Origin of the sequence: Proteus sp. G2300 (assembly GCF_009915965.1) — a bacterium.
Lineage (GTDB): Bacteria > Pseudomonadota > Gammaproteobacteria > Enterobacterales > Enterobacteriaceae > Proteus > Proteus vulgaris.
Genome location: NZ_JAABNK010000024.1, coordinates 226,673 through 342,015, shown reverse-complemented (window position 1 = coordinate 342,015; position 115,343 = coordinate 226,673). Strand labels below are relative to the sequence as shown.

The window sequence follows — 115,343 nt, the reverse complement described above, 5'->3', positions numbered from 1 at the left end:
CAATCTTATACAAAACTAAGCTTTCTTAGCACAATGACAGCATTATGCTTTGGTTGCAGGCGCTGAGAAATTAGGCATATTGCCTTGTTTGTCAATCTTAGTCAGTATGCCATTGCTATCAAAAGTCAGTGTCAGGGTTTCTTGACGTACTTTCTGATGGCCTGGCTCTTCACGGAAAACATAATACCAAGTTTGGCTTCCGAAAGGATCTTTAAGCATTGGCGTACCAAGGGCAAATTGAACTTGCTGCTGTGTCATTCCTTGCTGAACTTTCGCGACTTCAGCCGGTGTTAAGTAATTTCCCTGATTAATATCTGGGTGATAAACCAGTCTCTCGAACATAGAGCAACCTGAAGTCATTACGACTAAAGATAAAGCGGCAACTTTTAACAGTTTAAAACGCATGGTTATTACATTCCTTTTAGGGTCATAGTGACGATGATAATCGACAACGCAGCAATTGAAAACCTTTCACGCTCTGCCTATGACCTTAAATATCAATAAAAGTTTGTTAATCGTTATGCTGCCAACAAATCTTTCGCATTTGCTAACGTATTTTTGGTGACTTCACTACCTGCTAATAAGCGAGCAATCTCTTGTAAACGCTCTTTTTTCGATAATAATTTCATTGTGGTTTCTGTCTCTTCACCGTTTGTCTCTTTATTAACAAAATAGTGTTGATGTCCACAACCTGCCACTTGAGGTAAGTGAGTGACGCACATTACTTGGGTTGACTCACCCAATTCTCGTAATAATTTACCGACAATAGCCGCTGTAGGACCACTGATCCCCACATCCACTTCATCAAAAATCAGGGCTGGTGTATCCATTTTTTTCGCTGTGATCACTTGAATTGCGAGTGCAATACGGGATAACTCACCACCAGAAGCGACTTTAGAAAGGGCTTGGTGAGGTTGTCCAGGGTTTGTGGTGACATTAAACTCAACTTTTGTGGCACCATCGATTTGTAGTGAGCTGTCATCGAAGTAAGTATCAACAGTGAAATAACCATGAGGCATTGATAACTGATGCATACTGTTAGTGATAAGTTGGCTTAACTCATTAGCATATTGTTGGCGAACTTGATGTAATTGTTTAGCAATGTCTAACGCAATTAAATGATCGGTTTTTACTTTTTCGATTAAAGTTTCACAGTCATCATTTTGGCGTAGTAAGGCATTTTTTTCTTCCATGAGTTGCTGATGCAGATCGTATAATTCTTCAGGTGCTACGCGATGCTTGCGTGATAAACTAATGTATTTGGACATGCGCTTTTCAACTTCAAATAAGCGATTAGGATCCATTTCTAAACGATCGCTATAATGGCGAAGTTCGTCACTGACTTCACTAATTTGAATTGAGGCTTCTTCTAGCATCTCTAATAATGAATTAAATTGGCTCTCCATAGAGGCGAGCTCTGTAATTTCATGTTTAGCGACATTGAGCATACTTAAAATATTTTGCTCTTCATTGTCACTTAAGAGTTGTAAGCTATTTTGGCTTAAGGTCAAAAATTGCCCGCAGTTAGACAGACGTTTATATTCTTGATCTAATTCAGGATACTCGCCTTGTACCGGTTGAAATTCATTAAGCTCTTTTAAATGATAATCAACCAGTTGTTGCCTTGCTTCTCTTTCTAGAGAGAGTTGTTGAAACGCTGCCAATGTCTGGCAACTTTGATGCCATGTTTGATAGGCTGATTTCATGCTTTTTAATAGAGTTGGTTCATGGGCATAAATATCAAGCAGTTGTTTTTGATAGCGAGGCTCTAAAAGTTGTTGGTGAGCATGTTGCCCATGAATTTGGATCAACAAAGAGCCAAGCTCCCTTAATTGAGAAAGGGGGACGGAAGTACCGTTGATAAAACCACGAGAACGCCCATCAGTAGAGATGGTTCTTCTTAATAAGCATTCGTTATGATCATCAAGATGATGTTCTTCAAGCCAACGCTGTGCCGATGGCGTGTCAGAGAGTGAGAATCGTGCGCATAAATCAGCTCTGGCTGCACCTGGGCGCACCATATTGGCATCACCACGGTTACCTAAGCATAAACCTAGTGCATCAATGGCTATAGATTTACCAGCACCAGTTTCACCCGTAATGGTCGTCATGCCACCAGAAAAATCGATTTCAAGTTCACGGACTATGGCAAAATGACTAATAGTTAATTGAGTCAGCATAGTGCCTCTCCTGTGTATAAAAACATATCTGTAATTACATACAGTATAAACTGGTTTTTTATACAGTAAAGTAGTGAGGCACAAAAATTAGAACATTTTTTTCGACCAGCCTAATTTTGAGCTGAGTGTATTAAAATAATTGTAATCAGTCGGATGAACTAAATTGAGTTTTTGACGGCTACGTTTAATGATGACTTCATCGCCTTCTTTAATAGGCAACACTAATTGACTATCACAACTTACTTCGTAATCAATATTTGTTTGTGAGAATTTTAGGCGAATTTGACTATCACTACTGATAACTAAAGGTCGTGCTGACAAGGTATGTGGAAACATTGGTACTAGTGCAATAGCATCAAGATTGGGCGTTAAAATAGGGCCACCAGCAGATAATGAATAGGCGGTTGAACCCGTGGGGGTGGCTATAATTAAGCCATCAGAACGTTGTGAAAAGGCAAAGCGATCATCAATGTAAACTTCAAACTCAATCATATGAGCCACTTTACCGGGATGAAGCACGACTTCATTTATTGCTGTGCCAATACGTGTTCTTTCACCTTCAGCGCAGACTCGAGCTTCAAGTAAGAACCGTTTTTCTTCACGATAGTGTCCAGCTAAAACATTGGTTAATTGTTGTAAGGCATTATCAGGATCAAGATCTGTAAGAAAACCTAAATTACCGCGGTTAACACCAATCACTTTGATGTTATAGCGCGATAAAACACGAGCTGCTCCAAGCATGTTGCCATCACCTCCGACGACAATAACCAGATCAGCGGCTTTTCCCACCTGTGTTAAATCACCTGTTTGTGCATTTCCAAGTTTTAGCTCTTGAGCGACTTGTGTATCGATAATAACATCATAGCCTTGAGCCTGTAGCCAATGATAGAGCATTTCATGTGTTGAAAGTGCCTCAGGATGGCGGGGATGGCCGACAATGCCAATACATTTAAAGTGTTTTTTTTCCGTTACGGTATTATCTGGCATTTTTTTACCCTCGTTTTGCGCCAATTCCTTGAAACCCGTTTATTGATCCCCATAATAAACTAAATATGAAGATGAATACCAAAACTACGCGGAGATGTTCATGAGTAGTAAAGAACAAAATGTACATGAAGAGCAAGTCTCAAAAGAAAAAGAAGGAATGGGATCGGTAATGGATGATTCTCAAGAGCAGGTTATGACCGAAGAAGCGCAAGCAGATTTTAATGCCCAAGCTGAATTAGTTGAGGCATTAGCGCGTATTGATTCTCTTGAAAAACAACTGGAGCAATCACAAAAAACAGAGCGTGAAGCTATGGCTCGTGCTTTAGCTGAAGTTGAAAACGTGCGTCGCCGTACTCAACAAGATATTGAGAAAGCACATAAATTTGCACTTGAAAAATTCTCTAATGAGTTATTGCCTGTACTTGATAATTTAGAACGCGCTTTATCTGCGGCTGATCATGAAAATGAATCGCAAAAACCAATGATTGAAGGGTTAGAGTTAACGTTGAAATCATTCTTAGATGCCGTTCGTAAATTTGGCATTGAAGTGGTTGAAGAAAAAAATGTAGCTTTCAACCCTGATGTTCACCAAGCGATGACATTGATTGATAGTCCTGAACATGAATCTAATCATGTTGTTGATGTTATGCAAAAAGGATATACCTTAAATGGTCGTTTATTACGTCCAGCTATGGTTATCGTTTCTAAATAGCATTAATAAAAGTATTCGTTATCACACGTTTTATTTAGTGTAGATAAAGTAAACCGCACAATACGAAGTTTATAAATCTTCAAGTTATTGTGCGGTTTTATATTTTTAAAGGCAGGTCTTACTCAATCGCGTCAAGATACCAATTGATAGGTGTTCGGCCTTGTTGCTGTAAAATATCATTAGCCTGTTTAAAATGACCACAGCCTAAAAAGCCTCTATGTGCAGAAAGTGGTGATGGGTGAGGGGCTTTTAAGATAACGTGTTTATTTGTATCAATAAAACGACCTTTTTTCTGAGCATGCGCTCCCCAAAGTAGGAAAATAACCCCTTCTCTACGCTGATTAATTTGCTCAATAACAGCATCTGTAAATATTTCCCAACCATAATTAGCGTGAGAATGTGCTTGGCCTTTCTCTACGGTCAATACGGTATTAAGTAATAAAACTCCTTGTTTGGCCCAACTTTCTAAATAGCCATGGTTAGGTCGCTTAAAATCAGGGTATTCTTTTTCAAGCTCTTTATACATGTTAACTAGTGAAGGGGGAGCCGGTACTCCTGGGCGGACTGAAAAAGAGAGCCCATGTGCTTGGTTTGGACCGTGATAAGGATCTTGCCCTAAAATAACAACCTTCACATTTTCAAAAGGTGTAAAACGAAAAGCATTAAAAACGTCTTCCTGAGGAGGATAAATAATTTTGCCTGCATTCCTCTGTTGTGCAACTTGAGACATAATTTGATGAAAATAAGGCTTTTCTTTTTCAACGCCTATTACATCATGCCAGGTTAATGGTGTAGTCATAACATAAAATCCTTGTTGATATCTTATAGTATCTAAGCTTACAGATTTCATTGAATGAATGAAAATATAACGGTTTAAAAACTAGAATTAATTGGAAACTCAAATTTTCTTTTAAAATTTACAAAAAAAATTGCAAATTAGCAGGGCGTGATTATTGATTTAAAACAACACTTTGCATCTCGTTGAACAAAATGCTTATGAATTTTATTGATATTAATCAAAGAATGAGGCCATTTATACTGGTATATAAGTAGACAGAAACATTGGTTAGACCAAATACCCAAGTTCTGATACGAGATTAGAATTTGATTTTGTGCCCACATTGGAGGTCGAAATGATTACTGGTATCCAAATTACTAAAGCTGATAACGATGATTTATTACACTCTTTCTGGTTATTAGATGATGAAAACGGTGAAGCACGTTGCATTTGCGCTAAAAAAGGCTTTGAAGAAGGCCAAGTGATTGACCGTAAAGAATTAGGCAATATCGAATACCGTGAAGTGCCTGTAGAATCTAAACCGGTTGTTCGTGTAGAAGGCGGTCAACATCTTAATGTTAACGTATTAAGCCGTGAAACATTGGAAGATGCAGTTAATAATCCTGAGAAATATCCTCAGTTAACGATCCGTGTTTCTGGTTATGCTGTGCGCTTTAACTCACTGACGCCAGAACAACAACGTGATGTTATTACTCGTACTTTCACTGAAAGTCTGTAATTTTTTACTAAAGTAATAAGTTAATGATAAAGCCCGATATGAAAATATCGGGCTTTTTTTATGCTCGAGCAGTGTTATTCAATAATAAAAAACCGTAGCAATATTAATTCGCTACGGTTCTAAATAAAGAAATAATGCAGATTATTCGCTATCAGTCGGCATTTCTTTTGCTGAGTTTACTGGTGCTGCACTTTTTGTCGCGCTATTGGTTGCCGTTTTGCGGCGCTTACCAATATTTTTACGATCGCGGGCGCGCACTTTTTCTTTAACTGCTTTTTTCTCTTCGTCTTTTTTCGCTTTACGTTTAGCCAGCACTTTTTTAGATGGTTTAAACGTTGCTTTTTGACTCGGTGCTTTAGTGGTTGGGCGTAACTCAGCGACGACACGGTATTTAATTGGCTCTTGAACGTAACGGCCAATCTTACCTAGTAATGGGTGATCGTGCGCTTCAACTAATGAAATGGCGATACCTTTACGCCCTGCACGCCCTGTTCGGCCAATACGGTGCAAATAAACGTCGGCGGTGCGGGGTAAATCAAAGTTAAATACGTGAGTGATATCATCTAAATCAAGACCTCGAGAAGCAACGTCTGTTGCGACCAATACATTCATTTGTCCTGATTCTAAACGTTTTATCGCATCATTACGTTGTGTTTGCGCCATCTCACCTTCAAGGTAGCTACATTTAATACCTTGCTTTTCTAATGCAGAGACAAGTTCTCTTACTCGTTCTCTTTTACGCACAAAGACAATTGATTTTTTAACATCGTCTTGCTTTAGTAATGCGGTCAGTAATGCTGTTTTATGTTCAAGATTATCAGCATGATAATAGAACTGCTGAATTTTTTTACGTTCACGACGTGAAGGGTCTGCATTCAGTTCAACGGGTTCATTAAGGATACGTTGTGCAAAATCAATAACGGCATTACCTTCAAGTGTTGCAGAAAATAGTAATGTCTGTTTGCGCCAGCGAGTTTCGCCCGCAATGGTTTCAATGTCATTAGCAAAACCCATATCTAACATACGGTCTGCTTCATCTAAAATCAGCATTTCTACCGCACGACAGTCAAAGTTTTCTTCTTTGATGTACTGTAATAAACGGCCTGTTGTAGCAACTACGATATCTTGGTTCTCGCTGAAAACTTCAGCGTGATTCATATAAGCAACACCGCCCGTGATAGTGGCGATATCTAAGTGTGTGTGCGCACATAATTCTTTTGCCTGCTCGGCAACTTGCATGGCAAGTTCGCGTGTTGGTGTCAGGATAAGAATACGTGGCGGGCCTGATTTTTTACGTGGATAATCAAGCAAGTGTTGAATTGCCGGAAGCAAAAAGGCCGCAGTTTTCCCCGTGCCTGTTGGCGCAGAGCCTAAAATATCACGCCCATCCATTGCTGCTGGAATGGCATCTGCTTGAATAGCAGTAGGACGTTGATATCCTTTTTCTTCTAATGCGGTCAATAAACTTTCATCAAGTTCAAGACTGGAAAATGTCGTGGCTGTCATTGTATACCTCTGTTTAGGGCGCGGATTTTGACATTATCCCCTGTTAAAAGCCAGCGGATTTACCGCTATCACATTATATATTACCGATAGACGAAGGTATTCGTTGTTTTTTAGGCTTAATCTAAATAAGCGCGCATCGTATACAAATAGTTTAATGTTAAGATAGGGGTTGCAGAAGCGTTATCATACCATATATCTCTTTTTCAACGACATGAATGATAAGTAATAAAAAAGAGATAGTAAGACGAATCAATAGAGCCAATAGATGAATCAAAAGAAAGTGAAAAAAGCTGGATTACGCAAAGGCGGTTTTACATTTAAACAATTTTTTGTTGCTCATGATAAGTGTGAAATGAAAGTCGGGACAGATGGCGTCTTATTAGGAGCTTGGGCACCCATCGAGAATGTAAAAAGAGCTCTTGATATTGGTACGGGAAGTGGATTAGTTGCTTTAATGTTGGCTCAACGGGCTAACCAAATTGAGTGTATTGATGGCATTGAACTTGATGAGCATGCGGCATTACAAGCCATAGACAATGCCCAAGCATCACAATGGTGTTCATTAATTCATATTTATCATTGTGATATTCATCATTATGCAGAACAAACACAAAATAAATATGATTTAATTGTCAGTAATCCTCCTTATTTTGAGCCTGCGATCGCCTGTCGCAATGATGTACGCGAACAAGCGCGTTATACCAAAACGTTAACGCATGAAGGATTATTAGACTGTGCGCAATCGCTTATTACAGAAGAGGGTTTATTTTGTGTTGTGTTGCCTTATACTATTGGAAAGCAATTTATTGAAATAGCAGAAAAAAAAGAGTGGTGTGTAGCTAAACGGGTTAATATCAAAGACAGTGCAGACAAACCCTATCATCGAATTTTGTTAGCGTTTCAAAGACAAAGTGAAAGTTGCATTGAATGTAATATAGAAGAGCTTATTATTCGACATAACGAAGGCCATTACACCGATAAGTTTCAATCTTGGGTAACTGACTTTTATTTATATTATTAAATCTATATTTAATAATACATTGTTTAAGATTATATATATTGTTGTAAGTAATCGTATATATCTAAATGATATCATTGTGTTATCGTTGTTTTATTGGCAAATTGCATTTTGGTTGGTGATCACCATGATGATTTTTTTGTGATTCATCTCTTAAAATAATGATTGAATTGAACTTCACTCTATTTTTACGCTCTAACTCATGTAGCTCATAAAAACGAGAAGGAATAACGAGAGTAAATATGACGGAGTCATTTAAAAATAGTGCGAAGCTAGACTTCGGGAGAGTCCATCTCTAATGAGCGAGCAGTTAACGGATCAAATGTTGGTTGAAAAGGTACAAAATGGTGACCAGAATGCGTTTAATTTGCTGGTTATCCGCTATCAACATAAGGTAGCAAGCCTGATTTCCCGTTATGTACCACAGGGTGATGTGCCAGATGTTTCGCAGGAAGCCTTTATTAAAGCTTATCGAGCCATAGGTTCTTTTCGTGGTGATAGTGCTTTTTATACATGGCTTTACCGTATTGCGGTGAATACCGCAAAAAACTATCTGGTTGCACAAGGGCGACGTCCGCCTTCAAATGATTTAGATGCGAGTGATGTCGAAAATTTTGAATCACCTAATGCATTGAAAGAAATTTCGAACCCTGAGAATTTAATGTTGTCTGAAGAGTTACGGAGAGTAGTTTTTCACACCATAGAGTCATTACCTGAAGATTTGCGGGTTGCTATAACACTTCGGGAACTTGATGGACTGAGCTATGAAGAGATAGCCGTCATTATGGATTGCCCTGTTGGAACAGTACGTTCACGTATTTTTAGGGCACGAGAAGCTATTGATAATAAGGTTCAACCATTAATACAAGAATTTTGATTGTGGGTGAACCATCACTGACTGAAGGGTACTTTTACATGCAAAAAGAAAAACTTTCTGCATTTATGGATGGCGAAGTTCTTGATAAAGAATTAATGGGAACAATTGCACGTGATGACTCAATGAAAGAAACATGGCAACGTTACCATTTAATTCGTGACACAATGCGTGGTGATGTAGGTGAAGTAGTCCACTTTGATATCGCAAGTCGCGTTGCGCTCGCTTTAGAGAACGAACCTGTCCGCATAAGTCCTGAACAACAACGAGAGCAACAACCTGCGCCATCACAATGGCGTCAGCACTCTTTTTTACAAACGTTACGCCCTTGGGCGAGTCAGTTAACTCAAATTGGTGTCGCGGCTTGTGTTTCATTAGCTGTTATTGTTGGTGTTCAGCAATATAATGGAAAGAATGGTTCTGAAGATTTCCAAGTAGATACACCTGTGTTTAATACCCAACCTATCATGGGGTCTGGTGCACCAGTAAGTTTAAATTTTCAAAATGATACTTTAGGTAAAGATCAGCAAACACGTTTACAAGAGCGCAATCAGCGCCTTGGATTAATGTTGCAACAGTATGAGTTAGATCGTCGTATTTATAATGCACCACAAAATGAAGCACCAGCGAATGAGCAAGGTGTAACTCAACCGGTAACAGCACAGTAATAATAACGACGTGAATGTATAAATAACGTGTGGGAATGAAACAGTCGTAATGAAAAAATCATGGTTATCCGTCTTATTGGTGGCGGGCAGCCTGTCAATGCCGATACAAGCCTTGGCGCAACCTCAAACAGGTAGTGTCGAGGCTTTGTTGCAAAAGATGGGTCAGACAAGTCAAAGCTCTACCTATGAATTATCTTTTATCAATATCAACTCTCAAGGTATTGTTCCTATTCGCTATCGTCATACTCTTATTGATGGCAAACCTCTTGCACAATTAATGCAAATGGATAGTACACGTCGTGAAATTGTTCAACGTGGTAATGAAATCAGTTATTTTGAACCAGGATTAGATGCCTTTAGCTTGAGAAATGATCATATTGTTGATTATATTCCTGCTATTATCTATCAAGATTTCAATGAGTTATCAAACTATTATAATTTTATTGATGCGGGTAGAACTCATATTGGTGATATTCCAAGTCGCGTTGTTCGTGTGTTATCAAAAAATAATGACCGTTATGATTATGTCTTATTTATTGATGAAGAAAGGTATCTTCCTTTAAGAGTTGATCTTTTAGATAAAAATAATGAAATAATTGAGCAGTTTAGAGTGATTACAGTAAATGAAGGCAATGAGGTTGAGACTAAATTGAATTCATTACGTACCGTGAATATGCCACCGGTGTTACTTATCCCTAAGTCTAAACCTTTAGTCTATCACTGGTCAGTCAGCGAGTTACCTGATGGTTTTAAAGAAGTAAAACGTAGTAATCATCAAATTTCTGAAACTGAGTTTAGTCAGTCTATTTTATTTAGTGATGGTCTATTTGACTTCTCTATTTATGTTAATAAAAGTGGTCAGCATACCAATTCGCCCGAACGCGATAAAATGTTAAGGTATGGCCGTAATACAATTTATACTTATGATAAGGAAGGCAATGAAATTACCTTCATTGGTCAACTACCATTTTCTACAGCACAGAAGATAGTGAATGGTATTGTATTTACGAAAAAGTAAAAGGTATAAGTTATGGTTAAAGAGTGGGCAACAGTTATACATTGGCATGAAGGAAGAGCGTTATTGCGCTATGGTTCTTCTTCTGGCTGTGGTAGTTGTCAAGCTCGTGCCGCGTGTGGTTCTTATTTATTGAATAAAATAGGACCCGAAACTGTTCATCAACTCGAACTTCCAGTAGCACAACCTTTAGTCGAAGGACAAAAAGTGGAAGTTGGGATCCCTGAAAATAATCTACTTCTTTCTGCGATGTTGGTGTATTTAACGCCACTTATTGGCCTATTTATTGTTGCGGGCATTGCGAGCCTTTGGTTTTCCAGTGAATTTGCTATTTTTTGTAGTGGTCTTGCTGGTGGCCTTCTTGGCTTTTTATTAGCAAAAAGAGTGGCAACATGGTGGAGCAAAGATGAAGGTTTTGAACCGGTTATATTACAAATAGGTCTTCCTCCTCATGAACTTAAGGTTCAATTCCAAGAGTAGTTAGCAGATAAAAAAAGAAGGGGCGTTAGCCCCATTATTTTTTGCTTGGCTAATTTCGTTATTGTTTTCATCTTAAATTAATGCGTTTCGATATCTAGAAATTGTCTCAAAAAAATCACAAATAAATGCAAGTCTTAGCATAAATGTTTGTGTTTGATGAACGTTTCTTTGAGTATAATGTCTCTAGTGTGTAGAATGCGTCATCAATAATAACTCCTGCAATATAGAGTTTTCGCTTTGTGTCCATGAATGACTCCAAAGCCAGATTTATAGAGCAAAGCAATAGAGAAAAATAATTTCAGAATGAAAAACATACGTAACTTTTCCATTATCGCACATATTGACCACGGTAAATCGACGTTATCAGATCGAATTATTCAAATTTGTGGTGGCTTATCAGATCGTGAAATGGCTGCGCAGGTTCTTGATTCTATGGATCTTGAGCGTGAACGTGGTATTACAATCAAAGCGCAAAGCGTAACCTTGAATTACACCGCGGATGACGGTGAAGTTTATCAGCTTAACTTTATCGATACCCCTGGACACGTTGACTTCTCTTATGAAGTATCTCGTTCTCTTGCCGCTTGTGAAGGCGCCTTATTGGTCGTTGATGCAGGACAAGGGGTTGAAGCACAAACATTAGCAAACTGCTATACGGCGATGGACATGGATCTCACCGTCGTCCCGGTTCTAAATAAAATAGATTTACCTGCAGCCGAGCCTGAGCGCGTTGCTGAAGAAATTGAAGATATTGTAGGAATTGATGCCACAGATGCAGTACGTTGCTCTGCAAAAACGGGTGTGGGTGTCAAAGAAGTTATTGAACGTCTTGTTAAAGAAATTCCAGCGCCCGAAGGCGACCCTGAAGCGCCATTACAAGCTCTGATCATTGATTCATGGTTTGATAACTATCTTGGTGTTGTTTCACTTATTCGTGTTAAAAACGGTAAAGTGAACAAAGGCGATAAAATCAAGGTCATGAGTACTGGCCAAGTTTATAACATTGACCGTATTGGTATTTTTACGCCCAAACAAATTGATACAACATCATTAAATTGTGGTGAAGTGGGTTGGGTTGTTTGTGGTATTAAAGATATTTTAGGTGCCCCTGTTGGAGATACTTTAACAGCAGCACAAAAACCAGCAGATAAACCGTTACCAGGTTTTAAGAAAGTGAAACCACAGGTGTATGCGGGGTTATTCCCAATTAGTTCCGACGACTATGAATCATTTCGTGATGCATTAGGTAAATTAAGTCTTAATGATGCATCATTGTTCTATGAACCAGAAAGTTCATCTGCATTAGGTTTCGGTTTCCGTTGTGGTTTCTTAGGTCTTCTTCATATGGAGATTATTCAAGAACGTTTAGAACGTGAATATGACCTCGACCTGATCACAACAGCACCAACGGTAGTTTATGAAGTTGAAATGACTAACGGTGATATAATATCAGTAGATAGCCCGTCTAAATTACCTGCACTGAATAATATCGAAGAAATCAGAGAGCCTATTGCTGAATGTCATATGTTATTACCGCAAGAATACTTAGGTAATGTAATTACTTTATGTGTCGAAAAACGCGGTGTTCAAACCAATATGGTCTATCATGGTAATCAGGTTTCATTGACTTATGAAATACCAATGGCGGAAGTGGTCTTGGATTTCTTTGACCGCTTAAAATCAACATCACGTGGTTATGCTTCTTTAGACTATAACTTTATCCGTTTCCAAGGCTCAAACATGGTACGTGTCGATGTCTTGATTAATGGTGATCGTGTTGATGCTTTAGCGTTGATAACACATAACGATAATGCACCTTATCGTGGACGCGAGTTGGTGGAAAAAATGAAAGAATTTATTCCACGTCAACAGTTTGATATCGCTATTCAAGCGGCAATTGGTAACCATATTATTGCTCGTTCAACTGTTAAACAGTTACGTAAAAACGTATTAGCCAAATGTTATGGTGGTGACGTTAGCCGTAAGAAAAAACTGTTACAGAAACAGAAAGATGGTAAAAAACGTATGAAGCAAATTGGTAACGTAGAGCTACCACAAGAAGCGTTTTTAGCCATCCTTCATGTTGGTAAAGATAAATAATTTAAGGAGAAAACATGGCTAACACGTTTGCCTTGATCCTAACGCTGGCAACGCTAATAACGGGCGTTTTTTGGTGTATTGAGCGCTTTAAGCTCAAACCAGCCCGAAAAGCAAAACTAAAGCGTCTTCAAGAAATGACGCAAGGTACTGAGGATCAGCAAGAGTTAGCAAAATCAATTAATAAACCAAGCTGGGCTGAAACCTTAGGTTCTCTCTTTCCAGTATTGATTATTGTTTTGGTTCTGCGTTCATTTGTGTATGAGCCGTTTCAAATACCTTCTCGTTCCATGATGCCAACCTTATTGGTTGGCGATTTTATCTTGGTTGAAAAGTTTGCTTATGGATTAAAGGATCCAATAACACAAACAACGTTAATAAATACAGGAAAACCCAAACGGGGTGATATTGCCGTCTTTAAATATCCTCGGGATCCTTCTACTGATTTTATTAAACGTGTTATTGGGTTACCGGGTGATAAAATTGTTTATGATATGATGTCGAAAAAAATACACATCTACCCAAATTGTAATAAAGCGATTTGTAATGATGAGATTTCGGTAACTTATGGTACCGCTTATCCAAGCGAATGGACGCTGTTATTGCAAAATGTACCGGGTGGTCAGCGTATAAATGGCATGAAATCAATTCCAATTGAAGAGCCGATTTCAACAGCAACTCAATTACGTGAAGAAGAACGAGTAGAAACGATAGGAAAAGTCTCTCACCGTATAATGACAATACCTGGTGATATGACGATGCCTGAGTTTATCCAACCTGGATTACCCGTTGGTACTTGGATTGTCCCAGAAGATCATTATTTTATGATGGGCGATAACCGTGATGGAAGTTCTGACAGTCGCTTCTGGGGCTTTGTGCCAGAGAAAAATTTAGTGGGTAAAGCGACAACCATTTGGATGAGCTTTGAAAAACAAGAGAATGAATGGCCTACAGGTGTTCGTCTCAGTCGTATCGGTGGCATTAAGTAACTATTGACAAAATAGCTACAGCATTCCTTTCTATCTCAGTGTAGAATATGCCACTTCTTTAAATATGATTGGCTCCTGTTATTCACAGGAGCCAGTGCAAACGCAACAGTTCTGTTATCCAACCCGATAATCTCTCGTTGTCTTAAACAGATTTGTTGCGTGTGCTCCAAATTAAGTTATGGAACTTGATCGCACATGAATACTTTATTAGTAAACCAGTTACAAAAGAAACTGGGATATACTTTCACGCAAAATGAATTATTACTACAGGCTTTAACGCATCGTAGTGCAAGTAGTAAACACAATGAACGTTTAGAATTTTTAGGTGATTCAATTCTAAGCTATGTTATTGCTAATGCGCTCTATCATCGTTTCCCTCGTGTTGATGAAGGGGATATGAGCCGAATGAGAGCAACGCTTGTTCGTGGTAATACACTCGCAGAATTAGCGCGTGAATTTGAACTAGGCGAATGTCTGCGTTTAGGGCCTGGAGAATTAAAAAGTGGCGGTTTTCGCCGAGAATCAATTTTAGCAGATACGGTGGAAGCTTTAATTGGTGCTATTTTCCTTGATAGTAATATTCAAAATATCGAAAAAATTATTTTAAAATGGTATGAGAATCGTTTGGCTGAAATCAGTCCAGGCGATAAGCAAAAAGATCCTAAAACTCGTCTGCAAGAGTATCTGCAAGGGCGCCATCTTCCACTACCTTCTTATATTGTGGTACAGGTTCGTGGTGAAGCCCATGACCAAGAGTTTACGATCCATTGTCAGATAAGCGGTATCGATCAACCTGTCAAAGGGATGGGTACAAGCCGTCGAAAAGCTGAACAAGCCGCTGCTGAACAGGCATTAATACAACTGGAGCTTGAATGAGCGAAGAACAAACCTATTGCGGATTTATTGCGATAGTCGGTCGCCCAAATGTGGGAAAATCAACACTACTGAACCAATTATTGGGGCAGAAAGTTTCTATTACATCACGTAAACCGCAAACAACGCGTCATCGTATCATGGGTATTGATACTGACGGTGCTTACCAAGCGATTTATGTTGATACACCGGGCTTGCATATTGAAGAAAAGCGAGCTATCAACAGACTAATGAACCGCGCAGCAAGTAGCTCGATTGGTGATGTTGAACTGGTGATTTTTGTTGTTGAAGGCACCAACTGGACGCCTGATGACGAAATGGTATTGAACAAATTAAAATCATTGCGTTGCCCTGTTTTATTAGCAATTAATAAAGTGGATAACGTCATTGATAAAACCAAGTTACTTCCACATATTGGCTTTTTAAGCCAACAAATGGATTTTCTTGATGTTGTACCAATTAGTGCAGAAAAAGACATGAATATTGATACGATTGCAAAAATTGTTCGTAAATGTCTACCAGAAGCTATTCATCATTTCCCTGAAGATTATATTACTGATCGTTCTCAACGTTTTATGGCGTCAGAAATTATTCGTGAGAAATTGATGCGTTTCTTAGGTGAAGAATTACCTTATTCTGTCACTGTTGAAATTGAGCAATTTGTGACTAATGAGCGCGGTGGTTACGATATCCACGGATTAATTCTGGTTGAACGTGAAGGCCAGAAAAAAATGGTTATTGGTAATAAAGGCGTAAAAATCAAGAAAATTGGCACCGAAGCCCGTATGGATATGGAAGACCTATTTGAAAACAAAGTTCACTTAGAACTTTGGGTGAAGGTTAAAGCTGGCTGGGCTGATGATGAACGTGCTTTACGTAGCCTTGGCTATGTGGATGATTTAAAGTAGGTAACTGAAGTGGATGGCTGGCAACGTGCATTTGTTATCCATGCTCGACCCTATAGTGAAACAAGCCTATTGCTTGATTTTTTCACTGAAAATGAAGGGCGAGTACGCATATTGTCGAAAGGTGCACGGGGCCGTCGTTCACCCTTAAAAGGGGCACTTCAACCTTTTACGCCTTTGCTCATTCGTTGGAGTGGGCGAGGAGAAGTTAAAACCCTTCGTGATGCTGAACCTATCTCTTTAGCTTTACCGCTGACAGGCTCTGTTCTTTATAGTGGCTTGTATCTTAATGAACTTTTGTCTCGTGTTTTAGAAAATGGCACTTCTTATAGTGTGCTTTTTTTTGAATACCTTTCTTGTTTACAAATTCTTGCTGCTAGTGATACTACACCAGAGGCAGCCTTAAGACGCTTTGAACTCGCTTTATTAACACAACTTGGTTATGGCTTAGATTTTCTGCATTGTGCAGGAAGTGGGGAGCCTGTTTCTGATACGATGACATACCGTTATCGTGAAGAAAAAGGTTTTATCGCAAGTTTAGTGGTTGATCATAATAGTTTTACTGGGCTTGAATTAAAATCATTAGCCAGTCGTGAGTTTCCTACAACTGAAACATTAAAAGCGGCGAAAAGGTTTACAAGAATGGCATTAAAGCCCTATTTAGGTGGAAAACCATTAAAAAGTAGAGAACTTTTCAGGCAATTTGCCATTAAAAAAGCCCCGAAAAAAAGGGCATTGATAACTGATCAATAATATTGTCTTTTTCTTCTCTATGGAATGTGTAAACTAAGGTAATGCAACGTTATTTTTCAGGAGAAGAGCATGTCTGATATTCTACTTGGCGTTAATATTGACCATATCGCCACCCTTCGTAATGCCCGTGGCACAACGTATCCCGATCCTGTTCAAGCCGCTTTTGTTGCAGAACAAGCAGGCGCTGATGGCATCACTATTCATTTACGTGAAGATAGACGTCATATCACTGACCGTGACTTAATGCTGATAAGCCAAACAGTTCAGACAAGATTAAATCTAGAAATGGCAGTTACAGAAGAAATGATTGAGATTGCGTGTCAAACGCAACCTGATTTTTGTTGTTTAGTACCTGAAAAACGCCAAGAAGTAACAACAGAAGGCGGTTTAGATGTTGTTGGGAATGAAGAAAAGATAGTAGATGCAATTAAACGCTTATCTTTAGCAGGTATAAAAGTTTCGCTATTTATTGACCCTGACCATGAACAAATTAACGCAGCAGATCGTGTTGGTGCGCCTTTTATTGAAATTCATACTGGTGCTTATGCTGACGCTGAAGATGAAATGGCTCAAGAAAAAGAGTTTGCTCGTATTCGTGATGCAGTAACTTATGCCGCATCTAAAGGTTTAAAAGTGAATGCTGGGCATGGTTTGCATTATCACAACGTGCAGCGCATTGCAGCCTTGCCTGAATTATATGAATTGAATATTGGTCACGCCATTATTGGTAGAGCGGTATTCAGTGGATTAGCGCCTGCAGTTGAAGAAATGAAACGTTTAATGCGAGAAGCGCGTCGCTAATGGCCATTGTTGGTTTAGGTATGGATATTGTTGAAATATCGCGTATCGAAGAAATTATAGGGCGTTCTGGTGAACGCCTTGCTCGTCGCATTCTTACTGAAACAGAATGGGAAATCTATCAATCACATAAACAGCCAATACGTTTTTTAGCCAAGCGATTTGCAGTCAAAGAAGCCGCGGCAAAAGCATTAGGTACAGGCATTCGTTTAGGATTGGCTTTTAACCATTTTGAAGTACGTAATGATGAATTGGGTAAGCCAACACTGCACTTTTTAGCGGTTGCCAAAGAAATGGCAGAAAAAGCGGGGATAAATTCTATTCACGTGACGCTTGCTGATGAGCAACGCTATGCTTGTGCGACAGTTATTTTAGAGAAATAACGTTTTTAGTTTTATCACCCACAAAGATTTTGTGATTGGAGTTTAGATCTTATCTGCGTGGTGGATCAACACAAATTTTTCCCATAATTCATCCTGAGATTCTGTATGAACAGGATCGATAATGATCGTGTTGGTAATTGGGCAAACCGATTGGCAAGTCGGTTTATCGTAATGTCCTACACATTCAGTGCAAAGATCAGGATTAATTTCATAAATATCATCCCCCATTGAAATCGCATCATTAGGACACTCGGGTTCACACATATCGCAGTTGATGCATTTCTTTGTAATTAGTAAAGCCATATCAGTCACTTAATATATAAATCATTAAATTTCAGTAACTTATATCTTGCACTTATATGTTACCATCTATCAGTTTTGTGTCGCTATATCCGATAAAGTCGTGTTTTATCATTCAAATAGGAATATTACCCCAATCTTTTTGCTTAATAGGCACTAAGTAAGGGAAGTAAGGTTACCATTTATAGGGAATTTCCTAAAGTGGCATCGCTCAAATGGTTTATTAGAATGTATAAATAAAATATTAAATATTTGCTAATGAAGAGAAATAAAAGCAAGTTGCACTAATAACGTTGCGTAATGTTTTTAATGTTGGATTTCCTGTTGGTGATCATGTTCGATAAAGCGTTTCTCAAGATACTCCTACTTTTTTGGCTATTTTTGCTATACCGCTCCGAGCTTCTACGACATGGCGTAAGCCATAAGAAAAGTTTCTTGCCCACTATCTTCATCAATATCAAGAAAGGCTTGGTGTAAAACGAATAACAAAAAATAGTATTTTTTGTGGTATCCCGCACACCTAACACTCTGTTATTGAGGTTAAATAATAAAATAAATAAGGGGTATACTATGCCAACACTATTCAATATGTGGACATTCGCACTTTTGTCCTTGGGGTTGGTGCTAACACCGGGCCCTAATATGATTTACCTGATATCACGCTCAATCTCTCAAGGGAAAAAAGCGGGATTTATTTCACTCATTGGTGTAGCTGTTGGCTATATTTTTTATATGTTATTAGCTACATTTGGTATTACCGCAATTTTTATGGCTGTGCCTTATGCTTATGATACCTTGAAAATTTGTGGTGCTATTTATCTGCTTTATATTGCTTGGCAGTCGATTAAACCCGGTGGTCGCTCTATCTTCCATCCTAAAAAATGTCTTTCAGGTAATACGACAACGCTTTTTGTAATGGGATTTGTCACTAATCTTCTCAATCCTAAAATTGCATTGATGTACCTTTCACTTCTACCTCAATTTATAACTATTGGGAATGGTAGCGTATTAAATCAGTCATTAGTCCTTGGTAGTATCCAAATTGTTATTAGTATTGCGGTGAATGGCTTGGTTGTTATTGCTGCGGGATCTATCGCTGGATTTTTTATACAAAGACCACGTTGGGCATTAATTCAACGTTGGTTTATGGCGACAATTTTAGGCGCTTTAGCGATTAAATTAGCAACCGAAGCCCGTATCAATTAAAGCTCTATCTTGTTATTTCTATCATAAACAATTCAAGGTAATCTCTTTAGTTATCAATAGAAAACAGGGTACAATATCCCGCTATATGATAATGAAGAGATATCCTTGTGAATAAAGTGAAAGATGATATTTATTGGATGTATAAAGCGATTGAGCAAGCGCATAAAGCACAAGAGATCGGTGAAATACCGGTGGGCGCTGTATTAGTCGTCGATAATAAAATCATTGCTAAGGGATGGAATCATTCAATTATCGATAACGATCCTACAGCACATGCAGAGATTATGGCATTACGCAAAGGGGGAAAGCATTTACAAAATTATCGTCTCCTCGATGCTACTCTCTATATTACTCTCGAGCCTTGTGTGATGTGTGCTGGAGCGATTGTACATAGTCGTGTAAAACGCGTGGTTTATGGTGCATCTGATCTAAAAACAGGTGCAGCGGGTTCATTTATTGATATTTTGCAACACCCTGGAATGAATCATAAAGTTGAGATAACGTCAGGTGTGTTAGGTGAAGAGTGTTCACAACTTTTAAGCCAATTTTTTAAGATGAGAAGGGCTGAAAAGAAACAACTTAAAAAGCAAAAAAATAGCCCTGTTTTAGTAAGTACAGAGCAAGCAACAAAGGAATAAATATCTGTTTACTGATAATTAAGAGTATAGGTTGCTTGAGCTTGGAAAGGGCCTGTTAGCAATGTTTGATTTTTCAGTGCAGAGGGTGATGCCTCAACATACGTCATAAAATTAAACTGAATACGTTTATTATTAAGAAGTCGAGTTGTGCTCGGCTTTTTTAATTGAATAACATTGCGTTGCACATCAGTAAATACAATCCCGATACTTTTAGGATCTTCAGATCCTGTACCAACAACAGCAAGATGATTAGGCATTGTAGGATGCTCTTTCCCATCAAGTGTAATTGTGACACTTTTATAAATATCTTGGCTGCAATTTTCTAAACTAATACTAAACGTAACGGGTTCACTTTTTTGAAAAGTATAGAGATCTTTTGCGGATATCTGTTTGAAATCGATCACCTTATTTTCATCACCGGCAACTATAGTACAACCATGTGCGACAACAACACCTTTAAACTCCATATCACCGCCAATAAGTTCTGTCGCTGCAAAAGCTGAAGATGAAAATAATAGCAAAAGTGAAATAGCGGATTTTTTAATTTTGTTATTCATTACATAAACTCTGCAACTAATGTAGCATGTGCTGAAAACTCACCTTCTGTAATTTTGCTCCCTGTTTTTGCGATGGGGGCGGCGGTGATTTCCCAGCTTCCTTTGAAGTTATTCAGTTTTCCCACAGAAAAATATTGATTAGGAGGCACAATTGCTCCTGATTTGTCTCTTAAAACAATACCTAGATTGGTTCGATCTACAGGTCCTGTTGTTCCAAGATAATTAGGATTAAAACTAGCGATACCTGAGCTTCCAGTTTGAATTTTAAACATAATTCGACTGTTAGGATTAGTAAAACTACCACCTTCACATTTTATTGGAATATTACGCGTAATTTTGTAGTTCTGGCCATTTAAGTAGTCAGAAGTATTACCAACATTGCCAAAATCAAAGGTAATTGGAGAGCCGTTATTAAATGTACATCTATCTTCAGTGGTTAATATGCCTGAACTAATGACTAATTTCGAAATAGGCTCAGGGCCATATTCTCGATATAAGCCATTACCTACACGAGCATACATTTGAGCTACGGCTTGCCCTGTTAATGAAATTCCATTAATAATCGGTTTTTTCAAGCGAAACACTAAGACACCGCTACTTCCTGACGACATGTTCGGTTTGGGGGATTCAGGAACACGGCAACCTTGTTGCCCATTTCGATTGTTGGGTTTTTCAATAAAAGGAACAGTAGGAAGCGAATCAGGCCCCCAAATAGAAAACTTGATTTGAACATCAACGTATTCATTAAGTTCATAGTAATTATTGCCTAAATAACGTAGATCAGAATTTGCCATATAATAGGTACGAGAATTGGGTACCAAGGGATCTTTTGGGCAATAAACAGTGGCCAAGTATCTATCAGGCAATGAAAAATTGACGGTGGCGGTTTCACCTGGTCGGTTATTAGGGAATGTTGCGTTATTTAACGCAACTCTAAAAACATTGGGGCCACCGACGGTACGAACTTCTCCATGAATATAAGCAGAAGCAATAATTGGAGTGCATAATATTGCGCCAGTAAAAAATAATTTTAGCGTATTGAAATAAAAATTTGCTGTTGTTGGATTCATTTTATTCCTACCGGCGTCAAGTTAATTAATATTTGGGTTGTTGTTCTTTCGGGGCTGCTTTACAGCTGTTTTGTTGGCAAACAAATTTTAATTCTGGATGCCCACCGTAATCATTTACATACATCATATAGAATTGATTGACGTTACTGGTTTTAACAGGAATTTCCAGTGACGATTTAGGCGCAATCATTAAACCAGGGAATGTAGTTAATTTATCACTATCTTCACCATTCAATTTATTCGAAAGACCAATAATCGTGATGTAGTAAGGTGTTGGATTTTCTGCAATAAATTTATTTTCTTGTTTTTTAAATATTAATTGATCTTGCCAAATCATACCGGGTTTTTCAGGAATAACAGCGGTAGGGCGATAGAATAATTTTATCCGTGACTGCATTGCCATTTGTAACACGTTTGCTTGCTTTGGTGCGGGTGGAATTTCACGGACATTTAAATAAAATAGAGACTCTCTATCTTGTGGTAAAAGTCCAATTTCTGCGGTTTTGGTTATTCTCACAACCCCTTTTTGGTCGCCATCAAGACGTTGTAAAGGGGGAAGGGCCACTAAAGGTGACGCAATTTTTTGGCCGTGTTCATTTTCAACCCATGATTGAGCTAAAAAAGGAATATCAGGACTCGTATTTTTTAAATTCACACTGGCTGAATTTTCATTACCAGTTAACACAATACGTGTTCTATCTAATGACACACCAGCTTGTGTTGTATTCACCATGCTAAATGCAAGTAATGAACCGCAAAAAAGTGTTTTGAGTGTGTTGAATGAGTTCATACATTTATCTCTAGTAATTCATTTTGTTCATTAAAATCCCTGACATAATAACAATTCACGTTTTAGTGGATCGTTAATTGCTGTCGGAATTGTAATTGTGCATTGGGTTTTCCCCGCCCAGACCACGTTTAATGATTCATTGAGGTGAACACCCGCGATATAGACTAGTCCTTCTTCCATCACCATTCCCATATTTTCACCATCTTTATTAGTGACTTCAGCACCAAAAGGAGGATGTTTTTGATCAGCGGTTTGCAAGATAGCCATTAGACGTTCACCTTGGCGAACAGGGAATGTATAGTAACCAATAGCACCTTCAGTTAACGTTGCTGAAGTGATGGCTTTACGTGTTTCAATATCTGAATCCATTTTATCAACATCAATACGCGCATCAACGTTGTTATAGCTGGTTAAGTCAGTAAGTACCCCAATACCAAATAGATTTGTTGTCGTACTTTGGTTATTAAACGGCACACCTGAAACGCCATCTGTATCAACCATCATTCGAGCTGTACTGGATGTCATGCTGCTACTATGTAATGCAGCGCCATGACGAGTAGCTGTAAATCCGCCTTTTACTGTTGCACCTACAGCAATATAATTATCTTGTTGATAGCTTGCATTGGCATTTATTTCTGCATATTGCGAGCGATGTTGGTAATAACCGTCTGTATTCGCTTTATTATCTGAACTTAAACCAGCACGGACACGCCACAAATTATTATAATTGCTATTGTCCGAATAAGAAGCCATTTGGTTTACTTTCCCATTACTGTCTTGCAGGCTATAACCTATATTTCGGCCACTGCCTAATGGGACTGAAATATTGAAAGAAATACTGTCATCAGTATTCCCTTTATGCTGAGTACGGAATGCAGAGAGGTTAGTATTAATCTGCTCCACACCCATTATCGAAAAATTACGACTTATTGTGGCACCATACTGCTCTTGTGTATTTCTATCCCAATAATTTTGATGACGATAAGAGAGATAAAGTGTGGTTGATTTTTCAATATCATCGGCCCAAAAGGTTTTGTTACCAGTGATGGTATACATTTCTTTTTCATAGCCATTGTTATTGATATCGTTATAACGTTCATCAATATATTGAGAAAAAGAGCGAAATGTTTTCTCTGAAAAACGGTAACCCGCAAAGGTAATAGTACTGTGATACTCATCAAAGGTTTTAGCATAGTTAAGTTTAAATGACATACCATTGATATTATCGTTATTATAGGTTTTGCTATAGGATTGAGTAATATCCCCAGAAAGAGTCCCTAAGCGTCCCATATCATGACCTAAACCCAATGACCATGCATTGTAATCTTTGGCTGTTAACAAAACACCACCATAAAGAGACCAGGTGTTATTCATTCCCCATGAAAAATCACCCTGATAGAAAACAGGGCCTTGCATTTTATGGTTATTAAGCGATGACTGACCGAATGATGTGTTATAACGCACGGAGCCAGGTCGTGTCATATAAGGTAGATTCGCAGTTTGTACTTGAAATTCGTTTATTTTGCCATTTTGCTCCTCAACTCTGACATCGAGTTGGCCTTGTACTGTATTTTGAAGATGTTTAATGGCAAAAGGGCCTGCAGGTACGGTTGTTTCATAAATTAAACGGCCATTTTGGGTTACCGTGACTTTAGCATTGGTATTTGCAATACCATGAATTTCTGGCGCATAACCTTGTAAAGAGGGGGGCAACATTCTTTCATCGCTTTGTATATTGGCACCAGTAAAACGGAAACTATCAAAGACTTGAGAGTTTAAATAAGTTTCACCAAGCGTTAATTTTGCTGCTTGGTTAGGAAGTGGTTTATAAGCGTAGATCTGATTCCAATCAAAACTATTGTTTGAGGCGTATTCAGATGAATAATTTCCTTGGTATTCAGCCCGTAAACGCCATTCACCAAGATTAATACCCGTTTGCCCATAACCTGTCAGTGAGTTGTTATTGTGACCTTTATTCGGACGAATTGATGTTCCTGTTAAGGTATAGTCAAGTAATAACCCTGATATGCCCGGATCCCATAATTCGGGTGGGGTCCAGTCGGCATCTTCGTATTTCATTAATGAACGAGGAATAACAATATCAAGAATACCGCCATCATTTTTGATGGTGATACCGGGGAGTTGATTAATATTGAAACAATTAGGTGAGATCTCTTCAATAAATTTTTGATTTTCTTCATTAATCGTTAATTTCTTTAGAAGAGATGGATCAATACAAGCAACAGAATAATTAGGCTTCACTTCAACGTAATTAATGTTTTGACGAGGAAAATCTCGTCCATTTATACGGATATCCAGGTAGTACATACCTGGAATAATATAATTAGAAGTGGCAAAGCGAGAAAGATCGACATTATCTCTATCTTCTGCATCTAGCATGTGAATATTAAATTCCACAGAATCATCTTGCTCAGCTTGAGCGAAAAACGCTAAGCACAATAGCAAAATGGCACAAATGTTTTTCCATTTTGTGCTGTGAAAATAAGAAATTAACATGAATAAACGCCTAGTTATTAATTAAATAGAAACTAATTAATTAAATAATGAATATTTATTTAATTAATTACTTTTTATTTTTATTTTTTATTAATTTGAAGTGTTTTATCAAATTTAACGCAGAGGAAATCCCCTGCGTTAATGCAGTAATTTATTATTTAATTAATTTAAATAAATAAAACGATTACTGATAATCAACTTGGAAGTTGATAACGGCTTGGAATTCACCTGGCGTTACAGTCGCGTCTGCTGATTCAGCTTGAACGTAAGCAACAAATGGAATTTTTGAAACACCATTAACTAATTGTACTGGTGTTGTTGCTGTATTCCATTTAACTGATTTGCTACCTGCATCCATTAAGCCGATACCTGCACCAGACGCGGAGCCAGAAACGAAAGATGCTAAGTCTTTGTTTGTGGCATTAACAACACTTGGTGTATAGCTAACCGTAGCTGTTTTTGCTACTGTAGTATCACAGTCTTGTAATTCGATATCTTTTTTAACGTTACCCGCTTTTTGCATATTTGCTAATGCAGATGTTGGGATTTCGCTGAAATCAACAATAACTGGACTTGAAGAAGCGGCTAATCCACAAGCTGAATTAACAATTTCACCTTTTAATTGAATTTCGCCTTTAGTTGCACCAATTTTTGGTGCAGGAGTTTCAGCAGTTGCAACAGAATTAATACCAAAGACTAAAGCAGCGGCTAAAGCAATTTTACTCAGTTTCATTATAGATAATCCCTTGAAGATCGTGCGTATTATTATTTATGAAAAAATAATATTAATGTCGGAATATAAAATTTGATTTGCATTATATTTCGAGTTGTTTCGAATAATGGCTGGTTTATATGATATCAACAAAGGCATTCTATTTGATATAACGTTTTGTTAGTTTGCTCAAATTTCAGATTTAATCTGGCCTATTCCACATTAATAGAGTTTTATATAGGTTTATTCTTTTTATTACTCACTTTACGGGTGAAAAATTTCATCAGGCAGATAAATTTAATAGACAATACAATTAACATTATTTTAACTTTATAAAAAGTAATGTTATTAACATTACTTTAAGAAAATTAATAAAATCAATTATAGAATATCATAATATATATAATTCAAAGGTTTATATGCTAATAATGTGGGTATTAGGTTAATTTTTATTACGAATAAAGTTTTTATAACAAGAATAATCATAAAACGAATAATAACTAATGAGATAATTCCTACGTATTTAAGTTAATTTTTTCTTATATTTTCCCTATTCTGATAATCAAAAAAAGACGTATTAGGCTATTTTAAATACATTTCACTCACATAATGAGTTTTTTTAACTAATAAGTGTTACATTTTTTAACACGGTTTTTTTCTAATTTTGGTTAAAAAAAGGTAAGAGAGAATGTAACAATTGCTAAGATTAAGAAAATATTAAGAGCATATTGGTGAGGGAAAACCATCATGGAATATTAGAAATTAAACGATAAAAATGTTAAGTCAGAGTAAGCCTCTATAAAAGAGGCTGAACAGTTGTGAGATGCGTCATTCTTTAAATTGAAGGGGTAATGACAAAGTGGTTATTGAGTTAATGTTAATGATGATTTCTCTTGTTCTGTATCTTCATTATTTTCTTTGTCTTTAGATAGAATTTTGTTTTTACTCTCTTTAGCTTGAAGGTAGCCTACAAGACTGAGTTGATATCGACGAATATTTTCAACATAGCGATAGGCTTCATGTCCTCTTGCGTAGCCATAGGGGAGGTCAACATAATATTTCTTTTGGCTCAGTAGCGGTAATCTTGATTTTACATCTAACCAACTGTCAGGATCTGCACCTTGTTGTTCAGTCAGTCTTCTGGCATCAAGCATATGACCAAAACCCATATTGTAGGCGGCTAATGCAAACCAAATTTTCTCATCTTCAGGAATAGAATCAGGTAAACGAGAAAGAAGATGTTTAAGATATTGAGCACCGCCACGAACACTTTCCTCGGGATCAAGCCTATCTGCGACGCCCATACTTGATGCAGTAGGACGTGTTAGCATCATGAGACCTCTAACACCAGTTGGTGATGTTGCATGAGGATCCCAATGCGATTCTTGCCATGCCATTGCTGCTAATAATCGCCAATCAAAGGTATCCGCGTATTTTTCAAAAAGAGGCTGATAGTTTGGTAAAATAGAATCAATTGCAGTAATAAAAGAGATAGTATCAAAGTAATCAAATGAACCAACATGACCAAAATACTTTTCTTCTAATCGTGCTAATACATCTTCTTGAGATAATTGATTGAAGTAATCTAGCATGGCTGCATATAAACTATTATCTTCGCTATCAGGTAAATACCATGTCAGAGGACGGCTTTCAGTCACTTCAAACCCTATAGCAACATTAGGATGAATACGTTGTTGTACTGCAACACTGATAGAGTCTGCTAAAACATAGGTTATCTTGCCTTCTGATAACTCTTCTAGTAACTGTGAGGTTGTTTGATTGTCTGATTCTTCCCATTCAAGCTCGGGGTATTGCGTTTCTTTTAGTGTACGCAATAAACTTGCATGAGCTGAACCTGCTGTGACAACAAGGCGCCCATCTAGTGCATCAAAGCTACGTGGTCTTAATGTCCCTTTACGGTAAATTAATTGTTGGGATACTGAAAAGTAAGCTGGCCCACTGCGTGTCGTCTCTAATCTTTCTTTGTTATAGAGTAATCCTGCTGCGATAAAGTCTGCTTTATTGTTCTCCAGATCATCAAACATTTGGTTGATATTTGTCCGCATATTAACGACAAGCTTCACGCCCAGGTAATCAGCAAAGCGTTTCACTAATTCATAATCGAAACCTACGGGGTCCTTTTTATCGTTCATCGTTATCAATGGTGAAGACATTGTACTAATTCTTAACTCACCACGAGATAAAATCTTATTTATCTGCGCTTTTTGCCTATCAGGCCATGAGATATTCAACGCAATAATTGCCGCTGAAAAGAGCGCTATGATAACGATAACGAAATAGTTTATCCTTATATTATTCAATAGGTTATTTCTCGTTAACGTTGTTTATTGTTGTGTGTAAAGTTCTTATCTTAACATGGATAAATTTCCAGTAATCGAGCATTTTGCTTAACATATTGGCAATACGCAACTTGATTACACCAATTAATCATTAAAACACACTAAGTTAAATGCCGTTATTTTGTTCACGCAAACGGTTTCGTCTGGGCGGTTATTCTATTATACTAGGTGCGTTTCCCCTGAATGATTGATCAGGCTAGCTGCTAAAAGAGAGAACTCAATACTATGGAAATCCTGCGTGGCTCCCCCGCTTTATCCGCGTTTCGTATTAATAAATTACTCACTCAATGTCAGGAAAATGACCTTCCTGTACAAGGTATATATGCGGAATTTGTTCATTTCGCAAAAGTGGAAGGGCAGTTATCTGAAGATGACCACATTAAATTAAGCCAATTACTGCATTATGGGCCTTCATTAACAGAGCATGAGCCTGTTGGGGAAATGCGAGTAGTGACACCTCGCCCAGGAACTATTTCACCTTGGTCTTCTAAAGCAACAGATATTGCACATAACTGCGGTTTAGCCAAGGTAGTCAGAATTGAACGTGGTATCGCTTATTTTATTGAATGCGGTACGATGACAGAGACTCAGTGGCAACAGTTTTATGGTTTGATTCATGACCGAATGATGGAAGCCATCTTCTTAAATTATCACGATGTGAATGCACTTTTTGCAGAGCAAACGCCAGCACCATTAAAAACGATAGATGTGCTTACTAAAGGCAAAGATGCATTAGTGAAAGCAAATATTGAAATGGGATTAGCACTGGCAGATGATGAAGTTGATTATTTAGTCGATGCTTTTAACCGTTTGCAACGTAATCCAACAGATGTTGAGCTTTACATGTTTGCACAAGCTAACTCTGAACACTGTCGCCACAAAATATTTAATGCAGATTGGATTATTGATGGTAAAGCTCAAGATAAATCATTATTTAAAATGATTAAAAATACGTTTGAGCAAACACCTGATTATGTCATGTCAGCTTATAAAGATAATGCAGCTGTGATGGAAGGCTCTGTGGCAGGGCGTTTTTATCCGGATATAGAAAAAGGGCATTATCACTATCATCAAGAGCCAGTACATATCTTGATGAAAGTGGAAACACATAACCACCCAACCGCAATATCACCATGGCCAGGTGCTGCAACAGGTTCTGGCGGTGAAATTCGAGATGAAGGTGCAACGGGGCGTGGCGCCAAACCTAAAGCGGGTTTAGTTGGATTTTCGGTTTCTAACTTACGTATTCCTGGGTTTGAACAACCTTGGGAAGAAGACTTTGGTAAACCAGAACGTATTGTTAATGCGCTAGATATTATGACTGAAGGACCATTAGGGGGAGCCGCATTTAATAATGAGTTTGGTCGCCCCGCCTTATTAGGTTATTTCAGAACCTATGAAGAGCAAGTCAATAGCCATAATGGTGTTGAAATTCGTGGTTATCATAAGCCAATTATGCTAGCTGGTGGTATTGGTAATATTCGTGAAGATCATGTTCAAAAAGGGGATATTACGGTTGGCGCTAAGTTGATCGTATTAGGTGGTCCGTCTATGAATATCGGTCTTGGTGGCGGTGCGGCTTCTTCTATGACTTCGGGGCAATCTGATGCGGATTTAGATTTTGCGTCTGTTCAACGTGACAATCCAGAAATGGAGCGACGTTGCCAAGAAGTTATCGATCGTTGTTGGCAGTTAGGTGACGATAACCCTATCTTATTTATTCATGATGTAGGGGCTGGTGGCCTTTCTAATGCAATGCCTGAGTTAGTGAATGATGGTGGTCGTGGTGGTCGTTTTGAACTACGTGACGTTCTAAATGATGAGCCGGGAATGAGCCCACTTGAAATCTGGTGCAATGAATCTCAAGAACGTTATGTGTTAGCGGTATCTCCAGAAAACATGCCTCTGTTTGATGCGTTATGCCAACGTGAAAGAGCACCTTATGCCGTAATTGGTGAAGCAACACAAGAGCGTGAATTAGTATTAAACGATACACACTTTGATAATAAACCTATTGATATGCCATTGGACATATTATTAGGTAAAGCACCTAAAATGTTACGTGATGTGAAATCGCAAAAAACAGAAGGTGAGTATCTAGATCGTAAAGATATTGATTTAAAAGATGCCGTTTATCGAGTGCTTCACTTACCCGTCGTTGCTGAAAAAACCTTCTTAATTACTATCGGTGATCGTTCTGTAACGGGTATGGTTGCTCGTGATCAAATGGTCGGTCCTTGGCAAATCCCTGTTGCCAACTGTGCTGTTACCACTGCAACATTAGATAGCTATTATGGCGAAGCAATGTCGATTGGTGAACGCGCGCCAATTGCACTATTAGATTTTGCCGCATCTGCACGTATGGCAGTTGGTGAAGCCTTAACGAATATGGCAGGCAGTGATGTACAATCACTCAATCGTATTAAACTTTCGGCTAACTGGATGTCAGCTGCAGGGCATCCCGGTGAAGATGCTGGTTTATATGATGCAGTGAAAGCTATTGGTGAGGAGTTGTGCCCAGAGTTAGGTATCACAATTCCTGTTGGTAAAGACTCTATGTCAATGAAAACACGTTGGCAGGATAAAGAGGGAAAAACCAAAGAAGTAACCTCTCCACTTTCTTTAGTCATTACGGCATTCTCTCGTGTTGAGGATGTGCGTAAAACGGTGACGCCTGAATTATCGACACAAGCTGGTAACCGTTTATACCTGATTGATCTGGGTAATGGCCATAACGCATTAGGTGCGACTGCCTTGGCGCAAGTTTATCGGCAATTAGGTCAAAAAGCGGCAGATCTTCGTGATGTTGAGCAACTAAAACAATTCTTTAATGTGATGCAACAATTGGTTAATGAAGGCAAATTGTTGGCTTATCATGATCGCTCTGATGGTGGTTTATTTGTCACGCTTGCAGAAATGGCGTTTGCAGGTCATTGTGGTTTAAACGTTGATATTAGTGCTTATGATGAAGATATCTTAGCGGGGCTCTTTAATGAAGAGCTAGGTGGCGTGATCCAAATTAGCGCTGAGTATCAAGAAGCAGTTGAAGCTTTATTTATGCAATACGGTTTAGCAGATTGTCTGCATTATTTAGGTCAAGCAACACAAGATGATGCCATTATTATCCAAAGCCGTGAAACAGAAGTTTACAATGAAAAACGCAGTACATTGCGTCTTTGGTGGGCAGAAACAACATGGCAAATGCAACGTTTACGCGATAATCCTGAGTGTGCTGATGAAGAACATCAGGCAAAACAGGATATCAATGATCCAGGGTTAAACGTACATTTAACTTTCGACCCAAGTGAAGACATTGCGGCTCCTTATATTGCAACAGGAAGTCGTCCTCGCATTGCAGTCTTAAGAGAGCAAGGTGTTAATTCTCATGTTGAAATGGCGGCTGCTTTTGATAGAGCTGGTTTTGATGCTATTGATGTTCATATGAGTGATCTACATTCGTCACGACGTTCATTAAGTGATTTTGATGTGCTGGTGGCGTGTGGTGGGTTCTCATACGGTGATGTATTAGGTGCGGGAGAAGGTTGGGCTAAATCTATTTTATTTAATTCTCGTTTACGTGATGAGTTTGCTCAATTCTTTGAACGCCAAGACACTTTATCGCTTGGTGTCTGTAATGGTTGTCAGATGATGTCAACGTTATCAGAGCTTATTCCAGGAGCTGATTTATGGCCTCGCTTTGTTCGCAATCGTTCAGAACGTTTTGAAGCCCGCTTTAGCTTGGTAAAAGTGACTGAAAGCCCATCATTACTGTTACAAGACATGGTGGGCTCACAAATGCCTATTGCTGTTTCTCATGGTGAAGGTTTTGCAGAGTTTCGTCATGCTGAACAATTAGCACAATTAGAGGCACAAAATTTAGTGGGATTACGTTTTGTTGATAATTATGGTCAGCCAACAGAACAATATCCATTAAACCCTAATGGTTCAGTAAAAGGGATCACTGCAGTCACCACAAGAGATGGACGCTCAACGATTATGATGCCTCACCCTGAGCGTGTATTTAGAACAGTCAGTAACTCTTGGCATCCTGATAATTGGGGTGAAGACAGTCCTTGGATGCGATTATTCCGCAATGCAAGGAAGCAGTTTGATTAATTAGCAGTAAATTTATCTTAGTAGTAAACACATAAAGCCTCTACGTTGTGAGAGGCTTTATTTTATTGATAATAAAGGTATTATTTTTTGTTGTGTAAAAATGACGACATTCTCTGTTTTGATTGTCTCTTTTTGGCGACACTTAACGTATTGAATTATAAATAATTATAAAATTTAAGGTAACTTTGTCTGGATATGGAGACAGCTTGGTTGTTTTATAACTAGATAAAAGAGAGATATAAATAAAATATAATAGGGGTGGTTTTATTTTTTATTATTTTTCAATTAGTTGTTAAAAATAATTAAATGTTGGCACGGCTTGTGCATTATATAAATCAGTTGCTCATTCAACTTTTTATGTCGGTCCACAATATGGGTGGGAACATACCACATAAGCCAGGAATGACGCCAGAGTAAGGTGCCTACCGTCCAACATCATGATACTCGTCTTCGGACCTTATCAAACATAGGGCGACACGTGGAGTGAGGCACCACCTTCATTCTCTTTTAGAGAAAAAAGAGATGAAATATTGACGAGCGGAATATCTCAGTAAGATATTCCGCTCTCCCACTTCTAGAGCCTGTCATATTTTCTCGCTTGTGTTTGTTATCCTTACCTGATTTTCTAATGTCGGACTTTTTTCTTGTTATCAAGTCATGTAGCATCGCATTACTCTAATAGGTGTTGAGATGATTTCATTGAAAAAGTGGCGTATTTTTCCTCGTTCTTTAAGACAGCTCGTAATCATGGCATTTTGGATGGTGCTATTACCTTTACTGGTACTTGCTTATCAAGCTTATCAAAGTCTCGATCAATTAAGTAATCAAGCTGCCATCACGAATAAAAATGCTTTGGCCGACACTGAACGCAGTGAAGTCATGCGAAATTTAGCTATTGAGATGGAAGGAAACTATCGTCGTTATTGTGTTTTACGAGATAAGACCGATGACGATATGTATCAACAACGTTATCAGCAATATACCAAACTTTTCTCAACATTAAAGCAAACCATTATTCCTCTTTCTGCATCTAAAGAAGCCGATGTGCTTAATACTTCGCTTGAAACGCTAAAGTCTATTCAATGTGAAAGTAGTGAGCCCACGAAAGAGATGCAACAAGCCCTAGAGCAGTTCTCTTATGCCAATAACCGTATTGTGGTACTAACAAAAGAGATTATTTTTAGCCGTGGCGAACAACTCCAGATGGCAATTGCCGAGAAAGGACGCTATTTCGGCTGGCAAAGTCTTATTGTGTTCGTTTTCAGTTTGATCCTCATCGCACTATTTACTCGAATGATTATCGGCCCCGTTAAAGGGATAGAGAAGATGATCAATCGATTGGGAGAAGGGAGAACGCTGAGTAATAATTTAGATGCTTTTCAAGGCCCTCGGGAACTTCGATCGTTAGCTCAACGTATTATTTGGTTAAGTGAACGATTAGCATGGCTTGAATCACAACGTCATGAGTTTTTACGTCATATTTCTCATGAGTTAAAAACACCGCTTGCGAGTATGCGAGAAGGTACAGAATTATTAGCTGATGAAGTTGCGGGGCCTTTAACGCTTGATCAAAAAGAAGTGGTTTCTATTCTTGATAATAGTAGTAAGCAGTTACAGTTACTGATTGAACAACTGCTTGATTATAATCGTAAACTTTCTGAGGTTCCTCAGCAAATTGAAGAAGTCGATTTAACTCATTTAGTGAATGATGTGGTATTAGCGCACAGCTTACCCGCTCGAGCAAAAGAGATCAAAACGATAATTTCACTTAACCTAACAAAATGTCGAGCAGAAGCGACATTATTATCACGAGTTATCGACAATCTCTACTCGAATGCGGTGCACTATGGTGCTGAATCAGGTAATATCTGGATCTCTAGTTATCAAGTTGAACAGAAGATAGTGATTGATATAGCCAATAAAGGAACGCCTATCCCTGAATCTGAACAAAAAATGATTTTTGAGCCCTTTTTTCAAGGTTCTTTACTGCGCAAAGGGGCTGTAAAAGGAAGTGGTTTAGGTTTAAGTATTGCTCATGACTGTATCAAAAGAATGGAAGGTGAATTAAGTGTCGTTCCTTCTGACTATGCCGATGTCTGTTTTCGTATTGAATTACCGCTACTTTCTGAGAATAAATAATGCAAATCAGGTCACAAATACAAGCATCTCCTCACCATGAGTATAAAAAAATAAATAAAAAGATGCTTGGTACTGAACCGTTATCTATGGCTCCTGCATCAACTAGAAAAATCGCATTAAATTGGAAACAATATGTCTTGTTTATTATGCTTCCACTGGTTCTTTCAGGATGTACGCCAAAGTCACTCACAGCATCGTTAGAACCTGAGCCTGAAGTGCCCGTCGTTAAACAACAAACGATTGATTACCGCTGGGCTGAATGTAAAACATTAAGCGCTTTTTATGATGAAGGCATTAATAATGCACTTTATTGGTTACGCACAATTGAATGTACAAATCGTCTTATGACTACAGAAGCACAGCGTCAAGCAAATAGTGTTGTGGTCACGGGATGGGATGATGCGTTTTATAAAAGTATTTTATTAGAACGTGCAGGTATGACGGTTGCTGATCGTCGAACACAACTCGTGTTACTAGAAAGCTATAAACTACAATTTCCAAGCTCTATGCGTGTTTTATTATCGACATGGATTGAAAATCAAACACTCATTCTCTCTTTAGCCGAAGAAAAGAATCGTTTTCGTCGTTTAACGACCGAAACAGATAATCGAATTGATGCTCTAAGAAAAGAGAATAATGCGTTAGAACATGAGCTAAATCTCACACTGAAAAAGCTTGAAAGCCTGACCCAAATCGAACGACAGTTATCGAATAGAAAGCAAAGTGGCTCTGTTGATTCGTTATCACAAAATGACGATTTAACGGAGAGTACATCTACTGAAATAGAAAAGCCTGCCGGTGAAAAGCCAGCTGAAAAACCCGTTTCGACGCAATCGATAACAGAGAAGCCAAAGGGTGAGGAAAAACAACCTTCTGCAACAGCGGTTAAACCAGAGCCTTCAAAACCAGAATCTACGAAACCCGAGGCGGTAAAACCAGAGCCAGTCAAAACTAACACTGACACACAAAGCTCAAAACCGACTGAAGCAGGATCTAAATAAGGAGAATGTGCATGGCTGGCCATAAATCAGCAAATCTTTTACTTGTCGATGACGATCCTGGGTTATTAAAGTTACTTGGTATGCGATTAACAAGTGAAGGTTTTCATATCTTCACCGCTGAAAGTGGGCAAGAAGCACTAAAACTTCTCTTAAAAGAAAAAATCGACCTTGTTATTAGCGATCTGCGCATGGATGAAATGGATGGTATGGCATTGTTTGCTGAAATCCAGCGTCAGCAACCAGGAATGCCAGTGATCATTCTGACTGCTCATGGCTCAATTCCTGATGCAGTCGCAGCAACACAACAAGGAGTATTTAGCTTTTTAACGAAACCCGTGGATCGTGACGCGCTTTACAAAGCGATTGATGAAGCGTTGGAATTAGTCACCACGGTTTCAGATGAAGAGTGGTCAAAAGATATCGTGACACGTAGCCCACAAATGCTACGTTTATTAGAGCAGGCAAAGTTAGTCGCACAATCTGATGTCAGTGTGCTTATTAACGGACAAAGTGGTACTGGTAAAGAAGTGCTTGCTCAAGCTATTCATCGTGCAAGCCCTAGAGCCAAAAAACCTTTTATTGCTATTAACTGTGGTGCCTTACCGGAGCAACTTCTAGAATCTGAACTATTTGGTCATGCTAAAGGTGCTTTTACAGGGGCTGTGAGTAGTCGTGAAGGTCTATTTCAAGCTGCTGAAGGCGGTACGCTGTTTTTAGATGAAATTGGCGATATGCCAATGGCGTTACAAGTTAAACTATTACGTGTTTTGCAAGAGCGAAAAGTTCGCCCATTAGGAAGCAACCGTGATATTGATATTGATGTCCGTATCCTTTCTGCTACACATCGCGATTTACCTAAAGCGATGGAGCGTAATGAATTTCGTGAAGATTTGTTCTATCGTTTAAATGTGGTGAATTTACGAATTCCAACATTAAGTGAGCGAGCTGAAGATATTCCGGTTCTTGCAAATCATCTATTACGTGAATCAGCTAAACGGCATAAGCCTTTTGTCCGAAGTTTTTCTACTGATGCTATGAAATGTTTAATGACAGCAAGTTGGCCCGGAAATGTGCGTCAATTAGTTAACGTGATTGAACAATGTGTTGCTTTAACGACGGCTCCAGTGATTAGTGAAGCTTTAGTGACACAAGCCTTGCAGGGAGAAAACACCGCGTTACCCACATTTGCTGAGGCAAGAGGGCATTTTGAAATGACTTATTTGAGAAAGTTACTGCAAATGACGAAAGGCAATGTGACTCAAGCAGCACGTATGGCTGGGCGCAATCGAACTGAGTTTTATAAATTGTTATCTCGTCATGAGTTAGATGCGAATGATTTCAAAGAATAATCTTTTCAGATAACGAATATATTTTTAAACTAGCTTTCCTTTAATGCGAAAGATAGCGGAGAGACTAATTTTTATGAGTCGTAAATTAAAACTCGCAATGGCTCAACTCAATTGGGTTGTTGGCGATATTGAAGGTAACTGTGAACGTATGTTATCTAGCGTTAAAGCGCAAGAAGATGCTGATTTGGTCATGTTTTCTGAGCTGGCTTTATGCGGTTACTCTCCTGAAGATCTGCTATTTCGCCCTGATTTTCAACAGCGTTGTGAAACACAACTTACACGTTTAGAACAAGCAAGTAAAAAAACAGCGATTGTTGTTGGACATCCTTGGTGGCAAAACGGCAAAATTTATAACGCACTTTCATTTTTCTATAAAGGTGAATTACAAGCGCGTTATTTCAAGCAGCAATTACCTAATTATGGTGTGTTTGATGAGAAGCGTTATTTTCAACAAGGAAATGAGCGTTGTGTGGTGCCGTTTAAAGGCTATCACTTAGGTTTGTTAATTTGTGAAGATATCTGGATCAATGAACCTATTGATGCATTAAAACAAGCAGGTGCTGATCTCGTTTTATCTATTAATGCTTCTCCTTATAATCGTGAAAAACCGCATGTCCGTACACAACTCATTAAAGAACATTGCCAAAGAACACACCTTCCAGTGATCTATCTTAACCAAATTGGTGGTCAGGATGAGTTGGTATTTGATGGTTGCTCAAAAGTATTTGATGAACGGGGTGCTATTACACATCGTTTAGCTGCATTTGATGAACAGACTGCTATTGTTGAATTCGACGAGTTAAACATTATTCCAATGGCAGATCCTGCTCCGGAACTTTCACCTTTAGCGCAGGTTTATCAAGCATTAGTGCTTGCAACGCGTGATTATGTCACTAAAAACGGTTTTAATGGAGCCATTTTAGGGTTATCTGGTGGGATTGATTCTGGCTTAACAGTTGCTATTGCTGTTGACGCATTAGGAAAAGAGTGTGTTCAAGCCGTCATGATGCCATTTCGTTATACTTCTGAAATGAGTATTCATGATGCCAAAGAACAAGCAGATTTATTAGGTGTTGAATTCGATACGGTATCTATTGAACCGATGTTTGATGCCTTTATGGCACAGCTGGCCCCCATGTTTAAAGATACTGTGGCTGATACCACTGAAGAAAACTTACAGGCTCGCTGTCGTGCCGTGATCTTGATGGCCATGTCGAATAAACGCCGTCGCTTAGTACTTACTACAAGTAATAAAAGTGAATCAGCAGTGGGGTACTCGACATTGTATGGTGATATGGCGGGAGGCTTCGATGTATTAAAAGATGTCCCTAAAACACTGGTTTTTGAACTTTCTAAATACCGTAATACACTTTCACCGGCTATTCCTCAGCGTGTGATTGAGAGACCCCCATCAGCCGAGCTAGCACCAGGGCAAACTGACCAAGATAATTTACCGCCTTATGACATTCTGGATGCTATTCTTGAAGGTTATGTTGAACAAGATAAATCTGTTTCTGATTTAGTTGCCGCTGGATTTGATGAAGTAACGGTCCGTAAAGTGATAAAGTTAGTCGATATTAATGAATACAAGCGACGTCAAGCCCCTGTAGGGCCTCGTATTACAAGTCGTAATTTTGGTAGAGATCGCAGATACCCAATAACAAGCGGTTTTGGTCGCCACAACTGGTAATAGCAGGATAATACGATGAAAAAAATTGAAGCGATAATTAAGCCGTTTAAGTTAGATGATGTAAGAGAAGCGCTTGGTGAAGTGGGTATCACGGGAATGACTGTCACTGAAGTGAAAGGTTTTGGTCGTCAAAAAGGACATACTGAACTTTACCGCGGTGCTGAATACATGGTCGATTTTTTACCTAAAGTGAAAATTGAAATCGTTGTTGCTGATGAAATTGTTGAAACTTGTGTTGATACAATTATGGCAACAGCACAGACAGGTAAAATAGGGGATGGTAAGATTTTTGTTTTTGATGTGAATCGTGTTATTCGTATTCGTACTGGCGAGCAAGACGAAGAAGCTATTTAGTTATCAAATAGTGTAATCGAGCTACTTGTGTTATTTATTTTATAAAAAAAGCCGGATGTTTTTTTAATCAAAACATCCGGCTTTTTCTTTTCTTTGTACATAATTAATTTTTTTATGTTTTGCCCATAGTGCTATTTCTGCTTTGTATAAGTCTATTGATGATAACGAACAATTTATTTTACTATTTTTGATAAATTTTAAGGCACAAAATGTTATTCAATAACTTTTAAGTAAAGCTATTATCATCGACATTAAAAAATCATTAAGGTGTGGGCAACATAATGTTTAATTATTTATTAAAGCGTCTTGCTTTATTTTTATGCGCAGCAGGGCTACTTGCGATCACGACAGGATTTATTTTTATTGATATTTTGGTGCTGAATAATGGGATATCAGAAACGTCAGTAACTGAATTAGGCCAAGAAATTATTGTCGCAATGATTAGCTTATTCTTTTTTATTAAAGCTTGTAAAAATAGTGAACAGCGAGGTGCATTTACTCTTATTATGGGCTTCTTCTTATGCATCCTAATACGTGAGTTAGATGGTGTATTTGATCAAATCGCACATGGTTCTTGGGTTTGGTTTGCATTAACTGTGGCATTTGTCTGTATTGCAATTGCAATTAGAGAAGGTCAAAAAACCTTAAACGGGTTAATTCACTTTATTACTCATCCTAGCCATGGAATGTTAGTTTCTGGTTTATTATGTATTTTGCTATTTTCTCGTCTCTTTGGCATGGGAATATTATGGCACAAATTATTAGGTGAAGATTATAACCGTACCGTGAAAAATATGGTGGAAGAGGGCTGTGAATTATTTGGTTATACGCTCTGTTTAATAAGTGTTATTTGGTATGGATTTTCTGCGAAAAAACATGTCGCTCCCGTGACTATTGAAAATAAATATAGATCATAAAAACAGCATGATATAAATAACAAAAGCGCTGATAAATATAACACTACCAGCGCTTTTATTTATTCTATTTTAAAGTTTAGTATTAATTAATGGTTTGATTATTTTTTGACTATAAATTTTGCATAATAACAGCATGAGGACCAAAACATTCATAATGAAGTTTTTCACGATTAATACCTAATTCAATAAGTTGTTTTGCAACAGACTGCATAAAAGGTAATGGTCCACAAAAATAGAAATGCATATCCGGAATGCTTATCCAATCTTCAACCTGTTTTAATGTCATTAGGCCTTCAAATTGATATTCTTTATTTTGGAGATCTTCAGGTCGTGGGGTGCGATACCAAACCGCTTGCTGATAATGTGGAAGTTGACTGCCGACTCGATGAACTTCATCTTTAAAGGCATGAACACCACCGTGTTCAGCTGCATGTAACCAATTGACATTGGCTTGATGGGCAGAAAGTGTGTGTAGCATTGATAACATAGGTGTTAAACCCACACCCGCTGAAATTAAGGTGACTGGAGTTGTTGGCGATACCTCTAAATAAAAATCGCCCCCTGGTGCGGCGACTTGTAAAATATCCCCTTCTTGAACATAGTCATGAAGAAAATTCGATAAAATACCTTTCTCTTCGCGTTTTACTGCGATGCGGTATGTTTTATTATTTGAAGATTGAGTTAATGAATATTGACGTATTTCTTGATTTTCAAGACGCTCATCACGGATATAAATGCTTAAATACTGCCCTGCTTGATAAGGCGTAATATCAAGGCCGTCTTCAGGTGCTAATTCAAAGCTAGTAATGACATCACTCTGTTTTACTTTATGTATGACTTTAAAGGCTCGCAACCCCCTCCAACCACCGCTTGTTTGTTCTTTTTGTTGATAAATTTGTTCTTCGCGATTGATAAAGACATCAGCTAATACTTGATAAGCGGCTCCCCAAGCGTCTAACACTTCTTGCCCAGGGCTAAACATTTCATCAATAGTGGCTAATAAATTTTCACCTACGATGGGATAGTGCTCAGGAAGAATATTTAAACTGACGTGTTTTTGTGCGATTTTTTCAACGGCGGGTAAAATGGCAGGTAAATTTTCAATATTTGTTGCATAAGCACATATCGCATTAAATAAGGCTTCACGTTGAGCACCACTATTTTGATGGCTCATGGTGAAGATATCTTTTAATTCAGGATGACGAGAGAACATTCGATCATAAAAATGTGCGGTTAATGCTGGGCCTGTTTTAGCTATAAGAGGAATAGTTGATTTAATTGTCGCGATAGTTTGTGCATCTAACATAATTGCTCCTGAAAAATTTTCAGTTTATTGTGAATTTTTATAAATTGTATTTTATATGCAACTTATCTCTTTTTGATTATTTTGTAAATCCCTGATTTTATTTTTTAACAAAAAATCTCAATTCTTAGCGAATGATGCGGGGTGTTTGCAAAATAAGGCGAGATGTGCCTCAAAAAGGGAAATAAGCACAGGATAAAATGAGGTTGTTAAAAAGTAATAAGATGCTGTTATAATTGAATGGCAAACGATTGCGTATTTTTTCATTAGGGGCTATCTCAATGAAGAAAAAGAGTTTACACTGTATGCCATTCTTTCTCCCGTATGGGAGTTTGTCTTTAGTGAAGTTAGCTGAGTCAGGAGATCTGAATGTTAAAACGTGAAATGAATATTGCTGATTACGATCCAGAATTATGGAATGCAATGGAAGGTGAAGTGACTCGTCAAGAAGAGCACATCGAACTTATTGCTTCTGAAAACTATACTAGTCCTCGTGTTATGCAGGCGCAGGGATCTCAGCTGACAAATAAATATGCTGAAGGCTATCCGGGTAAACGTTACTACGGTGGTTGTGAGTATGTGGATGTTGTAGAGCAACTGGCAATCGATCGTGCAAAAGCATTATTTGGTGCTGACTATGCTAACGTACAACCTCACTCCGGTTCACAAGCGAATGCGGCTGTTTACATGGCATTGTTAAAACCGGGTGATACTGTATTAGGTATGAATTTAGCACAAGGCGGTCACTTAACTCATGGTTCACCAGTTAACTTCTCTGGTAAACTATATAACATCGTACCTTATGGTATTGATGAATCAGGTAAAATTGATTACGACGATATCGCGGTCCAAGCTAAAAAACATCAACCAAAAATGATCATTGGTGGATTCTCTGCTTATTCTGGTTTGGTTGATTGGGCTAAGATGCGTGAAATCGCAGATAGCATTGGTGCTTATCTGTTTGTTGATATGGCACACGTTGCGGGTATGATTGCTGCGGGTGTTTATCCTAACCCAGTTCCTCATGCTCACGTTGTTACTACAACAACGCATAAAACATTAGCTGGACCACGTGGTGGTCTGATCCTTGCTAAAGGTGGCGATGAAGAGTTCTATAAAAAACTGAACTCAGCGGTGTTCCCAGGCTCTCAAGGCGGGCCTTTAATGCACGTTATTGCAGGTAAAGCGGTTGCATTAAAAGAAGCGATGGAACCAGAATTTAAAGTTTATCAGCAACAAGTTGCTAAAAACGCGAAAGCAATGGTAGACGTTTTCTTAGAACGCGGTTATAAAGTAGTGTCTGGCGGAACTGAAAACCACCTATTTTTATTAGACTTAGTCGATAAAGATATTACAGGTAAAGATGCAGATGCGGCGCTCGGTCGTGCAAACATCACTGTTAACAAAAACAGTGTACCCAATGATCCACGTAGCCCATTTGTGACTTCAGGTGTTCGTATCGGTTCTCCAGCAATTACACGTCGTGGTTTTAAAGAAGCGGAAGCTCGTGAATTAGCCGGTTGGATGTGTGATGTCCTTGATAATATCAATGATGAAGCGAACATTGAGAAAGTGAAACAAAAAGTCTTGGATATCTGCGCTAAATTTCCAGTTTACGCATAAGTTTGTAACGATATAATAAAACCCGTTGTACAAGCCCGCTTCGAGAACTTGTTCTTGGCGGGTTTTTTTGCATCTTAAAAATGGGGGATTGGATGGTTATTCCATCAACATTGTGGCTTGCCTTAGATTATTTTACGTATTTCTTCTCATACGGTATCTTTTTACCATTTTGGTCAATATGGTTAAAAGGAGAAGGTGTCGATCCTGCAATGATAGGTCTGTTATTAGGTGTAGGTTTAACTGCACGTTTTGTCGGTAGCCTAATTTTAACGCCCGCGGTAAAAGATCCATCAAAACTTATCACCGCATTACGATTATTCGCCTTCCTCTCATTACTCTTTACTGTTGCATTTATGATGGGCAACCATTGGGCATGGTTATTCTTTGTGATGACTGGGTTTAACGTATTCTTTTCACCTATGGTGCCTTTAGGAGACTCTCTGGCTGGTACTTGGCAAAAACAATTCCCCTTTGATTATGGAAAAATCCGCGTTTGGGGCTCAATTGCTTTTATTATTAGCTCATCATTGTTGGGGATCTTAATTGACGCTTTTGGGCATCCCATCATTCTTTATGGATTGATTGCTAGTACCCTTGCATTATTTCTTACATCGATGCTTCGCCCTAAAGTCATGCCTCAAGGTAAGGTGAAAAAAGCAAAACACAGTAATGTGTCTTTTATGAAACTCATTTCTGATGGGCCTGTTTGGCGCTTTTTGTTATGTGTTTCTCTACTGCAAGGGGCGCATGCCGCCTATTATGGCTTTAGCGCGCTTTATTGGGAAAAGGCAGGGTACGACACTGCAACAATTGGTTATCTTTGGTCATTAGGTGTGGTATCTGAAGTTATCGTTTTTATGCTCAGTCACCGTTTATTCCGCCGGTGGAGTGCAAGGGATTTACTGCTACTTTCTGCTTTTGCAGGGCTTTTACGTTGGGGATTAATGGGAAGTTTTACCGCATTACCCGCACTTATTGTCGTTCAAATCTTACATAGTGGTACGTTTACAGTATGCCATTTAGCTGCAATGCGTTTTATTAGCGCCCGCCAAGAACACGAAATTATTCGTCTGCAAGCTGTATATTCCGCTTTAGCAATGGGCGGCAGTATTGCCATTATGACGATTATATCGGGTTGGCTATATGAAAAACTCCCAAATCAAGAATCATTAATTTTCTGGTTAATGGCAGCTCTAACGATCCCTGCGATGTTGATCAGACCCAAAGTACAGCCTCAAAATACCTAATTCCTCTATTATTCGAACTCATGTGGTTATTAGGCAAATACTAGAGGTTGTGATAATCCGAAAAGTTTTTCTATTTATTGATAAGCAAGAAATGACATCACCATTATTGGACAAAATAGCACTAGACATCAGCAGATTGTCAGTGAGTGAGCTATTAATATAATGAGAAGCGAATAAATAGGTAAGAAAAAAGGCCATTACATTTTACTGTAATGGCCTTTTTCTTTATGTTTTTATCGTTATTTTTACCGACAAATTAACGTTTTAACGCATCTGTTAATTCGCTACGAATTTCAGCTAATAATGCTCTAACGACACGTGGGTTACCAGCAACAATATTACCTGTTTGTAGGTAGCCGTGGTTACCAGTAAAGTCAGAAACGATAGCACCTGCTTCACGAGCAATTAACTCACCGCCTAAGAAATCCCAAGGTTTTAAGCCAATCTCAAAAAAACCATCAACACGGCCAGCGGCAACATAAGCTAAATCTAAAGCTGCTGAACCTGTACGACGGAAATCAGCACAAGGAACAAACAGTTTACCTAACATGTTCATATAAGCAGCTGAATGTTGTTTACTTTTGAATGGGAAACCAGTTGCAAGAACAGCACCATCTAAATCACGAGCATTAGAGCCACGTAGACGATAACCATTTAATTGAGCGCCTTGACCACGAACGGCTGAGAATAATTCATTGCGCATAGGATCATAAACAACAGCCACTTCAGTACGGCCTTTAATGCGTACAGCGATAGAAACAGAGAAGTGTGGAAGACGTTTAATGAAGTTAGTCGTGCCATCAAGTGGATCAATAACCCATTGTATGTCGTGATCTTCACCGAGTAACTCGCCACTTTCTTCCGTAATAATGGTGTGTTTTGGATAAGATTTACGGATGATTTCAATGATTGCTTGTTCTGCGTCACGGTCAACATTAGTGACAAAATCATTGGTACCTTTCTGATTAGTTTCTACAGATTCAGGATTTTCGTAATTTTTGGCGATTAAATTACCAGCCTTACGTGCGGCACGTATGGCAATATTCAGCATCGGATGCATGGTTATCTTCCACAAGATGTTAAAGAACGGGGATAAAAAACGTGCGAGAGTATAACAGGCATTCGTGTTTCTGGCTACAATTGTGATAAAATAGATGGATCACAAAGCAATTAACAAGAAATCAATGTTAGAAAATATTCGCATCATCCTTGTAGAAACCTCGCATACAGGCAATATGGGCTCCACAGCTCGAGCTATGAAAACTATGGGATTAACTAATCTTTATTTTGTTAATCCAAAAGAAAAACCAGATTCACATTCTATTGCCCTATCAGCAGGTGCAAGTGATGTTATTGGCAATGCACATATTGTTAATAGTATCGATGAAGCGATTGAAGGCTGTGGTTTAGTCATAGGAACAAGTGCCCGTAGCCGTACACTTTCTTGGCCAATGCTTGCACCACGTGAATGTGGTGAACGCTGTGTTATGGAAGCTCAAAATAAACCCGTTGCAGTAATTTTTGGTCGTGAACGTACGGGGTTAACTAATGAAGAATTACAAAAATGTGATTTTCATCTGTATGTTCCGACTAATCCAGAATATGGCTCTTTAAATTTAGCGATGGCTGTTCAGCTTGTTTGTTATGAAATTCGAATGGCAGCACTTGCTCAAGAAGAAAAACAAGAGGAAAATAACCTATCAGAGATTGATTATCCACCCGCAGAGGATATTGAACGTTTTTATGTTCACCTAGAGCAGGTACTTAATGAGTCTGGCTTTATTCGCCCTAAACATCCAGGGCAAGTGATGAGCCGTTTACGCCGTCTATTTACGCGTGCACGTCCAGAAACACAAGAGCTTCATATCTTACGTGGTATTCTAACATCAGTTGAGAAATGGGCTAAGAAATAGAGGGCAAAGTTGATTAACTTAAGTCAACGTTTGTCTGAGTATAATACTTGACTAAAACACTCGGATAAATAGTTGACTAAATTACTCGGGAATGACACAATTTGATTATTGTTCACCACGGAGTATTTGTTATGAGACTGACATCAAAAGGGCGTTACGCAGTTACTGCAATGCTTGATGTTGCATTGCATTCACAGCAAGGTCCTGTCCCCCTCGCTGATATTTCAGAGCGTCAAGGGATTTCCCTTTCTTATCTTGAGCAGCTTTTCTCGCGTTTGCGTAAAAATGAATTAGTCGCAAGTGTTCGTGGTCCTGGTGGTGGCTATTTATTAGGCCGTGATGCTGGGCAAATTTTTGTTGCTCAAGTTATTTCTGCGGTTGATGAATCTGTCGATGCTACCCGTTGTCAGGGTAACAAAGAAGGTTGTCAAGGTGGCGATCGTTGCCTGACTCATACTTTGTGGCGTGATTTAAGTGATCGTATAACCAGTTTCCTAAGCAGTATCAGCCTTGAAGAGTTAGTGAATAACGAAGAGGTTATGGATGTCGCCGATCGTCAAGACAATGAAAAACGCCATGCTATCAATGGTCGTTTACAAGAAACCATTGTTAATATGCGAGTTTAACGGCGATCTCTAGGTAGGCAAAAACAAAATTATTAAAGAAGATCCGTCGTCTTTGGAGTTAGTGAGCAATGAAATTACCCATTTATCTAGACTATTCGGCAACCACTCCTGTTGATCCACGAGTTGCTGAAAAAATGATGCAATGCCTAACTATTGATGGCATTTTTGGTAACCCAGCCTCTCGTTCACACCGTTTTGGTTGGCAAGCAGAAGAAGCTATTGATATCGCACGTAATCAGATTGCTGATTTAATCGGTGCTGATCCTCGTGAAATTGTATTCACATCAGGTGCAACTGAAGCTGACAATCTTGCACTAAAAGGTGTTGCTAACTTTTACCAGAAAAAAGGTAAGCACATCATCACTTCAAAAACTGAACATAAAGCGATTTTAGATACTTGTCGCCAACTTGAGCGTGAAGGTTTTGAAGTCACTTATTTAGCACCAAAAAGTGATGGTCTGATAGACCTTAAAGAACTTGAAGACGCGATGCGTGAAGATACAATTTTAGTTTCTATCATGCATGTAAACAACGAAATTGGTGTTGTTCAAGATATTGCTGCTATCGGTGAATTATGCCGTAGCAAAGGAATTATTTACCACGTAGATGCAACACAAAGCGTTGGTAAACTACCTATTGATCTTTCTAAGTTAAAAGTTGATTTACTTTCTCTTTCTGCGCATAAAGTTTACGGCCCTATGGGAATTGGTGCGCTTTATGTTCGTCGTAAACCTCGCATTCGTTTAGAAGCACAAATGCATGGTGGCGGGCATGAGCGTGGTATGCGTTCAGGTACATTAGCTGTTCACCAAATTGTGGGTATGGGCGAAGCTTACCGTATTTTGAAAGAAGAAATGGCTGATGAAACTAAACGTTTAAACGAATTACGTTTGCGTTTGTGGAATGGCATTAAAGATATTGAAGAAGTTTATATCAACGGTTCTTTAGAACACACTGCGCCAAATATTCTTAATGTAAGTTTCAACTATGTTGAAGGTGAATCATTAATGATGGCACTGAAAGATCTTGCTGTTTCTTCAGGTTCAGCCTGTACTTCAGCAAGTTTAGAACCTTCTTATGTACTGCGTGCTTTAGGGTTAACTGATGAACTTGCACACAGTTCTATTCGCTTCTCTCTGGGGCGTTTCACCACAGAAGAAGAAATAGATTATGCAATTAAACAAATCCACAGTGCTATCGGTCGCCTACGTGATCTTTCGCCACTTTGGGATATGCATAAACAAGGTGTTGATATCAACAGTATCGAATGGTCTCACCATTAATCAGACGTTTTCAGGAGTTAAATCATGGCTTATAGCGATAAAGTAATTGATCATTATGAAAACCCTCGTAACGTGGGCTCATTTGATAACAACGACCCTTCTGTAGGAAGTGGTATGGTAGGTGCACCCGCTTGTGGTGACGTCATGAAATTACAAATCAAAGTTGATGATAACGGTGTAATTGAAGATGCACGTTTTAAAACTTATGGTTGTGGTTCAGCGATTGCATCAAGTTCATTGGTGACAGAATGGATGAAAGGCAAAACACTAGATGAAGCCGAATCCATCAAGAATACCGCCATTGCCGAAGAGTTAGAATTGCCACCCGTGAAAATTCACTGTTCAATTCTTGCAGAAGATGCAATAAAAGCAGCGATTGCAGACTATAAAAGCAAACGCCAAGGCAAGTAATTGTCTTTTATAATAAAAAAATAAAATATTGGCGGATGCTGAAGCTTTTTTTCAGTATCCGCTTTCGTTCTTTATGAGTGAGGTGTGCCATGTCAATTTCCCTTACAGAATCCGCCGCTAATCGTGTTCGCTCTTTCCTGTCTAATCGTGGTAAAGGTGAAGGTTTGCGTTTAGGCGTAAGAACATCCGGTTGTTCTGGAATGGCTTATGTTCTTGAATTTGCTGATGTCATCAATGACGAAGATACTGTTTTTGAAGACAAAGGTGTGAAAGTTATCATTGATGGTAAAAGCATGGTCTATTTAGATGGAACTGAGCTTGATTTCGTCAAAGAAGGATTAAACGAAGGCTTTAAATTTAACAACCCCAATGTATCAAATGAGTGTGGTTGTGGTGAAAGCTTCACCGTGTAATTTATGTTAAAACACGGTATTAACGTTAATTAATCCAAGAGTAGATGTATGGACTATTTCACACTATTAGGCATGCCTAATTGTTTTGATATTGATAAACAGCAACTTGTTACACGTTATCAAGATATGCAACGTCAGTATCATCCAGACCGTTTTGCGGGTAAATCTGATAAAGAGCAGGTTCAAGCTATCTCGTTTGCTTCAACTATCAATCAGGCTTATCAAACCTTAAAAAATCCACTCTCTAGAGCTGAATACATACTCTCATTACACGGTATCGATATTGCCAATGAGCAACAAACAATGCACGATACTGCATTTTTAATGGAGCAACTCTCATTACGCGAAGAGCTGGATAACATTGAGCACAGTGCTGATGCCGAAAGTTTGTTAGCTGATTTTTCTATGCGTTTAGAAAAAATGTACACAGTACGCTATGACGAAATGGTCAAAACGCTAGATAGCCAAACTTGGGATATTGCTGCTGATAATGTGAGAAAATTACGTTTTCTCGCAAAATTAAAAGAGCAAGTAGAGCAACTTGAAGAACGCTTGTTTGATGGTTTTTAAGGGAAACTGTTATGTCATTATTACAAATTAGTGAACCAGGTCAAACGCCTGCACCGCATCAGCGCAGACTTGCAGCAGGTATTGATTTAGGAACGACACACTCATTAGTTGCCACTGTACGTAGTGGGCAAGCCGAAGCGCTTTCAGACAACGAAGGTCGCTATTTATTGCCATCTGTTGTGCAGTATCAAGTTGATAATATCAACGTTGGTTGGAATGCTAAAAAAGAAGCAGAAAAAGATCCTGCTAACACGATAAGTTCAATTAAAAGAATGGTGGGTCGCTCACTAAGTGATGTGACAAGCCGTTATCCAAATCTTCCTTATCATTTTCATGAAAATGACAATGGATTACCGTTAATTAAAACAGTGGCGGGCATTGTCGATCCAATCCAAGTCTCTGCTGACATCTTAAAAGCATTGGCAGATCGTGCAACACAATCATTAGGTGGTGAGCTTGATGGTGTTGTGGTCACAGTACCTGCGTATTTTGATGATGCTCAACGCCAAGGTACAAAAGAAGCGGCTCGTCGTGCGGGGTTGCATGTTTTACGTTTATTAAACGAACCAACAGCAGCGGCTATCGCTTATGGTTTAGATTCAGGAAAAGAGGGCACCATTGTTGTTTATGACTTAGGTGGTGGGACTTTTGATATTTCTGTTTTACGTTTAACTAAAGGTGTTTTTGAAGTTTTGGCAACCGGTGGTGATACCGCTTTAGGTGGCGATGATTTTGATACGATGCTGGCGGATTGGATAAGAGAACGCGCAGGTTTTGGCCATCAAAAAGATGCTGTATTACAACGTCAATTGCTTGATGTTGCATCAGAAACTAAAATTGCATTAAGTAATAGTGATGTTGCTGATATCAGTATTAATGGTTGGAAAGGTGAAATTACTCGTGCAGAGTTTGAGTCATTAATTCAATCTTTAGTAAAACGTACTCTTTTATCTGTTCGTCGCGCATTAAAAGATGCCGGTGTTGAAATAGATGAGATCCTCGAAGTGGTTATGGTTGGTGGTTCGACGCGTGTGCCATTAGTTCGCCAAATGGTGGGTGATTATTTTAAACGTGAACCTTTAACCTCTATCGATCCAGATAAAGTGGTTGCCATAGGTGCTTCCATCCAAGCTGACATTTTGGTGGGTAATAAACCTGATAGTGAAATGTTGTTGCTGGATGTTATTCCGCTTTCTCTTGGCCTTGAAACGATGGGCGGATTAGTTGAGAAGGTTATTCCTCGCAATACCACCATTCCTGTTGCTAGAGCACAAGAATTTACAACATTTAAAGATGGCCAAACAGCTATGAGTGTTCATGTTGTTCAAGGTGAGCGTGAATTGGTTAGCGATTGTCGTTCTCTAGCTCGTTTTACATTACGTGGTATTCCACCGATGGCGGCGGGTGGTGCTCATATTCGTGTGACATTCCAAGTTGATGCTGATGGCTTATTGAGTGTCAGTGCTATGGAAAAATCAACGGGTGTTGAAGCCTCAGTACAAGTCAAACCCTCTTATGGTCTTAGTGATACTGACATCGCTAAGATGATCCAATCTTCGATGGAAAATGCCCAAGAAGATTTACAAGCTCGTCGTCTAGCCGAGCAAAAAGTCGAAGCAGCGCGTGTGTTAGAAAGTTTAACCGCAGCATTAGAAGAAGATGCTCATCTGTTAAATGAAGATGAGAAAATCGCTATCGACAAAGTTGTAGATACCTTAATAGAGAGCGTTGAAGGGACAGATCCTGTTGCCATTGAAAACGCGATTAAACTACTGGATAAGCAAACTCAGGATTTTGCAGCGCGTCGAATGGATTCCTCTATTCGTCAAGCGTTGGCAGGTCATTCTGTGGACGAGATATAACTATGCCTAAAATTGTATTTTTACCCCATAGCACACTGTGCCCTGAAGGTGCTGTTGTTGACGCAACAGAAGGTGAGTCAATTCTTGATGTTGCATTACGCAATGGTATTGAAATCGAGCATGCTTGTGAAATGTCTTGTGCATGTACAACTTGCCACTGTGTGGTACGTGAAGGTTTTGATTCACTAGAAGAGAGCTCAGAGCTTGAAGACGATATGCTAGATAAAGCATGGGGTTTAGAGCCAGAAAGTCGTTTAAGTTGCCAAGCTAAAGTGACTGACGAAGATTTAGTCGTTGAGATCCCTAAATATTCGATTAACCATGCAAGAGAGCACTAATTTTAGGAGCCAAGTATGAAATGGAGTGATACGCGTGAAATAGGGGAAGCATTATATGATCTTTACCCTGACACCGATCCTAAAACGGTACGCTTTACTGATATGCATCAGTGGATCTGTGATTTAGACGGTTTTGATGACGATCCACAAAAATCAAATGAAAAAATTCTTGAAGCTATTTTGCTTGTTTGGCTTGATGAATTTGAATAAATGATGACATTGTAAATTGAAAAGACTGGCTTATTGCCGGTCTTTTTGCATTATGAACTTTCACCTTTTACGTTGTCAGTGATTTAAAAATAACCATAAAGAGGGAAGTTCAGATATTTTATTGTGAGATCTTCTTCGAGGAATATCATGTAAATGTAGAAGAACACTGAGGGGGAATAGTGACCTCTTGGTTTTTGCAGTAAATTGATCACGCTAAACGATAAATATCTGGTAGTCTGAATAGGTTAACTGCCACCAGTAATAATAAGTGAGATAATAAATGAATAAACAAATTATGCCTATCATGCTGTCAAATGAACCTGCAGCAGCATGTTGGGGAGAAAAAGCACTAATTAGCACTAGCGAAACAGGCATGACAATCCATTTAACGGAAGAAAACCGTTTAGGCGCTATTCAGCGTGGTGGACGTAAAGTTGATAGCCAAGGTATTCGTAATGTTGCTCTTGTTGGCGAAGGTTGGGATATAGAGCGTAGCTGGGCTTTTTGGTTAGGCTTTAGAGCACCTAAAGGCGCCCGTTCTATCGAATGGCCACAATTGAGCGAAGCGGATAAACACGAATTAGAATCACGTATTCGTATCGTTGATTGGGTTAGAGACACGATTAATACACCAGCTGAAGAATTAGGCCCAGAGCAACTGGCACAACGTACGGTGGATCTTTTCTGTGGTCTGGATAAAGACGATATCAGCTATAAGATCACTAAAGGCGCAGATCTGCGCGAACAAAACTATGCTGGTATTTATACTGTAGGCCGTGGCTCTTCTCGTGATCCTGTCTATTTAGCATTAGATTTTAACCCAACCAAAGATAGCGATGCTCCTGTATTTGCTTGTTTAGTCGGTAAAGGTATTACTTTTGACTCTGGTGGTTATAGCATCAAACCTTCATCATCAATGAATTCAATGAAAGCCGATATGGGGGGAGCTGCAACGTTAGCGGGCGCTTTAGCATTAGCGATTACTCGTGGTTTGAATAAACGCGTGAAATTGTTGCTGTGTATTGCAGATAACATGGTCAGTGGTAATGCCTTTAAATTAGGTGATATTATTCGTTACCGTAATGGTAAATCAGTTGAAATTATGAATACGGATGCGGAAGGCCGTTTAGTATTAGCGGATGGCTTAATTGATGCAAGCAATATTGCACCAGAATTGATTATTGATGCTGCAACATTAACAGGTGCAGCTAAAGTCGCTGTGGGTAATGACTATCATTCAGTATTAAGTTTCGATGACCAATTAGCGAATGAATTATTGGCAAGTGCTGAACAAGAAAATGAATTATTCTGGCGTTTACCATTAGCTGATTTTCACCGTAGCCAATTGCCTTCAAGTTTTGCTGATCTGAATAATATTGCCGCACCTTCGCATACTGCGGGAGCAAGTACAGCCGCCGCTTTCTTATCGCACTTTGTCACTGACTATAAAAAAGGTTGGGTACATATCGATTGTTCAGCAACTTACAGAAAATCTTCTGTCGAACAATGGGCAGCAGGTGCGACAGGTTATGGTGTGCGTTCTATCGCAAATCTGTTATTAGCAAAAGCAAAATAATAAACGTTATTGGATTTGGAGTTCGTAATGGGTGTATCTGAACAATTTGAGACACAAGAAATTGTTTCTGTTGAAGGTTCTTCTCTAACATTAAGTATACTAGAGCCACAGCCTGAAAAACTGACAATGGCATTAAGCGAATTTTTTGGTGAACATAAACCTATTCGCCGAGCTTTTATTGTTAATGCTCAGGAGCAAGATAATGAAGAATCGTTTTATCTTATTGGGTTAGAGATAACTGGAGAAGAAGACGTCATTGCGCAGATACTCCCACAAGCTGCAGGCGCTACTTTTGAATATCTAGAAGAAGGTCAATCTCTTGATTTTTGTTTTGTAAATAAAGAGGAAAAAGGGGTGAGTCATTTTATGATCCATCACGTATCACCTTTTTATCAACGCAAATTAGGTGGCTTCCTAAGAAAGGGAATTCCAATCGTTAATTTAAATACCTAATCGACCTTCCTATATTTAGGCGATATCTCATGAGATATCGCTTTTTTTTATCCTATAATAGAAAATTGACTAGATTAGCAAATTGTTTGCATTTTCACATAACACATTGTTTTATTGTAACTTTATTTTTAATGTGAAAATAGAGGTACTTTTCACTGTAAAGAATTTCGTCATATTCGATAAAATATAGCCAATATTGTTATTTTTTATCTTATTAGAACAAAGAAAAATCTATATTATCTCTGCCCAGCCTGTATAAACATCGGATTATTCAGGGGTTGAATTTAAAGGAAATGGATATGAATCAAAACCAATTTAGACAATATACAGAAAAGAGGGGCTATCGTTGGTGCTCGCTTGCTGTTGTATTGGCGTCTGTGTTGGCACTGACTGGTTGTGATGACAAAGCTGATGAAAGCGCATCATCAACAGACAAAGCGCAAAACACACAAACAACTGAGCAACAAAATTCAGCTCAAAAAACACCCGACACCGCCACTCAAACTAGCGAAAAATCAGCAGTTACAACAAAAACGAATAATGAAACTGCATTAAAAAGCAAAGAAGTTCGTGATGAGTTGGCTATGCGTTTTGCAGGAAAAGATGTCACTGTATTAGATGCATCAGAATTGCAACGTGATGGCGCGAGTACCATGGTGGTGACTTTCTCTGTACCACTTGATCCAGACCAAAAGTTTGATAACGTCATTCATCTTGTTGATACCAAAAAAGGAAAATTAGAAGGTGCGTGGGAGTTATCGGATAACCTGATGGAATTGCGTTTCCGTCATTTACCACCGTCTACAGAATTAAATTTAACCATTGATGAAAAAATCAAAGGTATTAATGAGCGTACATTAACGACGCCTTTTAGTCAGAAGTTGACCACAGAAGAAATTTTTCCTTCGGTTGGATTTACCAGTAAAGGATCGTTATTACCGTTTGATGCGGCTGAAGGCTTACCTATTATTGCCTTAAATGTAGATCAAGTGGATGTTAACTTTTTCCGTGTAAAAGACGAGCAATTGGCTCAATTCTTAACGCAATGGGAAAGCCGTTCCAATATTAACTATTGGGAATCAGATGAATTTTTATCTCAAGCTGATTTGATTTATACCGGCCGTTTCGAGCTAAATACAGAAAGAAACACCCGTGAAAATGTATTATTACCACTAAAATCAATAGATGCTCTGAAAAAAGAAGGTGCCTATATTGCTGTAATGCAACAAGCGGGTAAATACTCTTATACGGTTCCTGCTACGGTATTCACTTTTAGTGATATCGGACTGTCGATGCACAGCTATCTTGATACAATAGATATTTTTACCCAATCACTTAAAAATGGTGTTGCATTAGATAAAGTAGAAATTCGGCTGTTGGATGAAAAAGGTGGGCTTATTTCTAAAGCTCAAACCGATAGTCAAGGACATGCGACACTTGATAAAAGTGATAAAGCTCGTTTATTAATGGCTATTCGTGATGGTCAAACGAGTATGATTGATTTGCGTAAACCTGCACTTGATCTTTCTGAGTTTGATATAGGTGGTCCTCAAGGTTATAGCAAACAATTTTTTGCCTTTGGCCCTCGTGATCTCTATCGTCCCGGTGAAACCTTAATTGTTAATGCATTACTGCGTGATGGCGATGGTAATCCAATTAAAGAACAGCCTGTTAAAGTTGACTTACTCAAAACGGATGGCCAAGTTTCACGTAGTTTTGTATGGCAACCTGAAAATGGGCTTTACCAATTAAAGTTAACTATTCCTACTGATGAAAATACGGGTACGCGTACTTTACGTTTTGATATTGGTGATGGTACACCTCGTTTCTATGAGTTTCAGGTAGAAGACTTTATGCCAGAGCGAATGGCATTAGAAATCACCGGTAAAAAAGGCATTTTATTAAGCGGTAATGACGCTTATTTTGATATCAAAGGTCGCTATCTTTATGGCGCACCGGCCGCGGATAATCGCTTACAAGGGCAAGTTTTCTTAAAAAGCACTCGTGAAGCCGTGAGTCAATTGCCTGGCTATGAATTTGGTTCTGTAAAAGATGAAAACTTTAGCCGTTTACTGGATGAGTTTGAACTTAATTTAGACTCTGATGGTGAAGGTGAGTTAAGCGTTGATAGTGAACGCTATGCTGAGTTGAAATCACCAATCAATATTATTCTACAAGCAAGCTTGCTTGAAGCGGGTGGGCGCCCTGTGACTCGCCGTTATCAGCAAGCTGTTTGGCCTGCTACTCATCTTGCGGGTATTCGTCCAGTCTTCCCTAAAAAAGAAGTTTATGACTATCGTACGGACAAATATAAATCAGGTTACAGTGTTGATGAAAACTCAATGGCTGAATTTGAAATTGTCTATACAGATCAAGATGGTAAAAAGCTACCCGCTAACGATCTTAAAGTGAAGTTTATCTATGAGCGCCATGATTATTATTGGCGTTGGTCTAGTTCGAATGGCTGGGAATCTGGTTATAACGAAAAAGATCTGCAAATGGATGAACAAACCATCAAAATAGCGAAAGACGGCACAGCAAAAGTGGCCTTTCCTGTTGAATGGGGTTCTTACCGTATTGAAGTGGTCGATCCTAAAACAGAATTAGTCAGTAGTTTACGGTTCTGGGCGGGTTATTCTTGGATGGATAACACCGGTGGAACAGGTGCGGTAAGACCTGACCAAGTTAAACTTAAACTGGATAAAGAAGGTTATTTACCGGGCGAGAAAGTGAAGTTAAACATTGTAGCGCCTCATCCAGGTAAAGGTTATGTCTTACTAGAGTCGAGTAATGGGCCTTTATGGTGGCAAGAAATTGATGTACCAGAAAAAGGGCTTGATGTTGAAGTGCCTATTAACAAAGAATGGGCAAGACACGATCTCTATCTAACATCTGTGGTCGTAAGGCCAGGTGATACGTCAAAACAAGCGACTGTAAAACGTGCTGTTGGTATTTTGCATTTACCATTACAGGATAAAAACCGTCGTATTGATATTTCACTTGATGCACCTGAAAAAATTCGCCCTAACCAAGATTTAAAAATCCGCATTAAAGCGGATCCTGTTGCAGGTCAGCCATTACCTGAAAATATTAATGTGTTAGTTTCTGCAGTGGATACGGGTGTATTAAATATCACAGAATATAAAACGCCTGATCCTTACGATGCCTTCTTTGGTCGTAAACGTTACAGCATCGATCAATATGATGTTTATGGGCAATTAATTGAAGGGCAAGGTCGTTTAGCAAATCTACGTTTTGGTGGTGATGGTGGTGAAGCAGCTGCGTTATCTCGTGGTGGTAAAAAACCGTTAACAGATGTGCAAATCATTGCCCAACAAACAGCACCTATAAAATTAAATGCCCAAGGTGAGGGGGAAGTTTCCTTACCTATTCCTGAATTTAATGGCGAAGTGCGTTTAATGGCCCAAGCTTGGACAGCTGATAAATTTGGTAGCCAAGAAGGCAAAGTGGTTATAGCGGCTCCTTTAGTGACCCAACTTTCATTGCCTCGATTTATGGCGGGTGGTGATAATGCACTGTTGTCTTTAGATCTAACCAATCTTACCGATGATGCACAATCTATTACGTTAAATTACACCGCGTCTGGTCTGGTGGGATTAGGAGGTGCAGAAAGTAAAACGGTATCGCTGACAAAAGGTGAACGTACTCAAATTCAAATTCCAGTAAAAGCCAAACATGGCTTTGGTCAAGGTGAATTCTCACTGTCTATTTATGGTATTAAAGTACCAGGTGAACAAATTAAGCCTTATCACAACACATGGAATATAGGTGTTCGTCCTGCTTATCCGGCAGAAACACTCCATTATGCAAGTACGTTACAAGATGGTGAGACGTGGCGTTTGCCAACAGACGTTTTAAATCGTTTTAATCACTCAACGCTTGAAGGTGAATTATTACTGACAAGCCGTCCTCCATTACAGATTGCACGTTATGTAAGAGAGTTGTTTGCTTACCCTTATGGTTGCTTAGAACAAACCGTCAGTGGGCTTTATCCTTCTTTATATTCAACAGAAAAAGAGTTAAAGCAATTAGGAATTAAAACGCAAACAGATGCAGATAGAAAAGTAGCGATTGAAAAAGGTATTGCCCACCTGCTGACAATGCAAAAAGCAGAGGGAGGATTCTCTTTATGGAGCCAAGATGGACGTGAAGAGTATTGGTTAACCGCCTATGCCACTGACTTTTTATTCCGCGCTTCACAACAAGGTTATGCTGTTCCAGCGGATCCATTAAAACGTGCCAATGATCGCTTATTACGTTATTTACAAGATAAAAGCTTAGTTAACTATGAATATGCGGTTAACCAAGATGCTGCCCGTTTCTCTGCTAGAGCATACGCAGCACTGGTATTAGCGAATCAGCAAAAAGCACCTTTAGGTGAATTACGTCGCCTTTACCTTGAGCGAAATGATGCTGGTAGTGGCCTGGCGTTAGTTCAATTAGGCATTGCATTAAAACTGATGGGTGATAACAGTCGTGCAGAAGGTTTAATTGCAGAAGGTGTTACGACTACTCGTAAATATAATTATGGGTTAGGTGATTACGGTAGTGTTATTCGTGACCAAGCGTTAATTATTGCTTTATTAAGTGAAAATAATCTTGAAACACAATCTCGTGATGCAAGTGTGATTACGTTATCAGATAACTTAACGAGTCGTGAATGGTTCTCAACACAAGAAAGCAACTCTTTATATCTTGCGGGTCGCTTCTTTATTAATATGTCTGAGCAACCTTGGGAAGTCGCTGTAAATCGCCAAGTCCCTGCAATCAGTAGCGATCGTGCGGTGAATGAAACATTAACATCAACGCAATTACAAGAAGGGTTGGAGCTAAACAACCGTGGTGGTGCTGCAATTTATTCTCGTATGAATATCGTAGGCTATCCGAAAGTGGCTCCTGCACCTTATAGTAACGTGTTAAATGTTCATCGTAGTTATTACGACTTGAAAGGAAATCGTGTTCATCCAAATCGCTTACAAAGTGGTGAAATGCTGGTAGTGAAACTGGAAGTTTCAGCAAATAGAGATGTGCCTGATGCTTTAGTTGTTGATTTATTACCAGCTGGTCTGGAAATTGAAAACCAAAATTTAGCATCAAGCAGTGCAAGTTTAAGTGATAGTGCGGCTGACTTGCAGGAGTTTATCGACGATATGGGGCAAGCAAATATTAAGCACCTTGAGTATCGTGATGATCGGTTTGTTGCTGCGGTTTCTGTAGATAGATATCGCCCGACAACCTTACTTTATTTAGCAAGAGCAGTTACACCAGGGAGCTATCAAGTACCACCTCCACAAGTTGAATCAATGTATGTGCCTTACTGGCGAGCAATAGGTTCAACAGAAGCCAAGATTGATATTGTTCCTTAAATCTTGTAGCCCTTTCTTCGGAAGGGGCTTTTTCCTTTGAGTGATTGAATGAAACTAGGATATAAACGGCTCATTGCTGTTATCATTATTTTTCTGTTTGTAACGCCTATTTTGGCCTGGATCGCAGACAAAATTTGGCCTCTCCCTGATCCTGAACCTCAAATCGCAACGATTGTCACGGCGCAAGATGGCACCCCTCTTTGGCGCTTTGCTGACAAAGAGGGCGTGTGGCGTTATCACGTCAAACTTGCAGATGTTTCTCCTGAATATTTAGAAGCCCTCATTACCTATGAAGATCGCTGGTTTTATCAACATCCTGGCGTTAATCCAATGGCTATATTACGCGCAGCATGGCAAGACTTAAGTTCAGGAAGAATTGTGTCAGGGGGAAGTACATTATCAATGCAAGTAGCACGCCTTATTGATCCTCATTCTCGAACTTTAGGGGGGAAAATTAAACAGCTTTGGCGTACCTTGCAATTAGAATGGTATTACTCAAAAGATGAAATTCTGGAGATTTATCTTAATAAAGCACCTTTTGGCGGTACGTTAGAAGGTATTGGTGCGGCAAGTTGGGCTTATTTAGGTAAATCGCCCGCTGATTTGTCCGCGGGTGAAGCAACATTAATGGCTGTATTACCGCAAGCACCAAGTCGCTTGCGACCTGATAGATATCCTGAACGGGCTCAAGCTGCTCGTGATAAAGTGCTAGATAGGTTGGCAGAATATCAGATATGGCCACAAGAAAAAGTGGATGAAATTAAGGAAGAACAAGTCTTATTAGCACCAAGACAAACGCCACAATTGGCACCATTGCTTGCTCGTCGTATGTATAACGAAAAGCGAGATCCCGTAATTACAACAACGATTGATATTAATATTCAACGACAACTCGAAGATATTGCCAATCAATGGAAATATCAGCTAGCAGATAAAACATCTTTAGCTATTTTAGTTGTTGATCATACTGATATGAGCGTTAAAGGATATGTTGGTTCTGCGGATTTCAATGATAATTCGCGTTTTGGCCATGTTGATATGATCAGCGCATGGCGTTCACCGGGTTCAACATTAAAGCCATTTATTTATGCATTGGCATTAGATGAGGGGCTTATTCATGCAGAGTCACTCTTACAAGATGTTCCTCGCCAGTTTGAGAATTATCGTCCTGGTAATTTTGACTCCGGGTTTAATGGAGCTGTTAGTGCCAGTGAAGCATTAAGTCGCTCTTTGAATCTACCTGCGGTACAACTAATAGAAGTATATGGTGCAAAGAAGTTTGCAGCAAAACTGCGTCATAACCATCTTGAAATGCGTTTCCCTTATGGTTCAGAGCCAAATTTAGCTCTAATTTTAGGTGGAACAGCAACACGAATGGATGAACTTGTCTCCGCCTTTAGTGCGCTCGCAAGGCAAGGAAAAACAGCACCTTTGCGTTTTAAGCCAGAACAGATAATTGAAAATAGGGTGTTAATGTCGCCGGGCTCTGCGTGGATCACAAGGCGTATCTTAGCGGGAGAAGCCAGACCTCGTCCAGATAGTGCAATTTCGCCTGTTGTGCCTTTGGCTTGGAAAACAGGTACCAGTTATGGCTATCGTGATGCATGGTCTATTGGTGTGAATGCGCGTTACACCATTGGAGTTTGGGTAGGTAGACCCGATGGAACACCTGTTGCTGGACAATTTGGTTTTGCGACAGCGGTACCTATTATGAATCAGGTCAATAACTTACTCACAGGCTATTTTTATCAAAATAAACAGAGACCACCAATAGATTTACGACCTAATAGTGTGACAGCAGCGACGATCTGTTGGCCAACGGGTAAGGCATTACCTAAAGAAGATAGTAACTGTAGAGTCAGCCGTCGAAGTTGGATCTTAGATAACACAATTCCGCCTACTTTATTAAATGACAATCAAGAAGGCCTTTTGGGGATCAACGAAAAAATTTGGTTAGATAATGAAGGAAAACGAACAGGGCCTAATTGCCCTAATGCAGAGCTAAAAGATATTGCATTATGGCCGATAGCATTAGAAGCATGGTTACCTGAAAAAGAGCGTAGAGCAAAACGGTTACCTCCGATTTCTCAAACTTGTCCGCCTATTAAAGAAGACATCATTCCTCTGTTTATTTCAGGTATTCGTGCCGGTGATTTACTAAAGCCATTACCTGGTGAAACTAATCTAGAGATAACAGTTTCAACCCAAGGAGGAAGAGGTATGCAATGGTGGTTTTTGAATGGAGAACAAGTAGGGAAGACGGAAAACGGTGAAACGTTCTCTTATTTATTAGAGAAACGCGGTAAATATCAATTATCGGTGCTTGATCTAAGTGGTCAAACGAATATGGTTAATTTTATATTCCGTTAAACTGAAAGGATGAGATAAACGAGAACAGAGTGATTTTTAATTAAAAGACGCTTTGTTAATAAAGATAAAAGGATGATTAATAGTGTTTCATTATGGTTCTTTTTTATTCTTACTTTTTAGTTTGAACATGGAAAACATTAAAAATGTGATTAGATCGATAATTTATAACTTTTTTGCCACAGTTTCTTAAAAAAAAAGGTGATTCAATCTGTGCAATTCATTTTGATCCTCCTATAATCGAGCCCTTATTTTTTGCAGGGAATGCGGTTTTTGATTCGTTTTTCCATGATCTGCGATAAAAGAGATAACAAAAGTTATCATTAATAAAATAATTTAGAGGTAAGACATGGCTATTCAGCGCACTTTTTCTATTATTAAACCAAATGCAGTGAAAAAAAATGTTATTGGCGCTATCTATCATCGCTTTGAAAGTGCTGGTTTTCGCATCATTGCAGCTAAAATGTTGCATTTAACACGTGAACAAGCTGAAGGCTTTTATGAAGAGCACAAAGGCCGTCCTTTCTTTGATGGTTTAGTTGAATTTATGACTTCTGGTCCAATTATGGTTCAAGTATTAGAAGGCGAAAACGCGATCCAACGTCATCGTGATCTGATGGGCGCAACTAACCCAGATAACGCATTAGCAGGCACATTACGTGCTGACTACGCTGATAGCTTTACTGAAAACGCGGTACACGGTTCTGATTCGGAAGCGTCTGCGGCTCGCGAAATTGCCTACTTCTTCACTGAAAACGAAATTTGCGCGCGCTAATTTATTAGCATCTCTACGCGAAAAACAGTACAATGCGACGCCCTGTTTGATTATTAATAGGGCGTTTTTTATTATTGTTTAATTATACAAATATATAAGTATCCCATTAGCATCAATGCTAATGCAGGCCGCATAGTGTAACAACGAGGCAATGTCATGACCCAATCTATCACTCCAGCGCCAAGCGCTTCGGTCGCTGTTTCTAAAGAAAATATTGTGAATCAAAAAACTAAAATTAATCTGTTAGATTTAAATCGTAAACAGATGCGTGAGCTTTTTGTCTCTATGGGCGAAAAACCTTTCCGTGCTGACCAAATTATGAAGTGGATGTACCACTACTGTTATGACGATTTTGATCAAATGACAGACATCAACAAGGTGTTACGCAATAAATTAAAAGAAATTGCTGAAATTAAAGCACCTGAAGTGTCTGAAGAACAACGTTCAACAGATGGCACGATTAAATGGGCAATTAAGGTTGGCGATCAACAAGTAGAAACGGTGTATATCCCAGAAGATGATCGTGCAACGTTATGTGTTTCCTCACAAGTAGGGTGCGCTTTAGAGTGTAAATTCTGTTCAACTGCACAGCAAGGCTTTAACCGTAATCTAAAAGTGTCTGAAATTATAGGGCAAGTTTGGCGTGCAGCTAAAATTATTGGCTCATTAAAAGAGACAGGGCGTCGTCCTATTACTAACGTTGTTATGATGGGAATGGGAGAGCCATTACTAAATTTAAATAATGTTATTCCAGCGCTTGAAATCATGATGGATGATTTTGGTTTTGGTTTATCTAAACGCCGAGTCACCGTATCTACATCTGGCGTTGTACCTGCATTAGATAAATTAGGTGATGCCGTTGATGTTGCTTTAGCTATTTCATTACATGCGCCAACGGATGACATTCGTGATGAAATCGTTCCAATTAATAAGAAATATAATATTGAAATGTTTCTTGAAGGTGTTCGTCGCTATATTGCCAAATCAAATGCGAACCAAGGGCGTGTTACTATTGAGTATGTCATGCTTGATCATATTAATGACAGTACAGAACAAGCTCATCAATTAGCCGATCTTTTAAAAGACACGCCGTGCAAAATTAACTTAATTCCTTGGAACCCGTTCCCAGGAGCGCCATATGGGCGTAGTTCTAATAGTCGCATTGACCGTTTTTCTAAAGTATTAATGGAATATGGCTTTACAACGATTGTGCGTAAAACACGTGGTGATGATATTGATGCTGCGTGTGGGCAATTAGCGGGTGATGTTATTGATCGCACAAAACGCACGCTGAAAAAACGCCAGCAAGGTGAACTAATTTCAGTAAAAGCAGTCTGATACAGTTGGAGATCTCTTTCTTTGTGAAGTGTATTACATAACTGCAATGTAGAGAGAACAAGGATGAATATATTTAAGGAATATAACGATGATAAGGATATCATCAGTAATTATAATTATTGGCTTGATGTTATTGACATTAGGTTGTCAATCGTCAGCCAATCAAGAACGTGTTGCTGTGTCGATACGTTTACAATTAGGTGATGCTTATTTAGCTGAAAGACAATACCAAATAGCGCAATATCATTTTCAAAAAGTGTTATCGGTGATGCCAAATCACCCCGATGCTAATTTAGGAATGGCGTTAATATCGCAGTTATTGGGAAATTCTATTCAAGCGTTAGATTATTACAAATTAGCGATGAAGTCGAAGCCAGTAAATGTTAATGTATTAAGGCGTTACGGTAATTTCCTTTGTGAACAAAAACTATTAAACGATAATAGTGTGTCAATTGAGGATATACCGCCAGATTATTTGGTCTGTCAGCAAAATTTTCATAAAATATCAAAAAATTCGCGGTGATACGTTAAGGTACTTTGTGCTTTTGCGAGTTCATCAATGTTAAACATCCAATAGCCACAGTGCCTAGATTGCTAATGAATACTGAAAACAAAACCGAAGAAGTGAAATTAACAGCGGGTCAACTTTTACGTCAGGCACGAGAAAAAGTAGGGCTAACACAACAAACTGTTGCTGATCGACTTTGTTTGAAGTTATCAACAGTTCGCGAAATTGAAACAGACTCTGTTTCTTCTGATATTGCACCAACCTTCTTACGCGGTTATATGCGCTCTTATGCTAAGTTAGTCGGCGTTCCTGAAAAAGAGATCCTTGGTTTTATCGACCAACAAGCCCCAGTTAAACAAATTAGAATGACAACCACGCAAAATTACTCATTAGGTAAACGTCACAAAAAACGTGAAGGTTGGCTAATGAAAATTACGTGGGTGATTGTTATTGTAATGGTGGCGCTCGTGGGCGTTTGGTGGTGGCAAGGTCATCAGGCAGATCAACAAGAATTAGTCTCTATGGCATCACAAGACATAGGGCAAAATAGTACACAAGAAAACACCAACACGGTAGATTCCCCATTAGCAACCTTAGATAATACGTCAACATCTGAAGGTGATAATTTACAAGTACCTGCATCGCCATTAGTCGATAATCAGGAAAGTAATGTTGCTACATCACCAACAACTGAAACGACGACACCTGCACCAACAGAAGTCAAAACAGTTCCATTACCTGTATCACCGCTAACTACATCGACGACTTCTCGTGCAAATTTAACACAAGAATCAGCGTCATCAGAAGTACCTGCAATAGCGAATCAACTCGTGTTAATGTTTGATGGAGAATGTTGGTTAGAAATTCGTAATGCCCAAAATAAAGTCTTATTTAATGGTATTAAGAAAGCGGGTGATCGTTTGGAATTTGATGGTGAGCAACCTTATAAACTAAAAATAGGCGCACCTTCTGTTACTCGTTTACAGTTTAATGGTGAATCAATTGATTTAAGTCGTTTTACTGGAAAAATAGCAAAAATAACAGTACCGAGCGCTTAATCTGACTACACATTTGAGCAAGCATGGAAGCATGGGAGAATTAATCAATGCATAAAGAATCACCTATTATTCGTCGCAAATCGACTCGAATTTATGTTGGTAATGTTCCTGTTGGCGATGGCGCACCTATCGCCGTACAGTCGATGACGAATACACGAACAACAGACGTAGAAGCGACTGTTCGCCAGATAAAATCTCTGGAACGTGTTGGGGTGGATATTGTTCGTGTTTCTGTACCCACAATGGATGCTGCGGAAGCATTCAAATTAATCAAGCAACAAGTCAATGTGCCTTTAGTGGCTGATATCCATTTTGACTATCGTATTGCATTAAAAGTGGCTGAATATGGTGTTGATTGTTTGCGTATCAACCCAGGTAATATTGGTAGTGAAGATCGTATCCGCCAAGTTGTTGATTGTGCTCGTCACAACAATATTCCTATTCGTATTGGCGTAAATGGTGGTTCACTTGAAAAAGATATTCAAGAAAAATATGGTGAACCTACACCTGAAGCGTTAGTTGAATCAGCAATGCGCCATGTGGATATTCTTGATAGATTGAATTTTGAACAATTCAAGGTCAGTGTAAAAGCCTCTGATGTTTTCCTTGCGGTTGACTCTTATCGCTTATTAGCAAAGAAAATAGATCAACCTTTGCATCTTGGGATCACAGAAGCCGGAGGCGCAAGAGCGGGATCAGTTAAATCTGCAATCGGTCTTGGGATCTTATTATCAGAAGGTATCGGCGATACACTAAGGATCTCATTAGCGGCCGATCCGGTTGAAGAAGTTAAAGTCGGCTTTGATATTCTTAAATCTTTACGTATTCGCTCTCGCGGTATTAACTTTATTGCTTGTCCAACATGTTCACGCCAAGAATTTGATGTGATTGGAACAGTTAATGAATTAGAACAGCGTTTGGAAGATATCATCACACCTATGGATGTTTCTATTATTGGTTGCGTGGTTAATGGGCCGGGTGAAGCTGAAGTTTCAACGTTAGGTGTAACAGGTGCTAAAACCCGCAGTGGTTTTTATGAAGATGGCGTAAGACAAAAAGAACGTCTTGATAATGGTAATATGATTGATTTATTAGAAGCGAAAATCCGTGCTAAAGCGTCAATGCTTGATGATAGTATGCGTATAAATATAAATCAGTTGGATAAATAATACTCAAAAAACAGGCTCATTAATCAATGAGCCTGTTTTACTCTTGATTTCACATTGAATACTGATTGATTTCGCTTCTATAATCAGCCTAACAATCAACTAATAACTATTAGAGAAGAAAAGTGGCACAAAAAATCCAAGCCATTCGTGGTATGAACGACTATCTACCTGCTGACACTCGTGTATGGCAGAAAATTGAAAATACGCTAAAACAAATTTTGGCTGGTTACGGCTTTAGTGAAATCAGAACACCTATCGTAGAGCATACCCCTCTATTTCAGCGAGCAATTGGTGAAGTTACCGATGTTGTTGAAAAAGAAATGTATACTTTTACCGATCGTGGTGAAGATGCACAAAGCCTGACATTACGTCCAGAAAATACTGCGGGCTGTGTACGTGCAGGTATCGAACATGGTTTGCTTTACAATCAAGAACAGCGTTTATGGTATTTAGGGCCTATGTTCCGTTACGAGCGTCCTCAAAAAGGTCGTTATCGTCAATTCCATCAGTTAGGTGCAGAAGTCTTTGGTCTACAAGGTCCAGACATTGATGCTGAGTTAATTATGTTAACGGCGCGCTGGTGGAAAGCATTAGGTATTTCAGAACACGTAACATTAGAACTTAACTCTATTGGTTCGTTAGAAGCACGTGCTAAATACCGTGAAGCGTTAGTTGCCTTTTTAGAACAGCATGTTGACCAGTTAGATGAAGACTGCAAACGTCGTATGTATTCTAATCCATTGCGCGTTTTAGACTCAAAAAATCCAGAAATTCAGACTTTATTGAATGATGCGCCTGAACTTTTTGATTATCTTGATGACGAATCAAGAGCGCACTTTGATGGTCTTTGTGCATTATTAGATGCTGTAGGTATTACATATCGTGTTAACCAGCGCTTAGTGCGCGGTTTAGATTATTATAACCGTACTGTTTTCGAGTGGGTTACCAGCGCATTAGGTTCACAAGGTACCGTTTGTGCCGGTGGACGTTATGATGGACTTGTAAAGCAACTTGGCGGGCATCCAACACCAGCAGTTGGTTTTGCAATGGGTATGGAGCGCATGATTTTATTAGTTCAAGCGGTTAACCCTGAATTTGTTGCAGATACCAATGTGGCTGATGTTTATCTTGCTTCTTTTGGTGAGAAGAGCCAAAACGCAGCATTAATACTTGCTGAAGAAATTCGTGACCAATTACCCACATTACGTTTAATGACGAATCATGGTAATGGTAACTTTAAAAAGCAGTTAGGGCGTGCAGATAAACAAGGCGCTAAAATTGCGCTGATTTTAGGCGAAGATGAAATTAATGCCGGCACCGTTGCAGTGAAAGATTTGCGTTCAGGAGAACAAACAATCGTTGCTCGTCATGAGCTAGCTCAGCAATTGACTCTGTTATTAGGTTAAGGAGAGACTTGTGGAAGTGTATAGCACCGAAAACGAACAAGTTGATGCAATTAAACAGTTTGTAAAAAATTACGGTTTAACCATTGTTTTAGCCGCAGTTATTGGGTTTGGTGGTGTATTTGGTTGGAAATATTGGCAATCACATCAAACAAATCGTTTACAAGAAAGTGCAAGTGCTTTTGCAACAGTGAGTGAAGCACTCGCAAAACCGACACCAGAAAATATTGCATTAGCTGAAAAATTTGTTACTGACACGAATGATGTTTATGGCGCGTTAGCGTCGTTAGAACTTGCACAAATTGCTATTGATGCTAATGACTTAGTTAATGGTGAACGTCATCTGACAACGGCTGTTGCAAAAGTAAAAAATGATGCATTTGCAGATATGCTTCATCTTCGTTTAGCTCGCGTACAATTAGCATTGGATAAAACTGATGCAGCTTTGATTTCGTTAGAGCAAGTGAAAGGCAAAGCATGGAATGGAATGAAAAATTATATCCGTGGTGATGTATTAGCGAAAAAAGGCGATAACGCAGGTGCTGCAGCAGCCTACCGTAGCGCATTAACCGATGAAAATACGGGTGCTATTCGCTCACTGGTTGAACTTAAACTCAATAATTTATCCAATTAAAGGGATCTTCAGACATGCAACTGCGTAAAACTCTCCTGGTTGGTCTACTAGCATCTGCTTTATTGGCAGGGTGTTCTAGTGAACAGGATAATGTGACAATGTCTCCATTACCTGAGGTGCAGAGCCAATTTACACCTAGAGCTGTTTGGGACAAATCAGTTGGAAATGGTATTGGTAAATACTATTCTCATTTGTCACCAACATGGGATGGCTCAGTTGTCTATGTCGCTGATCGCCATGGCTTAGTTAAAGCGTTAGATTTGGACACAGGGAAAGAGCTCTGGTCACAAGATCTCTCTATCAAAACTGGTTTTCTTTCATCCAATGAATCCGCATTACTTTCTGGTGGATTGACTGTTTCAGGTACTCGTGTTTTTGTGGGAACTGAAAAAGCAAAAGTCTATGCGTTGAATACTGATGATGGTTCTATTGATTGGGAAACCGATGTTGCAGGCGAAGCCATTTCAAAACCTGTTGTTAGCGATGGGTTAGTGCTTATCCATACGAGTAATGGCTTATTGCAAGGATTGGATTTATTAACTGGCGAAATATCATGGACGGTTAACTTAGATACACCATCATTATCTCTTCGTGGTGAATCTGCGCCAGCTGTCGCTTATGGTGCTGCAATTATTGGTGCAGATAATGGACGTGTTAGTGCCGTTGTTCTTTCTCAAGGACAGTTGATTTGGCAACAAAATATTTCACAAATAAAAGGCTCTACTGAAATTAGCCGATTAAGTGACGTGGATATTACACCGATTATTGATGAAAATACCGTATATGCAATGGCGTATAACGGTAACTTAGTTAGCCTTGATATGCGTTCTGGGCAAATTCTTTGGAAACGCGATTTAGGTTCAGTCAATGATATGGTGCTACTAGGTGATACCCTTTACCTTGTTGACCAAAATGACCGTGTTTTATCTGTTCGTAAATCAGATGGTGTGACATTATGGACACAAGAAGATTTGCTACATCGTAATTTAACCGCACCGGCTATTTTTGATGGCTATTTAGTGGTTGGTGATGCAGAAGGTTATCTCCATTGGATTGATACCACGACAGGTAAATTCATTGCACAAAACGAGGTAAATAGCTCCGGTTTATTAAGTCGCCCTCAAGCGGTTCAAGATAAGCTGATGATCCAAGCTCGTGACGGTAAGCTTTACCTTTATAGTCGGTAATTCATTACTGACAAATCTATTTATTTTACGGCTCCTTTAAAGGAGCCGTTTCGTCTTTTTAGTAATTACATGTAAAATGCAATCAGAATTATGATTGTATTTTTATGAGGCATCAAAAAATGATACCCGTTATTGCCTTAGTAGGGCGCCCTAACGTGGGTAAATCCACGTTATTTAATCGACTAACACGCACCAGAGACGCATTAGTTGCTGATTTTCCAGGCCTGACTCGTGACCGTAAATATGGCCGTGCAGAGTTAGAAGGTGAAGAATTTATTATTATTGATACTGGTGGTATTGATGGTGCTGAAGAGGGTGTTGAAACCCATATGGCATCACAATCATTACAAGCAATTCAAGAAGCTGACATTGTATTATTTTTAGTTGATGCGCGTGCCGGTTTAATGCCTGCGGACCAAGGTATTGCTAAACACCTGCGAGGTGTTGAGAAAAAAACATATTTAGTCGCGAATAAAACTGATGGTATTGATATTGATACTGCGTTAGCAGATTTTTATTCCTTAGGTTTGGGTGAAATTTTCCCAATTGCGGCCTCTCATGGTCGTGGTGTTGCTCAATTAATTGAACAAGCATTATTACCTATTACAGGGAAAGTGGTTGAAGAAGAAAAAGAGCTGACGGAAGAAGAAGAAAATGCAGCTTATTGGGCTGCATTAGAAGCAGAACAAGAAGCGCAAGCGTTAGAAGAGGAAGAAGATGACTTCGATCCCTCTACATTACCAGTAAAATTAGCGATTGTTGGTCGTCCTAATGTGGGTAAATCAACACTGACAAACCGTATGCTTGGTGAAGATCGTGTTGTCGTTTACGATATGCCAGGTACAACACGTGACAGTATCTACATTCCTATGGAGCGTGATGATAAAGAATATATCATCATCGATACAGCAGGTGTTCGTAAGCGCGGTAAAGTGAAAGAAACAGTAGAAAAATTCTCTGTTATTAAAACATTGCAAGCCATTGAAGATTCTAACGTTGCATTGTTGGTTATTGATGCGCGTGAAGGTATTTCAGATCAGGATCTCTCATTATTAGGTTATATCTTGAATGCAGGTCGTTCATTAGTGATTGCTGTTAATAAATGGGATGGCATGACACAAGACGATCGTGAACAAGTAAAAGCCATGCTTGATCTTAAGCTGGGCTTTGTTGATTTTGCGCGAGTTCACTTTATTTCTGCACTACATGGCAGTGGTGTAGGTAATCTTTTTGAATCTATTCAAGAAGCTTACGTTTGTGCGACGCGTCGCGTAGGCACATCAATGCTTACTCGTATCATGAAAATGGCAGAAGATGATCACCAGCCACCAATTGTTCGTGGACGTCGTGTAAAAATGAAATACGCACACGCCGGTGGTTATAATCCACCTGTTGTGGTTATTCATGGTAATCAGGTAACTGATTTACCTGATAGCTATAAGCGTTATTTGATGAACTATTTCCGCCGTACTTTACAAGTCATGGGTACGCCAATTCGTATTCAATTTAAAGAGGGTGAAAACCCTTATGCGGATAAGAAAAATAAATTAACTGTTTCTCAAATGCGTAAACGTAAGCGCTTAATGTCACATTTGAAGAAATCAAAGTAAGTTAATTTAGCATCAAAATAAGAACTGAGTTCAATTTATAATGAGCTCAGTTTTTTTATATCTAAAGATTATTAATTAACTAACATCTTTTCTATGATGAGTTGATCCATGATGGGTTTGTTCATCACTCGTCATTGTCGCTATATTATTTATTACATATTGAATAAAATCCTCAATTACACCAATAAAACTTCTCTTTAATAGAATTAGTAGCTAGTTTTCAAGGAGTTTTAGTTATTGAATTGCTATTTTTCCTGCGTCATAAATTCTTATTTATGATAAAACTAACCATGGTTCATGGAGTGATAAATTTTAAAGTGACTAAGGGTTATGGCGTCTCGTATTTCATAAATAATTAATTTTACGATTTCAATAAATGCTTAAAATAAGAGTGATTCTTATTTGTTTTAATGAGCCCGCTATCTTGAAAAAATATATTATTACTGTGTCTGTTTTTGTTCTTTCATCTTGTGCTACCCCAGAAAAGTGGGAAGCAAACACCATCACCCCCTCTCCTTTCGAGATTGCTAAAAATATGTGTATGCAAGAAGCTAAAGTGCGATTTCCCGCTAGATATGTGGCTTCACGTCATCCTTCTTTTGCTCCAATGAGAATAAATGGTAAAGATATTCCAAGTTCAGGAGCAGGAACTTCTTTTCCTTCTGATGCTAATCAATGGCAACGTAGGGATTATTTTAATACCTGTATGAGAGGGGAAGGCTGGGAAAATAAAAACAAAGTCACAGGATTACTGGCTTTTTTGTTTAATTAATTTTAGAAAATAATTTTACATTTCTCGTTTTATTTCAGTAAAGCCACTTGCTAAAGTGGCTCTATATTTAATGATTTATTGCCTTTATACCCACTCTTTTTGGATCAAAAAGTTACTGTATAGTTTTGCTTCTGGAGTATCTGGCTCGGGCGAATAATCATATTCAAAACGGACTAAAGGTGGCATAGACATTAAGATTGACTCTGTTCTTCCTCCACTTTGTAGCCCAAATAATGTCCCTCTATCCCACACCAAATTAAACTCAACATAGCGACCACGGCGATAGAGTTGGAATTGGCGCTCACGCTCTCCCCAAGGCATAGATTTGCGTTTTTCAACTATCGGTAAATAAGCATCAAGATAACCAAGGCCGACACGTTGGACAAACTCGAAACAATGGTCAAAATCTGGCGTATTTAAATCATCAAAGAAAAGTCCGCCCACACCACGGGGTTCGTTGCGGTGTTTAATATAAAAGTAATCATCACACCATTTTTTATAACGTGGGTAATAATCTTTACTAAAAGGGGTACAAACGGATTTAGCAACTTTATGCCAATGAATGACGTCTTCTTCAAATCCATAATAAGGTGTTAAATCAAAGCCTCCGCCAAACCACCAAATGGGCTCTTCGCCTTCTTTTTCAGCAATAAAAAAGCGTACATTAGCATGAGAGGTTGGAATATAAGGATTAAGTGGATGAATAACTAATGAAACACCCATGGCTTGAAAACGACGTCCTGCTAATTCGGGGCGATGTGCTGTCGCAGATTTAGGGAGTGATTCACCATAAACATGTGAAAAATTAACACCCGCTTGTTCAAAAAGTGCGCCATGGGTTAACACGCGAGTACGGCCTCCGCCTCCTTCTTTTCTTTCCCAATTATCTTGCTGAAAGGTCGCTTTTTGGTCTATGTTTTCAATAGCGCGACAAATCGAATCTTGTAGCGATAAGAAAAATTTCTTAACGTGATGAATATCAGGTAAATTCATAATAACCTATAATTTTTATCATATTTATTAGAAATAAAGTTCCGTATTATCTATGTTCTCATTTTCAAGTTGATTCATAAACCAAACAAGCGATAATAAATTCAGATTTATGTGAACAATAATAGGCAAAACCATGGAAATACGTGTATTTCGCCAAGATGATTTTGAGGCAATCATTACACTTTGGGAGCGTTGCGACTTAATCTCGCCAGAGAATGATCCCGAAATTGATATTGAAAGAAAAATAAACCATTCACCTGACTTATTTCTGATTGCAGAAGTGGCCGGTGAACTTGTGGGCAGTGTGATGGGGGGCTACGATGGTCATCGTGGATCTTTATACTATTTAGGCGTTCATCCAGACTTTCGTGGCAGGGGCATTGCGAATGCATTGATCTCTCGATTAGAGAAAAAACTGATCGCGAAAGGATGCCCACAAATTACATTAGTTGTACCTGAAGAAAATGATGCAACGATTTGTATGTTCGAAAAATTGTTGTATGAAGATCAAAACCAAGAAAGCACAACTTATACTAAACGGTTAATTGTCGATCAGGATTTCGATCTCTAACTCTGTAATAAGCCCTCGATGTTTGAGGGTTATTCTTATTTTTGTGTTTTTTTTTCTCTATTCCTATTCATGCACGTCATTCTCTTATTTTATCCATAAAATCTGATATTACTTTTACTGTGGAACAAATGAAGATATAGAGGGTCGTAACTAGGCTTTCTTTTTCATGGGGTATTTGGCGTTAAATTAAGTAATGCTTTGTTATGCCAATTTATTGTGGGTGGTTTTGCCTGATGATTGAGGTGAAGTAAAGAGTAAGATAAGGTGTGTCTAATAACATTATTATCTGTTTAATAAGTGATGAAAAAGTTTAACGGAGAAACAAATGATGCCTAAGTTTTGGTTGCCCTTGTGTTTAAGCACAAGCGTTCTGCTATTAAGTGGCTGTTCATCCATGGGAGGAATGTCTTTTTCAGCGCTAAATCCGATGAACTGGTTTTCAAATGATACGCTAACCGTTTCTGCTAATGGATTGGGTCATATTACAAGTTCAACAAAAATAACTGAAAATGATATTAAGAATGAGCTAGGGAGCCGTTTTCATTATCGTGAAGGAATGGAAATGCAAGGTAGTGATATTATCGTTGTTGTTCAAGGTCTAGAAGATAATAAAATCCAAGTAGCTTTCTACGGTAAAGAAAAAGGGACTGTTGAAAAAATAGACGTTTTTGATGCAAAAGCCACAACAGATTGGGGTACTACAATGGGGACACCCTTTAAAGATATCTATAAAAAAGCGTTTGGTGTATGTAGCAAAGGCCCTAAAGATGAAAAACAAAGAACCATTTTATGCCAATCAGAACAAGCTAAATCAGTGAGTTATGTTTTTAGCGGACAGTGGGATGGTCCAGATGGGTTAATGCCACCTGATGAAGTTTTATCTAATTGGACATTGACGCAAATTATTTGGCAAAACAAATCACCTTCACGCTATTCCCTATAATATAAGGAAGATTTTATAATCAGACTGTCTGATATTTGTTAAAAGGCAAATCTTCGGGAAAAAACATTCGATATAATTAGCTTTATTCCGAGCGTTTTGATTATTGATTAGGGAAGCAATATGTCTCATGCACAAAGTGGCATTTTAGTCGCACATAGTAAATTTGGTCTTTTTATTGAAGCAATGGTCGTGGGTGAATTAGACTCTCTGCGTGAAGGATGTCAAAAATTCATGCAATCATTATCTGATTTACAAAAGCAATTTCCTGATGCATCACTAGGTGCAGTTATCGCATTTGGCTCAGATCTTTGGAAAAGACTGTCAGATGAAAATAGTGCACCAGAACTAAAACCTTTTCGCCCTTTAGGTAAAGGTTTAGCACCTGCAACACAACGTGATCTTCTTATTCATATTCAATCAATGCGTCATGATGTGAATTTCTCATTAGCACAAGCTGCAATCGCCGCTTTTGGTGATGCGATTAAAGTTGAAGAAGAAATTCATGGTTTCCGCTGGATAGAAGAACGTGATTTAAGTGGATTTATTGATGGAACAGAAAATCCACAAGATGATGAACGTTATGGGGTTGCACTAATCAATGACGGTGTTGATGCTGGTGGTAGTTATGTTTTAGTTCAGCGTTATGAGCATAACCTGAAAAAATGGGCTCGTTTTAGTGAATCAGATCAAGAAAAAATGATCGGTCGTACTAAAAAAGACAGCGTTGAGCTTGAAGAATCTGAGCGTAATGTAACATCTCATGTTTCTCGTGTTGTGATTGAAGAAGATGGTGAAGAATTAGCCATTTTACGTCACAGCCTACCTTATGGTACAGCAAGCGGTAAACATGGTTTATATTTCCTAGCTTACTGTGGTCGTTTATATAACATCGAGCAGCAACTATTGAGTATGTTTGGGGAATTAGATGGCAAACATGACGATCTATTGCGCATGAGTAAACCTGTAACAGGAAGTTATTATTTCGCACCTTCTTATGAAGTATTAAAAGCACTGTAATCATTATTTAGTGCTCAATAAGTTTTTATGGATAAAATGCCTGCTTTTAAAGCAGGCATTTTTGTCTGAATTTTTTTCACGTTAATGGCAATTGATGCAAATTTAATTAATTAGCTTGAGTTCTATTCATTTTTAATAGCTTATAGTTATATCAAATAACAAAAGCTAACTACACTGTTATAAATAAAGTCGATAGAGTAACCATTAGAATAAAACTTACAATGATGGGTACTTTTGATGAAGAAAAACACAATTAGAACCTTTGCATTACAAGCAACCGCAGCATTGTCTTTGGTTGTTAGTAGTTATGCTGGGGCTGCTCAATTACTTAATAGCTCTTACGATATCGCAAGAGAGTTATTCACACAGCTAAATAGCGATTTTAAAACGCAATGGGATGCTCAACATCCTGATGATAAAGTCACCATCAAACAATCACATGCAGGCTCATCTAAGCAGGCACTTGCGATATTACAAGGTTTACCCGCAGATGTAGTGACCTATAACCAAGTTACAGATGTGCAAATTCTGCATGATAAAGGCAAATTAATTCCTGCTGATTGGCAACAACGCCTTCCTAATAATAGCTCGCCTTATTATTCCACTATGGCGTATTTAGTACGCAAAGGAAATCCAAAGAACATTACTTCATGGGAAGATTTAACGCGTGAAGATGTCAAAGTGGTTTTCCCTAATCCTAAAACATCAGGTAATGGTCGATATACCTATTTAGCTGCATGGGGAGCTTTTGAAAAAGCTTATGGCAATGATGAGAAGACACAAGAAGCGATGAAGAAATTCCTCAAAAATGTTGAGGTATTTGATACTGGAGGACGTGGTGCAACAACTTCTTTTATCGAACGCGGACTGGGGGATGTTCTGATCAGTTTTGAATCTGAAGTGAATAATATTTGCCAGCAATATGGTGAAGATGAATATCAAGTTATTGTGCCACCCGTAGATATTCTAGCTGAGTTTCCAGTCGCTTGGATTGATAAAAATGTGCAACGTAATGACACAGAAACATTGGCAAAAACTTACCTCAATTATTTATACAGTCCTAAAGCACAAGAGATCATCACGCAATTTAATTATCGCGTAAATGATAAAGCGGTCATGGCGCAAAAATCCGCACAGTTCCCAGCAACATCATTATTTACGATTGAAGAGGTATTTGGTGACTGGAATAACGTGATGAAAACACATTTCACGACAGATGGCATGCTTGATAAGTTGTTAGCGCAAGGACGTCAATAATGTTTATTACAGCCAGCAAACGGGTATTACCAGGATTTGGATTAAGTTTAGGTGGAACACTGTTTTACACCTGCTTGATCTTACTGTTACCAATGAGTGCGCTGGTTGTACAACTTTCTGATATGAGTTGGTCTCAGTATTGGGCGGTAATAACGCATCCCCAAATTGTGGCTGCCTATAAAGTCACATTACTCGCAGCAGGCGTTGCCAGTATTTTTAATGCAGTATTCGGTATGTTGCTTGCGTGGATCATTACTCGTTACCGTTTTCCAGGTAGACAACTGCTTGATGGTTTAATGGATTTACCTTTTGCTTTGCCTACGGCTGTTGCTGGCCTCACGCTTGCGACGCTTTTTTCAACACAAGGTTGGTACGGTTTTGTATTGGATAAATTTGATATCAAAGTTATTAATACATGGATTGGGATAGCTGTTGCGATGGCTTTTACCAGTTTACCTTTTGTTGTAAGAACCGTTCAGCCAGTGCTTGAAGAATTAGGTCCTGAGTATGAAGAAGCTGCTGAAACGCTAGGGGCAAGTCGTTGGCAAACTTTTCGTAAGGTTGTATTACCCGAGTTATCACCAGCACTAATCGCAGGAACTGCACTCTCTTTTACGCGCAGTTTGGGAGAGTTTGGTGCTGTGATTTTTATTGCTGGCAATATTGCATGGCAAACAGAAGTCGTCTCCTTGATGATTTTTATTCGATTACAAGAATTTGATTATCCTGCGGCAAGTGCCGTTGCTTCTGTGATTTTACTTGTTTCATTAGTCTTACTGTTTTCAATTAATGGATTGCAAAGCCGATTTGGCCAACGGTTGAGGGGGCATTGATGTCAGATATTATGCAACAACGCTCTGTTGATCGTCGTAAAATTGATTGGGTGAAGTGGGGACTAATCCTTACAGGCGTTGTGTTATCCATTTTATTTTTAGTTGTGCCTATTGCGTGGATCTTTATGACCGCGTTTTCAAAAGGTATTGAAATATTTACGGAGAACTTATTGGACAGCGATATGTTACACGCTGTCTGGTTAACCGTACTCATCGCGTTAATTACCGTACCTGTCAATATGTTATTTGGTGTCAGCATGGCATGGCTCGTCACGCGTTTTCGTTTCCCGGGGCGCCAGCTATTAATGACATTGATTGATATTCCATTTGCAGTGTCTCCAGTGGTTGCTGGATTACTTTATCTGCTTTTTTACGGTAGCAATGGATGGGCAGGACAATGGTTATCTCAGTTTGATATCCAACTTATGTTCTCATGGCCAGGAATGGTATTAGTTACGGTATTTGTCACTTGTCCTTTTGTGGTGAGAGAACTGGTACCAGTGATGATGAGCCAAGGCAGTCAAGAAGATGAAGCCGCCGTGTTATTGGGAGCGAGCGGTTGGAAAATGTTTTGGCGAGTGACGTTACCAAATATTCGCTGGGCATTGTTATATGGCGTGGTATTAACCAACGCTAGGGCCATCGGTGAATTTGGTGCAGTTTCTGTGGTTTCTGGTGCTATTCGTGGCGAAACCTATTCATTACCGTTACAAGTTGAATTACTGCATCAAGATTACAATACCGTTGGGGCATTTACTGCGGCTGCATTACTCGCCATGATGGCGATATTCACCTTAATGTTTAAAAGTGCATTGCAATGGCATTTAGCTCGTCAGCAATGACATCATATTTTCACAAAGTAGAGGCAAAATATGAGTATTGAAATTAATAGTGTCACAAAATATTTTGATCGCACTGAAGTGTTGCATGATGTCAACCTTGATGTAGCCTCAGGTGAAATGGTAGCACTGTTAGGACCTTCAGGATCAGGTAAAACAACACTATTACGCATTATTGCAGGGCTTGAACATCAAACCCAAGGAAGTATTCGTTTCGAAGAGGAAGATGTTAGCCGATTACATGCGCGAGATCGTAAAGTTGGTTTTGTTTTTCAGCACTATGCACTGTTTCGTCATATGACGGTATTTGAGAATATCGCCTTTGGTTTAACTGTATTACCTCGACGAGAGCGACCTAATAAAGAAGTTATCCATAAAAAAGTGCAACAGTTGCTAGAGATGATCCAGTTGCCTCATTTAGCACAACGTTATCCAGCACAATTATCAGGCGGGCAAAAACAGCGTGTTGCTTTAGCAAGAGCTTTAGCTGTTGAACCTCAAATCTTACTACTAGATGAGCCTTTTGGTGCTTTAGATGCCAAAGTAAGAACTGAATTACGTCGTTGGTTACGGGAGCTTCATGAAGAGCTTAAATTTACCAGTGTCTTTGTCACTCATGATCAACAAGAAGCAATGGAAGTCGCTGATCGTATCGTGATTATGGGAAATGGTAAAATAGAGCAAGTAGGGACACCACAAGAAGTATGGCAATCACCTAAAAGTCGCTTTGTTTTAGAATTTTTAGGTGATGTGAATCATCTAAAAGGTGAAATTAATGGTGCTCAATTACAGATTGGGGGATATCACCTGCCATTATCTGTGACACCGCTTTATCAAGGTTCTGTTGATGTATTTTTACGTCCTTGGGAAATTGCATTAAGTGTACATGCTAATAGTGTTTGTCGATTGCCGGTTAAGGTTATTGAGGTATCACCAAAAGGGCATTATTGGCAGTTAATTTTACAGCCATTAGGATGGAGCGAAACACCTATTACCGCGGTCTGGAATGAAATTTCTTCGGTGCCAACAAAAGGAAATACCTATTATATGGGAGGTGCCCAAGCTCGTTTATATAAGGGGGATACTCCCTTAAATACGGTATCGTTAGCCTATACCGCCTAGTTCTACTATTAAGAGATCGCTTTATCTCACTCTTTTTCACCCATGCTTATTTCTGGCATGGGTGTTTTGGTTTCTATGAACGTGAAAAGACTTATCGAATTACATTAATATTATTGCGTTAATAAGTTAAATGTGATTTCTTCATTAATACAGACAAACAAATGAGCAGGGACTTATTGTGGCAGGGTTAGAACAATTTATTGGTAATACACCATTAGTCAAATTACAACGACTTACACAAGAGGTAGACGCTGAAATATGGGTTAAGCTTGAAGGTAATAACCCTGCAGGTTCAGTAAAAGACAGAGCAGCATTATCGATGATTGAACAAGCGGAATTACGTGGTGAAATAAAACCGGGTGATACGCTGATTGAAGCAACCAGTGGTAATACAGGTATTGCTTTAGCGATGATTGCGGCGGTAAAAGGCTACCGTTTAAAACTGTTAATGCCGGAGAATATGAGTAAAGAGCGTCAAGCTTCTATGCAAGCTTATGGTGCAGAGCTTATTTTAGTGAGCCGTGAAATCGGTATGGAAGGTGCGCGAGATCTCGCACAACAGATGGAACAACAGGGTGAAGGGAAGGTATTAGACCAATTTAATAACCCAGATAATCCAAGAGCTCATTTTATTTCTACTGGTCCTGAGATTTGGCAACAAACACAGGGTCGTATTACGCATTTTGTTTCGAGTATGGGAACAACAGGTACGATCACGGGTGTGGGAAGTTACTTAAAAACACAATCTGATAGCGTGCAAGTTATTGGCCTTCAGCCTGAAGAGAAAAGTCAAATTCCAGGTATTCGTCGTTGGTCACCTGCTTATTTGCCGGGAATTTTTAAAAAAGAGCTGGTGGATAGGGTGATAGATATGTCACAAATCGAAGCAGAATCAACGATGCGCCTTTTAGCAAGTCAAGAGGGTATCTTCTGTGGTGTAAGTTCTGGAGGCGCTGTTGCTGGCGCTCTGCGCGTTGCAAAAGAAAATCCAGGCGCCGTGATTGTAGCGATTGTGTGTGATAGGGGAGATCGTTATTTGTCGACGGGTGTTTACTCGTCATAATTCAAGTTGTAGCGTTGTTGACTGCTTTCATTCGCACTAGTCACATACTGATGTATGCTCCTAGCGACTCATTTACTTGTTGCTTAGCTATACCTTGAATTATTTAGAGTAATAACATCGTCGAATGCGTTAGAGTATTTTTTGTTTTTAGGTTTTTGAATAAATAAAAAAACCGCCACATAGGGTGGCGGTTTTAATAGAGAACATAACAGAAGATTATTTTTTAATCTGAATAATAACGGTTTCACCAACAGTAACTGGGCCTGTCATTTTGGTTAAACCTTGAATTTCATCCATATTAGAAATAACAACAGGCGTTAGAACTGATTTTGCTTTTTCTTCTAATACAGCCAGGTCAAATTCTAAAATAGTATCACCTACTTTTACTTGCTGCCCTTCTTCAGCGATACGTTTAAATCCTTCGCCTTTCAGTTCAACAGTGTCAATACCGAAGTGGACAAATAACTCGATACCGTTGTCAGACTCAATAGAGAAAGCATGGTTAGTCTCGAAAATTTTACCGATAGTACCATCGACTGGTGCAACAATTTTATTACCAGCAGGTTTGATAGCAATACCGTCACCTACGATTTTTTCAGCGAAAACAACATCAGGAACATCTTCGATATTGACAATTTCACCTGAAAGTGGTGCAACAATATCAATCGTGCCACTGCCTTTCTTTTCCTCTGAAACCAGTGATTTTAATTTATCAAACAGACCCATGAATCTTCTCCTAATTATTTTAGTTGGGACCGGGCTCTGGCTAATGTGATTAGCACAGTGTTTTTTCTTTAGTAAAAGTTTCTACTAAGTCCATTAATTCCTTTGCAGTAGGCTGAGCAAGTGCTTGCTCTGCTAGTGCTCTTGCATCATCGTAATTCGCATTGCGGATCACTTTTTTGATGCGAGGAATTGATATAGCACTCATACTAAACTCATCTAATCCCATGCCTAGAAGTAGCAACGTTGCTCGCTCATCCCCAGCAAGTTCACCACACATTCCAGTCCATTTACCTTCAGCATGTGATGCATCAATCACCTGTTTTATCAGGTTAAGTACGGCAGGTGACATCGGATTATATAGATGAGATATCAGCTCATTTCCACGGTCTACAGCCAGAGTATATTGTGTTAGATCGTTAGTCCCAATACTGAAAAAGTCAACTTCTTTTGCCATATGGCGAGCCATAACGGCAGCCGCGGGGGTTTCTACCATGACACCGACTTCGATGGACTCATCAAAAGCTTTGTTTTCTTCACGAAGTTGGCTTTTCAATATTTCAAGTTCTGCTTTCAATGCTCGGATCTCTTCAACAGAGATAATCATTGGAAACATAATGCGTAGTTTACCAAAAGCAGATGCTCTTAAGATAGCACGTAATTGCGAATGAAGGATCTCTTTACGGTCAAGACAAATACGAATTGCACGCCAACCTAAGAATGGGTTCTCTTCTTTGGGTAGGTTCATGTAAGGTAAGTCTTTATCGCCACCAATATCCATAGTACGAATAATAACCGCTGGGCTACCTACTGCTTCTGCTACCGCTTTATAGGCTTGGAATTGCTCATCTTCTGTTGGTAAAGAGTCTCTATCCATAAATAAAAACTCAGTACGATACAGACCAACGCCTTCAGCACCGTTACGCTCGGCACCGGCAACATCACGGACTGTACCAATATTAGCGCAAACTTCGACTTGGTGCCCATCAAGTGTAATGGCGGGTAAATCTTTGAGTTTGGCTAATTCTTCTTTTTCGTGTAGATACTCTTCTTTGATAATTTTTAATGCTTCGAGTTCTTCGTCGGATGGATTAATGATGATTTTGTTATTAATTGCATCAAGAACAAGATAATCGTCTTTTTTAATGGTTTGTGTAGCATTAGATGTGCCCACGATGGCAGGGATTTCTAATGAACGTGCCATGATAGAGGTGTGTGATGTTCTACCCCCTAAGTCAGTGATAAAACCTAATACATTGTCTAAGCTGAGTTGTGCGGTTTCTGAAGGGGTTAGGTCTGTCGCCACTAAAATCACTTTTTCTGAGATAGCACTCAAATCGATAATTGGCATTTCTAAAATATTACGCATTAAGCGTTTACCAATATCACGAACGTCGGCAGCACGTTCTTTTAAGTATTCATCGTCTAAAGCTTCTAAGGCAGTTGCTTGATCTTCAATAACAGATTGAACTGCGGCTTCAGCCGTTTTTTTGTCACTCTTGATGAGAGTGATAATTTCTTGCTCTAACTCTTCATCTTCTAGCAACATGATATGGCCTTCAAAAATCTCGGCTTTATCCGCACCAAGATTTTTTTCAGCACGCTCTTTAATGATTTCTAGTTGTTGTGCAGATTTGTTGCGACCATCTTTAAAGCGTTCGATTTGATTCTCAATTTCATCACTTTGGATCTTACGTTGGCTAATGATGATGGGTTCTTCTTTTAGGAGAAGGGTTTGACCAAATGCGATACCGGGTGATGCTAAAATTCCTGAAATCATAATTTATCCTACGACTTGCTGGTGATAATCTTAAAAGAATAGGATTGCAAAATACTGTTGTTTTAAAATCATCATTGGAAGTTAACTCCCCTGAATGGTTTCAGGGGAATAAATACTGTGCTAATACTTAATTGCGAATTATTCTAATTCCGCCATTAATTTTACCAGTGCTTCAACGGCTTGCTTTTCATCTTCGCCTTCAGCAGAGATAGTCACTACAGTACCTTGGGTCAAACCTAAAGTTTGTAATTTAAAAAGACTCTTAGCACTAGCAGATTTACCACTAGAGATAAGAGTGATATCAGAAGAGAACGTTTTGGCTTCTTTTACAAATTGTGCCGCAGGACGAGTATGTAAGCCGTTTGGTGCTGTAATAGTAACTTCTTGCTGGTACATAGGATTTTTTTCCTTTTATAACTCAATTGTTCACATTAAGTCAGGACTTAGTAAGTGTAGATGAATTTGTCCTGCTTTGCGTAGCAATATCAGATAATATTAAGTCATGATGTGTCATCTGATAAAAATAGTGTTCAGGAAAATAAAAGAGTGTAATTTTATCATCTCGATTATTTTCTGATTAATTTCGACCTTCGAAATAATTAATTGATTAAATACTAAACTCGAAGGAATAAATCACCTATCTGGATGACAAAGTTTGATCTCTACCACAAAAAAAGCACCTTTAAGGTGCTTTTTTAATAAATATTTTACAATTGAGATGATGCGATTTAGCTATCAGAAATATCAGCAAAAAGTGGGGTACTTAAATATCGCTCACCTGAAGAAGGCAAAATTACCACGATTTCTTTGTTGGCAAATTCGGGTTCTTTTGACAATTTTACGGCTGCCGCAATTGCTGCTCCAGAAGAAATACCCGCTAAAATACCTTCTTTGGTCATTAATTCTCGCGCAGTGTCAAAAGCTTCTTCGTTTGTGATCTGAATCACGCGATCCAGTAACGATAAATCTAGGTTTTCAGGGATAAAACCGGCACCAATACCTTGGATTTTATGAGGGCCTGGTTTAATTGCTTCACCCGCTAAGGCTTGTGTAATAACAGGAGAACCAGTTGGTTCAACAGCAACCATTGTCACCGCTTTGCCTTTAGTTTTTTTCAAGTAACGGCCAATTCCCGTAATCGTACCACCAGTACCGACACCTGCAATCACCGCACCGACTTCACCATCAGTGTCGCTCCAAATTTCAGGGCCTGTGGTTTTCTCATGAATTTCAGGGTTAGCTGGATTACTAAATTGCTGTAGCAAAAGATAACGACTAGGATCGCTATCACGAATTTCATTGGCTTTATCGATAGCTCCTTTCATGCCTTTTGCGCCATCAGTGAGTACTAAGTTGGCACCTAGTGCTTTGAGTAGTTTTCGACGTTCAACACTCATGGTGTCAGGCATGGTTAAGGTTAATTTGTATCCGCGTGCAGCTGCAACATAAGCAAGTGCAATCCCTGTATTGCCACTTGTTGGCTCTACAAGCTCAACACCTTCTGTTAGGATGCCTTTTTTTTCTGCATCCCAAATCATGTTGGCACCGATGCGGCATTTCACACTAAAGCTTGGGTTACGAGATTCCACTTTAGCTAGAATGTTACCATTTCCGAAATGCTTTAAGCGAATTAAGGGAGTGTGTCCAATAGTTTGCGAGTTGTCTTCGAAAATCTTGCTCATTTTTATCCTCGGTACATGATTTTTTATAAGGTCAGATGAAATTACCATACGCCATCAAGACAAAGATGGAAATAAGCTTTATGAATATCCTTATAACTTTTTCTTCTTTTTATTCCAAATGGTTCTAATCAAGGGCGAGTGAGTAGATTCACAAATTAATAAATCAAGAGATGTACAGTATATTAATGGTTGATAATCTATTTTTAACTAAGTTCATTGTAAATACAGGGGTCATAATGGAAACGATAGAAGAGTTGATTACTGCACTTGAACTCGCTGTACCTGAATTAGACACACAAGCATTGCGTGAAAGTTTACCAGAGTCTGATGCTCAAGAAGATGTACTCAATTGGTTATACGAGTCACTCTCTGCACAAGGGTTAATGGATTATGTTGAATGGACAGAATATTTTGGTGATATCCCTGATTTGAAGTCGTTAGAACAAATCTCTTTTTCTGAATCCCCCGGCGCATTGATTTTATCTGAAGTTGAAAAAATCAATTGGGATGAGGCGAGTGCTGATCCTTATATGCTACCTTATGAATTACCTTATCTGGAATATATTAATCACTTTTTAGTAGAACAAGAATTACGGCTAGTGGATCTTACTCCATTTGAAAATGCGTATATTTTCTGTATTCGAAATGACGACGAGCTCATTGAAAAATTAGATAGCGCTTTAAATATTTTTGAAATGGGCATTAATGAGCGCGAGCCTATGGATAGGGAAGAAACAAAAGATTATATCCGCTCACTCATTGAGTAATATGCACAATGGTTAAAAATGCCAATGAGTGTTTTTAAACATAATCTATAAAATAAAACCCCGCTTTAAATAAACGGGGTTTTTCAACATTATCGATAAGTAGCTAAATAAAGCTTACCACTGTCCTTCTTGTGTATGTTGTTTGCGATAACGGTCGCACCACATTGCTGTTGCACCACAAATAGCGACAGGCATGATAACTAAATTTAGAATAGGGATCATGGTGAAAATATTAATAATCATACCAAATTGAAGATTATTCCATTTGTCCTGTTTGAGTGAAGATTTCATCGTTGCGAATGAAATTTTATGGTTATCAAACGGGAAGTCATTATATTGAATTGCCATCATCCAGGCACCAAAAGCAAACCATAAAATAGGGGCAACGGTTTGTCCGACAACTGGGATAAAATAGAGTAATAACAAGACAATAGCGCGAGGTAAATAATAAGCTATTTTAATTAACTCACGTTTTAAAATACGTGGAACATCTTTCAAAATACCTGTAATACCAGTGTCTGGCGGTGTAATACCGGTTATTTGACCTTCCAGTTTTTCAGCCAATAAGCCATTAAAAGGGGAGGCAATAATATTGGCTAAGGTGCTAAAGAAATAAGTGAACACCAATAAAATAAAAATAACGGATAATGGCCAAATTAAATAACTTAGCCATTGTAACCAATCAGGGACTTTTTCCATCATCCAATTGACCATGCCACCTATTTGACCATATAACCACCAAAAGGCACTTCCGAGAATAATAATATTGGCAAGTAGGGGTAAGATAACAAAACGTTTTAGCCCTTTGCGTGTAATTAAACGCCAACCAAGAGCAAAATAATGAAATCCATTTAAATTTTTATTCGTTTCTGTCAAATTTGTCATACTTCCTATTCTCTCCAATGAGGGCAAGCTAGTATCATATAGGGAGATAATCAGCCTTACTAGTCATGAATTGTCTAAAAAATGTGCATAAGAGATTGAAGTGTGTATCTTTGTGACAAGAAAATTAAGTATTGGCTTGCACTTATGAGCGTTGGCAAATACTCTTAGTAAAAAGTAATATTTGCCAACGTGGCTATTAAACCTCAAGACAACAGAGATAGAAATGATGCAGCAAAATTTGCGTCTGATATTAATCGTTGTTGGTGCGATTTTAATCATAGCTTTGTTATTACACGGCTTATGGATTGGTCGAAAAGAGCGTTCTAAGCTTTTCCGTAATCGCCCAGTAAAACGTCAGAAACAGAATTATCAGTCAGATGAGAACGATGACGAACCACAATATGCTGAGGTTAGTCATCAGACATCAACTTTGTCCTCTACTGAAAAACGGGAGAGTGAGCCACCGATAAAATCGGAGTCTCTACATGAACCTGAATTTTCGGTGGCTGATAGAGATCCATTAATGTCTGAAAACCAAGCAAAAGGGCATTCTAACGAGACATCATTACAACAAGAGCCAAGTCTTGGTGTATTTGATGTTATTGAAAAAGAGTCTGCACCTGTTGTCAGGGATGAGCCAATACAAGCATCTGTGGCTAATGTTGCGAGTGAGATAAAATCACCCGGTAATACAGTAAGTCCATCGGTGAGTTCAGAGCCTTCGATTTCAGAGACAACGGCCCATGTAACTCCTGTTGAGACTGAGGCTTCGGATTATGCTCCGGATGAAGAGCCAAAAGCGGGATCTGAGCCATCGGCAGAAATCGCAGAGAAAGAGCTGGTTATTGTCTTAAACGTGAGTGCACACCATGGTCAAATGTTGGATGGCGAAGTATTGATGCAAAGTATTATGCAAGCTGGATTCCAGTTTGGAGAAATGAATATTTTCCATCGTCACCTTAATCCAACAGCTAATGGCCCTGTTTTGTTTAGCTTAGCGAATATGGTGAAGCCGGGAACCTTTGACATTGATACGATGGCTGAATTAACCACGCCAGGTGTCTCTATGTTTATGATGGTGCCGTCTTATGGTGATGCTAATCAAAACTTTAAATTGATGTTACTGACGGCTCAACGTATAGCATCTGATGTGGGAGGGGTTGTGCTTGATGATGAACGCAAACTCTTAACGCCACAAAAAATCGAGCTTTATAAATCTAAAATTCGCAGGACACTAGATTTAAATCAATAGTTTCTATCTGTAAAAAAGCCCCCGCTTGCGGGGGTTTTTCTTCTTTGGTGATAAATCATGAATAAAAACATTCAACAAAAAATTGATAAACTTCGCGTTACTTTACGTCACCATGAATATCTTTATCATGTCATGGATGCACCTGAAATACCTGATGCTGAATACGATCGCTTAATGAATGAGCTAAAGGCATTAGAAACTGAATACCCTGAATTAATTACCTCTGATTCCCCTACACAACGTGTTGGGGCATTACCACTCACTGCCTTTGAGCAAGTGAGACATGAAATTCCGATGCTATCTTTGGATAACGCTTTTGATGAAACAAGCTATCAAGCATTTGATAAACGCTTGCGTGATCGATTAAAAAATAGCGAAGAAATAACTTTTTGCTGTGAATTAAAACTTGATGGTCTTGCTGTTAGCTTACTTTATGAAAATGGTGTGTTAGTACAAGCGGCAACGCGTGGGGATGGTACAACAGGGGAAAATATCACTGAAAATGTAAGAACGATTAAAGCTATTCCACTGCGTTTATATGGCGAAAATATCCCTGCTCGTATTGAGATCCGAGGTGAAGTCTTTATGAACGAAAAAGGCTTCGAATATTTAAACGAAGAAGCACGTCGTACAGGAGGGAAAGTATTTGCTAACCCTCGTAATGCGGCCGCGGGATCTTTACGACAACTTGATCCGCGTATCACAGCGAAACGGCCATTAACCTTTTTCTGCTATGGCGTAGGTGTGCTTGAAGGTGGCGAATTACCGACAAGCCATTATGCGCGTTTACAACGATTTAAAGAGTGGGGATTACCTGTTAGTGATGTGGTAAAGCTGTGTACTGGTAGTAAAGCTGTTCTTGAGTTTTATCATCATATAGAAGAGATCCGCCCTAATTTAGGTTTTGATATCGATGGCGTTGTGATTAAAGTGGATGATATTGCTCTGCAAGAAGAGTTGGGTTTTGTTTCAAGAGCACCGCGTTGGGCAATTGCTTATAAATTTCAAGCACAAGAGCAAATGACTATCATTAAAGATGTTGAATTCCAGGTTGGTCGTACTGGCGCAATTACTCCCGTTGCGCGTTTAGAGCCGGTACAAGTTGCTGGTGTTGTTGTGAGTAATGCCACATTACACAATGCCGATGAAATTGAACGTTTAGGAATACGCATTGGCGATACTGTGATTATTCGTCGTGCAGGTGACGTTATTCCTCAGGTTGTTAGTGTGATTGAAGAGAAACGTCCTACCGATGCACAAAAGATTGTTTTTCCAACGCAATGCCCAATTTGCCAATCTGATATAGAGCGTATTGAAGGCGAAGCCGTTGCACGTTGTACTGGGGGGTTGATTTGCGGTGCACAGCGTAAAGAAGCTCTTAAGCATTTTGTTTCTCGTCGCGCGATGGACGTTGATGGTATGGGCGATAAAATTATCGACCAATTGGTTGAAAAAGAGTATGTCAAAACACCTGCTGATCTTTTTCGTTTAGATGAAAAAATCCTGTCTGGTTTAGAGCGAATGGGTGAGAAATCAGCCAAAAAATTAATTACAGCATTAGATAAAGCCAAATCAACGACTTTTGCGCGTTTTATTTATGCACTTGGAATTAGAGAAGTAGGTGAAGCTACGGCAAGTGGATTAACAGCCCATTTTCCTACGCTTGATGCATTACGAAATGCAGATGTTGAAGCGCTAAAATCAGTCCCTGATGTGGGTGATATTGTGGCTAAGCATGTTGTGAACTTTTTCCAAGAAGAACACAATAAAACAGTTATTGACCAGCTAATTAATGATGCAGGTATTACATGGCAAGCACCCGTGATTGTGACTCATGAAGCGGGCGATAATCCTTTTGCAGGTAAAACGGTGGTGTTAACGGGTTCATTATCACAATTAACACGTGATGAAGCAAAAGACAGATTAATTGCTTTAGGAGCAAAAGTGAGTGGAAGTGTTTCTAAGAAGACAGATATGGTGATAGCGGGCGAAGCCGCGGGCTCTAAGTTAGTGAAAGCTAACGAGTTAGAGATAACCGTTATTGATGAAGATGAAATGATAAGATTACTTGATCAATCTAAATAATCACTCTATTATTTGATAAATGCTACTGAGAAATGCTCTCAGTAGCATTTTTTTACTTAAGCGAAATTTACATTTAATGTTTCTTTAGTAACTCATAAAGTGTGATCAACCTATCTTATTTAATAATTAGTGTGTATGCAGTTTCATGATATTGTGACAATAGTCACATCGTAATGTTACGCGTTACATAAAATGCTCCTCAAGATTTATTTTTATTTTTGGAGCATGCATGTCTTCTATCATTCACTTCGTTTTGGCACTCGCCGTTATTGGCGCATTAGCATTCATTGCGAGTAATAACCGCAAAGGGATCCGTCTGCGTTATATCGTGCAGTTATTAGTTATTGAAATCGCATTGGCATGGTTCTTCCTCAACTCTGATGTTGGTGAAGGCTTTGTTCGTGGCTTCGCTGGATTATTTGATCACTTATTAGGTTATGCCGCTCAAGGGACTGAATTTGTATTTGGTGGCATGATGAAAGGTGGTTTAGCATTCTTCTTCCTGAATGTACTTTGTCCAATTATCTTTATTTCTGCATTAATTGGTATTCTTCAACATATCAAAGTATTACCTTTCGTGATCCGCATTATCGGTACTGTGCTTTCCAAAGTGAACGGTATGGGGAAATTAGAATCATTCAACGCAGTGAGCTCATTAGTTCTTGGGCAATCAGAGAACTTTATTGCCTATAAAGATGTATTAGGAAAAATGTCCCAGCGTCGTATGTACACGATGGCTGCAACAGCTATGTCGACAGTATCAATGTCAATTGTTGGTGCATACATGACAATGCTAGATCCAAAATATGTTGTTGCTGCTTTAGTACTGAATATGTTCAGTACTTTTATCGTCCTTTCTGTAATAAACCCATATTCTGTTGAGAATGAAGAAGACATTCAAATGGGGAATCTGCATGAAGGCCAAAGCTTCTTTGAAATGTTAGGTGAATATATCTTAGCAGGCTTCAAGGTTGCGTTAATCGTGGCTGCAATGCTGATTGGTTTCATTGCCTTAATTGCTGCAGTGAATGCAATTTTCAGTATGATTTTTGGTATCAGTTTCCAAGATTGCTTAGGTTACGTTTTCTATCCATTAGCATGGGTGATTGGTGTACCAGAACAAGACGCATTACGTGTTGGTAGTGTGATGGCAACAAAATTAGTCTCTAACGAATTTGTTGCCATGGGTAGCTTACAAGATATTGCAGCTGATATTTCACCCCGTTCAGTGGGTATTTTATCGGTATTCTTAGTTTCATTTGCTAACTTCTCTTCAATCGGAATTGTTGCAGGTGCGATTAAAGGTTTAAACGAAATGCAAGGTAACGTTGTTTCTCGTTTTGGTCTGAAATTACTGTTCGGCTCTACATTAGTGAGCTTCTTATCTGCGGCTATCGCGGGTCTGTTTGTTTAATCACTCAAGATAAAACAGATAGCATGTGAATAAAATAACAATGTAAACCGAGTTATTTGTTAATTAGGTAACAGAAAATCAAGCAGTGCCTTCGGGTACTGCTTTTTTTATCTTTCAATTACCTTATAATCGACTCTATTCCTTCGATGACAAAGTGGTATATAACATGCTCGAGAAACAACACCTTATTGATATAGCAAATACACAAATGCCATTTGGAAAGTATAAAGGACGAATGTTGGTCGATTTGCCTGAAGAGTATTTATTATGGTTTGCTAAGAAAGGGGCGTTCCCAGAAGGAAAATTAGGGCAACTCATGGAGATGACCCTTGCAATTAAAATTGAAGGGTTAGAGGGACTATTGAAGCCATTAAAGCGGTGATCTTAATCATTATTTATACCTAATTTTTCAGATGTTAATGCATTAATAATTTTTTGACTTAATTCAATAAATAATGTTTGCTCTTCAATTGTTAATCTTTCCTGAATTTTTTTTGCATTCTGCTTTCGGCCTAATGCAGCCCTTTCTAAAAATGCATGCCCTTCATCGGTTAGTTGAGTAATAAATTCGCGTTTATCTTTCTCAGAACGATATTGTGTAATAAAGCCTAAGGCTTTTAATCCTCGCATAAACTTCGATAAATTTTGTCTTGAAATTGCTAACGAATTACTTAATTGGGAAGGTGTTAAGTCGCCTCGTAGGCGTAATAATTCTAAAATATCATATTGACCCCAAGTGACAGGTTCAGGTGTATAACGAGTTCGTTGTGCAACAAGAGTGCATTGTAATAATGACAAGGCATTTTCTAATTTATTTTTATCCACAAATAATTACTCTCATATTACTGTTAACTAAAGTTAATAATAACAGGTCGCTGGCATTGAATAAATTTTATATTGATTAACTAAATTTAATCAAATAAGATAAAATATAGTTAACTTTAGTTAATTATATTGTGGGTGTTATAATAACTATTTAATTATGAAAGAGGCTAGTGAGATGAGCTATTTTGAAGATAAAGTAATTTTAGTAACGGGAGCGAGTACTGGTGTTGGTGAAGGCATTGCACAACTACTTTTTCAGCGTGGAGCAATGGTTTTTATTACAGGTCGGCATTTAGAAAAAGTCATAAAAACAGCGCATTCTATTGATGCAACAGGTAAAAAAGTCATTGCTTTACAGGCTGATATGACCTCACCTTCTCAAGTTGAAAAAATGATTGAGGCTGTTATGTCGCAAGCTGGGGCATTACATGGCTTGGTTAATAATGCAGGGGTCACGGGGCCTCATAATACGCCAATCGTGGATTATGATATTGAGGATTGGAAAACAGTAATTGATACCGATATTAATGGCGTATTTTATGGTTTGAAATATGGCATACCTGCAATATTAAAAAGTGGGGGAGGGAGTATTGTGAATCTTTCGTCTTCTAATGGTATTGTTGGGATAGCGGGGATTTCAGCGTATACCGCAGCAAAACATGCTGTGTTGGGTATTACACGTTCAGTAGCTCTTGAATTTGCAGATAAAGGCGTGAGGATTAATGCAATAGGCCCTGGTTATGTTGATACGCCAAGAATGCAAGTACTGCCAAATGAAGTGCGTGAGTGGATGGCAAATACACACCCAATGAAACGGATGGCAACGAGAGATGAAGTCGCTAAAACCGTTGCTTTTTTACTTTCAGATGAGAGTAGTTTCACAACAGGAGCATTCTATGCCATTGATGGTGGTTACACTGCACAATAGAAATAAAATAAATCAGGAAGAATAGAAAACAAAAAAAATCCCGAAGATTTCGCTTCAGGATCTTGAAATTCTGGTGGAGCTAAACGGGATCGAACCGTTGACCTCTTGCATGCCATGCAAGCGCTCTCCCAACTGAGCTATAACCCCAGATATTGTAGTGTTCTAAACGTATATTGGTGGAGCTAAGCGGGATCGAACCGCTGACCTCTTGCATGCCATGCAAGCGCTCTCCCAACTGAGCTATAGCCCCAACATACTGGAACGGGCTTGATAATAGGCAACAAGCACAATACTGTCAATCAGTTAATTTCATATTATTTGTTGATTGCTGAAAAAGAGTACAAAAAAAAGATACACGTCCTATTTTAGGAATGTATCTTTTTTAGGAAGCCAAATTAGCAAGCAAATTAGGCTTGGTTTTCTCTTTCAGTAATAAAGTCTAATGCTTTATTAATACGTGCAATACTACGAGTTTTACCAATAGCGTGAACAGTAACGTCTAAACCAGGAGATTGGCCTGCACCCGTTACAGCAACACGTAATGGCATACCGACTTTACCCATACCGATTTCTAATTCATCAGCGGTATCTTGAATGGCTTGGTGAACATTTTCAGCAGTCCAATCTGTAATTGCTGATAATTTATCACGAACCACTTCTAATGGTTGGCGAGCGACTGGGCGTAAATGTTTTTTTGCTGCTGTTTCTTCAAAGGTCTCGAAATCAACATAGAAGTAATGGCAACTTTCAGCCATTTCTTTTAACGTTTTACAGCGTTCACCTAATAATTTGATCAGTTCAACTAATGATGGACCATTGCTGGTATCAATATTTTGTTGTTTGATATGCCAATCTAAGTGAACGGCAACTTTTTCTGCTGGTAGTGTATTAATATAATGATGGTTTAACCAAAGTAATTTATCAGTGTTAAATGCACTGGCTGATTTACTGATAGCTTCTAAAGTAAAATGCTCAATCATTTCATCAATAGAAAAGATCTCTTGGTCACCATGAGACCAACCTAAACGTACTAAGTAGTTTAGCAGAGCCTCTGGTAAATAGCCGTCATCACGATATTGCATCACACTTACGGCATTATAGCGCTTGGATAGTTTTTTACCGTCATCACCTAAAATCATTGAGACGTGGGCATATTCAGGGACAGGTGCACCTAATGCTTTGAGAATATTGATTTGGCGAGGTGTATTGTTGATGTGATCTTCACCACGAATAACGTGAGTGATTTCCATATCCCAGTCATCGATAACAACACAAAAGTTATAAGTTGGAGACCCATCAGTACGACGAATAATAAGGTCATCCAGTTCTAGGTTGCTAAATTCAATTGGGCCACGGATTTTATCATCAAAAATTACAGAGCCTTCTTGTGGATTTAAGAAACGTACAACATGAGGTTCATCAGCACTGTGATTATGATTACCACCACGGCAACAGCCATCGTAACGAGGTTTTTCACCTTTTGCCATTTGATCTTCGCGTAATTGTTCTAAGCGTTCTTTAGAGCAATAACAACGGTACGCGGTACCCGCAGATAACATTTGATCGATAACTTGGTTATAGCGATCGAAGCGTTTAGTCTGATAATAAGGACCTTCATCCCAATTCAGATTTAACCAATTCATACCATCCATGATTGCATCAATGGCTGGCTGAGTAGAACGTTCTAAGTCGGTGTCTTCAATACGCAGTACAAACTCGCCCTTATTATGACGGCTATATAACCAGGAATAAAGTGCGGTACGCGCACCACCAACATGTAGATAGCCAGTAGGACTTGGTGCAAAACGGGTTTTTATTTTACTCATTGGGATTGCCTTAGTACGTCTTACTTATATAAATAAGTAATCGTGATTATCAAAAAAACAAAATGGTTGCCTTATTTTATCACTGGATGCTAATTCCTCAATGGCATTAAGCTTTTAACAGAGATAAAAATTTCAAATTGATGATTTTTTGTTTGACGAAGAACACACAGAAGATTATTTTGATTAATTGCTGTGTTACTTATGGTGCTAAAAAAAGCATCTTGACTAAAAATAAAACGAACAGTCATTTTCACGATAAAAATCTGATAAAAATCGTTGACTCATAGCGCAGTATCCCTATAATGCACCCCATCACGACGGGCGGTTAGCTCAGTTGGTAGAGCATCTCCCTTACAAGGAGGAGGTCGTTGGTTCGAGCCCAATACCGCCCACCATTATTATCGTTGTGGTACGTTGTATGATTTAATGTAATTGGGCGGTTAGCTCAGTTGGTAGAGCATCTCCCTTACAAGGAGGAGGTCGTTGGTTCGAGCCCAATACCGCCCACCAATTACATTAAAGCGTGGTAGTGAGAATTTAGTCATCATGAAGTGGGCGGTTAGCTCAGTTGGTAGAGCATCTCCCTTACAAGGAGGAGGTCGTTGGTTCGAGCCCAATACCGCCCACCACTTCATTCGGTTATTTCGCGCAATATCACATAATTAGGTATGGGTCGTTAGCTCAGTCGGTAGAGCAGTTGACTTTTAATCAATTGGTCGGGCGTTCGAATCGCCCACGACCCACCATGCCTAAGAATACAACATAAAGTAGTGAATATTGTGACGGGTCGTTAGCTCAGTCGGTAGAGCAGTTGACTTTTAATCAATTGGTCGGGCGTTCGAATCGCCCACGACCCACCATTCACAAAGCTACTTACAGATTGACGCAAAATTATTAAAGGGGTCGTTAGCTCAGTCGGTAGAGCAGTTGACTTTTAATCAATTGGTCGGGCGTTCGAATCGCCCACGACCCACCATTTAATAATCAAGCGGGCGGTTAGCTCAGTTGGTAGAGCATCTCCCTTACAAGGAGGAGGTCGTTGGTTCGAGCCCAATACCGCCCACCACTTTTCTCTTTTCCTCCATTATGCTTTCTTATTTATCTTTCGTCTTATTCTTTAAATAATTCATAGTAGTTGTTTTGCTTTTTTATTTATGAATAACCACAATATAAGTATATGATTGTTCTGAATTCATTTTTCAGTTTATTGCGTTGTATTTATTACAATAATTACTGGTATATGTGCTTTCTAAATCATCGTACTGGCTTCATTTCTTTTTATGTAGCTTCTAGCCAATAATCTTATTTCCCCCTTGGCTTCTCCCCTTATAAAACTAATTTAGTCTATTAAAGCATTAAACTGTCTATCTTAAAGAAGGCTAACACGTGATTCTTTATTACAACTTTTTACATTTTGTTATGCTTTATCAGGAAAATAGCGGATTCTCCCCCTAAAAAAACAGTCACTTTTATGTCTTATTGGTCATTCTACTTTAAAAAAGGAGGCTTAAATCTCTGGATATGATTTACGTATTGACCTAATAACACGCGAAAAACGATATAAATATCAAAAGAAAGATTTACTCCTTTTAGGCGTTTTTGTGGTTTTTTTTCAGTTTATTTACAAAATTAAATAACGTTAAAACAGTATGTTGAATAGCATGGGGCACTTAATAAGATAAAACCCTCATAAAATTAGTATGTTAAAACATTTTTTTATGATCATCATAAAAAGATCATTATTTATTTTTGATGAAAAAATGAAGAATTAAAGATAAAAAATGCATTTTATAGTTAATCTTTCTTAATCATTATTTGTTTTTTACTAACACAATGAAATTAAATGATTAAATATAATAATATTTTATATATTTTTATTCTTTTTTTAAGTAATGAGAAGATAAAGAGTCTAATCTAACTTGATGATTTTAATGCATTTATAGTTAAAGTTTGATGTTTGTCAAAATTTTCACCATAATGAACTATGGAGTAAATGATATGAAGCAAAAAGTACTTATTTAATCAGGAATTGATTTAACCTTAAGTGGTTAATTTCATTTTTTACTGAAAATGGAGAAAATTGTGCATTTGGCAGGAATATAAATCATATAAAAATATTAATGTTTATTTAGCCCTAAGAATAACTCTTATACTAGATAAGTATAACTACTTAGGATGTGAAAAAAGAATTTTTTGTATTTTTTAACAAAATTAGATCATACTAAAATTGATATTTAACAGACCATTCCTTTTTAAATTTAGTTTAAGTTGCAATAATAATTTCGATTAGGTGCTAAAAAAATGAATGTATTTGAGTGAAAAAGAAAGAATAATACGATATGGCGATAAAGTAACCCTAATTTATTATAATAAATACAATATAATTATAACTTTTTGATAAATAAAAAATTTTTTACAGTTATCCATTTTTTTTATTGCATGAATGGTTTTTTTAGTTTAAATGAAAATAAAAATGAGTTATTCATTAATAAAAATTCAAAGAAAATGGATAATTAAATATATTACCTGTTTATTCCAAAATAATACGTAATTATTATGTTTTAAATATATTTAGTCGAAGATCTAAGGGTTTATGCTTATATAAACTAATTAACAAATGTTTAAAAGGTGATCTTTATCTATATTTTATTGTAAGTTTTGTAATTTATTGATTTTAAATTATAATTTTTATGCATTTATAAATTCATCAGATTTCATTGATATTGCTTAAGCTATTTCATAATAATATGAAAGTCATCTTCTTTATAAGGTTAATTTATTAATTTAAATAAATTAGACTGACATAACTTGATTTATTTTTACACAAAATAGATTATAGTACTTTAAATTAAAGATAATGTAGATGTTTATTCTAATTAGTGAGTAAAGTTTAAGAAAAAAAAAGTGCCATTTTATAAATAAAATATTTTAACTATATGAAAATAAAGAGTATATCTCAGTATCCTAGGTATTATTAACTAGCATGAGTAAAATGCTGAGTTTGTATTGTCGTTTTTCGACTAGTTGAAAGTGTTTAAATGCGTAGTATATTATTTACATATGATAAGTCATATTATGAATTGTGATATTTCTTATCTACTAAAATAATATTTTATTAAAACAAAAAGGTGTTCTCAATAATATATGGTTTTATATATTATAACGAGATAATACACCATTATAAAATTAGATATCAATCAAAGTGAAAAGCGAGAACATATTATGAGTAGCAAGTATCCAGTCGCTTATGCTGTTGGACAAAAAATTAAGTCATTAAGAAAATCTCAAGGTTACACTGTATTTCAGTTAGCAAAAGAGATTGATATTAGTGAACAACAATTATTTCGTTATGAGCGTGGTGTAAACCGTATTGATATTGATTGCTTAGTTAGAGTGCTTGAAGTACTAGGTGTTAATATTGGTAGTTTCTTTGAAGAAGTAACCGGTGGAATGGCTCAAGAAATTGAACGTAATGAACAACATATTCCATCTCATTTCGATAGTAAGGCTCTCTCTATTTTCTAAAAATATCTTTAAATTAAAAGATCGTCCATTTTAGAATAATTAAATAGAGTAGGATAATTCTTATATAAATGTATCTTTTTGATTAGCGAATAATAAGAATTTTCTTAATAATTAAGATGGAACCACTATAATTAAACTAATGCCCTTATTAGGGCATTTTTCATTTTTGAAGAATGAAAATTTTAATTGGCGAAAGAAAAAGAAAAATCATTTTGAAAAATAACTAAGGTTTATATAAAAAGAGAAATATATTTTCATATCTATTGTGATGCGTAAAACAACAGGCGATAGATACTTATTAAAATAAATCTCTCAGAAATCAGTTCTTATATTACTTGCTATAATTTTACTTTTTAATAACATTTATGAAGCAATTAGGGTTGTAAATTATGTATTTTATATCAATGAGATTAAAAAGAATAAATTTTAAAACGATAAAAATTGAAAAAGAGAATTTAGTCAAAAATAAGAGTTAGATCAAATTATAAGTATTGAGCATAAAGTGGCAATGTAGGGATAGTCACAAACACTATTCATGATGAAGGAATTCACTACCTCTTCACCTTCATGATGAAAAAACGGTGGTGTATCAAATTATATTCGAGTTGTTGATCTGTCTGAGGGATATTGAAGAATAGTTGGTAAAACTCACACCTAGCACGGTATCAGAAGAGATATTCCAATTAAAAGCAGTGCTCATGCGCTGACGGGGGTGCTATCTACCACATAACCTTAGCCTTAATTATGCATTAGATTAATGCGATAGCCGAACGTGTTGTTATCACCAATAACACTACCTAAACCAAGATGTCCTTTAAATTGGTTATCATTAACATAAGTTGTATTCAGTGAGGTTAAGTTTTTAAAGTTGGGCGTTGTTGTGTGAAACGAAGCTACCTACTAAGACTTGCTGGCCTATAAAGCGAATCTATTAAATATTTATAATAACGATACGCTCATATATTTTGATAAGAAAAGCGGTGATAGAAACAGTATTCATGCCATCCAAGTGAGAGTTAACAACATTACCTAGCATTCTACGGTCACGGCAATTTTTTTAGCGTTTTGACAGTGGCTCTGCTTGTAGATATTGCTAATATTTGTGCCATGACACGAGCTATTGTCGAAATAATAACTATCTTCACGATAGACTCCAAAAATGTATTTTTTAATTATTTAAATCCATCGGTATGAAAAATTCACATAACGATATAGAGCTGACTATACACCGAATAACATACAAATAAAATGATATATTTGTTTGCTAATAATTAGATTATAAAAATATTTCTATACTAACATCAAAAAATGCCCGTTTGGGCGGGCATTTTAGATAGAGATACATTCTGTATTGAGTGCTAAGAAAATTTAATGTTCTATTTTTTCGTTTGCTGAACGATGATTATCATGTTTTTGGTGACGATGATGACCATCAACCATACTACGGAATGTTTGTGTAAAGGTGTCACCCAATGTACATAAATAGAAGTGTGCACAAATAAACATTAATGCCACAATACCTAATACTAAGTGTGCTTTTAACATCCAGTAGCCATAACCAAGCACTTCTGGATATAAACAGAGTAATCCTGTTACTAATAACAGTGGTACTAGCCCAAACATTACGCCTAAATAAGCAAGTTGCTGAAGTGGATTAAATTTATCAGTTTCTGTTGCTGCAAAAGGATGGGGTTCGCCTTTCATTATGCCATAGAGGTAAAAGCGAGCTTGTTTAATACAACGACCAATTAATCCACTAAACCTTACTTTGTAATGTACACCGTTACTGGTTGTTAAATTGATAAGAATAAAACCAATCCAGAATGCAATAAGTACAAAGCCACAAATTTTATGTAATAGCACCATTGAAGTGACATTTCCAATAGAGAAATGCCCTAAAAAACCACTTAGTAGTAATAAGATAAACAGCAAGGCATTACCCCAGTGCCAAAAACGGATTGCTTTAGAATATAAATAAACCCGCTCTTCTTCATAATGGCCAGTGTGTTTTGGTGCAAGGGCATAGCGCAACAAGCCATGAATAACCAAAACGGCTATCATGGCAACGATTAATAACCCGGCGGCCATTAACCATACAGGCCAATAATCTGGCGTATAATGGAGTTCTGCTCCCCAGATACTAGTCATGCTTTATCTCCCTGATGGATTTCTTTACGACGGAATAAACTTGGTTTTCCGACATTATCTAATTGGTATTGATAAACGGATTTTTGTTTGATCCATGCCTGAATTTCAGGTGAGTCAATGCGACCAAAAGCAAGCGCATCCGTTGGGCAGACTGATACACACGCAGGTAATTCGCCCTCAGTTAATCGGGTATCAGAGCAGAAGTTACATTTATCGGCGATATGCGTCATTGGGTTGATATAACGGACATGATAAGGACAAGCACCTACACAGTAATCACAGCCAATACACAGCTCTTTTTTCACCTGTACGATGCCATTCTCATCGATAAAAGAGGCGCCAGTAGGACAAACAGAAACACAAGGTGCATCTTCACAGTGCTGACATGAAACACGGAAAAATTGATAATGTGGATTTCCCGCCTCATCATTATGTGGGCCTTGAATTTGAACTTGAAGTCGGCTGAATCCTTCAGGAATATCATTGATGACTTTACATGCAACAGTACAGGCTTGACACCCAATGCAACGTTTTTCATCGTGTAGCATGACAAATTGTTTATTATTGTTCATCGTTATTTTTTTCCTTAAGCCCGACTAATTCTGACACCTGATGTATGTACATCAGTACCCGATACAGGACTAATTTCATGAGGTAATAAGTTGCCACAGTGAACACCTGTTGTAGTCGCTGCTGTTTTTGCGCCTGCTTTTGCACCCGACCCCATATAGACAAATACAGTGTCTGGGCGAATACCTTCAGTGATTAAAGCGCGTGCTTTTTCTTTACCTACACTGTTTTCTAGAATGATTTCATCGCCATGTTTAATACCGTGATTTTTTGCTGTTTCAGGATGAAGCCAAACAGGGTTTTCCCACATTAATTCAGCTAATAACGGCACATATTGTGTTGCACCATTAGTGTGGACGGCGACTTTACCTTGGATAAAATAAAGTTCATCTTTTTCTTTTAATGGGAAGTTGTGGAAGCGTGGGATACCGTAGTTTTCTAAACGGCTTTCTAATTCTTCAGAGTAGATTTCAATTAAGCCGCTTGGTGATTTAAATGAGAGGGCTTTTTCCATGGTATTGTTGCTATCAACCTGTTTGATGGCATCAGGATATTGATCAACAAAGGCTTTTACATAAGACGGTTCGCGTAATAATAGTGGAACGCCATAAGAGATATAGCCTTTTTTATGCATCTCTTTATAAAGTTCTTCGCTACCATTAACTTGATAAAGCTGTCTTACACCCATGTTTTCCCAAGGGAAACAGGCTTCTAATCCTAATGCTTTACCTAATTCCATCCAAATTAACCAACTCGGTTTAGTATCACCAATAGGTTCGACAACTTGCTGGCGCAATGCATAAGCGGGATTTAAACCTGAAACATCAGCAACTTCTTCATCACGTTCTAAATAGGTACACTCAGGTAATAAATAATCGGCATAAGCGGCACTTTCGCTTAAATACACATCACAACTGACAATTAAGTCTAACTTTTGTGCTGCTTTTTCTAGATCAGGACGGCAACTGACTGTTTGGAATGGATTATGACGAGACATAATCCATGCTTTTGTCTGATACGGCACGCCTTCTAATGTTGAGTCGATAATCGATTGAACAATACCGCCACCTTTATTGATGTATTTAAATTGAGGTGCTGTTGCATCAATGCGTTTTGCGGTAATTTCAGGCATACCTTTAACACTTGGTTTTGCTAATTCAGGAGCAACCGCAATGCCTGCTAATTTATTGTATTTTGTCGCTGCTTTTTTCTGATACAGCCCCCCTTCACGTTCAATGTTGCCGAGTAACGCATTGAAGGTGAAGATCATCCTGCGCATATTAATTTCTTCTTTATTAAAGGTAGCGCGGTGACCAGGCATAATCAGTGCGTGAGGTGCTTTTGCTGCAATCTCACGAGCAATACGAACAATATCTTTAGCTGGAACATCAGAGTGTGCTTGAGCCCATTCCGGCGTTGTTTCTTGTAGAACGTCTTTTAATTGTGGGAAACCTACCGTAAATTTCTCAACAAACTCTTTATCGTAGAGATCTTCTTTGATGAGGATATGGCACATGGCCATAAGAACAGGCAAATCTCCTCCTGGACGAATAGCAAACCACTCATCCGCTTTACTTGAAACAACCGATAAGCGCGGATCAAAACTGACTAATTTTGCACCACGCTCTTGTGCTGTCATGAGTTCATGTGTTTCAGCAACTTCGATGCCTTCATAAAGGTTGTGACCGAAAGAGAGAATATATTTTGAATTTGCGAGATCCATCTTAAGATCGCCACCCATCATAACAGATGCAGCAATCGCTTTACCGGCAGGGCAAGTAGAGGCATGTGTAAAGGTGTTTGGTGAACCAAATGCAGCCGCTAAATGGAATAGGTGAGAGGAGAGTGAACCTGATTTAGATGAAAAGGAGATGCTCTCTGCGCCATAGTTTTGTTTTATGGCATTCATTTTTTCTGCTATTTCTTTATAAGCTTGTTCCCAGCTTATGACCTCCCATTCACCTGCACCTCTTGGGCCTTTATGTTTCATGGGCTTGACAATACGGTTTGGATCATTAACAAGGCTAACGCCACTTCCACCTCTGGCGCAAACTCGGCTACTTTGATGTTCTGCGTTTCGGTTTCCTTGGATAAATACAGTTTTATTGTTAACAACTTGAGCCTCTATCGGGCAACGATAGGAACACATCTCACATAGACTCGGTGTTAATGTTGACTGACCCTTAAGAGAATCTACAGGATTAAATGCAAGTGCACCAGGTGGTAAACTACTGACGGTACAACCTACACATCCTACCCCCATCCCCTTAATGAAAGAACGACGACTAATACTCATATAACCTCCAGTTTCTTCTTATAGCTAAATATTATATATAGACGATTAAATAAATATTTGAAGGTGCCTCCAGTTTATTAATTCATAAGTGATAAGTTAGTTGTAAATAATAAATAATAGAGAATAAGACGTTAATAAATGTCACAAAATAAATTAACTAAAATAGACAAAATTAAATGATAATTATTTTCTTCTATTAACTTATGTTATAAAGGTTATGAGGTTAAAGAGCAGATTTTAATGAATGCCATAGTTATATTTACTTCTTTTAAATTCACTCACTTACGTCATTAATCTGTTTTATTAAAGTGTATTTAAAATATATGATTTGTGACAACAAATAATTGACAAAAAAAACCATCGATATATAATTATCTATATATCGATGGTAGGTGTTATTGTAATTAATTTGTTATTTAAAAATAAAATTAAATAATATTTTTTAGCGATATTTAAATCCAGTTTTTTCTTAAAATATAATTTGTAAAAAATAGCTAACTTATTATTTTGATGATAAATACGAGTAAAAGAGAAAAATAAACAGATGATGTTTTATACGAAACATCATCATTGAAACGTAATCAAACTGATACGAAAAATGAGACAATCTATAAATTATTATTCATTATGTTTAAATATTAATTAATAAAGCTAATAGTTATGGGGTTGTGTGTGGATTGTCAAAAGGAGCTATTTTTTGTTTTATACATCTCAATAATATTAATGCCAAGTAAATATGCGTAGGAAAAAGTTTAAAAGGAATGTTAAAAACAAAATGGCTTATTGAATACTGAGAGTCATTGTGTTTGCATGTTGTCAAAATATTTTTCTATCTTTCTTATATAAAAGAAAGGATTTAAAGCAACATAATGATTAAGACAAGACTCAGTAACAGGGGATAAACTCTCGCATGCCATTTATCGGGAAAATGAGATAAAAAGCGCTCAGAGATCTTCAAGCCTATCCATGTACTACAAATCAGAATAAAGACTGCTTTTAGCCAAATATAACCAATAAAACCAGATTCACTATTTAAAGGGGAAGTAAAGGAAAGTGCGACATAAGTGAAGGTTGCAGTGAGTGCTAAAGGTAAGGTTAATGTATTTGCCATGGCTGCAGATTGTGCCATTGGTGTCCCTCTACGACGTAACAGAGGAACAGTCATTACACTTCCGCCAACGCCTAAAAAAGCGGCAATAATACCAATGACAACACCATTAATCGTTTCTCTTGCTTTAGTCACCTTTTTTGTGTGGTGAGTTGGAGCCATAAAACCAGGACGAAAATAGCAATCTAAAATAGTGACAAAGAGATAGCCAATAAAGATCCATTTGATCCAAGAGCCTTCAATCGTTAATGCGAGAAGGGCACCTAAGATCCCCCCACAAGCAATCCCAATAAAAAGGATGAACATGCTATGCCAATTAAGCCTTCTTGCCTTATGGTGTTTAATGGTTGTTATTGTTGCAGAAAACAACATAATTAATGTCGAGGTGGCAACAGCTATTTTCATTGCATGCTCAGCAGGTAAGCTGTCTATTCCCCAGAGTGTTAGAATAAGCGTGTAGAGTAAAGGAACCGTGACAAAGCCACCGCCAAAGCCAAATAACCATGTTGTAATGCCTGAAATTAAACCAAACGAAATCAGCCAGAATGTCATTTCAAATCTCCTGTTGAGTCAGGAGATCAACAATATAGAATAAAATAATGGCTTGCCCACGAGATAATGACAAGTTTATATGAATTTAGGACAATTTTAATATTATGCGTAATATCGATATTAACAATGTGGATCATCTTCCCCGTGATATTTTGGCATTAGGATCTGATTATCCTTATGACACATTACTCGAAGCACATCATCATCGACGAGCCCAATTTTTATATGCCCCAAATGGTGTTATGAAAGTTAAAACTGAAGATGGCCAATGGATTGTATTACCTTACAGCGGTGTGTGGATCCCTGCTAAAAAAGTACATCAAGTGCTAATGTTGGGTAGCAGTACTTATAGTCTCTATATTGAGCCGAATAAAGTACCTCGTTATTCGGAATATTGTGAGGTTTTACACGTTTCTCCTTTGTTTCATCAGCTATTACTTTCAGCAAATCAACTTCCTTTGCTTTATGATTTAGGTGGGAGAGATAGCGCTTTATTAACGTTACTTTGTCATGAATTAACTCAGGCCAAATCATTACCTTATTTTACACCTTTACCTCAACATGCTTTATTGGATTTACAATGTACTGAATTTATGTCACAGCCCAATATTCGTACCACACCAGAGATGTGGGCTGAGAAATTAAATAAGAGCTTGCGTACTTTTACGCGACTCTTTCATAAAGAAACGGGTCTCTCTTTTCGCGAGTGGCGTCAAAAAGCGTGTTTAATGTATGCACTAACAGCATTAAAGAAAGGTCATTCAGTCACCGAAATTGCTTTAGAATTAGGGTATGAGAATCCGAGTGCCTTTAGTGCAATGTTTAATAAAGAGATGGGATACTCACCGAAATTATTTTTAAAGCAATTGAAAGCATTTTAGTAAAACAGTTATATATAAGAATAAACACAATCATTGATGATGGTATTTATTATTCCCTTTTTAAGGGAAATTTCACTGTTCAAAAAAGAAACAAAAAAATTCCTTCCAATATCAGTGCGTTAAAACTTGATTAATAGAGAGTGAGGGAGGTAAAATAAGGTTCATCCATAAGTCATACATCACTTCATTACGTATGTTCCCTTAGTTAAATGGATATAACAAGCCCCTCCTAAGGGCTAGTTACAGGTTCGATCCCTGTAGGGAACGCCATCTATTGTTTAGCCTTAGATGTCGAATATATTCCTAGAGTAGCCGTTTTGTATTCACTCTATTATCGCCATAGTTTCGCTTCTTCGTTTAATAACAATTTTTTCGTACTCTAATGCTAAGAGCAATTAGTGATAAAAGAATATCAGTAAACGAGTATCAAGCATTTCAATACTAGCCCTATAATATTGGGCTAATATTGTAAATTAGCTCAATGGGATAATCCTAAAAACTGAATTATCTTATAAGATCAACGCCTAATAAAAGTACCACTTGTGACGTATTGACAGTATTATGTGTAGAGTTTATGAATATGCGAACTATGATGCTGCTCATCATAAGATAATTAGCGGAGAACATTATGAAGTATCGCCTGTGCGGTGTTGCTCTTTCAGTCGCCTTACTTTCAGGATGTGCAAGTACCCCTAATAATGGGGAGGCGCGCTCTGACCCATTGGAAGGGTTTAACCGCCAGATGTTTGATTTTAACTACTATGTTTTAGACCCATATATCTTACGTCCAGTTGCGGTTGTTTGGCGTGATTATGTGCCCCCTCCAGCAAGAAATGGCTTATCTAATTTTCTTGGTAATCTAGAAGAGCCTGCAAGTATGCTAAATAGTGTATTGCGTGGTGATTTTGAAAAGGGAGCAAAACATTTTGGTCGTTTTTGGATCAATACAGTCTTTGGTATGGGTGGCTTAATTGATGTCGCTGGTATGTCCAAAGAAACAATGGAAAAAGAAGTGCCAATGCGATTTGGTAGTACGTTAGGGCATTATGGTGTGGGTTATGGTCCTTATGTGGTTGTCCCTGGCTATGGTAGCTTTACTGTCCGTGAAGAGGGTGGTGACTGGGCTGACTTAACATATCCCATGTTGAGTTATTTAACGTTTTGGATGTCAGCGGGTAAATGGGCATTAGAAGGCATTGAAACACGTGCACAGTTGCTCGATTCCGATGCTATTTTGCAAAACTCCTCTGATCCTTATTTAATGATGCGTGAAGCTTATTTCCAAAGTAATGACTTCAAAGCGGGTACGGTAAAAGAGAATCCTAACGCGAAAGCGATTGAAGATGATTTAGATTCCATTGACTAATCTTTGTGGTTAGTTTTAGGTATTAATAAAAAAATGGTCTTGAAAAAGACCATTTTTTGTATAAAAAGCAATATAGAGCAAGAGTTAGAAACGGTAGTTAAAGTTCATACCGTATAACCATGCTTTACCAGATGACTCGAATTCATAAGCCGGTAATGGTAAATCTTCAGATAATTTCTCTTTGATTGTGACTTTTTTACCATGCATATACGCTAAGCCAACATCCACAGACATATCTTTGTTAAATGCGTAGGTTGCACCTGCACTTAACCAGAAACGGTCTTGGTCAGGAATGGAGATAGAACGTTTATCAGCAGGAACTGGGCTATCATCAAAGGCAATACCTGTACGGAATGTCCAGTTATCATCGTGATAATAGGTTGTACCTAACGCAACACGCCATGCGTCACGGAAGCCTTCTTCTTTCTTGAATAGTTGCTGACCATCACTCTTACGTGTGGCTCTTAACTCTTCAAATGCGCTCCAGCTTGTATAAGCGAAGTTATAGTGAACCGCCCATTTTGGTGCAACGCGGTGATAAGCGGCAAATTCCCAAATTTCAGGTAAGTTAAGGTCAAGTTTACCTTTAATGGTTTCGCCGTTAGTACCTACAATTTCCATTCCTTCGAGTTGTGGAATTGAACGTAAGTCACTTTGGTATTCACCGTCTTTAAATTTAACTTTAACTTTTGAACGGTAAGTAAAGCTTACGCGATTACCTTCGTCAAATTCATATAATAAACCCGCGTTCCAGCCAAAGCCCCATGCATCACCTTTCAATTGAGCAAAGCGATCACTTGGCGATAAGCTTGATATATAACCACCTAATGGAGGTGGTAATTTATTTCCTAAAACTTTACCCGCTTCACCAACATGGCGTGTAATTTCTGCATCAGCATAAAGGGCATTTAAGCCTAAACCAACACTGAATTGATTATTAACACGGTAACCTGCACTTAGATTTAAGTTCATGGTTTTCAGATCGGTTTTGCCACCGATAAGACCAGCAGGATAATCATTCGGAAAATCTGTTGCTAAACCGAAGTTTGTTGTTCCTGATGCGCCAATGGCCCACTTATCATTAATTGGAGCAACAAAGTGGATATTGGGTACTAATGCACTTGGGGCGATATCTTTTGCAGTAGTGTCAGTACCAGTAAGAGGTGATCTACCTTTAATATCGACGCTCGGGTTAATATGGATAGCACCAACAGAGAATTCAGGGCGATCAAACATCGTGAGTGCAGCTGGGTTACGGCTACCTACGCTTGCGTCATCGGCGATAACGCCTTCCCCTGAAAATGCACGCCCTAGTGCTGAAGTAGAATATTCATTTAACTGAAAACCGGCAGCGCCTGCTTGAGAGGAGATAACACCTACCAAGGCAGCTAGTGCTGTGCGAGTAAACAGGTTTTTACGGTTCATGACCTAAACCCTCATAATTTTTTTAAGTTAGTAACTTCTGATTAGAAGCGCTGGATTTTAGGTGCGGTTGTCGTTATGACAAATCAGACCAGTTGTCTAAGTATAAAGTTGATTACCCCAAATGTTGCAAGTGTGTTTTGCAAATATTGCCAAATTGATTTAATAAATGGGATTTAGTTAACATTATTTTTACAAAATATCCCAATAAAGATAATTTTGATTGTTAAATAAACAGAATAATCAATTATTTTTGTAAATTTGTAGGATAATTTGAGCTAAAGCAGTTTATTTTATTTTTTTGCGATTATGATAGATAATTAACATTTCTTTCGTTGGGAGACTAAAATGGCAGACGCAATTAATCGCTGTAGTGCAGAAGAAACCGCTGCTTGCTGTTGTGTAGATGTGGGTACTATTATTGATAATAAAAATTGCACTGCGTCATATCAGCATGTCTTCGCTGATAAAGTACAAGCGCAAGCAATGTTGGATCAACTCAGTGCAAAAGCACAATCTATCGCTTCAGAGCCTTGTAAAATCAATCAACAATTTGCTGATGTTGATGGTGGTGTTCAACTTACCGTTGATTTTACATTTTCGTGTGAAGCAGAAAATCTGATCTTCCAGTTAGGATTACGTTAATCTGCTGAAAACAAATAGATTTAAGGCTGTTGAATGTCAACAGCCTTTTTTATGACTCGCCATTGTATTTTTTATCCTTTCTATCTTTATTGTTGGGTTCAGACATTCTATCGAAATAATGCGCGCTAACTCCCACTTCTCATAAAATGATGTTTCTGATAGGTGAAATTTTTGTTAACACTATTGTCAGGTCAGACCTCTTTGGTGTTAGGAACTCATTTTGTCAGGAGCCGTTATGAAGTCATCAACGAACAGTGCTATGAAAGATCGCATCGCCATTGTCAGCGGGCTACGTTTACCTTTTGCTAAACAAGCGACTGCGTATCGAGGAATACCTGCGGTTGAATTAGGGCGTTCAGTGGTTCAAGAATTAGTGACTCGCAATGAAATTCCTCCTGAAATTATTGATCAACTTGTTTTTGGGCAAGTGGTACAAATGCCAGAAGCACCGAATATAGCTAGAGAAATTGTACTTGGTGCTGGCTTAAGTGTAAAAACAGATGCTTACAGTGTTACAAGAGCGTGCGCAACGAGCTTTCAAGCGATTGCCAATGTCGCTGAGAGCATGATGGCAGGGCATGTCTCTGTCGGTATTGCGGGTGGCGCAGATTCATCATCTGTTTTGCCTATTGGTGTTAGTAAAAAATTAGCGGATGTATTGTTAAGTCTTAATAAAGCAAAATCATTGGGTCAGCGCTTAAGTTATTTAAGCCAATTGCGGTTTCGAGATCTTCTCCCTGTCGCCCCTGCCGTTGCTGAATATTCAACAGGCTTACGTATGGGAGATACCGCTGAGCAAATGGCAAAAACTTATCATATTTCCAGAGTCGCTCAAGATGAGTTAGCACATCGTTCTCATCAATTAGCAACTAAAGCATGGGAAATGGGAAAATTAGATGATGAAGTGATGACCGCTTTTTTCCCACCTTACAAAGAAGGTTTCCATCAAGATAACAATATTCGTAAAAATTCAGTTCTTGATTCTTACGCTAAGTTAAAACCTGCTTTTGATCGTCGCCATGGTAGCGTTACTGCCGCAAACAGTACACCATTAACAGATGGTGCAGCTGCAGTATTAATGATGAAAGAGTCCATTGCAAAAAGCTTAGGTTATCAGCCTCTTGGTTATCTACGTAGTTATGCGTTTACAGCAACAGATGTTTGGAAAGATATGTTATTAGGACCTTCATATGCCACGCCACTTGCGCTTTCTCGCGCAGGACTTTCTTTGAGTGATCTTACGTTAATTGATATGCATGAAGCTTTCGCCGCACAAACATTAAGTAATTTGACACTGTTTGCTAGCGAGCAGTTTGCTAAAGAGCAATTAGGATTATCCAAAGCAATTGGAGAAGTGGATATGGATAAATTTAATGTGCTAGGTGGCTCTATTGCTTATGGACATCCATTTGCCGCGACAGGCGCAAGAATGGTGACACAGACGCTACATGAGCTTAAACGCCGAGGTGGTGGGTTTGGGTTAACGACTGCGTGTGCAGCGGGTGGATTAGGTGTGGCAATGATTTTGGAGGTGGAATAATGGAACAACAAACAACACTAGAAAACACTTCCGTTTTCCAATTTTCAGTTCGTAACGATAAAGTCGGCGTGATAACCATTGATGTTATCGGTGAAAAAGTAAATACCTTAAAAGCTGAATTTGTGCAGCAATTCCAAGATGTTTTGAAACAAGCGCAACAACATTCGGGTGTAAAAGGGTTAATTATCACATCAGGTAAAGCAGATAGTTTTATTGCGGGTGCTGATATCTCGATGATTGCGGATTGCAAAACGAAAGAAGAAGCAAGTGCACTCGCAAAAGCAGGGCAAGATCTTTTTACCCAACTCGAAAATTATCCGTTACCTGTTGTTGCTGCTATCAATGGCGCCTGTCTTGGTGGGGGACTTGAATTAGCATTGGCCTGCCATGGACGAATTTGTTCTGATAATAACAAAACACGTTTAGGGCTTCCTGAAGTACAACTTGGATTATTGCCCGGTTCTGGTGGTACTCAGCGTTTACCTCGCCTTATTGGGGTAACATCGGCGTTAGATTTAATATTAACAGGAAGGCAAATCAATGCTAAACGTGCGTTGAAATTAGGTCTGGTTAATGATGTTGTTTCACAAGATATTTTATTAGATGTTGCTGCTAAATGGATTTTGTCGGGTAAAAAAGAACAGAAAAAACATTCAATAATGGATCGTTTCTGGGCAAATACGACATTAGGAAGAAATATACTGTTTGGGCAAGCTAAAAAGCGCGCATTAGCTAAGACAAAAGGACATTACCCCGCTGTTGAACGTATTCTACATGTAATAGAACGTGGCCTTGAAAAAGATATTCAAACAGGATTTAAAGAAGAAGCGAATGCTTTTGGTGAGCTAGCGATGACACCCGTTTCATCATCGTTAAGACACCTCTTTTTTGCTTCTACAGCACTTAAAAATGAAACGGGATCATCTGAAAAACCAGATAGTTTACATCATATCGGTATTTTAGGTGGGGGGTTAATGGGGGGGGGTATCGCTTTTGTTACTGCTACAAAAGGGCATTTACCCGTAAGAATTAAAGATATTAGCGATAAAGGAATTGCTCAAGCTTTAAATTATAGTTGGAAAGCGCTTTCTACCAAGGTTAATAAAAAGAGATTGCCGGCACGTGAACGTCAACGCCAAATGAGCTTACTTTCTGGTTCATTGGATTACAGCGGTTTCCATCAATCTAATATTATTGTTGAAGCAGTTTTTGAAGATCTTGCTTTAAAACAGAAAATGGTGGCAGATATTGAAGATTTAGGTAAAGGCAAAATTATTTTTGCGTCTAACACCTCTTCATTACCTATTCACAAGATCGCAGAAACAGCGAAATACCCAGAGAAAGTGATCGGGCTTCATTATTTTAGCCCTGTAGAAAAAATGCCATTAGTTGAAGTTATTCCTCATGAAAATACTAATGAAAAAACTATTGCAACAACGGTGGCTTTTGCTAAAAAGCAAGGTAAAGTTGCAATAGTTGTTGGTGATAAACCTGGCTTTTATGTGAATCGTATTCTTGCTCCTTATATCAGTGAAGCATTGACATGCTTAGTACAAGGTGAACCGATTGAAAATATTGATAAAGCTCTTGTCCAGTTTGGTTTCCCTGTAGGGCCGATTCAGTTATTAGATGAAGTAGGTATTGATATTGGTACAAAAATAACACCAATATTAGTGAACGCATTTGGTGAAAGATTTGCTTCTCCACCTGCTGTTGATGCCATTATTGCTGATAATAGAAAAGGGCGTAAAAATGGCAGAGGTTTTTATCTGTATACAAAACAGGTACTGCCTTTTTCATTTGGAAAAAATAAAAAACAGCCCGATCCCGCTATTTATCGTCTTTTACAAATTAAACCCAAAAGCCAATTATCTCCCTCTGAAATCACAGAGCGTTGTTTATTATTGATGCTTAATGAAGCTGTTCGTTGTTTAGATGAAAAAATTATAAAACAACCGCGCGATGGTGATATTGGCGCTGTTTTTGGTATTGGTTTTCCGCCTTTTTTTGGTGGCCCCTTCCGTTATATGGATAGCATGGGAACAACAAAAGTAACAGAAAAGCTTAATCAACTGGCTGATAAATATGGTGAAAAATATCTCCCTTGTGAACGTTTAGTTGAAATGGCTAAACGAAATGAACGTTTTTATGACTAATGAAACTGCTTTACCATTGCTTTTCCCTTTTGTGGCACTTGTTTTGATTGAGGCGCTTAGGCGCCTTTTTTCTTATACTTTTTGCGTCAGATTAATAATTGATGAATTTTTAATGGAAAAAAAGGTCGAAACTGTTAATGATAGCCGGATACGGCAATAGAGTTATTTGAAAAAAAATTTAAAAATGAAGTTTTTTTAAATAAAATCCTGAAAAATAATGTGAATTTTGTAAACTAATGGCATGATTTTAAATAGGTTATTTATGCTATTACAATTAGGGTATTGAATATTTTATATAAGAATATATTAATTTAAATTTGATTAGATTAAGTATCTTAAAGACGTTAATGCCAATGATTACAAAAAATAAAATAGGTTTAATAATTTACTATGCAAATTTTTATTATGCGCCACGGAGAAGCAGCTCTTGATGCTGCAAGCGACGCACTAAGACCGCTGACTCAGCGTGGAAGAAGTGAATCAATAAAAATGGCTGAATGGATGACAACGCAAGGACATGCTATCGATTATGTTTTAGTCAGTCCTTATTTACGAGCCCAACAAACATTAGAGGCTGTAAAAATAGGTTTAGCATTACCGAGTAAGATAGAAACAGATGAAGGGCTCATTCCTGGTGGTAATCCTTCGCATATTGCACATTACTTACGTGCTTTAGGGGATACGGGATATCAAAATATTCTGGTTATTTCCCATTTACCTTTAGTTGGCTATGTTGTGGCAGAACTTTGCCCTGCGGTGTGTCCCCCAATGTTTTCAACATCAACGATAGCTTGTGTTGATTTTGATTTATCGAAAGGTACGGGAGAATTGTTATGGCAAGTCCCACCTTCAACTTTAAAATAAACTAGCCCAATACGATAATTAACGCCTTATTTCACCTGTTTGGTGATTTAAGGGGTAGTGCTTGAGCCGACTGATACTTCAACGACGGATAATATCATCATTTTCGACTAATACTAATAACGCAGCATCACCCCCCCACTCTTTAGGGGCTTGATGGAACGCAATGACATCAGGGTGCTGTGCTAACCAAAGTGGTGTTTGTTGTTTTAAAATGTGTTTACCGTGTCCATGCATAATACAAGCACAATAAACGTGCTCCCTCCTACAGGCTGCAATCAAAGCGCCAATTTCTTGTTTTGCAATTAATTGTGTTAGTCCGTGTAAGTCTAGAAAAAATTCAGGGGTATAATCGCCACGACGTAGTTTTTTCAATTCATAAGCATTTGCGCCGTCTCTTAAGTAGCGCATCGGGCCTTCTGTCGCTAAATTAGGTTGAAATTCATCTGAAAAATAATATGAAGCATCAGCTTGCTCTTGTTGCAGGCGTTCAACGGCGTAGTGTGTCACTTTTTTACGTTTTGGCGAGTGAAGTATTTTATCTTGAGGTAATTTCTTGGTGCCTTTTATCATTTCCTGAAATAACTCAATTTCAGAAGGTGGCAGTAAAAATTTCTTATTCATTTTTTATGATTCTTCATAGTGTTACTGTTTTATAAAGCAATAGTACATGAAATAGTGTCAGAGATAAAAAATATAGGTTATAAATTTGGCATAAAAAAAGGCAGGGATTTACCCTGCCGAAATAGTCACATAGCTAGCAAATACAAGGTGATTAACAAGTTGCTTTGTTTAGAATATCTGGGAGCATAAAACTTTTTTATCTCTTAAGATGGAGATAAAAATACGGTAAAAAGAGATTAAAAAAGAGTCTTTAAATTATGTATTTGTTTTCAAGTGACATCATATTGAATAAAAACTTCTTAAGGCGCATTTGGGTACACAGTCAATGATTTCATGTTTTAAGTATGGTTCAATTCTGTTTTTTTGCTAATAAAGGTTAAATTAAAAGTATAAAATATCATTTTTTAATAATAGGTAGATCGTATGTTTTGCTTTTTGTTCTATGACTGAAGTTTAAAACCATTGTAGGTGTGTTTGTATAGAGTGCGGTAATAATGTTGTTATGTTTTTTTACGCTTCCCCGCTGATTTATCACCATCTTCATGGCAAACTACAGACTTTCTATTTCTTCAGAGGACAACCATTTTGGATATAACACTAAAAGAGGAAGCAGTTGCTGATTTAAGCACTATCCTAGATATGCTACGTTGGGCTATGAGTCAGTTTAATTCATCTGACATTTATTATGGTCATGGCACAGATAACGCATGGGATGAAGCATTACAGCTTGTATTACCAACTATTGCACTTCCTTTAGATATTCCAGATGCGCTGTTATCAAGCAAATTAACAACCTCTGAGAAAATGGAAATCATTACACTGATTGAAAGTCGAATTGAGGAAAAGATCCCGGTTCCCTATTTAACTCATCGTGCTTGGTTCTGCGGTCATGAATTTTATGTTGATGAACGAGTGCTTATTCCTCGTTCCCCAATTGGTGAATTAATCAATAACCATTTTGATGGTTTAATTCAGCAAGAGCCAACACGTATTCTTGATTTATGTACTGGAAGTGGTTGTATCGCTATTGCATGTGCTCATGAATTTGAAGATGCGGAAGTGGATGCGGTTGATATTTCTGTAGATGCGCTGGAAGTGGCAGAATTTAATATTGAAAACCACGGCTTAGCTCATCGTGTTTACCCAATGCAATCTGATTTATTTAACGCTATTGTTCCAACGCCTTACGATATCATTGTGACAAATCCGCCTTATGTTGATGTTGAAGATATGGACGATTTACCAGATGAATACCAAGTTGAACCAGAATTAGCGTTGGCATCAGGTATTGATGGCCTTGATATTACACGTCAAATTTTACTAAAAGCCCCTGAATA

General features: G+C 38.3%; 98 protein-coding genes, 10 tRNA genes and 1 pseudogene (1 of these 109 cut by a window edge). 78 read left to right on the top strand and 31 right to left on the bottom strand.

The window, feature by feature from the left end; translation table 11 throughout:
* Positions 1-42: 42 nt before the first annotated feature.
* The 3 genes from bamE to nadK all read right to left on the bottom strand — a co-directional run bounded on the left by bamE (position 43) and on the right by nadK (position 3,167).
* Positions 43-405: an outer membrane protein assembly factor BamE gene (gene bamE, locus GWI97_RS16030; RefSeq protein ID WP_036935295.1), complete on the bottom strand. Its 363-nt coding sequence runs from the start codon at positions 403-405 to the stop codon at positions 43-45.
* 113 nt (positions 406-518) lie between these two features.
* A complete protein-coding gene (gene recN, locus GWI97_RS16025) occupies positions 519-2,180 on the bottom strand; it encodes a DNA repair protein RecN (protein ID WP_087803268.1) in 1,662 nt (553 codons plus the stop codon).
* Positions 2,181-2,267: 87 nt separating this feature from the next.
* Positions 2,268-3,167, bottom strand: coding sequence for an NAD(+) kinase (gene nadK, locus GWI97_RS16020; RefSeq protein WP_036935301.1), 900 nt, complete (start codon positions 3,165-3,167; stop codon positions 2,268-2,270).
* A 100-nt stretch (positions 3,168-3,267) separates the two neighbouring features.
* Between nadK and grpE the strand changes: the two genes are divergently transcribed.
* Entirely contained in the window at positions 3,268-3,879 is a 612-nt protein-coding gene (gene grpE, locus GWI97_RS16015) for a nucleotide exchange factor GrpE (protein WP_087803270.1), read from the top strand.
* 118 nt (positions 3,880-3,997) lie between these two features.
* Here the strand turns inward: grpE and ung are convergent, their stop codons facing one another.
* Positions 3,998-4,678: a uracil-DNA glycosylase gene (gene ung / locus GWI97_RS16010; RefSeq protein ID WP_036935306.1), complete on the bottom strand. Its 681-nt coding sequence runs from the start codon at positions 4,676-4,678 to the stop codon at positions 3,998-4,000.
* 334 nt (positions 4,679-5,012) lie between these two features.
* Here ung and grcA point away from each other — a divergent pair, with 334 nt between their 5' ends.
* A complete protein-coding gene (gene grcA, locus GWI97_RS16005; protein WP_036935309.1) occupies positions 5,013-5,396 on the top strand; it encodes an autonomous glycyl radical cofactor GrcA in 384 nt (127 codons plus the stop codon).
* 141 nt (positions 5,397-5,537) lie between these two features.
* Here grcA and srmB read toward each other — a convergent pair whose 3' ends face one another.
* The gene (gene srmB, locus GWI97_RS16000; RefSeq protein ID WP_036935312.1) at positions 5,538-6,902 is read right to left on the bottom strand and encodes an ATP-dependent RNA helicase SrmB; all 1,365 of its coding nucleotides are present in this window, start codon (positions 6,900-6,902) and stop codon (positions 5,538-5,540) included.
* Positions 6,903-7,167: 265 nt separating this feature from the next.
* Between srmB and trmN the strand changes: the two genes are divergently transcribed.
* The 12 genes from trmN (at position 7,168) to acpS (ending at position 17,755) form a co-directional block, all read left to right on the top strand.
* A complete protein-coding gene (gene trmN, locus GWI97_RS15995) occupies positions 7,168-7,923 on the top strand; it encodes a tRNA(1)(Val) (adenine(37)-N(6))-methyltransferase TrmN (protein ID WP_036935315.1) in 756 nt (251 codons plus the stop codon).
* A 295-nt stretch (positions 7,924-8,218) separates the two neighbouring features.
* Positions 8,219-8,797 (top strand): RNA polymerase sigma factor RpoE, encoded by a 579-nt coding sequence (gene rpoE, locus GWI97_RS15990; protein ID WP_023581594.1) that lies wholly within the window; start codon positions 8,219-8,221, stop codon positions 8,795-8,797.
* Between the two features lie 38 nt (positions 8,798-8,835).
* Complete coding sequence (gene rseA, locus GWI97_RS15985; RefSeq protein WP_036938924.1) at positions 8,836-9,462, top strand: anti-sigma-E factor RseA; 627 nt, start codon at positions 8,836-8,838, stop codon at positions 9,460-9,462.
* Positions 9,463-9,511: 49 nt separating this feature from the next.
* Positions 9,512-10,480, top strand: a complete 969-nt coding sequence (gene rseB / locus GWI97_RS15980) for a sigma-E factor regulatory protein RseB (RefSeq protein ID WP_036935318.1) — start codon at positions 9,512-9,514, stop codon at positions 10,478-10,480.
* 12 nt (positions 10,481-10,492) lie between these two features.
* Positions 10,493-10,957 carry a SoxR-reducing system protein RseC gene (gene rseC, locus GWI97_RS15975; protein WP_036935321.1) on the top strand — a complete coding sequence of 155 codons (465 nt, stop codon included), beginning with the start codon at positions 10,493-10,495 and terminating at the stop codon, positions 10,955-10,957.
* Positions 10,958-11,260: 303 nt separating this feature from the next.
* A complete protein-coding gene (gene lepA, locus GWI97_RS15970) occupies positions 11,261-13,057 on the top strand; it encodes a translation elongation factor 4 (protein ID WP_036935324.1) in 1,797 nt (598 codons plus the stop codon).
* A gap of 14 nt (positions 13,058-13,071) precedes the next feature.
* Positions 13,072-14,043 carry a signal peptidase I gene (lepB, locus tag GWI97_RS15965; RefSeq protein ID WP_036935327.1) on the top strand — a complete coding sequence of 324 codons (972 nt, stop codon included), beginning with the start codon at positions 13,072-13,074 and terminating at the stop codon, positions 14,041-14,043.
* Positions 14,044-14,238: 195 nt separating this feature from the next.
* Positions 14,239-14,919, top strand: a complete 681-nt coding sequence (gene rnc / locus GWI97_RS15960) for a ribonuclease III (RefSeq protein WP_036935330.1) — start codon at positions 14,239-14,241, stop codon at positions 14,917-14,919.
* Complete coding sequence (era, locus tag GWI97_RS15955; RefSeq protein WP_036935334.1) at positions 14,916-15,824, top strand: GTPase Era; 909 nt, start codon at positions 14,916-14,918, stop codon at positions 15,822-15,824. The genes rnc and era overlap by 4 nt, the downstream gene beginning before the upstream one ends.
* 9 nt (positions 15,825-15,833) lie before the next feature.
* Entirely contained in the window at positions 15,834-16,574 is a 741-nt protein-coding gene (gene recO, locus GWI97_RS15950; protein ID WP_036935336.1) for a DNA repair protein RecO, read from the top strand.
* Positions 16,575-16,643: 69 nt separating this feature from the next.
* Positions 16,644-17,375, top strand: a complete 732-nt coding sequence (gene pdxJ / locus GWI97_RS15945) for a pyridoxine 5'-phosphate synthase (RefSeq protein ID WP_036935339.1) — start codon at positions 16,644-16,646, stop codon at positions 17,373-17,375.
* Positions 17,375-17,755: a holo-ACP synthase gene (gene acpS / locus GWI97_RS15940; RefSeq protein WP_036935342.1), complete on the top strand. Its 381-nt coding sequence runs from the start codon at positions 17,375-17,377 to the stop codon at positions 17,753-17,755. The genes pdxJ and acpS overlap by 1 nt, the downstream gene beginning before the upstream one ends.
* Before the next feature lie 42 nt (positions 17,756-17,797).
* On the opposite strand, the gene GWI97_RS15935 is transcribed toward acpS, so the two are convergent.
* Both GWI97_RS15935 and GWI97_RS15930 read right to left on the bottom strand, forming a co-directional pair.
* Complete coding sequence (locus GWI97_RS15935) at positions 17,798-18,058, bottom strand: YfhL family 4Fe-4S dicluster ferredoxin (RefSeq protein WP_036935345.1); 261 nt, start codon at positions 18,056-18,058, stop codon at positions 17,798-17,800.
* Positions 18,059-18,299: 241 nt separating this feature from the next.
* Positions 18,300-18,544: pseudogene (locus GWI97_RS15930) on the bottom strand (helix-turn-helix domain-containing transcriptional regulator).
* A gap of 81 nt (positions 18,545-18,625) precedes the next feature.
* On the opposite strand from GWI97_RS15930, the gene GWI97_RS15925 reads away from it, so the two are divergent.
* Both GWI97_RS15925 and tadA read left to right on the top strand, forming a co-directional pair.
* Positions 18,626-19,261, top strand: coding sequence for a LysE family translocator (locus tag GWI97_RS15925; RefSeq protein WP_036935348.1), 636 nt, complete (start codon positions 18,626-18,628; stop codon positions 19,259-19,261).
* A gap of 107 nt (positions 19,262-19,368) precedes the next feature.
* Positions 19,369-19,899 carry a tRNA adenosine(34) deaminase TadA gene (gene tadA / locus GWI97_RS15920; RefSeq protein ID WP_036935351.1) on the top strand — a complete coding sequence of 177 codons (531 nt, stop codon included), beginning with the start codon at positions 19,369-19,371 and terminating at the stop codon, positions 19,897-19,899.
* Positions 19,900-19,907: 8 nt separating this feature from the next.
* On the opposite strand, the gene GWI97_RS15915 is transcribed toward tadA, so the two are convergent.
* From GWI97_RS15915 to mltF, 6 genes are all read right to left on the bottom strand, one after another.
* Positions 19,908-20,456 carry a fimbrial protein gene (locus GWI97_RS15915; protein WP_036935354.1) on the bottom strand — a complete coding sequence of 183 codons (549 nt, stop codon included), beginning with the start codon at positions 20,454-20,456 and terminating at the stop codon, positions 19,908-19,910.
* Complete coding sequence (locus GWI97_RS15910; protein ID WP_087803274.1) at positions 20,456-21,526, bottom strand: fimbrial protein; 1,071 nt, start codon at positions 21,524-21,526, stop codon at positions 20,456-20,458. Before GWI97_RS15910 ends, GWI97_RS15915 begins: the two co-directional genes overlap by 1 nt.
* A gap of 25 nt (positions 21,527-21,551) precedes the next feature.
* A complete protein-coding gene (locus tag GWI97_RS15905) occupies positions 21,552-22,316 on the bottom strand; it encodes a fimbrial biogenesis chaperone (protein WP_036935358.1) in 765 nt (254 codons plus the stop codon).
* A gap of 30 nt (positions 22,317-22,346) precedes the next feature.
* Positions 22,347-24,833, bottom strand: a complete 2,487-nt coding sequence (locus tag GWI97_RS15900; protein ID WP_036935360.1) for a fimbria/pilus outer membrane usher protein — start codon at positions 24,831-24,833, stop codon at positions 22,347-22,349.
* Between the two features lie 184 nt (positions 24,834-25,017).
* A complete protein-coding gene (locus GWI97_RS15895; protein ID WP_006533475.1) occupies positions 25,018-25,566 on the bottom strand; it encodes a fimbrial protein in 549 nt (182 codons plus the stop codon).
* 842 nt (positions 25,567-26,408) lie between these two features.
* Positions 26,409-27,866 (bottom strand): membrane-bound lytic murein transglycosylase MltF, encoded by a 1,458-nt coding sequence (gene mltF, locus GWI97_RS15890; RefSeq protein ID WP_036935364.1) that lies wholly within the window; start codon positions 27,864-27,866, stop codon positions 26,409-26,411.
* A 264-nt stretch (positions 27,867-28,130) separates the two neighbouring features.
* On the opposite strand from mltF, the gene purL reads away from it, so the two are divergent.
* The 7 genes from purL (at position 28,131) to GWI97_RS15855 (ending at position 39,471) form a co-directional block, all read left to right on the top strand.
* On the top strand, positions 28,131-32,021 hold the full coding sequence (purL, locus tag GWI97_RS15885) for a phosphoribosylformylglycinamidine synthase (RefSeq protein ID WP_036935366.1): 3,891 nt from the start codon (positions 28,131-28,133) through the stop codon (positions 32,019-32,021).
* Between the two features lie 690 nt (positions 32,022-32,711).
* Positions 32,712-34,160 carry a sensor histidine kinase gene (locus tag GWI97_RS15880; protein WP_036935367.1) on the top strand — a complete coding sequence of 483 codons (1,449 nt, stop codon included), beginning with the start codon at positions 32,712-32,714 and terminating at the stop codon, positions 34,158-34,160.
* Entirely contained in the window at positions 34,160-35,161 is a 1,002-nt protein-coding gene (gene qseG, locus GWI97_RS15875) for a two-component system QseEF-associated lipoprotein QseG (protein ID WP_036935369.1), read from the top strand. The genes GWI97_RS15880 and qseG overlap by 1 nt, the downstream gene beginning before the upstream one ends.
* 11 nt (positions 35,162-35,172) lie before the next feature.
* Entirely contained in the window at positions 35,173-36,510 is a 1,338-nt protein-coding gene (gene glrR, locus GWI97_RS15870) for a two-component system response regulator GlrR (protein WP_087803278.1), read from the top strand.
* Between the two features lie 73 nt (positions 36,511-36,583).
* On the top strand, positions 36,584-38,200 hold the full coding sequence (locus GWI97_RS15865; RefSeq protein WP_036935372.1) for an NAD+ synthase: 1,617 nt from the start codon (positions 36,584-36,586) through the stop codon (positions 38,198-38,200).
* 15 nt (positions 38,201-38,215) lie between these two features.
* Positions 38,216-38,554: a nitrogen regulatory protein P-II gene (glnB, locus tag GWI97_RS15860; protein WP_036935374.1), complete on the top strand. Its 339-nt coding sequence runs from the start codon at positions 38,216-38,218 to the stop codon at positions 38,552-38,554.
* A gap of 269 nt (positions 38,555-38,823) precedes the next feature.
* On the top strand, positions 38,824-39,471 hold the full coding sequence (locus GWI97_RS15855; RefSeq protein WP_036935377.1) for a hypothetical protein: 648 nt from the start codon (positions 38,824-38,826) through the stop codon (positions 39,469-39,471).
* 109 nt (positions 39,472-39,580) lie between these two features.
* Here the strand turns inward: GWI97_RS15855 and hmpA are convergent, their stop codons facing one another.
* Positions 39,581-40,777 carry an NO-inducible flavohemoprotein gene (gene hmpA, locus GWI97_RS15850; RefSeq protein ID WP_087803280.1) on the bottom strand — a complete coding sequence of 399 codons (1,197 nt, stop codon included), beginning with the start codon at positions 40,775-40,777 and terminating at the stop codon, positions 39,581-39,583.
* 366 nt (positions 40,778-41,143) lie between these two features.
* On the opposite strand from hmpA, the gene glyA reads away from it, so the two are divergent.
* Both glyA and GWI97_RS15840 read left to right on the top strand, forming a co-directional pair.
* The gene (gene glyA / locus GWI97_RS15845) at positions 41,144-42,397 is read left to right on the top strand and encodes a serine hydroxymethyltransferase (protein ID WP_036935382.1); all 1,254 of its coding nucleotides are present in this window, start codon (positions 41,144-41,146) and stop codon (positions 42,395-42,397) included.
* A gap of 92 nt (positions 42,398-42,489) precedes the next feature.
* On the top strand, positions 42,490-43,644 hold the full coding sequence (locus tag GWI97_RS15840; protein WP_036935384.1) for a 3-phenylpropionate MFS transporter: 1,155 nt from the start codon (positions 42,490-42,492) through the stop codon (positions 43,642-43,644).
* 256 nt (positions 43,645-43,900) lie between these two features.
* Here the strand turns inward: GWI97_RS15840 and suhB are convergent, their stop codons facing one another.
* The gene (gene suhB / locus GWI97_RS15835; protein ID WP_023581619.1) at positions 43,901-44,704 is read right to left on the bottom strand and encodes an inositol-1-monophosphatase; all 804 of its coding nucleotides are present in this window, start codon (positions 44,702-44,704) and stop codon (positions 43,901-43,903) included.
* Between the two features lie 124 nt (positions 44,705-44,828).
* On the opposite strand from suhB, the gene trmJ reads away from it, so the two are divergent.
* The 23 genes from trmJ (at position 44,829) to GWI97_RS15720 (ending at position 71,507) form a co-directional block, all read left to right on the top strand.
* Complete coding sequence (gene trmJ / locus GWI97_RS15830) at positions 44,829-45,557, top strand: tRNA (cytosine(32)/uridine(32)-2'-O)-methyltransferase TrmJ (RefSeq protein WP_036935388.1); 729 nt, start codon at positions 44,829-44,831, stop codon at positions 45,555-45,557.
* 131 nt (positions 45,558-45,688) lie between these two features.
* On the top strand, positions 45,689-46,183 hold the full coding sequence (gene iscR / locus GWI97_RS15825; protein ID WP_006533450.1) for a Fe-S cluster assembly transcriptional regulator IscR: 495 nt from the start codon (positions 45,689-45,691) through the stop codon (positions 46,181-46,183).
* Positions 46,184-46,251: 68 nt separating this feature from the next.
* Entirely contained in the window at positions 46,252-47,466 is a 1,215-nt protein-coding gene (locus GWI97_RS15820; protein WP_036935390.1) for an IscS subfamily cysteine desulfurase, read from the top strand.
* A 24-nt stretch (positions 47,467-47,490) separates the two neighbouring features.
* Positions 47,491-47,877: a Fe-S cluster assembly scaffold IscU gene (iscU, locus tag GWI97_RS15815; RefSeq protein ID WP_036935393.1), complete on the top strand. Its 387-nt coding sequence runs from the start codon at positions 47,491-47,493 to the stop codon at positions 47,875-47,877.
* A gap of 89 nt (positions 47,878-47,966) precedes the next feature.
* On the top strand, positions 47,967-48,290 hold the full coding sequence (gene iscA / locus GWI97_RS15810; protein WP_036935396.1) for an iron-sulfur cluster assembly protein IscA: 324 nt from the start codon (positions 47,967-47,969) through the stop codon (positions 48,288-48,290).
* A gap of 48 nt (positions 48,291-48,338) precedes the next feature.
* On the top strand, positions 48,339-48,860 hold the full coding sequence (gene hscB / locus GWI97_RS15805; protein WP_036935399.1) for a co-chaperone HscB: 522 nt from the start codon (positions 48,339-48,341) through the stop codon (positions 48,858-48,860).
* A gap of 11 nt (positions 48,861-48,871) precedes the next feature.
* Positions 48,872-50,722 (top strand): Fe-S protein assembly chaperone HscA, encoded by a 1,851-nt coding sequence (gene hscA / locus GWI97_RS15800; RefSeq protein ID WP_036935402.1) that lies wholly within the window; start codon positions 48,872-48,874, stop codon positions 50,720-50,722.
* A 2-nt stretch (positions 50,723-50,724) separates the two neighbouring features.
* Entirely contained in the window at positions 50,725-51,060 is a 336-nt protein-coding gene (fdx, locus tag GWI97_RS15795) for an ISC system 2Fe-2S type ferredoxin (protein ID WP_006533442.1), read from the top strand.
* 15 nt (positions 51,061-51,075) lie between these two features.
* A complete protein-coding gene (gene iscX / locus GWI97_RS15790) occupies positions 51,076-51,270 on the top strand; it encodes a Fe-S cluster assembly protein IscX (protein ID WP_036935405.1) in 195 nt (64 codons plus the stop codon).
* 280 nt (positions 51,271-51,550) lie between these two features.
* Positions 51,551-52,846, top strand: a complete 1,296-nt coding sequence (gene pepB / locus GWI97_RS15785; RefSeq protein WP_036935407.1) for an aminopeptidase PepB — start codon at positions 51,551-51,553, stop codon at positions 52,844-52,846.
* A 27-nt stretch (positions 52,847-52,873) separates the two neighbouring features.
* A complete protein-coding gene (locus tag GWI97_RS15780; RefSeq protein ID WP_036935410.1) occupies positions 52,874-53,299 on the top strand; it encodes an enhanced serine sensitivity protein SseB C-terminal domain-containing protein in 426 nt (141 codons plus the stop codon).
* 293 nt (positions 53,300-53,592) lie between these two features.
* Positions 53,593-58,686 (top strand): alpha-2-macroglobulin family protein, encoded by a 5,094-nt coding sequence (locus GWI97_RS15775; RefSeq protein ID WP_087803282.1) that lies wholly within the window; start codon positions 53,593-53,595, stop codon positions 58,684-58,686.
* Between the two features lie 48 nt (positions 58,687-58,734).
* Entirely contained in the window at positions 58,735-61,056 is a 2,322-nt protein-coding gene (gene pbpC, locus GWI97_RS15770) for a peptidoglycan glycosyltransferase PbpC (RefSeq protein ID WP_036935415.1), read from the top strand.
* Between the two features lie 346 nt (positions 61,057-61,402).
* Positions 61,403-61,828 carry a nucleoside-diphosphate kinase gene (ndk, locus tag GWI97_RS15765; RefSeq protein ID WP_036935417.1) on the top strand — a complete coding sequence of 142 codons (426 nt, stop codon included), beginning with the start codon at positions 61,403-61,405 and terminating at the stop codon, positions 61,826-61,828.
* A 156-nt stretch (positions 61,829-61,984) separates the two neighbouring features.
* On the top strand, positions 61,985-63,166 hold the full coding sequence (locus GWI97_RS15760) for a bifunctional tRNA (adenosine(37)-C2)-methyltransferase TrmG/ribosomal RNA large subunit methyltransferase RlmN (RefSeq protein WP_036935419.1): 1,182 nt from the start codon (positions 61,985-61,987) through the stop codon (positions 63,164-63,166).
* 88 nt (positions 63,167-63,254) lie between these two features.
* Positions 63,255-63,689, top strand: coding sequence for a hypothetical protein (locus GWI97_RS15755; protein ID WP_036935421.1), 435 nt, complete (start codon positions 63,255-63,257; stop codon positions 63,687-63,689).
* Positions 63,690-63,763: 74 nt separating this feature from the next.
* Positions 63,764-64,732: a cytoskeleton protein RodZ gene (gene rodZ, locus GWI97_RS15750; protein ID WP_036935423.1), complete on the top strand. Its 969-nt coding sequence runs from the start codon at positions 63,764-63,766 to the stop codon at positions 64,730-64,732.
* Between the two features lie 47 nt (positions 64,733-64,779).
* Positions 64,780-65,901 (top strand): flavodoxin-dependent (E)-4-hydroxy-3-methylbut-2-enyl-diphosphate synthase, encoded by a 1,122-nt coding sequence (gene ispG, locus GWI97_RS15745; protein ID WP_036935425.1) that lies wholly within the window; start codon positions 64,780-64,782, stop codon positions 65,899-65,901.
* Between the two features lie 122 nt (positions 65,902-66,023).
* The gene (gene hisS / locus GWI97_RS15740; RefSeq protein ID WP_087803284.1) at positions 66,024-67,307 is read left to right on the top strand and encodes a histidine--tRNA ligase; all 1,284 of its coding nucleotides are present in this window, start codon (positions 66,024-66,026) and stop codon (positions 67,305-67,307) included.
* 10 nt (positions 67,308-67,317) lie between these two features.
* Positions 67,318-67,938, top strand: coding sequence for a YfgM family protein (locus GWI97_RS15735; RefSeq protein ID WP_036935429.1), 621 nt, complete (start codon positions 67,318-67,320; stop codon positions 67,936-67,938).
* Positions 67,939-67,952: 14 nt separating this feature from the next.
* Complete coding sequence (gene bamB / locus GWI97_RS15730; RefSeq protein ID WP_036935431.1) at positions 67,953-69,125, top strand: outer membrane protein assembly factor BamB; 1,173 nt, start codon at positions 67,953-67,955, stop codon at positions 69,123-69,125.
* 119 nt (positions 69,126-69,244) lie between these two features.
* Positions 69,245-70,735, top strand: a complete 1,491-nt coding sequence (der, locus tag GWI97_RS15725) for a ribosome biogenesis GTPase Der (RefSeq protein ID WP_087803286.1) — start codon at positions 69,245-69,247, stop codon at positions 70,733-70,735.
* A gap of 376 nt (positions 70,736-71,111) precedes the next feature.
* Positions 71,112-71,507 carry a hypothetical protein gene (locus GWI97_RS15720; protein WP_224215364.1) on the top strand — a complete coding sequence of 132 codons (396 nt, stop codon included), beginning with the start codon at positions 71,112-71,114 and terminating at the stop codon, positions 71,505-71,507.
* An 84-nt stretch (positions 71,508-71,591) separates the two neighbouring features.
* Here the strand turns inward: GWI97_RS15720 and hemF are convergent, their stop codons facing one another.
* Positions 71,592-72,500: an oxygen-dependent coproporphyrinogen oxidase gene (hemF, locus tag GWI97_RS15715; protein ID WP_036935435.1), complete on the bottom strand. Its 909-nt coding sequence runs from the start codon at positions 72,498-72,500 to the stop codon at positions 71,592-71,594.
* A gap of 133 nt (positions 72,501-72,633) precedes the next feature.
* Between hemF and GWI97_RS15710 the strand changes: the two genes are divergently transcribed.
* From GWI97_RS15710 to cysM, 8 genes are all read left to right on the top strand, one after another.
* Positions 72,634-73,071 (top strand): GNAT family acetyltransferase, encoded by a 438-nt coding sequence (locus tag GWI97_RS15710; protein ID WP_036935437.1) that lies wholly within the window; start codon positions 72,634-72,636, stop codon positions 73,069-73,071.
* A 325-nt stretch (positions 73,072-73,396) separates the two neighbouring features.
* On the top strand, positions 73,397-74,014 hold the full coding sequence (locus tag GWI97_RS15705; RefSeq protein ID WP_224215363.1) for an RpoE-regulated lipoprotein: 618 nt from the start codon (positions 73,397-73,399) through the stop codon (positions 74,012-74,014).
* A gap of 120 nt (positions 74,015-74,134) precedes the next feature.
* A complete protein-coding gene (locus GWI97_RS15700; RefSeq protein ID WP_161752134.1) occupies positions 74,135-75,031 on the top strand; it encodes a Dyp-type peroxidase in 897 nt (298 codons plus the stop codon).
* A 237-nt stretch (positions 75,032-75,268) separates the two neighbouring features.
* Complete coding sequence (gene cysP, locus GWI97_RS15695) at positions 75,269-76,288, top strand: thiosulfate ABC transporter substrate-binding protein CysP (RefSeq protein ID WP_087803290.1); 1,020 nt, start codon at positions 75,269-75,271, stop codon at positions 76,286-76,288.
* Positions 76,288-77,121, top strand: coding sequence for a sulfate/thiosulfate ABC transporter permease CysT (gene cysT, locus GWI97_RS15690; RefSeq protein ID WP_036935443.1), 834 nt, complete (start codon positions 76,288-76,290; stop codon positions 77,119-77,121). Before cysP ends, cysT begins: the two co-directional genes overlap by 1 nt.
* The gene (gene cysW, locus GWI97_RS15685; protein ID WP_087803292.1) at positions 77,121-77,963 is read left to right on the top strand and encodes a sulfate/thiosulfate ABC transporter permease CysW; all 843 of its coding nucleotides are present in this window, start codon (positions 77,121-77,123) and stop codon (positions 77,961-77,963) included. The genes cysT and cysW overlap by 1 nt, the downstream gene beginning before the upstream one ends.
* Before the next feature lie 30 nt (positions 77,964-77,993).
* Positions 77,994-79,082: a sulfate/thiosulfate ABC transporter ATP-binding protein CysA gene (gene cysA, locus GWI97_RS15680; protein ID WP_036935447.1), complete on the top strand. Its 1,089-nt coding sequence runs from the start codon at positions 77,994-77,996 to the stop codon at positions 79,080-79,082.
* Between the two features lie 178 nt (positions 79,083-79,260).
* Positions 79,261-80,145, top strand: a complete 885-nt coding sequence (gene cysM / locus GWI97_RS15675; RefSeq protein ID WP_036935449.1) for a cysteine synthase CysM — start codon at positions 79,261-79,263, stop codon at positions 80,143-80,145.
* A gap of 216 nt (positions 80,146-80,361) precedes the next feature.
* On the opposite strand, the gene crr is transcribed toward cysM, so the two are convergent.
* The 4 genes from crr to cysK all read right to left on the bottom strand — a co-directional run bounded on the left by crr (position 80,362) and on the right by cysK (position 84,330).
* A complete protein-coding gene (crr, locus tag GWI97_RS15670; RefSeq protein WP_036935451.1) occupies positions 80,362-80,871 on the bottom strand; it encodes a PTS glucose transporter subunit IIA in 510 nt (169 codons plus the stop codon).
* Positions 80,872-80,920: 49 nt separating this feature from the next.
* Positions 80,921-82,648 (bottom strand): phosphoenolpyruvate-protein phosphotransferase PtsI, encoded by a 1,728-nt coding sequence (gene ptsI / locus GWI97_RS15665; protein WP_036935453.1) that lies wholly within the window; start codon positions 82,646-82,648, stop codon positions 80,921-80,923.
* A 138-nt stretch (positions 82,649-82,786) separates the two neighbouring features.
* Complete coding sequence (ptsH, locus tag GWI97_RS15660; RefSeq protein WP_006533407.1) at positions 82,787-83,044, bottom strand: phosphocarrier protein Hpr; 258 nt, start codon at positions 83,042-83,044, stop codon at positions 82,787-82,789.
* A 332-nt stretch (positions 83,045-83,376) separates the two neighbouring features.
* The gene (gene cysK / locus GWI97_RS15655; RefSeq protein WP_161752133.1) at positions 83,377-84,330 is read right to left on the bottom strand and encodes a cysteine synthase A; all 954 of its coding nucleotides are present in this window, start codon (positions 84,328-84,330) and stop codon (positions 83,377-83,379) included.
* Between the two features lie 236 nt (positions 84,331-84,566).
* Between cysK and GWI97_RS15650 the strand changes: the two genes are divergently transcribed.
* Positions 84,567-85,097: a hypothetical protein gene (locus GWI97_RS15650; RefSeq protein WP_087803296.1), complete on the top strand. Its 531-nt coding sequence runs from the start codon at positions 84,567-84,569 to the stop codon at positions 85,095-85,097.
* A gap of 114 nt (positions 85,098-85,211) precedes the next feature.
* Here the strand turns inward: GWI97_RS15650 and cysZ are convergent, their stop codons facing one another.
* Positions 85,212-85,982: a sulfate transporter CysZ gene (gene cysZ / locus GWI97_RS15645; protein WP_036935459.1), complete on the bottom strand. Its 771-nt coding sequence runs from the start codon at positions 85,980-85,982 to the stop codon at positions 85,212-85,214.
* Between the two features lie 223 nt (positions 85,983-86,205).
* Here cysZ and zipA point away from each other — a divergent pair, with 223 nt between their 5' ends.
* From zipA to GWI97_RS15625, 4 genes are all read left to right on the top strand, one after another.
* Complete coding sequence (gene zipA, locus GWI97_RS15640) at positions 86,206-87,234, top strand: cell division protein ZipA (RefSeq protein WP_036935461.1); 1,029 nt, start codon at positions 86,206-86,208, stop codon at positions 87,232-87,234.
* A 57-nt stretch (positions 87,235-87,291) separates the two neighbouring features.
* Entirely contained in the window at positions 87,292-89,319 is a 2,028-nt protein-coding gene (gene ligA / locus GWI97_RS15635) for an NAD-dependent DNA ligase LigA (RefSeq protein ID WP_036935463.1), read from the top strand.
* A gap of 229 nt (positions 89,320-89,548) precedes the next feature.
* Positions 89,549-90,733 (top strand): NupC/NupG family nucleoside CNT transporter, encoded by a 1,185-nt coding sequence (locus GWI97_RS15630; RefSeq protein ID WP_036935465.1) that lies wholly within the window; start codon positions 89,549-89,551, stop codon positions 90,731-90,733.
* Positions 90,734-90,899: 166 nt separating this feature from the next.
* Positions 90,900-91,115 (top strand): DUF3820 family protein, encoded by a 216-nt coding sequence (locus GWI97_RS15625; protein WP_036935467.1) that lies wholly within the window; start codon positions 90,900-90,902, stop codon positions 91,113-91,115.
* A 2-nt stretch (positions 91,116-91,117) separates the two neighbouring features.
* On the opposite strand, the gene GWI97_RS15620 is transcribed toward GWI97_RS15625, so the two are convergent.
* Positions 91,118-91,558: a MarR family winged helix-turn-helix transcriptional regulator gene (locus GWI97_RS15620; RefSeq protein WP_087803298.1), complete on the bottom strand. Its 441-nt coding sequence runs from the start codon at positions 91,556-91,558 to the stop codon at positions 91,118-91,120.
* 175 nt (positions 91,559-91,733) lie between these two features.
* Here GWI97_RS15620 and GWI97_RS15615 point away from each other — a divergent pair, with 175 nt between their 5' ends.
* Positions 91,734-92,486: an SDR family NAD(P)-dependent oxidoreductase gene (locus tag GWI97_RS15615; protein WP_036935471.1), complete on the top strand. Its 753-nt coding sequence runs from the start codon at positions 91,734-91,736 to the stop codon at positions 92,484-92,486.
* Between the two features lie 71 nt (positions 92,487-92,557).
* Here GWI97_RS15615 and GWI97_RS15610 read toward each other — a convergent pair.
* The 3 genes from GWI97_RS15610 to gltX form a co-directional block, all read right to left on the bottom strand.
* Positions 92,558-92,633 (bottom strand) — tRNA-Ala (locus tag GWI97_RS15610).
* A 27-nt stretch (positions 92,634-92,660) separates the two neighbouring features.
* Positions 92,661-92,736: transfer RNA gene (locus GWI97_RS15605), tRNA-Ala, on the bottom strand.
* 157 nt (positions 92,737-92,893) lie between these two features.
* Positions 92,894-94,312 carry a glutamate--tRNA ligase gene (gene gltX, locus GWI97_RS15600; RefSeq protein ID WP_087803300.1) on the bottom strand — a complete coding sequence of 473 codons (1,419 nt, stop codon included), beginning with the start codon at positions 94,310-94,312 and terminating at the stop codon, positions 92,894-92,896.
* A 319-nt stretch (positions 94,313-94,631) separates the two neighbouring features.
* Between gltX and GWI97_RS15595 the strand changes: the two genes are divergently transcribed.
* From GWI97_RS15595 to GWI97_RS15560, 8 genes are all read left to right on the top strand, one after another.
* Positions 94,632-94,707 (top strand) — tRNA-Val (locus GWI97_RS15595).
* A 39-nt stretch (positions 94,708-94,746) separates the two neighbouring features.
* A tRNA-Val gene (locus tag GWI97_RS15590) sits at positions 94,747-94,822 on the top strand.
* A 43-nt stretch (positions 94,823-94,865) separates the two neighbouring features.
* Positions 94,866-94,941 (top strand) — tRNA-Val (locus tag GWI97_RS15585).
* Between the two features lie 41 nt (positions 94,942-94,982).
* Positions 94,983-95,058, top strand: a tRNA-Lys gene (locus GWI97_RS15580).
* 38 nt (positions 95,059-95,096) lie between these two features.
* A tRNA-Lys gene (locus GWI97_RS15575) sits at positions 95,097-95,172 on the top strand.
* 40 nt (positions 95,173-95,212) lie between these two features.
* A tRNA-Lys gene (locus tag GWI97_RS15570) sits at positions 95,213-95,288 on the top strand.
* Positions 95,289-95,302: 14 nt separating this feature from the next.
* A tRNA-Val gene (locus tag GWI97_RS15565) sits at positions 95,303-95,378 on the top strand.
* A 2,156-nt stretch (positions 95,379-97,534) separates the two neighbouring features.
* A complete protein-coding gene (locus GWI97_RS15560) occupies positions 97,535-97,837 on the top strand; it encodes a helix-turn-helix domain-containing protein (RefSeq protein ID WP_036935475.1) in 303 nt (100 codons plus the stop codon).
* A 1,368-nt stretch (positions 97,838-99,205) separates the two neighbouring features.
* On the opposite strand, the gene phsC is transcribed toward GWI97_RS15560, so the two are convergent.
* The 4 genes from phsC to GWI97_RS15540 form a co-directional block, all read right to left on the bottom strand.
* On the bottom strand, positions 99,206-99,985 hold the full coding sequence (gene phsC, locus GWI97_RS15555) for a thiosulfate reductase cytochrome B subunit (RefSeq protein ID WP_161752132.1): 780 nt from the start codon (positions 99,983-99,985) through the stop codon (positions 99,206-99,208).
* Entirely contained in the window at positions 99,982-100,557 is a 576-nt protein-coding gene (locus GWI97_RS15550) for a 4Fe-4S dicluster domain-containing protein (protein WP_036935479.1), read from the bottom strand. Before GWI97_RS15550 ends, phsC begins: the two co-directional genes overlap by 4 nt.
* A gap of 14 nt (positions 100,558-100,571) precedes the next feature.
* Positions 100,572-102,851, bottom strand: a complete 2,280-nt coding sequence (gene phsA, locus GWI97_RS15545; RefSeq protein ID WP_036935481.1) for a thiosulfate reductase PhsA — start codon at positions 102,849-102,851, stop codon at positions 100,572-100,574.
* 856 nt (positions 102,852-103,707) lie between these two features.
* A complete protein-coding gene (locus tag GWI97_RS15540) occupies positions 103,708-104,511 on the bottom strand; it encodes a sulfite exporter TauE/SafE family protein (RefSeq protein WP_087802107.1) in 804 nt (267 codons plus the stop codon).
* Positions 104,512-104,615: 104 nt separating this feature from the next.
* Here GWI97_RS15540 and GWI97_RS15535 point away from each other — a divergent pair, with 104 nt between their 5' ends.
* The 3 genes from GWI97_RS15535 (at position 104,616) to mlaA (ending at position 106,758) form a co-directional block, all read left to right on the top strand.
* Positions 104,616-105,392 carry an AraC family transcriptional regulator gene (locus tag GWI97_RS15535; RefSeq protein ID WP_123822310.1) on the top strand — a complete coding sequence of 259 codons (777 nt, stop codon included), beginning with the start codon at positions 104,616-104,618 and terminating at the stop codon, positions 105,390-105,392.
* A 195-nt stretch (positions 105,393-105,587) separates the two neighbouring features.
* Positions 105,588-105,662 (top strand) — tRNA-Arg (locus tag GWI97_RS15530).
* Positions 105,663-106,020: 358 nt separating this feature from the next.
* Positions 106,021-106,758: a phospholipid-binding lipoprotein MlaA gene (gene mlaA / locus GWI97_RS15525; RefSeq protein ID WP_036935487.1), complete on the top strand. Its 738-nt coding sequence runs from the start codon at positions 106,021-106,023 to the stop codon at positions 106,756-106,758.
* A gap of 84 nt (positions 106,759-106,842) precedes the next feature.
* Here mlaA and fadL read toward each other — a convergent pair whose 3' ends face one another.
* A complete protein-coding gene (gene fadL, locus GWI97_RS15520; protein WP_123822309.1) occupies positions 106,843-108,183 on the bottom strand; it encodes a long-chain fatty acid transporter FadL in 1,341 nt (446 codons plus the stop codon).
* A 345-nt stretch (positions 108,184-108,528) separates the two neighbouring features.
* On the opposite strand from fadL, the gene GWI97_RS15515 reads away from it, so the two are divergent.
* The 4 genes from GWI97_RS15515 to sixA all read left to right on the top strand — a co-directional run bounded on the left by GWI97_RS15515 (position 108,529) and on the right by sixA (position 113,385).
* The gene (locus GWI97_RS15515; protein ID WP_082239452.1) at positions 108,529-108,825 is read left to right on the top strand and encodes a YfcZ/YiiS family protein; all 297 of its coding nucleotides are present in this window, start codon (positions 108,529-108,531) and stop codon (positions 108,823-108,825) included.
* Between the two features lie 235 nt (positions 108,826-109,060).
* A complete protein-coding gene (gene fadI, locus GWI97_RS15510) occupies positions 109,061-110,365 on the top strand; it encodes an acetyl-CoA C-acyltransferase FadI (RefSeq protein WP_036935491.1) in 1,305 nt (434 codons plus the stop codon).
* A complete protein-coding gene (gene fadJ / locus GWI97_RS15505) occupies positions 110,365-112,521 on the top strand; it encodes a fatty acid oxidation complex subunit alpha FadJ (RefSeq protein ID WP_036935493.1) in 2,157 nt (718 codons plus the stop codon). The genes fadI and fadJ overlap by 1 nt, the downstream gene beginning before the upstream one ends.
* 390 nt (positions 112,522-112,911) lie before the next feature.
* Complete coding sequence (gene sixA / locus GWI97_RS15500; RefSeq protein WP_115370752.1) at positions 112,912-113,385, top strand: phosphohistidine phosphatase SixA; 474 nt, start codon at positions 112,912-112,914, stop codon at positions 113,383-113,385.
* A gap of 78 nt (positions 113,386-113,463) precedes the next feature.
* Here the strand turns inward: sixA and smrB are convergent, their stop codons facing one another.
* A complete protein-coding gene (smrB, locus tag GWI97_RS15495) occupies positions 113,464-114,006 on the bottom strand; it encodes an endonuclease SmrB (RefSeq protein ID WP_036935497.1) in 543 nt (180 codons plus the stop codon).
* 585 nt (positions 114,007-114,591) lie between these two features.
* Here smrB and prmB point away from each other — a divergent pair.
* Positions 114,592-115,343, top strand: partial view of a 50S ribosomal protein L3 N(5)-glutamine methyltransferase gene (gene prmB / locus GWI97_RS15490; protein WP_036935499.1) — the 5' portion only. The gene runs 181 nt beyond the window's last position; the window shows 752 of its 933 coding nt (coding positions 1-752); it begins with the start codon at positions 114,592-114,594; the stop codon falls past the right edge of the window.

What these genes read in the sequence shown, in the direction of transcription:
- mlaA (WP_036935487.1), top strand. Translation starts at nt 106,021, where the DNA reads ATGAAGTATCGCCTGTGCGGTGTTGCTCTTTCAGTCGCCTTACTTTCA.
- grcA (WP_036935309.1), top strand. Translation starts at nt 5,013, where the DNA reads ATGATTACTGGTATCCAAATTACTAAAGCTGATAACGATGATTTATTA.
- qseG (WP_036935369.1), top strand. Translation starts at nt 34,160, where the DNA reads ATGCAAATCAGGTCACAAATACAAGCATCTCCTCACCATGAGTATAAA.
- GWI97_RS15820 (WP_036935390.1), top strand. Translation starts at nt 46,252, where the DNA reads ATGAAATTACCCATTTATCTAGACTATTCGGCAACCACTCCTGTTGAT.
- gltX (WP_087803300.1), bottom strand. Translation starts at nt 94,312, where the DNA reads ATGAGTAAAATAAAAACCCGTTTTGCACCAAGTCCTACTGGCTATCTA.
- ptsH (WP_006533407.1), bottom strand. Translation starts at nt 83,044, where the DNA reads ATGTACCAGCAAGAAGTTACTATTACAGCACCAAACGGCTTACATACT.
- GWI97_RS15540 (WP_087802107.1), bottom strand. Translation starts at nt 104,511, where the DNA reads ATGACATTCTGGCTGATTTCGTTTGGTTTAATTTCAGGCATTACAACA.
- fadL (WP_123822309.1), bottom strand. Translation starts at nt 108,183, where the DNA reads ATGAACCGTAAAAACCTGTTTACTCGCACAGCACTAGCTGCCTTGGTA.
- GWI97_RS15650 (WP_087803296.1), top strand. Translation starts at nt 84,567, where the DNA reads ATGGAAACGATAGAAGAGTTGATTACTGCACTTGAACTCGCTGTACCT.
- phsC (WP_161752132.1), bottom strand. Translation starts at nt 99,985, where the DNA reads ATGACTAGTATCTGGGGAGCAGAACTCCATTATACGCCAGATTATTGG.
- phsA (WP_036935481.1), bottom strand. Translation starts at nt 102,851, where the DNA reads ATGAGTATTAGTCGTCGTTCTTTCATTAAGGGGATGGGGGTAGGATGT.
- ptsI (WP_036935453.1), bottom strand. Translation starts at nt 82,648, where the DNA reads ATGATTTCAGGAATTTTAGCATCACCCGGTATCGCATTTGGTCAAACC.
- cysK (WP_161752133.1), bottom strand. Translation starts at nt 84,330, where the DNA reads ATGAGCAAGATTTTCGAAGACAACTCGCAAACTATTGGACACACTCCC.
- GWI97_RS15515 (WP_082239452.1), top strand. Translation starts at nt 108,529, where the DNA reads ATGGCAGACGCAATTAATCGCTGTAGTGCAGAAGAAACCGCTGCTTGC.
- cysP (WP_087803290.1), top strand. Translation starts at nt 75,269, where the DNA reads ATGAAGAAAAACACAATTAGAACCTTTGCATTACAAGCAACCGCAGCA.
- zipA (WP_036935461.1), top strand. Translation starts at nt 86,206, where the DNA reads ATGATGCAGCAAAATTTGCGTCTGATATTAATCGTTGTTGGTGCGATT.
- trmJ (WP_036935388.1), top strand. Translation starts at nt 44,829, where the DNA reads ATGTTAGAAAATATTCGCATCATCCTTGTAGAAACCTCGCATACAGGC.
- iscU (WP_036935393.1), top strand. Translation starts at nt 47,491, where the DNA reads ATGGCTTATAGCGATAAAGTAATTGATCATTATGAAAACCCTCGTAAC.
- GWI97_RS15935 (WP_036935345.1), bottom strand. Translation starts at nt 18,058, where the DNA reads ATGGCTTTACTAATTACAAAGAAATGCATCAACTGCGATATGTGTGAA.
- rseB (WP_036935318.1), top strand. Translation starts at nt 9,512, where the DNA reads ATGAAAAAATCATGGTTATCCGTCTTATTGGTGGCGGGCAGCCTGTCA.
- ligA (WP_036935463.1), top strand. Translation starts at nt 87,292, where the DNA reads ATGAATAAAAACATTCAACAAAAAATTGATAAACTTCGCGTTACTTTA.
- bamB (WP_036935431.1), top strand. Translation starts at nt 67,953, where the DNA reads ATGCAACTGCGTAAAACTCTCCTGGTTGGTCTACTAGCATCTGCTTTA.
- cysT (WP_036935443.1), top strand. Translation starts at nt 76,288, where the DNA reads ATGTTTATTACAGCCAGCAAACGGGTATTACCAGGATTTGGATTAAGT.
- iscX (WP_036935405.1), top strand. Translation starts at nt 51,076, where the DNA reads ATGAAATGGAGTGATACGCGTGAAATAGGGGAAGCATTATATGATCTT.
- glnB (WP_036935374.1), top strand. Translation starts at nt 38,216, where the DNA reads ATGAAAAAAATTGAAGCGATAATTAAGCCGTTTAAGTTAGATGATGTA.
- hscA (WP_036935402.1), top strand. Translation starts at nt 48,872, where the DNA reads ATGTCATTATTACAAATTAGTGAACCAGGTCAAACGCCTGCACCGCAT.
- GWI97_RS15630 (WP_036935465.1), top strand. Translation starts at nt 89,549, where the DNA reads ATGTCTTCTATCATTCACTTCGTTTTGGCACTCGCCGTTATTGGCGCA.
- suhB (WP_023581619.1), bottom strand. Translation starts at nt 44,704, where the DNA reads ATGCATCCGATGCTGAATATTGCCATACGTGCCGCACGTAAGGCTGGT.
- acpS (WP_036935342.1), top strand. Translation starts at nt 17,375, where the DNA reads ATGGCCATTGTTGGTTTAGGTATGGATATTGTTGAAATATCGCGTATC.
- GWI97_RS15880 (WP_036935367.1), top strand. Translation starts at nt 32,712, where the DNA reads ATGATTTCATTGAAAAAGTGGCGTATTTTTCCTCGTTCTTTAAGACAG.
- glyA (WP_036935382.1), top strand. Translation starts at nt 41,144, where the DNA reads ATGTTAAAACGTGAAATGAATATTGCTGATTACGATCCAGAATTATGG.
- rodZ (WP_036935423.1), top strand. Translation starts at nt 63,764, where the DNA reads ATGAATACTGAAAACAAAACCGAAGAAGTGAAATTAACAGCGGGTCAA.
- ispG (WP_036935425.1), top strand. Translation starts at nt 64,780, where the DNA reads ATGCATAAAGAATCACCTATTATTCGTCGCAAATCGACTCGAATTTAT.
- ung (WP_036935306.1), bottom strand. Translation starts at nt 4,678, where the DNA reads ATGACTACACCATTAACCTGGCATGATGTAATAGGCGTTGAAAAAGAA.
- rpoE (WP_023581594.1), top strand. Translation starts at nt 8,219, where the DNA reads ATGAGCGAGCAGTTAACGGATCAAATGTTGGTTGAAAAGGTACAAAAT.
- fdx (WP_006533442.1), top strand. Translation starts at nt 50,725, where the DNA reads ATGCCTAAAATTGTATTTTTACCCCATAGCACACTGTGCCCTGAAGGT.
- hemF (WP_036935435.1), bottom strand. Translation starts at nt 72,500, where the DNA reads ATGAATTTACCTGATATTCATCACGTTAAGAAATTTTTCTTATCGCTA.
- der (WP_087803286.1), top strand. Translation starts at nt 69,245, where the DNA reads ATGATACCCGTTATTGCCTTAGTAGGGCGCCCTAACGTGGGTAAATCC.
- GWI97_RS15705 (WP_224215363.1), top strand. Translation starts at nt 73,397, where the DNA reads ATGATGCCTAAGTTTTGGTTGCCCTTGTGTTTAAGCACAAGCGTTCTG.
- GWI97_RS15720 (WP_224215364.1), top strand. Translation starts at nt 71,112, where the DNA reads ATGCTTAAAATAAGAGTGATTCTTATTTGTTTTAATGAGCCCGCTATC.
- pdxJ (WP_036935339.1), top strand. Translation starts at nt 16,644, where the DNA reads ATGTCTGATATTCTACTTGGCGTTAATATTGACCATATCGCCACCCTT.
- GWI97_RS15560 (WP_036935475.1), top strand. Translation starts at nt 97,535, where the DNA reads ATGAGTAGCAAGTATCCAGTCGCTTATGCTGTTGGACAAAAAATTAAG.
- cysZ (WP_036935459.1), bottom strand. Translation starts at nt 85,982, where the DNA reads ATGACAAATTTGACAGAAACGAATAAAAATTTAAATGGATTTCATTAT.
- GWI97_RS15780 (WP_036935410.1), top strand. Translation starts at nt 52,874, where the DNA reads ATGGGTGTATCTGAACAATTTGAGACACAAGAAATTGTTTCTGTTGAA.
- GWI97_RS15615 (WP_036935471.1), top strand. Translation starts at nt 91,734, where the DNA reads ATGAGCTATTTTGAAGATAAAGTAATTTTAGTAACGGGAGCGAGTACT.
- cysW (WP_087803292.1), top strand. Translation starts at nt 77,121, where the DNA reads ATGTCAGATATTATGCAACAACGCTCTGTTGATCGTCGTAAAATTGAT.
- rseC (WP_036935321.1), top strand. Translation starts at nt 10,493, where the DNA reads ATGGTTAAAGAGTGGGCAACAGTTATACATTGGCATGAAGGAAGAGCG.
- GWI97_RS15625 (WP_036935467.1), top strand. Translation starts at nt 90,900, where the DNA reads ATGCTCGAGAAACAACACCTTATTGATATAGCAAATACACAAATGCCA.
- GWI97_RS15865 (WP_036935372.1), top strand. Translation starts at nt 36,584, where the DNA reads ATGAGTCGTAAATTAAAACTCGCAATGGCTCAACTCAATTGGGTTGTT.
- lepA (WP_036935324.1), top strand. Translation starts at nt 11,261, where the DNA reads ATGAAAAACATACGTAACTTTTCCATTATCGCACATATTGACCACGGT.
- GWI97_RS15775 (WP_087803282.1), top strand. Translation starts at nt 53,593, where the DNA reads ATGGATATGAATCAAAACCAATTTAGACAATATACAGAAAAGAGGGGC.
- GWI97_RS15535 (WP_123822310.1), top strand. Translation starts at nt 104,616, where the DNA reads ATGCGTAATATCGATATTAACAATGTGGATCATCTTCCCCGTGATATT.
- ndk (WP_036935417.1), top strand. Translation starts at nt 61,403, where the DNA reads ATGGCTATTCAGCGCACTTTTTCTATTATTAAACCAAATGCAGTGAAA.
- iscR (WP_006533450.1), top strand. Translation starts at nt 45,689, where the DNA reads ATGAGACTGACATCAAAAGGGCGTTACGCAGTTACTGCAATGCTTGAT.
- GWI97_RS15840 (WP_036935384.1), top strand. Translation starts at nt 42,490, where the DNA reads ATGGTTATTCCATCAACATTGTGGCTTGCCTTAGATTATTTTACGTAT.
- GWI97_RS15900 (WP_036935360.1), bottom strand. Translation starts at nt 24,833, where the DNA reads ATGTTAATTTCTTATTTTCACAGCACAAAATGGAAAAACATTTGTGCC.
- fadI (WP_036935491.1), top strand. Translation starts at nt 109,061, where the DNA reads ATGAAGTCATCAACGAACAGTGCTATGAAAGATCGCATCGCCATTGTC.
- nadK (WP_036935301.1), bottom strand. Translation starts at nt 3,167, where the DNA reads ATGCCAGATAATACCGTAACGGAAAAAAAACACTTTAAATGTATTGGC.
- cysA (WP_036935447.1), top strand. Translation starts at nt 77,994, where the DNA reads ATGAGTATTGAAATTAATAGTGTCACAAAATATTTTGATCGCACTGAA.
- sixA (WP_115370752.1), top strand. Translation starts at nt 112,912, where the DNA reads ATGCAAATTTTTATTATGCGCCACGGAGAAGCAGCTCTTGATGCTGCA.
- purL (WP_036935366.1), top strand. Translation starts at nt 28,131, where the DNA reads ATGGAAATCCTGCGTGGCTCCCCCGCTTTATCCGCGTTTCGTATTAAT.
- glrR (WP_087803278.1), top strand. Translation starts at nt 35,173, where the DNA reads ATGGCTGGCCATAAATCAGCAAATCTTTTACTTGTCGATGACGATCCT.
- GWI97_RS15700 (WP_161752134.1), top strand. Translation starts at nt 74,135, where the DNA reads ATGTCTCATGCACAAAGTGGCATTTTAGTCGCACATAGTAAATTTGGT.
- hmpA (WP_087803280.1), bottom strand. Translation starts at nt 40,777, where the DNA reads ATGTTAGATGCACAAACTATCGCGACAATTAAATCAACTATTCCTCTT.
- GWI97_RS15915 (WP_036935354.1), bottom strand. Translation starts at nt 20,456, where the DNA reads ATGAATAACAAAATTAAAAAATCCGCTATTTCACTTTTGCTATTATTT.
- GWI97_RS15895 (WP_006533475.1), bottom strand. Translation starts at nt 25,566, where the DNA reads ATGAAACTGAGTAAAATTGCTTTAGCCGCTGCTTTAGTCTTTGGTATT.
- trmN (WP_036935315.1), top strand. Translation starts at nt 7,168, where the DNA reads ATGAATCAAAAGAAAGTGAAAAAAGCTGGATTACGCAAAGGCGGTTTT.
- bamE (WP_036935295.1), bottom strand. Translation starts at nt 405, where the DNA reads ATGCGTTTTAAACTGTTAAAAGTTGCCGCTTTATCTTTAGTCGTAATG.
- GWI97_RS15550 (WP_036935479.1), bottom strand. Translation starts at nt 100,557, where the DNA reads ATGAACAATAATAAACAATTTGTCATGCTACACGATGAAAAACGTTGC.
- GWI97_RS15910 (WP_087803274.1), bottom strand. Translation starts at nt 21,526, where the DNA reads ATGAATCCAACAACAGCAAATTTTTATTTCAATACGCTAAAATTATTT.
- GWI97_RS15755 (WP_036935421.1), top strand. Translation starts at nt 63,255, where the DNA reads ATGATAAGGATATCATCAGTAATTATAATTATTGGCTTGATGTTATTG.
- GWI97_RS15925 (WP_036935348.1), top strand. Translation starts at nt 18,626, where the DNA reads ATGCCAACACTATTCAATATGTGGACATTCGCACTTTTGTCCTTGGGG.
- rnc (WP_036935330.1), top strand. Translation starts at nt 14,239, where the DNA reads ATGAATACTTTATTAGTAAACCAGTTACAAAAGAAACTGGGATATACT.
- hscB (WP_036935399.1), top strand. Translation starts at nt 48,339, where the DNA reads ATGGACTATTTCACACTATTAGGCATGCCTAATTGTTTTGATATTGAT.
- smrB (WP_036935497.1), bottom strand. Translation starts at nt 114,006, where the DNA reads ATGAATAAGAAATTTTTACTGCCACCTTCTGAAATTGAGTTATTTCAG.
- GWI97_RS15760 (WP_036935419.1), top strand. Translation starts at nt 61,985, where the DNA reads ATGACCCAATCTATCACTCCAGCGCCAAGCGCTTCGGTCGCTGTTTCT.
- pbpC (WP_036935415.1), top strand. Translation starts at nt 58,735, where the DNA reads ATGAAACTAGGATATAAACGGCTCATTGCTGTTATCATTATTTTTCTG.
- srmB (WP_036935312.1), bottom strand. Translation starts at nt 6,902, where the DNA reads ATGACAGCCACGACATTTTCCAGTCTTGAACTTGATGAAAGTTTATTG.
- era (WP_036935334.1), top strand. Translation starts at nt 14,916, where the DNA reads ATGAGCGAAGAACAAACCTATTGCGGATTTATTGCGATAGTCGGTCGC.
- rseA (WP_036938924.1), top strand. Translation starts at nt 8,836, where the DNA reads ATGCAAAAAGAAAAACTTTCTGCATTTATGGATGGCGAAGTTCTTGAT.
- crr (WP_036935451.1), bottom strand. Translation starts at nt 80,871, where the DNA reads ATGGGTCTGTTTGATAAATTAAAATCACTGGTTTCAGAGGAAAAGAAA.
- GWI97_RS15905 (WP_036935358.1), bottom strand. Translation starts at nt 22,316, where the DNA reads ATGAACTCATTCAACACACTCAAAACACTTTTTTGCGGTTCATTACTT.
- fadJ (WP_036935493.1), top strand. Translation starts at nt 110,365, where the DNA reads ATGGAACAACAAACAACACTAGAAAACACTTCCGTTTTCCAATTTTCA.
- GWI97_RS15710 (WP_036935437.1), top strand. Translation starts at nt 72,634, where the DNA reads ATGGAAATACGTGTATTTCGCCAAGATGATTTTGAGGCAATCATTACA.
- recN (WP_087803268.1), bottom strand. Translation starts at nt 2,180, where the DNA reads ATGCTGACTCAATTAACTATTAGTCATTTTGCCATAGTCCGTGAACTT.
- grpE (WP_087803270.1), top strand. Translation starts at nt 3,268, where the DNA reads ATGAGTAGTAAAGAACAAAATGTACATGAAGAGCAAGTCTCAAAAGAA.
- iscA (WP_036935396.1), top strand. Translation starts at nt 47,967, where the DNA reads ATGTCAATTTCCCTTACAGAATCCGCCGCTAATCGTGTTCGCTCTTTC.
- lepB (WP_036935327.1), top strand. Translation starts at nt 13,072, where the DNA reads ATGGCTAACACGTTTGCCTTGATCCTAACGCTGGCAACGCTAATAACG.
- pepB (WP_036935407.1), top strand. Translation starts at nt 51,551, where the DNA reads ATGAATAAACAAATTATGCCTATCATGCTGTCAAATGAACCTGCAGCA.